The organism is Brevibacillus sp. NPDC058079, from assembly GCF_042885155.1.
Classification (GTDB): Bacteria; Bacillota; Bacilli; order Brevibacillales; family Brevibacillaceae; genus Brevibacillus.
The window spans coordinates 40,472-155,814 of record NZ_JBHVSO010000009.1 but is presented as its reverse complement, the minus strand read 5'-3'; the positions used below and the strand labels follow the sequence as shown (position 1 = coordinate 155,814).

Sequence of the window (115,343 nt, the reverse complement as noted above, 5' to 3'; positions counted from 1 at the left end):
TATTGCGATCAGGGATTCAATTTTCCGCCAAACGTTTACTGCGTCTGGCTATTATTTTGTACGGTCTTAAGCTCAATATCGACGTCGTCTTGAATGAAGGCCTCGGGCTTCTCGTCTATGACGCTGGTGTCATTATCTTTGCAATCGCGGTGACGATGCTGATAGCCAAGTGGTTGAAAGCAGACTCTTCCCTCTCCCTCATGCTCGGAGTCGGTACAGGCGTCTGTGGAGCAGCGGCAATTGCAGCCGTCTCGCCTATCATTGCCGCCAAGGATGAAGATACCGCCATCGGGGTAGGAATGATCGCACTCGTCGGAACCCTATTTGCTGTTGCCTACACGATCCTGCGTCCATTTCTTCCCCTGTCCGCGGTCGAATACGGCATGTGGTCAGGAATTAGTCTGCACGAGATTGCTCATGTCGCATTGGCTGCTGCACCAGCAGGTCAAGATGGGCTAGCCATTGCACTGCTGGCAAAATTGGGGCGTGTGCTCCTGTTGGTTCCGCTCTGTTTTATCCTGATGGTTTGGATGAAACGCTCCGGGAAATTACAAAGTGGCACCAAGATCGAATTCCCTTGGTTCCTGATCGGCTTCCTCGCCATGAGTGTTTTTGGAAGCTACGTTCTCGGCACATCCATTCCTGTCTCAGAAGCGTTCCATAATGGCGTCGCCAATGTCACAACCTTTGTGCTCACCATGGCTATGGTCGGGCTTGGCCTCAATGTCAATCTGCGTGCACTGCGGACAAAAGCGGCGCGCCCACTGATTGCCATGAGTATTACTTCGATTCTTTTATCGGTACTCTCCTTTGTATTGGTATAAATAGCTGTGGATAACCAAATATCCGAATTCGAATTCGCCGATTTCTTGATAATCGGCGAGTTTTTTTGTGGATAAGGACAAACTTTATCCCCATATGTTGATAAAGATGTGTACATCTTTGCCGAGGGGGATCTATATGTCGAGAAAATGGTTGAGGAGACGACCGAACATCTTATTCATCATTGTGGATCAGGAACGGTTTCCCCCTGTTTATGAAGAGCCTGCGATACGTGAATGGAGCGAGGATACACTCCACGCTCATGCTTTTTTGCGAGAGCATGGGTTGGAGTTCAAGCGTCATTACGTTGGCTCCACAGCCTGTTGCCCTAGCAGAGCTACCCTGTTCACCGGTCAGTATCCCTCTTTGCACGGTGTCACCCAGACCAGCGGTGCCGCTAAACGATCTCCCGACAGCGACATGTTCTGGCTTGATCGCAATACCGTCCCGACGATGGGAAATTATTTTCGTCAAGCGGGCTATCGGTGTTTCTATAAAGGCAAGTGGCATATATCCGATGCCGACATCTGGGTACCGGGCACCCACTTTCCTATCCCCAGCTATACCCCTATAACGGGAGTTCCTGATCCAGATAAAGAGCGCTTATACTTGCTTGCCGATCGGCTGGACGGCTATGGCTTCTCCAGTTGGATAGGGCCTGAACCGCATGGAATAGCGCCGCATAACTCCGGTTCGTCCGCAGCCATCGGAGTAAATGGTCGTGATGTGGTATACAGCAGCGAAGTCATCGAGCTGCTCCATGCACTGGACCTGGAAAAAAACTCCGTTGAAAGCTGCCATCCTTGGCTGATCGTGGCGTCTTTCGTCAATCCACATGACATCGCGATCTATGGGGATATCTCTGCGGGCACACCGTTTTTTCGCTTCCATGTGGATAAGTCCGTTCCCACAGTTTCCCCGCCCCCTACTCAGTACGAATCACTTGCGACAAAACCGCGCTGCCAAGCGAGTTATCGGGAGGTATATCCACAAGCGTTCCAGCCCATTTCGGACCAAGCCCATTATCGAAGACTGTACTATCAGCTCCAGCAAAACGCCGATCGGGAAGTGATGCGTGTTCTTGAAGCACTCGCCTCCTGCTCGTTTTATCCCGAGACACTCGTCGTGTTCACATCCGATCACGGCGAATTGTTGGGTGCTCACGGCAATCTGCATCAAAAATGGTACTGTGCCTATGAAGAGGCGATTCACGTTCCTCTCATTATCCACAACCCACTCCTTTTTCCACACGCAACCTCCACAGAGCTGTTAACCAGTCATGTGGATATTCTTCCGACACTACTCGGGATGGCTGGAGCAGACACAGATAGGCTTAGTGAGGAGCTGATTTATACACATAGCGAGGTACGCCCTCTTGTCGGTCGTGATCTTACTCCCCTCATCTTGTCTCACGATACGGAATCTATCTCCAGCGAGCCGATCTACTTCATGACGGACGACGATGTGACAAAAGGACAGCACCAAATGAGCGTGCAGCACCAGCCCTATGACTCTGTCATTCCTCCCAATCGGATTGAAACGATCCTCACCTACATGTATTCCGCCGGGCACAGCGCTTTATGGAAATACTCCCGCTATTTTGCCGAGGATGTATACAACCCCACAATGACTGATTACGAATTGTACAATCTCACGACTGATCCTTTGGAAACACGGAATTTGGTAATCCCCCTCTACAAAACCACACACTCGGAGCGCATCCGCCTGAAAATGGAGCTGCTTTTAGAAGAACAACGAGCCCAAAAGCGACTGACACCCTTTTCGCACCCTCTTGCACACCTTCTGTCTACGTGAACTTCCCGGAACAACAGAAAAACCCCTCAATTTTTGAGGGGCTTATCGTCTTTCCTTTTCTTTTCGCTATTCCTTTTCAGTCAATGCTTTTTCCAATGCTGCCATCGCTTCTTGTTCATCGACACCATCCGTGATCAGGGTAATTTCTTCCCCTTTTCCAATCGCTGCTGCCATAATGCCCATGATGCTCTTGCCATTTACATTTTTCTCATTTTTGATGATTTTAATTTCGCTGGAAAATGTCGTGGCCACCTTCACAAAATTCGCAGCAGGACGTGCATGCAGGCCGTGCGCCAAATGAACCACTATTTTTTTCTCTACCATTCTGATATGCCTCCTTTACTACACTCTCTCAAGCCATTCCTTCACGAACGCCTCTACTTGTGCAGAAGTGCTCATCTGTAAAATCGTATCAATCTGTTTCGCTGCGTCCTCCACGTTCAAACGACACAGCTGTTGGCGCGCAGGCAAAATGCTCCCTGCACTCATACTAAATTCATCCAGACCCATTCCCAACAGAATTGGAATCGCGATTGGATCGCCCGCCATCTCTCCGCACATACCTACCCATTTGTTCTGCGCGTGCCCTGCTTTAATGACGTTGTGCAGCAAGCGCAAAACGGCAGGGTGATAAGGCTGGTAGAGATAAGCGACCTTCTCGTTCATACGGTCGGCTGCCATTGTGTATTGAATTAAATCATTGGTTCCAATGCTGAAAAAGTCAACTTCGCGTGCAAATTGATCGGCCATCAGTGCCGCAGCAGGGATCTCAATCATGATACCCACTTCGTACTGATCGGATACTACAATTCCACGATCTACCAATGATTTTTTCTCTTCCTCCAAAATCGCTTTCGCCTGGCGGAACTCCTCCAGTGTCGCAATCATCGGAAACATGATTTTCAGATTGCCGTGTACACTTGCGCGCAATAGAGCACGCAGCTGCGTACGAAACAATTCTTGGTTGTCGAGACACAGCCGGATGGCGCGATGTCCAAGAAACGGGTTCATTTCTTCTGGCAAAGCCAAGTAAGAGAGATGCTTGTCCCCGCCAATGTCCAATGTGCGAATAACCACCGGGCGGTCGCCCATATGCTCCAGCACGTGCTTGTATGCAATGTATTGCTCATCTTCCGTCGGAAAATCATTTCGTCCCATGTACAGAAATTCAGTGCGGAACAGCCCGACACCTTCAGCACCATTGGCGTTTGCCCCAGCAACATCTTCAGGACTTCCGATATTGGCGGCAAGCTCGACATGATGATTGTCCAACGTGACCGTTTTATTGTTCACAAGCTTCGCCAGTTCGGCCTTTTGCGCTTCGTAATCAGCCCGCTTGCGTTTGTAGACAGCGATCTCCTCTTCACTCGGGTCAATAATCGCGATCCCTTCATGCCCATCGAGAATGATGAGCGTCGCGGGCTGAACTGCACGAGTGATCCCTTGTGTTCCGACAACAGCAGGAATCTCCAGAGAACGTGCCATAATCGCAGAATGCGAGGTTCGTCCACCAATATCCGTGACGAAGCCTTTGACATAGCGACGGTCTAATTGGGCGGTATCGGAGGGCGTCAAATCATCCGCTACAATGATTACTTCCTCTGTCAGCTCACCAAGTCCTGCAAACGGTACCCCAAGTAAGTAAGAAAGTACACGTTTGGTTACGTCACGAATATCTGCTGCTCTCTCCCGCATGTATTCGTTATCCATTTGCTCGAAAAGTCCGATGAATGCTTGCGCGACATCATTCAAGGCACTTTCAGCGTTTGTCTTTTCGTTTGAGATTTTATCTTTGACAGTATCGACCAGTTCCGGGTCTTCCAAGACGAGCAGGTGAGCTTTGAAAATGTCTGCATGATCCGTCCCCATCTCCCGCTCCACGCGCAGAACGATGTCCTCCAAATCATTTTTTGCTCGAGCCAATGCCTCTTGAAAACGTTGGATTTCACTCGCCGGATCTTCAATCGCTACGGTATTGATCTGTAAATCGGGCGTTGTCAGTAAAAACGCCTTGCCAATGGCTATACCTGCTGAAGCTTTTACACCTGTGATCTTTTGGGACATCGTAACACCAGCCTCTCTCAATGGCTACCTGACCATTCCTTCAATCTGCGTGCCTGTGCGCGCACGATCTCCTCAAGAGGATGACCTGCCGGAATGCCGGTACAATTGTGTAATGTATTTTCCCATCCAAACTCTTTCAGGCTTGCTTGTATCTGTGCGGACTCCGCATCCTCGGGATAGTCGAATGCCAGTGCCGCTGCAATAGCCAGACCTAAATACTCTGAATTTATTCCTTTTTCCATGCATTGCAGCGCTGGTCCGACCAAACGATCATGCTGCGACAGCTTGCGGATCGGCGAACGTGCCACCCTGACAATATCGTCAGACAGCAGCGGATTGGTGTATCTGCCGAGGATTTTTTCTACATACTGCCCATGAACTTGCGGGTCAAATCCGTACTTGGCAGCAAGCAGTGCACCTGTCTCCTGAAGAGCCGCGCGTGTCGCCTGAACAATCCGGTCGTCTCGCATCGCTTCATCAATCGTTTTCATCCCCAGCTGATACCCCAGGTACGCGATGACCGCATGACCTGTGTTGACGGTAAACAGCTTTCTTTCGATGTACGGCGCGAGATCCTCCACATAGGTAACGCCCTCTATGGTAGGGACTTCTCCAACCATCTGCGACGAATCTACCACCCATTCGAAAAACGTTTCAACCATAACCAACAGCTTGTCATCATGCTGCTGTAAAGGAACAATCCGGTCTACGGCTGCATTGGGGAATCCGATCCATTGTGCTGCCTTGGCTTGAACCGATTCCGTCAGATGCTCATACACATGTTCCTTCAGCTTCTCACTGCCGCCAATCATGTTTTCGCATGCAATCACATTCAGTGGCTTCGCATGAACAGAAAGTCTCCGGGTAATGCCGGCTGCGATAGCACCTGCAATGTGCGGAAGAATGTTGGGACCAACTGCCGTCGTAACCAAATCGGCAGTTGCGATCGCTTCAGCTACCGCCGTTACATCCTGACCATTTATCGCTCGAACTCCTTCCACGACCGACTCCGGTTTTCCTGTTGTTGCTAGTTGTACGCGATACATTTTTCGCTCATTTAGCTCATCGACCAAAGCCGCATTGACATCCACAAACACAATTTCATAGCCAGCCTTTTGCAACAGTTGCCCGATAAAGCCTCGCCCAATGTTCCCTGCTCCAAAATGTACAGCTAGCATAGGAGATTACACCTCCTCGGAGAACATCGCGATGATTTCTTCCGCCGAAGCCGCGTTTACAATCCGCTTGACGTTTTCTTCCTCGGAGCAAAGAATCGCAATGTTCGAGAGCACCTCCAGATGCTCGTCTCCAACAGCAGCAATACCTACCAGCAAGTAAGCTGTATTTCCTTCTCCAAAATCTACGCCCTCGGGAACTTGAATGATGGAGATCCCGGTGGATTGAATCTCTGCCTTGGATTCGTTTGTTCCATGAGGGATGGCTACGCCGCTTCCGATATATGTGGTCGCCAACTGCTCGCGCTCTTGCATTTTCTCTAGATACGCCTCCGTTACGTGGCCTGCACGCACTAGCAATTGTCCTGCCAGTCTGATCGCTTCTTCTTTATTGGCTACCTTTGCATTCAACATGATTTTTTCTGCTGTCAGTATGTTTTTCATTTCGATCTCTCCAATCCTATCTTTTTGAGGCAAAACACATACATTTTGCCTGCTATATAATCAGCAATTTGCTGTGTTTCTCCTGTTTTCAAAACCGCTTGCATTTCTTCTTCAATCAAAAGGGAGCTGATCTCACTGAGTACTTCCAACCCTTCCTTCGGCACTTCTTTCGGCCCTAAAAGTAGCAGAAGCATGTCAATGGATATCACTTCTTCATCCATCGAGCGAAGAAGGACGGGCTCTCGCAATTGGTGAAACGTAAAAGACGCCTGGTTCACTGCTTCATTTCTTCCGTGAAAAAGAGCCAAGGATGTTCCCGGAATCCCCAAACCGCCGAGCTTTTCCCGCTCGATCAACTGCTTGACTACCGGTTCGACCTCCTCGATCGTTCCACGCTCTTTCAGCCTCTTGCTGATTTGGCTCAAAAGCTGGGCGATGTCCTGATCACGGTTGTCCCATCTCATTCCCCACAGCCCGTCGTAAAGCTCATTGGCATACGCTGTGTAGTATTGCATAGCCCTTAGTTGTTCGATGGACTGCTGTCCTACGGGAACCAGCTGACTTTTCTCCTGATGGGATCGTTTCTGGTTCGTCGTGTGCAATTGATATTTAATTTTTTGGATGTCGTCTGGCGGAAGCAGCGGGCTGACCACGACATATTCTGCTGGATCGAGCGGCAATGGAAGGGTGGAAATGACCAAGTCATATTCCGTTGCTGGAACCTCTTCCAAATCGAACATGGACAGATTTTTCAAGCTGACGATTTCCGGTATTTCTTTTTTGATCCGCGTTGCCAAAATCTTGGAGGAGCCGATTCCGCTGGAGCATACCACTAATGCCCGGTACCACTGCTGCTCATGGCGCGTTCTCTCCAATGCCGCACCAAGATGCATCACCAGGTACCCGATCTCTTCATCTGGAACTTGTAGCTCTGGCAAAATCGTATGGACTGCTTCACTTGTTACGGTAAATAGCTCAGGATAGTTTTGCTTGATCTGCTCGAGAATCGGATTGCGAATCTCCATCTTCCGCTGTAATCGGTACAACGCTGGCTCCAAATGCGTCAGTAGACCATGGAACAGCGAGGCGTCATTGCCAAGCGGAATGTCCAAGCGTTCTTCGCAGGCTTGAATGAAGCGTTTCGTAATGACCATGAGCTCCGTATTTTCGGTCCATACCTGGTCATCCGGAGAATGCCGCAGCTTGGCTCCCCTCAAATGCATCGTAATATAGCCGATCTCATCTGCTGGGATATCCTTTTGGAAAATCTGCTTCAGCCGTTCCATGATGTTGCTGGCTATTTCGTATTCGGGAGTTCCATTCAATTCACTAAGGGTATTCTCGTCAAAATGAATGCCCTCGCCTTTTTCAATCCGTTCCATGGCCAATGCCAAATGCGTGACCAATCCGAGATAAGCGCTGTCTGCCAAAGGATAGGGAAGCTCCTCGTCCAGATGGCTCAATGCATTCTCGACCTTAATCAGCTTTTCCCGGTCAATCAAGCCAAGCAGCCGTTCTGATATCGAGTCGATGTCTCGCAATGCCTTGTTTTGAATATTTTCTTTGATAATCCCAATCAGCTCGTGATCGTCCAGATGCTCGGCAATCAGTCTGCTGATAGCCCGCCGCTTGGATGACTCTGTACCTTGCAGCTCTACGCCGTACCCTCTTTTTCGCAAGAGTGACAGATCGTAACGAGCAAGCATGGTCTCCAAATCATCCAGATCATGGCTGATGGTCGCTGTCGTCACTTTCAAATCGATCGCCAGCGAAATCAGCTTGACTGGCTCCGATGCCTCCAGAAGCGCGCACAGGATGATTGCCTTTCGTTCCTGCGCGGTGTATTCCTTCGTCATGTGATGCAGGACAGACATTCTGAGTGCAAGCTTTTGCTCGTCGGTCCCCACCACTTCAAGCCCTGAACCTGTTTTTCTGACCAGATCCAGTTCAAATTCGTCAAACAAGGAAGCCAGCGCATCCAATTCCCTGTGAACGGTACGACCGCTTACTCCAATCTGCTCGGCGATCGAACCAACGGTAACTCCTTTTTGTTCCTTCAATAAAATCTCGATAATGGATCGCTGTCGAGAGGATACATGCATGTCTTAGTTCCCTCCTCAACGCCAAAGAGGGAAGACGCTAGCTTTCACTAGCGTTGATTCCCTTTACCCCAGGCGTTTGACCAACTTGTCATACTCGGGACTATTCAAGAAATTTTCAATGGAGATATGCTCCGCAGAAGGCGCTTTGACCTGCGCTCTTTCTGTTAAAGACTTGTGCGTAATGACAATATCAGCGTCACCTGGAATGTCGTTGATCGCCGTATTGATGACCGTAATCTCGGTCAGTCCCGCATCCTTGAACTTTTTACGCAAGGACGCCGCACCCATCGCACTAGAGCCCATTCCCGCATCGCAAGAGAAGACAACTTTTTTCACGTCAGCAGCAGCTACCTCATGCTTCACTGGAGCTTCTACCGCTTCTTGTGCCTGTGCTTTTTTGCCTTTCATCTCTTGCATTTTTTCTGTCGCTTTTTCTAGTTCATCTTCGTCTGTCTTCGCGCTCATTTTCAAGAGAGCAGACGCTATGAGGAAGGACACGACAGTCGCTGCCAACACACCAGCCAGTACCGGTAGCAATCCACCACGTGGAGCCATTGCAATCAAAGCGAAAATACTACCTGGAGACGGTGGCGCCACCAATCCTGCGCCAAGCAGCGTGAAGGTAAACACACCAGCCATCCCGCCACCAATGGCCGCTAGAATCAGACGCGGATTCATCAGCACATACGGGAAGTAAATTTCGTGGATACCCCCGAAGAAGTGAATGATGACAGCACCTGGCGCGGATTGCTTGGCACTGCCTCTGCCAGCAAGCCAGTATGCCAACAATATTCCCAGACCTGGCCCCGGATTGGATTCAAGCAGGAAGAAAATCGATTGCCCCAGCTTCGCCGCTTCATCCAGACCGATCGGGCTCAGAATACCGTGGTTAATCGCATTGTTCAGAAACAGGATCTTCGCTGGCTCGATGAAAATGCTGGCAAGCGGCAGCAATCCTGCACCTACAATGACTTCTACACCCGCTGCAAGCGCCTTGCTCAAGCCTACAACGACAGGCCCAATTGCTTGGAAAGCCAAAAGTGTCAGTAACCCGCCCACAATACCAGCGGAAAAGTTATTCACTAGCATTTCAAAGCCGGAACGAATTTTTCCTTCGAACAATTGGTCCACTTTTTTCATGACCCAGCCGCCCAAAGGCCCCATGATCATGGCTCCCAGGAACATCGGGATGTCTGCACCTACGACAACCCCCATCGTAGCGACGGCACCTACGACCCCGCCTCGAACATCATGGACCATCTTCCCGCCGGTATAACCGATCAGCAGTGGCAGTAAATACGTAATCATCGGTCCAACCAGTTTGGCCAAATTTTCGTTAGGCAGCCAACCCGTTGGGATAAATAAAGCGGTAATCAATCCCCAAGCGATGAAAGCACCGATATTTGGCATCACCATCGCACTCAAGAACCGTCCAAACTTTTGTACCGAGACCCGTATTCCACCCGAAGTGTTTTTTGTTTCCACGCTCTCCATACTGCACCCTCCTTTACCCCTATTTATGAGATGTTGACATGATTAAAATGATAATGTGTACACCTCAAATATAAAGCGTTTTCATAGGGGGTAACAACAAAATCAAAGCGCGAATTTGTCTGAGTCGTTGTTGCCAAAACTTAATTGCCCATAGGAAAAAGACCTCTGCCCAGTTGCAGAAGCCTTCTCCTTACAAATTTTCCGATTCAACCTTGATCACTTTTCCGGTCTTCACATCGACATCAATCTCAAACACCTGATTTTGCTCGGTGAGAATAATAATTTCATACGCGAGAACACCTTCGTCTTTTTCCAATTCAACATGGACAACCCGCCCTTTTACCTGCTGCAAGGCGATTCGTATGGCGTCCTCTTTGGTAATGTCTGTTGGCTCGATAATCGCAGAAATCTCCTTCGCTTGATCAAGGGAATGTCCAGTTGCATGAACCGACATCCCCCCACCCAATACGGCGAGCCAAATACCAGCCCACTTTCCAATGGCTGTTTTCCTCATGCGTGCACTCTCTCCCTGCGCGAAAAATCCGTGCCAAAACACTCCTAGTTTGTCACAGATCACCCTAAATATTCGCAGGCAGGTCAACATGAAAAAAAGACCGATGCGCACAAGTGCACACCAGTCTTTGCTTACTATACCGCTCGATTCTTAGCTGCGTGGTTGACGAGATTCGCCACTGCGTGGACGGGAGTCACCGCTACGTGGACGAGAGTCACCGCTGCGTGGACGAGAGTCACCACTGCGTGGACGAGAGTCACCGCTGCGTGGACGAGAGTCACCACTGCGTGGACGAGAGTCGCCATTGCGTGGGCGAGATGGACGCTTTCCACCAAAACCGGAACCGGAACCGAAGCCACCTTTTCCTTTTGGAGGTAGCTTTTTCTTACCTACACGAAGAGGAGCCTCTTCTGTCAGGCGAACTGGAGTCATATCTGGCTCTTTGGTCAACAGCTTGAGTGCTGCGGAAACGAGTGTTACGGAATCGACATCCTCCAGCAATTGCTCTGCCAGCGTTTTATAAGCAGACAGATCGTCTCTTCCAGATGCTTCGAGAATTTTGTCTACCGTCATCTTTTGTTGACCTTCCAAAGCCTCAGCCATCGAAGGAACCGCACGGCGCTCCATGCGACGGTTCGTTGTACGCTCAATCAGACGCAGATGGTCGATTTCACGGGAAGTCACAAACGTGATTGCCAGACCTGTTTTACCAGCACGTCCCGTTCTACCGATACGGTGAACGTAGCTCTCGGAGTCTTGTGGAATATCAAAGTTAAATACATGCGTTACACCACTGATGTCCAAGCCACGTGCAGCCACGTCAGTCGCTACCAGTACTTCGATCGTACCTTCCTTGAACTTGCGGAGCACGCTGTCGCGTTTCGCTTGGTTCAAGTCACCGTGGATACCTTCTGCACCATAACCACGCTTGGTCAGGGCTTCGGACAGCTCATCAACTCTGCGCTTGGTTCTACCGAAAATGATAGCCAGCTCAGGGGAGTGAATATCCAGCAAACGGCACAGTACATCGAACTTCTGCTTTTCAGCTACTTCCATGTATTCCTGTGCAATGTTTGGCACGGTTACTTCTTTTGCTTTCACTTGAATTATGGTTGGTTCGTTCATGAACTGTTGCGCAATTTCTTGGATCGCTCTCGGCATCGTAGCTGAGAACAGCAGCGTTTGACGATTGTCTGGAACCTCTTTCAAGATTTCCTTGATGTCGTCGATGAAACCCATGTTCAGCATTTCATCCGCTTCGTCCAAAACAACAACCTCAATGGCATCCAGACGAATGGTTTTTCTTCTCATGTGGTCCATGAAACGACCAGGTGTTGCTACGATGATTTGTGGACGTTTTTTCAACGCCTTGATTTGACGCGTGATGTCTTGACCACCGTAGATTGGCAGGGCAGAGATGTTTTTGAATTGGGCAATTTTATTAATCTCTTCTGCAACCTGAACAGCCAGCTCACGAGTAGGAGTCAATACAACCCCTTGAATGTTTCCGCTTGTTTCATCCAAGCGTTCAATCAATGGAATACCGAATGCAGCCGTTTTACCAGTACCTGTTTGCGCCTGACCGATCAGGTCGCGTCCTTGCAACGCTACTGGAACGGTTTGATCCTGAATCGCTGTAGCCTCTTCGAAGCCCATATTGCTCAAAGCTCTAACAATGGAGTGATGTAAGCCAAAATCATTAAAAGTCGCCAATGAATGTCAGTCTCCTTTATCAATACCTTCATATATAAAATTCTCATAAAAAAGGGCACTATTCCTTACGATCCGGAACATGCCCTTTTATCCCCGATTGTACGTAGCACCCTAAAGAACATAGCTGTAATCGTACCATGCAATGCTTGAAAAAGCAAACTGCATATATACCCAAATCGTCCCAATTTGTGCTGATTCAGTTTGTAAAAAAAAGAAAGCAGCCCAGGACTGGGCTGCTTGTCTGTCATGGAATTATTTTACCCATTTGTTGTAAAGCTCATCGAACATTCCTTGCAGTTTCATCTCGTCCATCCACAGATCCAGGTAGTTAGCGAAGATGGTGTCTCCGCGATGGATCATGTACGCTTTTTCACTCTTTGTGAACGGGTTGTCGGTCAGAGCTGGATACAGGCGGGAATCTGCTTTGGAATACACAATCGCTTCCAGCGTATCTGTGATCATCACATCGTACTTACCGCTTGCTACCAGACCAGGAATGTCGAGGTTGTTTTGTTCAACCGTTACAGTTGCTTTTGTCAGATGCTCACGAACGAATTTTTCGTTGGTGCCACCTGGATTCACACCAATGCGCACCTCTGGCTTGTTGATGTCTGCTACACTCTTGTACTTGTCTTTGTCTTCTGCACGAATGAGCGGAGCTTTACCGAACATAATATAAGGATCGCTCATGTGTGCTTTTTTCTGGCGGTCTGTGTTGCGCGTAACGCCTCCGACAGCAATATCGAATTTATTTGCCAAGAGATCGTCCATCAGTGTCGGCCAAGAGGTTTGGACAAAACGAGCCTCTACTCCCAGGCTTTTTGCGAATTCTTTCATCGCATCGATATCGTAACCTTCGAATTGGTTTGTTTTCGGATTCAAATATGTAAACGGTTTGTAGTCCCCCGGAGTACCTACGAGGATGTAGCCTCTCGCGATGATTTCATCCAAACGGGATTCAAACTTCTTCGCTTGCGGTTTTTTAGCAGTTTCAGCAGCTACGGTTGTGACAGGCTTAACCGCTGTTGCGGCAAAAGCACCTGTTCCTGATGTCATGAGCATTGTTGCAGCGAGTGTGCTCGCCAAGATTGTTTTTGTAAATTTTTTCATCTGGTTTCTCCTCCTGTTAAACGGTAATGAATTTAGTTATCAGAAACAAACTCCATCATCCCTTAATGGCATCCCCCCTTTCAAAGAAAGAGGACTTACAACCTGTTGAGCTGCCTCCTACACAGTAAACCTGCCGATTCCTTGTTGTAATTCTTCTGCCACTGCGTTCAAACGCTCGACAGACTGGCCAATTTCCTGGATGGCTTGAAGCTGCTCTTCGGTTGCCTTTGCCACCGTTTGCGCGTCGAGTGAAGCATGTTTCGCAATGCTATGCATTTCATCTACAGAAGCACTCACCTGTTGGGAGCCTGCTGACATTTGTTCAGATGCTGCGGATACTTCCAAAATGTGCGCGGCAACGTTACGGGAAGATTCCAAAATATGCCCGAAGATTTCACGAACCTCTTCAACCAGTTGAATACCTTGCTGTGCGTTTTGGTTGCCCGCGGTCATGACCTCTACCGCATGATGAGTATCCTGCTGGATTTCCCCGATCAGCATCGCGATTTTGGATGCGGATTCTTCGGATTGGTTCGCCAGTTTTTTCACCTCTCCGGCAACGACAGCAAACCCACGTCCATGCTCGCCGGCACGTGCTGCCTCAATCGAAGCGTTCAAGGCAAGCAAATTGATTTGCGAGGTCAACTGACTGATCGTATCGAGAATGCCTTCGATTTCTTTGGAACGATTGTTGAGCTGCTCGATGGCTACTGTCGCCTTCGATGTTCCCTCGCCAATGCTTCCCATCTGGAGAACTGCCTGCTCTACCACAGCAGTTCCTTGTTCTGCCTGCTCTGTTGCTATCTGGGCAGCCTCTGAAACATATGCAGACGTCTCCGCGATTTTCACGATGCCTGCTGCCATGTCATTCATAGACAACGCGACATCCTGCGAGCTGGTGGCTTGCGCCTCTGCTCCCTCAGAAATCTGTGCAATAGACAAACCGATTTGGTTGATGTTTTCCGTCGCTTGTTTAATGCCTTCGGATACTTCCTGACTAAACTGCTGTACTTGATCAGATGACAGAGATACGTCTTCGATCAAATTTTTCAAGTGCGATACGGTCTGGTTAAAGTCACGGGACAGAACGGCAATCTCGTCTTTTCCATCAACCGTTACGGTCTCTCTCAAGTTCCCCTGCGCCACTACATTTACTGCGTGATTCAGACGCTCAATTGGTTTCACCATGCGTACAGCTAAGAAATAAACGAGGAGAACCCCAATTGCCAACACGATGAGGGAAATAACCATCAATCGGACTGACAGTTGATCGACAGGCGCATGCAGCTCCGCTACAGGTGCAGTGATGTATACGCCCCAGTTCAAACTGGTAGGAGAATAGGAAGCAAATCGCTCTGTATTCTCGTATATATATTGGGCGATTCCATGATTCCCTTGCTTGATATCTTCGAAAGCAGTCTGAAGCTCAAGAATCCCCAAGTCGAGAATCGATTCCTTCAGAATGTACTCGCTATTCGGATGATAAATAAATGTTCCTGTTTTGCTTACTAAAAAGGCGTAGCCGAATTCTCCAAATTTCTCCTCGGACACCTTTTTTTGGATTTCATTAATAGGAATAGTAGAACCGATATAACCGTATTGACGATTGTCCTTCATCAATGGAACGACAAGGGTCACGATGTTATTCCCTGTCCGCTTCGAAATGACTGGCTCGGAGACAACAACCTTCCCTTCCCCTTTACTAGCTTCCTTAATATGCGGACGATCCGAGATGTCGGTCACTTCTCCCATGAAATTGATCACTTTCTTACCACTTAAGTCATGCGAAAAGAAGAACGTCTCAAACTCAGGGTTTTTCTTTTGGGCTTCTTGAATGAGTTTCAGGTCGAATTCGACATTTTGATCAGCCGACATCAACCCTCCGATCGTACTTACAATCTCAATTTTTTCTTGAAAGAAACCATCGATACGAATCGAGAGATTGCTAGCTGACAACTCAGCTTCTTTGTCCAGACTGTCTGCTAAAAGATTGGAAGCACTCCAATAGCTTGCACCGCAAACCGTACCCAAACTAATAACCAACAGCAGGCACAAAACGATAATTAGCTTATTCTTCAAACTATTTCTCATACCGAATCACTTCTCCCTTCTCTTTTTTCAACAAAAAAAAGACTGCCCACCGACAGCCCATCATGACTACGGTATGGCAACCCGGCTGTCCTAGCTGCGAAAGTCATTTGACTTCCGTCCTTAGACCCGTGGCTTTGCGTCCCTACCTTTCAGCAGGTTTGCCTTTGTCATTCCTTGTTGTTTTTTCAATTTAAGTCCACTTTTTTTCAATCTCACCTTTCATTTCCCATAACTTTCCGCTAATAAACCTCGAAATGGAAAAAAAGCTGACAACCTTTTACAGTTGTCAGCGTTTTGTCAAACTTTTTTGATTAGCTTAATCCGATCACTTGCCCATCCTCGTCTACATATAACGATTCCGCAGCCGGCTTTTTCGGGAGGCCTGGCATCGTAACCAAGCTTCCGGTCAGTGCGACGATAAAACCAGCTCCTGCTGATATGCGCACTTCGCTCACTTGAATCGTGAAGTCAACAGGTGCCCCCAACAGATCAGCGCGATCCGTAAAGGAGTACGGTGTTTTCGCCATGCACACAGGCAGATGGGACATGCCCATTTCTTCTACCTTTTGCATCGTTTTCAATGCAAGCGGCGAAAAGACAACCCCTGATCCACGGTATACTTCTTTCACGACTGTTTCAATCTTGTCTTTTATGCTGAGGTCTTCCTCATACAAGAATCGGAAGGATGAAGGACGCTCTGCTGCACGAGTCACTTTTTCAGCTAGCTCGACACCGCCAGCTCCTCCTTCTGCCCATACTTTGGACAGCGCCGCTTCGGCTCCGGCCGCTTGGCACAGCGCAATTACGGCATCGACCTCTGCTTGGGTATCCGTCGCAAAATGATTGATAGCCACCACTGCTGGCACACCGAACTTCTCCAGGTTTTCCAGATGGCGCTTGACGTTTTCGAAGCCTTTTTCCAGAGCAGACAAGTTCTCCACTGCGAGGTCAGGTACTTTTACGCCGCCGTTGTATTTCAACGAACGAACCGTAATGACCACGACAGCAGCCGATGGAGTCAGACCTGCTTTTCTACACTTGATGTCAAAAAACTTCTCTGCTCCCAGATCCGCACCAAAGCCCGCCTCTGTTACCACGTAATCCGCCAGCTTCAAGGCCATCTTGGTTCCGATCACGCTGCTGCACCCATGCGCGATATTGGCAAAAGGTCCGCCGTGAATAATGACTGGAGTTCCCTCGATTGTCTGTACGAGATTGGGCTTGATCGCTTCCTTCAAGAGAACGCACATCGCATCGACCGCGTTGATTTCTTCTGCCCGTACTGGCTGATCATCAAAATCGTAACCAATAATGATATGGTTCAACCGCTCGCGCAAGTCTGCTAGATTCTCACTCAAGCATAAAATCGCCATGATTTCCGACGCGGTCGTAATCATGAAGCCATCCTCACGCGTCATTCCATTGCCGTCACCCAGACCAACAACGATGTTACGCAGTGCGCGGTCGTTCATGTCCATTGCCCGTTTCCAGACGATTTTCTTTGGATTGAGCCCACGCGGATTGCCATGGAAAATATGATTGTCGATCATCGCTGCCAACAAGTTATGAGCAGCTGTAATCGCATGAATGTCCCCTGTAAAATGCAGGTTAATTTCATCAGCCGGGAGAATTTGTGCTTGGCCACTTCCGGTTGCGCCTCCTTTGATCCCCATGCAAGGACCCAAGGACGGCTCGCGAAGCGCTGCAATTGTTTTCTTCCCGAGATAATTTAATGCTTGTGACAGACCAATCGTCGTAAGCGTCTTGCCTGCTCCCGCCGGGTTAGGGTTCATCGCTGTAACAAGAATCAGTTTGCCATCAGGGCGATCCTTCACTTGCTCCCATAGCTCATCTGATAGTTTGGCCTTATACTTTCCGTATAGCTCCAAATGCTGTTCTTCGATACCTGCAATCTTGGCAATTTCAACAATAGACTTCATGCTTGCCTCCCTGCCACACCAGAATGTAATGCACCAGTTACCAATCTTCTACATTCTGCATTTTTCCTTTTTCTCCTCTCCTCTTCGACACATTACGCAAAAGAAAAAGCCCACATTCCGACAAACGTTCAGAATGCAGGCTCTCTGTTATTTCTCGAAAATTTTTCCCGGATTCAAAATACCGTTCGGGTCCAGCACATGCTTCATGGCTTTCATAACGTCCAGTGCTTCTCCGTGTTCCTTGCGCTGGTATTTGATTTTCCCCACACCCACACCATGTTCTCCGGTGCAGGTTCCTCCCCGACTCAATGCGTATTCCACCAGATGGGCATTTACTTCCTCGGCACGCGCCACTTCTTCGGGGTCATTCAGGTCGATCATCAGGATAGCGTGATAGTTCCCATCCCCGACATGGCCTGCAATCGCTCCATCCAGCCCAGCGCGATCAATGGCTTGCCGCGCGTCCACAACTGCTCCTGCCAGTTCGGAAATCGGCAAGCAAACATCTGTCACCATCAGCTTTTTCCCGGGGGATTTGTGCAGGAAGGCATACGCCAGGTTATGACGAGCATCCCAGAGCTGCGTCCGCGCCTTCGAATCAGTTTCAAAAAGAAACTGCGTGCAGCCATGTCCATCGGCGATGTTCTGCGCAAAGTCGATATCATACGCGAGCCCTTGTTCACTGCCGTGGAACTCGATAAACAGCGTCGGTGCTTCCGGGTAGCTCGTTTCTTTGTACAGATTCACTTGTTGGATGGAACGTTCATCAACCAGCTCGATTCGCGCTACTTGAATACCCGCTCCGAGAATATCCACGACGGTATCGACAGCATCCTGCACGGAAGGGAAGCTGGCACGCGCCGCCGTTGTCGCCTCAGGGATGCCGTAAACACGCAAGGTCAGCTCTGTGAATACACCAAGCGTTCCCTCCGACCCGACAAACAGCCCAGTAAGATGGTAGCCTGAAGAGGATTTGGCTGTCATGCTCCCTGTACGGATGATACGTCCGTCCGCCGTCACCACTTCCAGATCGCGCACCTGATCACGCATTACGCCATAGCGGACAGAGGTTGTTCCGCTAGCGTTTGTAGCAGCCATCCCACCCAGAGTCGCGTCCGCGCCAGGATCGACGGAGAAAAACAAACCATGCTTTTTCAATTCTTTATTGAGCTGAGTGCGCGTCACACCGGGCTGGACTCTCACGAGGAAATCCTTCGGTCGCACCTCCAGCACTTGGTTCATCAAGGAAAAATCCATGCTAATTCCGCCCGAATATGGAATCGCGTGGCCTTCCAGACTGGTCCCCATGCCAAACGGCGTTACCGCAATGCGCTTTTCGTTGGCCAGCTTCATGATTTGACTGACTTCCTCTGCCGTCTGCGGAAATACGACCACATCCGGAAGATGCGGGGTATGGTACGATTCATCATGACTGTGGTGCTCCAGTATAGTGGGGTTGGTCGATACTCGTTCTTCCCCCAGCAGTCCCACTAACGCTTGCTTGTAATCCACGTTGGTTCCCCCTCCGTTACTTGCTCAAGTTAACAAGGAATAAGCTGATTTCAGGAATGTAAGTGATGAGCATCAAGTCGACGATCATGATGACCAAAAACGGGATCACCGCTCGCTCAATCTCCGTATTCTGGAGCTTCGCAATATTTCCTGCTACCAACAAATTGATCCCAACAGGTGGGGTCAGCATACCGATCGCGGAGTTGACGACCATGATCACCCCGAATAGCACCGGATCAATGCTCAAAGAATTCGTGATCGGCAGCAGGATCGGTGTCAGGAGAATGATCGTAACCGCCGTTTCCATGAACGTCCCCAAAATCAGCAGCAAGATGTTAATAATGAGCAACGTAATGATCGTGCTGTCGGTAATCCCCAGCATGAATTGCGCAATTTCCTGCGGGATGTTTTCCCTCGTCATCAGATAACCAAATGCATTGGCGGTCGCAATAATAAGCATGATGACCGCTGTCATGCTGGCAGAGCCCGCGAATATTTCCCCCAGGTCCTTCCACTTGATCTCCCGGTAGACGAAAAGCCCGACAACCAGACCGTAAATCACGGCTACCACTGCTGCTTCTGTCGGAGTAAAGACAGCTCCGTATATACCGCCAAGAATAATGATCGGCATGAGGATCGCCAAAATAGCGTCCTTGAATGCCTCCCATATCTCTTTAGACGTATGCTTCTCTCCGCCACCCCAGTTGTTTTTCTTACTGATCCAATACGAGTACAGGATCAGCGAGATCGCTACGAGAATCCCCGGTCCAATCCCAGCAATAAACAAGTCGCTAATCGAGGCACTCGCTGCTACTCCGTACAAAACCATTGGCACGCTCGGAGGAATCATGACACCGATTGTTCCGCCTGTTGCATGCAAGGCCGCAGAAAACCGGACATTATACCCTTTTTTGACCATGTGCGGGATCAAAATTCCCCCTACGGCTGCCGTTGTCGCAGCAGAAGAACCCGATATCGCTGCAAAAAAAGTACAACCCATGACCGCCACGATTGCCAATCCACCCGGAAGGTTCCCGACAATCGTATTCGCAAAACGAATCAGCCTAGCCGAGATTCCACCTGTTTCCATTAGCTTTCCTGCCAAGAGGAAAAACGGGATCGCCATCAGTGGGAAGGAATCTGTCCCGTTGAACATCTTCTGAATGACAACCAGAAGAGGGATGTTTCCCTCCAGCATAAACACGACAACGACAGATAACCCCAGTGCCACCCCAATCGGTACGTTCAGGATCAGGAGCACCAACAGTGTTACAAACAAAATCGTACCCACAATCTGGTCACTCCTTCCCGGTAATGTCTTTCCATGTCACATGGATCACGTTCATGATGAGTAAGGCACCGCTGACCGGAATCACCATGTATACATAGCCCATGGGAACGAGCAGAGTGGGTGAGGTTTGCGTCATGCTTCTCGTAGATAACAAGTAGCCTTGCTGAACCATGACGAGAAAGAAAAGCAGACTACACAAAGCGGCAATAACCAGCACCACCTTGTTCATGCGAGGCGACAAGTACTTTTGAATGTATTCTGTACCGATGTGTGCTTTGATCGACATCGCGTACGCTGATCCCAGAAACGTGATCCAGATTAGCAAATACCGAGCCAATTCCTCCGTCCATGCCAAGGGCTGGTCGAGCAAAAAACGGAAAAGCACCTGCAAGAAGACAGCGATCACCATAATAGCCAGAAGGGCAATGATGAAAAAACGAAGGATGCTGTTTATTTTGGAAACAAGGTTGCCCACACACAATCTCCTTTCGCAGGAAAAAGGGGAGAAAAGCCAGAGTGGCTCATCTCCCTTCTGCCGTTTATTTTGTATTTACAATTTGATCCACCAGCTCTTTGCCAAACTGCCCGGAAAATTTGTCATAGACAGGCTTCATCACATCGCGGAAAGCTTGCTTATCAACATCCTCGGTAATGACTACACCTTTTGCTTTAATATTGGAAATGGCCTCTTCTTCCATCTTGATCATCAACTCGCGCTCGTACTGACCTGCTTTTTTTGCTTCCTCGGCAAGAAGTTGCTGGACATCTGCCGGGAGCTTATCCCATACAGGCTTGCTGAACAAGATCATCGCCGCTGAGTAGACATGCCCGGTCAAGGCCATTTGTGTTTGCTTAGATTCATATAGCTTGTAGGTCTGTGCGACAATCGCCGGATTTTCCTGGGCATCGACGACTCCTTGTTGCAGCGCCGTCAGCGCCTCTGTCCAAGCCATTGGGGTCGGCTTCGCTCCCAATGCTTCGAATGCAGCCAGATGAATCGGGTTTTCCTGCGTGCGTATCTTCAACCCTGCCACATCTTCCGGCTTCTTGATCACCTTCGAACCGTTCGTAATATGGCGGAAGCCGTTTTCAGCCCAAGCCAGCCCGACCAGATTGGCGTTTTCCAAATCCTTGAGGATGTCCTGCCCGACTTGTCCGTCGAGTACCTTGTACGCCTGCTCACGGCTATCAAACAAGAACGGGAGATCAAGCACGCCCAGCTTCGGATGGAAGTTCATTACGGGCGCAGTCGAGGTAATCGACATATCCGCCGTTCCAAAGGTCAGCGCCTCTGTCAATTCACGCTCCGCTCCTAGCTGGCTCAGCGGATACACCTCGATTTTCACTTTTCCGTTCGAGCGCTTGTCGACATCCTCAGCCATTTTTTTCAATGCCAAATGGTATGGATGATCTTCCGTCAGTGAATGCCCTGCTTTGAATACATAGCTTTGGCCGTCACTTTTCGGCGCTTCAGTCCCCCCAGCTTGTCCCGCAGGCGGAGCAGTCTGTTGACCGCCTCCTCCTCCGCACGCCGCCAGAAATAATGACACAGACATGATGCTCGCTAGCACGAAGCTCCCCTTCTTCCGAAACATGCGATAGTACCCCCTGTTGATTCTTTTGTTTTTTAAATAATATGAAAATTTAGTTCATTTTACTAGATCCCTCTTCCACCGTCTACATTCATGACCTCGCCCGTGACAATTTTGGATAGATCAGAACCCAAATAGAGAGCCGCATGCGCGATATCCTCCGGCTGAATCAACATGCCCAATGGAACACTGCTGATGAAAATATCTTTTTTCCCGGCCTCTACTTCCGCTTCATCTCCATTGATAAACTTACCCAGCATCGGTGTCTCTGCCGGCCCTGGATTGATGACATTGACCCGGATTTGAAAAGGAGCGAGCTCAATCGCCAGTGCTTTGCTCAACATGATAGCTGCCCCTTTGGACGCGCAGTACGCATTCAACCCCGGACGGGCTCTGATCCCGGCAATCGAAGCGATATTGATGATGCTGCCTTTCCCCTTCTCCTTCATGTAGGGAACCGCATGCCTTGTCGTCAAAAAGATCGACTTCGTGTTCACAGACATGATGCGATCCCACTGCTCCAAGGTCAGCTCCTCAATGGGTGTAAACGCTTGGGGAACACCCGCGCAGTTGACCAGGACATCGATCGAGCCGTATGTTTCGAGCGTTTCCTTCACGAGTGCAGCGACGCTCGTATCGTCTGCCACATCCGTTTGCACCGCATGACCTTTTCCTTGTGGCAGCTCTTGAGCGACCACTACTGCCGCCTCTTTGTTCAAATCAGCCAGGATGACGTTGGCTCCCTCGTCCGCAAAAAGCTTCGCAATGGCCTTGCCCATTCCTGACGCGGCCCCTGTTACAATCGCCGTTTTTCCTTGCAAAAGTTGCCCGCTCATAGGTTGATCACCACCATTCGCTCTTCTGTCATCTCTTCGACGGCGTAACGCGGACCTTCCTTGCCCAATCCGCTGTTTTTAATTCCGCCGTATGGCATGACGTCATTGCGATAGGTCGATACGTCGTTGATCACCACGCCACCGTACTCCAGCACGCGTGCCGCTTTCATCGCGACGTTCAAATCACGGGTAAAAATCCCCGCCTGCAAGCCGTACTCCGAATCATTGGCTTGTGTAAAAGCATCTTCAAGATCACGGTACGGAATGATCGTAACGACAGGCGCGAACACTTCCCGGCAAACCACCTTCATCTCTGGTCTTGTATCCACCAACACAGCGGGATAGAAGAGTGCCCCTTCCCGTTTGACAGGCATGAGCGATCTTGCCCCTTGGCTAATTGCTTCCTGTACCCATTCCTCTGTACGGCTCGCCTCTTTTTCACTGATCATCGGGCCGACATCCGTCTCCGGATCTTCCGGGTTCCCTACCTTCAATTGATGGACATGCGAGATATACAAGTCACTGAACGCCTGTATAACTGATTCATGCACGTAAATGCGCTGGACAGCAATGCATGCTTGACCAGCATTGTGAAAGCTGCGGGCAGCTGTTTGACGGGCTGCTAGCTCCAAATCTGCATCGAGGTGCACGATATTGGGAGAGTTGTTACCCAGCTCCAGCGCAACGGGACGCATGCCACTTCGCTCCTTGATGCGGCGACCGACTTCTCCTGACCCGGTAAAGGTGTACATGGCGATGCGCTCTTCATCGAGCAGCCATTCCCCTACCTGACTGCCTGCCCCTGTCACGATATTTACATAGCCTTTTGGCAGGCCTGCTTCCTCCAGAATCTCCACCAACAGAAAGGTTGCGATAGGCGTGACTGTAGCTGGCTTAACCACCAGTGTATTTCCTGCGGCAAGCGCTGGCGCGATCTTGTGCGTGCTGAGCAGCAAGGGATAGTTAAACGGCGTAATGGCACCGATTACTCCCTTTGGCACCCGAATGGTAAAGCCCAGACGGTTTTCCGAGCCTTCTGTTGCTTGCAGCGGAATCATTTCCCCGTGAATTTTCTTGGCTTCCTCTGCCGACAAGCGCAGTGTATTGATCGTCCGATCCAGCTCATTCATCGCGTCCTTGCGCGTTTTGCCCACTTCGCGAATCAAGGATCGCTCCATCTCATCCCGGCGTTCCTCCATTAGCTCAGAGGCTTTCAGCAAGATTTTGTATCGTTGAAAAGGGGTCAATTTGTCCGCCTTAAACGTCTCCCACGCAGCTTCCACCGCTTCTGTTACATGGTGCTGACAGGCCTTGGAAATACGCGCGATGCACTCGCCCGTGTACTTGTGAAGGACGGGAATGTAGCTCTCTGTTTTCACCCATTCTCCGCCGATGTACAAATCATACGATCTCGCTTCCATGTCCTCTTCCTCCCTTATATTTATCTCGTTGTTTGATAGATGTGGCGAACGATTTCGTCTCCCAATTCTTTTGTTGTCGCCGTCCCCCCAAGATCAGGAGTGAGCACCTTGCCATCTTGCAACACGTTTTCGATAGCGTTCATGATGACAGCACTGAGCTCTGGCAGATCGAGATGATCCATCATCATGGCGAGGCTCCATACTTGTGCAATCGGATTGGCGATTCCTTTCCCCGCAATATCTGGCGCAGAGCCGTGAATGGGCTCAAACATCGATGGATACGTACGCTCCGGATTGATGTTCGCAGAAGGAGCCAAGCCCAAACCTCCGACGATCGCTGCCCCGAGATCGGTCAAAATGTCCCCAAACAAGTTGCTCGCGACAACGACATCAAACGTTTCTGGTCGCGTGATGAAATACGCAGCAAGTGCGTCGATATGATACAGATTGGTCTGGATACCTGGGTATTCCTGACTGACTTCCTTGACGATCTCATCCCAAAACGGCATGGAATGGTTGATGCCGTTGGACTTCGTAGCCGCGGTTACGCTCTTTTTCGAACGTTTTTCCGCCAGTGCGTAAGCGTATTTGAGGATGCGCTCTGTGCCGTACCGGGTAAATACGTTGTTCTGCACCGCCATTTCGTACGGTGTCCCCTGGTGCATGCGCCCTCCCATATTGGAGTACTCACCCTCCGTATTCTCCCGCACCACGACGAAATCGAGATCGGCATGCCCTTTATAGCGAAGAGGGCTTTCCAGACCTTTGAGCAGCTTGACCGGGCGAAGGTTCACATACTGCTGGAATGCCCGCCGAATCGGCAAGATCAACTCCCATACAGAGACATGGTCTGGAACCTCGGGCGCACCAATTGCACCAAGTAGAATCAAATCATAGTCTTTTAAAATATGGAGTCCATTCTCCGGCATCATTTTGCCGTGTTGGAGATAGTAGCTACAGTTCCAATCCATGACATCACGAGCAAACCGAATGCCGCCGTGACTCTCTTCTATGGCTCCCAACACCTTTAGGCCTTCTTCCATGACCTCGGGACCGATTCCGTCTCCTGGAATTACTGCAATGGAATAGTGAAGCAACAGTCTCCCTCCTAAAAATCTAAATTTTTTGACTTTATTCAACACTATCCACTTGCATGATTAATGCCAAGCTGCGTATCGTGCACCCTGACCGGATAAAACTCTTCTATCCCTTCCTCTCCATGCCTCACTCGCCTGGTGACATTGCAAAACAACGCAACAAAATGTTGCAACACGCATTGCAACATTTGTTCACGCCAAGCTATACCGTTTCATCCATTATGACTCTTCTTGATGGATCGGGGCTCCAATCTGGTATTCTTCTATTTTGCGGTATAGGGTATTTCGACCGATTTGCAGCATTTTAGCCGCCTTACTGACATTACCGCCACTTTTTTCGAGTGCCTTTTTGATCGCTCTTCTCTCTGTTTCACGTAGCGAAGGAATAGCATGATCCGAAGTCTCAGGCGAATCGACTTCCATCAACCCCTCCAGCTGAATATGATCGCAATCAATGGTGTCGCCCTCTGCCAAAAACACCGCTTGAATCAGCACTCCTTGCAGTTCCCGGATATTGCCCGGCCACGAATAAGCACACAGCTTATCCTTTGCCTCGGTGGTTAGTATGTACGGTTGTTCTATGTCGATTTGCTGCAATAGATGCTCCGCCACCTGGATGATATCACTGCGCTTTTTCAATGACGGCAAATGAATGGAGACACCTTTGAGCCGGTAGTACAGGTCAGCCCGAAAACGTCCCGCCTTGATCTCCTCTGACAGGTTTCGATGCGTAGCGGCAATGATCCGTGCATAAATAGGGCGGGATTGATTGCTCCCCACTGGGGTGACGACCTTTTCCTGCAAAACGCGCAGAAGTGCCGCTTGCGCACGCAAAGACATATCCCCGATCTCATCCAAAAAGATCGTGCCCTTTTTCGCCGCTTCAAACTTTCCGATTCTTCCTTCCCGATGTGCCCCAGTGAATGACCCACTTTCATATCCAAACAATTCGCTCTCGATTAAATTTTCCGGAATCGAACTACAGTTCACTGCGATAAAAGGCTCATGCGCGCGCGGACCTGTCTCATGGACCATTTGAGCGAACAGCTCTTTTCCTGTACCGCTTTCCCCCAATATGATTACAGGAAAATCTACCTGCGCTGCCTTTTGTCCGAGCATCTTTGCCTGCATGAAGAGCGGGCATGAACCAACTAGACGCGGAAACGGCTTCGGCTGTTCTTTGGGTGCCGCAGACCAAAAACGCGGGCGATGATCTTTCACATTACGACCAGCACGCTCTTGCTCCGCACTTACTCTTGTTCCCAAGGCTTCCTTTCCGAGCTGCTGCTGCGCGACCTCATTTAGGCCCACGATACGCTCGTCCCGATCTAAGCCGACAAGTGCCAGCTTTCTTCGACCATCTCCAGGGCTTGATAGAGTTGGTAAGGCAATCACGCGCTCCGCATCTGCTAACAAAAAGCGGTTTTGCAGAGCCTCTGCGATCATGCAAGCAATTGTTAGGGCAAACGGATGGGAATATTCTTTACGCGTACTAATGTCAATGATGCCCAACAGCTCACCCGCAGGTGAAAAAATAGGTGCCGCTGAGCATGTAAGAAAGCGATTTTCCAAGAAGTAGTGTTGCTCTCCCTGTACCTGAATCGGCTGTTGTGCGATCAGTGCTGTCCCAATCGCATTGGTTCCTTTATAATCTTCTGTCCAGTTCGCTCCGATTTGCAGCTGTACTTTTTGTGCCTGGTTGGCGAAGACTGGGTCCCCGATCGTTTGAATAATATTTCCTTCCCGGTCAGACAAGAGTGCGATGTGCTCTGTCGATAACAAAAAGGGAGCAAGCTTGTTAAAAAGCGGGAGACTTTCGCGAATCAGAGGGTGATTATCCTGAATGATTTCTTTGATTCGTCGGGCAGAAATGATTTGATCATTGGCCTTCTCCGTAACCTTGAGGTTCGATTCCTGACAGCGCTTCCAAGATTGCTGAACAATCGTCGACAACACGATTCCCTCCCCCGAAAATCATTCCCTCTCAGTATAACATGAGAGTCTTTGCTATAGAAAAACCAGTCGAACCACGAGCACATTTGTCCCAATACGGAACACGACATGATCCATTATGGAACAATTTCTACCTGCATCCGCTCAAGAAAACGCTGTCATTTCGAGCTTTTCACGTTGGTACGAGACTTGCTTTTAGAGAGGGCTGTAAAGAAATATGTGATAAATGAGGAGGCGCTCGCAATGATCTTTGCTCAGCCCGGCCAAGCTGGTTCCAAGGTGACTTTCAAAAATCGTTATGAAAACTACATCGGGGGTAATTGGGTTCCGCCAGTAAAAGGTGAGTATTTCGAAAACGTATCACCTGTAACAGGCAAGGTCTTTTGCGAGGTAGCCCGCTCGACAGCCGATGATATTGAGCTGGCACTGGACGCTGCCCATGAGGCAAAAGACGCGTGGGGTCGTACCTCTGTTGCACAGCGCGCGAATATTTTGTTAAAAATCGCGGATCGGATGGAAGCAAATCTGGAGATGCTGGCAAACGCAGAGACGTGGGAAAACGGCAAGCCCGTTCGTGAAACACTAGCGGCTGACATCCCGCTGGCGATTGACCATTTCCGTTACTTCGCTGGAGCGATCCGCGCGCAAGAAAGTACACTCGCTGAAATCGATAACGATACGGTCGCTTATCATTTCCATGAGCCACTCGGTGTCGTTGGTCAAATTATTCCGTGGAACTTCCCGCTCCTCATGGCTACATGGAAGCTGGCTCCAGCCCTGGCTGCGGGCAACTGCGTCGTCCTCAAGCCTGCGGAGCAAACACCTGCATCCATCATGGTGCTGATGGAGCTGATCGGCGACCTGCTCCCTCCTGGCGTCATCAACGTCGTGAACGGCTTCGGTCTGGAAGCGGGTAAACCTCTCGCTTCAAGCAACCGCATCGCGAAAATCGCCTTTACGGGTGAAACGACGACAGGGCGTTTGATCATGCAATACGCTTCCCAAAATATCATTCCGGTGACGCTGGAGCTGGGCGGAAAATCGCCAAACATCTTCTTCCCGGATGTGGCTGCAAAAGACGATGCCTTCTTTAACAAAGCGATTGAAGGATTCGTACTGTTTGCGCTCAACCAAGGCGAGGTTTGCACATGCCCATCCCGCGCACTCATTCACGAAAGCATTTACGACCAATTCATGGAGCGTGCCCTGCAACGCGTAGCCAATATCAAGCAAGGAAATCCGCTCGATACCGATACGATGATCGGCGCACAGGCTTCTTTGGAGCAGGTAGAAAAAATCCTCTCCTACCTGGATATCGGCAAACAAGAAGGAGCCGAATGCCTGATTGGCGGCGCTCGTGCACAGCTTGCAGGTGATCTCGAGGGCGGCTACTACATCCAGCCAACTGTCTTTAAAGGCCACAACAAGATGCGCATCTTTCAGGAAGAAATCTTCGGTCCGGTCGTCTCCGTAACAACCTTCAAGGATACAGATGAAGCGCTCGCCATGGCAAATGATACGCTGTATGGCTTGGGTGCTGGTGTATGGACACGCGACACGAATACTGCCTATCGAATGGGCCGCGAAATCCAGGCTGGTCGCGTGTGGACCAACTGCTACCACGCTTACCCAGCTCACGCAGCATTTGGCGGCTACAAAATGTCCGGTATTGGCCGAGAGACACACAAAATGATGCTGTCTCACTACCAACAAACGAAAAACCTGCTGGTCAGCTACAGCGATCAAGCTCTGGGCTTCTTTTGATCAATGAGCCAGCCTGAAAAAGTGCTCGCGACAGATGCTGCACTGGCACTAATTGAACGACTTCGCGCCAAACACGGTGACCTGATGTTTCACCAGTCAGGGGGCTGTTGCGATGGCAGCTCCCCCATGTGTTACCCACTCGGAGAATTTCTCGTGGGTGAGCAGGACGTCCAGTTGGGCGAGATCGGTGGTTGCCCGTTCTACATGGGCAAAGCGCAGTATGAGTATTGGAAGCATACGCAGCTCATCATTGACGTCGTGAATGGGCGGGGCGGAATGTTTTCGCTGGAAGGACCCGAGGGGGTACGCTTCCTCACGCGTTCACGGGTATTTCCAGACATGGAACCGGAATAAAAGAAAGACCGCTCCTGCCTTTTTGCTGGCTGGAGCGGTCTTTTTTTGTTTGGATGACTATCTCGATTTTTTGCGAGAGGTACGATTTGCAGGAGCATTGCTTGCTCGATTGCCTTGTTTTGCATTCGGGCGTGCTGAGCCGCGTTGAGCAGCTACTGGCTTGCCCTTGGAATTGCTCGACTTGCGATCATAGCCACCTGTTGCTCGGTTACCATCCTTTGGCTTGCGATCATAGCCACCCGTTGTTGCTCGGTTACCGTCCTTTGGCTTGCGATCATAGCCACCTGTTGCTCGGTTACCGTCCTTTGGTTTACGATCAAAGCCACCTGTTGTTGCTCGGTTACCATCCTTTGGCTTGTACTCGAAGCCACCTGTTGTTGCTCGGTTACCGTCCTTCGGCTTGCGCTCGAACCCGCCTGCTGCACGGTCTCTGCCTTTCGCCTTGCTCTCAAAGCGACCTTCTACGCGTTCACGTTTCCCTGAATTACGCTCAGAACTGCCGCCTTTTGATTGACGTCTTCCATCTCCATCACGACGCTCTCTAGAGCCTTGCTGTCTTCCCTCAGCGGACTTTCCTTTCCCTCTTGCCTCTCTGCCCTGCTTGTCCCCGCGCCGATCTGCTTTCTCGGCTCGCTCCCTCTCAGGCTTTTGCTTTTTCTGATCGCCCGACTCTCCACGATCCATTTCACGCCGCTCCAGAGACAGATTGATCCCTTCTTCAATCTCCCTGAGCTGCCCCCAATCCTTCGCTGCTACCAAGGTAAAAGCGGTCCCTTTTTCCTTGGCTCGCCCCGTTCTGCCAATCCGGTGTATATAGCTGTCCACATCTTCCGGGATATCATAATTGAAAACGTGCGTGACTCCCTCGACATCAAGCCCGCGCGCTGCCACATCCGTTGCAACCAGGTACTGAATCCTGGCCTCGCGGAATCGCTTCATGACATCCTCGCGCTTCGCCTGTGACAAATCGCCGTGCAGCTCGTCAGACATATAATCGAGACCTTGCAGCTCTGCATTTAACTTACTGGCTCTACGCTTTGTTCGGCAAAAGATCACCGCCAGAAACGGCCGTTGTTCATCCAGCAGACTGCACAGCGTAGCTTGCTTCGCGCGATCTGTGGTCTCCACTGCAATTTGGCGAATATCATCTAACGTAATTCGCTTGCCCTGCACTTTGATGTTTTCCGGCTTTTGCATAAAGCGCTTCGCAAGTGCTTGTACCTGCTCTGACATAGTGGCCGAAAACAGCAAGGTCTGTTTTTCAAAAGGCGTATTTGCCATAATATCTTCTACCTCAGGCAAAAAACCCATATGAAGCATTTGATCCGCTTCATCTAGGACAAACATCGAGACTTGCGATAAATCAATCGTCCCTCTTCGCAGATGATCCAGCAAACGTCCCGGTGTCGCGATGACCACATGTATTTTTCCTTTCAGCTTTTTCAGTTGCTGATTGACATCTTGTCCACCATAAACCGCGAGTACTTGGATGTCTTCCAGCTTTTCCGTCAGCTTCTTTACCTCTGCCGTAATTTGCAAGGCAAGCTCCCGCGTAGGGGTAAGAATCAACGCCTGAACATGCGTCGCTTGTGGATCTGCTTTTTCCAAGATCGGCAGGACAAATGCGAGTGTCTTCCCGGTTCCCGTCTGTGCTTGCGCGATTACATCTTTTCCTTCCAGCACAACAGGAATTGCTTTTTCCTGAATCGGTGTAGGCTCGGTAATCCCGTTTGCTTGCAGAGCATCTATCAGTTCCTTATGTATTCCCAATCTCAAAAAATCAGTCAGTTTCGCCATCTCCATTCATAAATCGATCCATTATTACTTCGTACATACTGCCATGCCGATAAAGTACCGTATGCCATCTCGGGGTGTTTTTTCAAACGTAACGCCTCTCTGATAGTACATATCCACGTCAGAATAGCGTACAAACAGTTCCGCGAACTCTTCCGGCGTCAACTGATGAACATGGAAGGGCTCACTCGTCTGCATGCCCCGTCCTCTGCCAAAGGGACTGGACAGCACGAGCGTACCACCTGGTTTCAGCATCCGATACAAGTTATCCATAAACAGCAAATCGTCTGCGACATGCTCAATCGTCTCAAAGCTCAAAATCGTATCAAACAACCCCAATTGCTCGGGAAGCGCCGGATCAAGTGCGTCACCCTGCTGATACGTAATCTTTTGATGGTTGTATTCCCGATTGGCATAAAATATCGTCGCCTCATCGTTGTCGACTCCGATCAATTCCGTCAGCTCTCGTTTTCGATCCTTTGCGATCATATGACATCCGTAGCCGGTACCGCAAGCGATATCCAACACTCGACCTTTTACATAAGGTGCGGCAAAATAATATCTGGCTATATGCTCCAGCAGCATGCCATTCGTAGGTTTTAACAGCTTGGGGATGATTCTCTCCCCTGTCCATTCCAGCAAAGCCATCACCAATTTTCTCGTATTCTTCCTCACATCTTACCTTATTTATCGGCTTGATCCTATCAGCTAGCATTTCCTGAACACGGTTTATTAAGAAATTTGTAAGACATTTCATTACTGTTTTGTTAGAGCTGGGCGTTAAGATAGTACCATGAATGCATTCATAAGGTGGGACGAATCATGACCAAATATCAAGTCCTCGTAGTCGACGACGAGGCTGAAATCCGCGAAGCAATCGAAATCTATCTCAAAAATGAATCCATGACCGTATTCAAGGCTAGCAATGGACAGGAAGCGCTGGACGTACTGGAACGCGAAGAGATCCAACTCATCCTGATGGACATCATGATGCCAAAAATGGACGGAATGACCGCCACCTTTCAAATTCGCCAGAAAAAAAACATCCCGATCATCATGCTCTCTGCCAAATCAGAGGATACCGATAAAATCCTCGGACTCAATATCGGTGCCGATGACTATGTGACGAAGCCTTTTAATCCCTTGGAGCTCATCGCCAGGGTCAAATCTCAGTTAAGACGTTTTACCAATCTGGGAAGCGCTCAAATGACAGAAGATGAGATTCAGGTGCGCGGCTTGACCTTGAACAAAAGCACAAAAAATGTAGCGATTGACGGTAACGAGGTCAGGCTGACTGCTACCGAGTACAAAATCTTGGAGCTGTTAATGGAAAATAAGGGTCGGGTGTTTTCGATCGAGGAAATTTATGAACGGGTCTGGAGAGAGCCTTATATGAACGCGGAAAACACGGTGGCTGTCCATGTGCGGCGCATACGGGAAAAAATAGAGATCAACCCGAAGGAACCTAAATATTTGAAGGTGGTATGGGGAATTGGATACAAAATCGAAAAATAAACGCTTTGCGGTGCCTGTGCTAATCCTCATGCTCGTAAGTTTTTCGCTATCACTTTTGACCATGGCGGATTTGTACCATAAGCGCGAGTATCTCAGAGTGAACAATTACTTTCAAAGCGCAGAATTTCAAAGTGAATTACAGACATTTGCTGAGCTGGTGAAAGTCGTTCATGTTGATTATGCAGACTACACCCCAGGAAAGCTCGACGAGGAGACGGCCAATCAGCTTAAGAAAGAACATGAAGAGAATCTCCGGTCGATTAAGGATGATAACAGGCTCGAAGATATGATCGAGGCTGCCAAGAATGAGGGTGACACCAAGGAAGTTGCCAGACTAACCGAAGAACATTCACGCAGTCTGCAAAAAGAAATCTCTCAGGAAACCACTCGTTATCAAAACCAAATAAACCAAAAAATTGCCGAGAGGGATGCCGATTATAAGGAACGCAAAAACAGCCTTCTTCTTCGGAGCGGTTCCTTCGTATACTATGTCGATGATAGAAAGAACGATAAAGTTTACAGCAATCTCGGTTACGAGCCTTCAGACACCATGTTGCAACGAGATGCGCGCTTTTTAGTAAAGCTCCCCAACACCAACGGAGAGTTCTACATCAATCGTACTTATCAACTGAATGAATTAAGCGGTATCTTTTATGTCCCGCATGCCCCAAATGGGTATAGTCAGATCCACGCAGATGCACTCTACTATGATTCTATTCGGGAAAGACTGCTTGCCGAATGTGTCTTGCTCGCTGCCTCTCTCATTATTATTGGTCTTTGCTATTGGTACTTACCAGTAAGCAGAGCAGTGGAAGTACCCATTGTAGCGAAAAGCCTAGCTCTGTTCCGCCGTATTCCGCTAGATATTCGGATGGCTTTGCTTTTCGTACTTGGAATGACGTACTTGACTATGGTAGTAAACCTGCGCTTTTTCTTCTTGCCGGTTGATGGTGAGCATATCTTCACCCTTGCATTCGTATCCTTATTTACCGCTTACCTGCTTCTACAATTGCTGGAGGCATGGCTTATGTACAATGAACCCGAGAGATTTTCGCAGCAGTGGCAGAGGAGTATCCTTGCCAGACAACGTGTCCTTCTTCAAGAAAGCTACACCAATCGTGGCATGTTCTTCAAAGTATCCACGTTGTTCATCCTGACTGTCATGTTCGGGATGAGTATCGGTTTCGGATTCGTCGGGCTTGTCGAAGGGTCTGGTGGCTTACTGTTTTTCAGCTTTTTGTATGGCATGTTTTACATGACCGTGGTTTTCCCATACACTCTACGCCGCTTGGGACTGATGAACCGCATCATGCACGGTGCCTCCGAAATGGCTGGAGGCAATCTGAACGCTACGATTCAAAAGGTGAAAAAAGGGAAGTTATCTGATCTCGCGCACTCTCTCAACAACATCACAAAGGGACTCAAGCACGCGATGGAAGAGCAGATGAAAAGCGAGCGCATGAAATCCGAATTGATCACAAATGTTTCCCATGATTTAAAAACACCACTGACGTCGATTATCAACTACGTTACCCTGCTCAAGCAGGAAGATTTGACACCTGAGGAACGCAAGAGCTACGTCGATGTCTTGGATCGAAAAGCAGATCGACTGCGCGTCCTCATCGATGACCTGTTTGATGCAGCGAAAATGTCTAGCGGCGCGGTTGAGCTGAATATCGAGCAAGTGAATGTAGCCTCCCTACTCAACCAATCCATCGCTGAATTCAGTGACAAAATCGAGCAATCGACGCTCACTTTCCGTGTAACGACGGAACAGCCAAAGATCGTCGCCCCTCTGGATGGCAAGAAAACCTGGCGCGTATTTGAAAATCTGATCGGCAACGCTCTGAAGTATTCCATGCCGAATACACGCGTCCTGATCCATTTGGCAGAGACACAGGATGAGGTCATCCTGACGTTCAAAAATGTCTCCGCCTATGAAATCGACTTTGATGCACAGGAACTGTTTGAACGGTTCAAGCGCGCTGATCAATCCCGACATACTGAAGGCTCCGGCCTCGGCTTGGCTATCGCAAAAAGCATCGTAGAATTGCAAGGCGGCAGGCTGTCGATCGATATTGATGGCGATTACTTCAAAGTCATCGTCGTATTCCGCAAACACGTGTAAGGATCAAAGAGAAAAGCCAGTGCCCGATCATCCGGCACTGGCTTTATTACGTGGCTTCACCCTGTTAGATGGCAAAATTCCTTTCAAATAGTGACTCTATACTGGCAGCCACCTCTTGCTCGTCGGCACCTTCCACCTCAAACATAATTTCATCTCCGGTCTTTGCCCCCAGAGCCATTACGCTGAGGATGCTTTTGCCATTCGCCTGCTTGTCATTGTAGATCATCTTGACCGACGAGCTGTATTGATTGAGCAGGTTCACCAAGACAGAAGCAGGGCGAGCATGGAGACCTCCACTCACGGCTACTTCCAGATTCATTCGGATCAATTTCACGCCTCCCTTCCTGTCCTTCTGCTTATCATGCAAGTTCAAAAAATCGTCTTTTCAGCACCGAACCTCTTACAAGAAAAACTTCTCAATGACTTCTGCTACTCCATGCCGATCGTTCGTTTCCGTGACATGCCGAGCCAGCTGTTTCAGATCATCAGGAGCATTTCCCATCGCCACACCCATTCCGGCGAATTGGAGCATCTCTGCATCATTGTAATTGTCGCCTACAGCAACGATCTCGTCAGGCTGAATCGCAAGCCTCTCACTCACTACCGCTAGACCACTTGCCTTGGAGATGCCCACAGGCAATATTTCCAAATTATTCGCGCCCGATGCCGTCACGCGAATCCCCGAAAGCTCGGCTTTCTCCAACTCTTGTCTTGCTGCCAACAGACGCTTCTCGTCGCCCGTGACGAATATTTTTGGAGCACACACTTCATGTTTTCGAACGTATCCGGCTATCAACCGCGAAGCCTGGATTTTGAGCGGGTATTGATTTTTCCAGAGCTGGCGCAGTGTCCAGGCATTTAACAGCGGAAACAAGTCCGTCCACTTCCACGTGCGATTCGTGACAGCATAAGACTCATGCAGCAGCATGACATCTAAGCCATGCGATACGAGTATATCTGTAATCCTCGCCGCTATCTCATACGGAATACGCTGTACATACAGCACCTGATCCGTCTTGGGATCTGCAACGTATGCGCCATCATGCGAAACAAGTGGTGCGCTGATCTGGAACTGCTGCGCCAACGATTTGGCCGATGGGTATGCCCTGCCGGTTGCCAGTGTGACGTGGACTCCTTGCTTCACTAACTGGGTAATGGCCCGCTCTGTTACTTTGGATAAGGTATGGTTCGACATCAAAATCGTTCCGTCCACATCCAAGGCGAGGAGTTTGTATTTCACACGAGTCCCATCCTTATGTGACGGGCTTGAAAAACTGGGGCAGATGCTCCTTGTGCGCCTCCAGCATCTCATCGAGTATTTTTTTGGCGATCACGTCAGACGACACCAGCGGGTTAATATTCATCGCCAACAGCGCCTTATGGTAATCACCCGTTACAGCCGCCTCAACTGCCACTCGCTCAAACGATTTGATTTGCTGTACGAGTCCACGCACGGGAACAGGCAAATCACCAACAGCCAAAGGAATCGGTCCTTCTCTTGTAATGACGCAGTTCACTTCGACTGCCGAATCATCCGGAATGCTGGCAATGGCTCCATTGTTGCGAACATTTACCGTCTGGATATCACGCTTGTCGTTGTAAATAGAGTAAATGAGATTGCAGGCAGCCTCACTGTAATAGGCACCGCCACGCTTCTCCAACTGCGGAGGCTTGATATCTAAGTCTGGGTCTTCGTAGAGTGCGAATAGCTCCGCTTCCACCTGCTTGACCACTTCAGCACGCGTACCCTTCTGCTCCGCTTCTTCCAGCTCATGCTCAAGCATCGTGCGGGTCTGGTAGTAGTAACGATGATACGGACACGGGAGAATCCCCAATGCTTTGATGAAATCTTTATCCCAACCAAGGTCCAAAATGTTTTGCATCGTAATACCCGATTGGTCGCCCGTTATCTTATCGATTACCTGGGAAATGACGTTTTCCCCATCCAGGTACACACCCAGTCCGAAGATCATATGATTCAATCCGGCAAAATCAATATGAACCCGTGATTGCTCGACCCCTAAAACAGTGGCAACACCCATTTTCATCCCAATGGGAACATTACACAGTCCAATGACCTTTTTGCGGTTGGTATGTCGTAGCACTGCCTCTGTGACCATACCAGCCGGATTGGTGAAGTTAATCAGCCAAGCATCTGGACATAGCTCTTCCATGTCACGACAAATGTCCATAATGACCGGAATGGTACGCAAGCCTTTGAACAACCCGCCGGGACCATTGGTTTCCTGACCGATTACTCCGTATTTCAAAGGAATACGCTCATCCTTGATCCGCGCTTCCAAGAGACCCACGCGCATTTGTGTTGTAACAAAATCTGCGCCCGCAAGTGCTTTCCGCCGATCCATCGACAAATGGATCTCGATAGGCACCCCTGCCTTCTCTACCATCCTTTTTGCCAGGGCACCTACTGTTTGCAGCTTTTTCTCGCCCTCCGGAATATCCACGAGCCACAACTCTCGGACGGGCAACTCATCGTAGCGCTTGATGAAGCCTTCCACCAGCTCAGGTGTATAGCTAGACCCTCCACCGATCGTTACAATTTTGATTCCGCTCATACTCCTGCCTCCTTGCCTTCATGGATTTGGCTGTACAGCTCTACAAACTCCGTAGCCAAATCCTTGACTGTTATCGCGTTCATCAAATGATCCTGGGCGTGAATCAAGAGCATGCTGATCTCAGTCTTTTCGCCCGCTATCTCCTTTTGGATAAGTGCCGTTTGATTTTGGTGTGCACGACCGAGCTCTTCTCCTGCACGCTTCAACGCATCCTCTGCGCCTGACAAGTCTCTATTTTTTGCCAGAGCGATCGCTTCCATTGCCAGACTCCGCGCGTTTCCTCCGTGAAGTATTAGTTGAAAAATAACGTCTGTATGGTCCAAATCTATCTCCACCTATCCAAGTTCGCTAAAAGTCACGAGCTGTATTTTTTGATCACGAATGTATTGCTTTAACTCTGCTGCTGTTAAGATTTTCAATTCTGTGGTTCGTTGCTTTGCGTATGAACTGCCTGTCAATACCGCTTCGTCCAAATAAGCAGGGTGCGTCATGATTTCAACTACAGGATAATCCGCCATATCCTCTACGATCCTGACGAAGGATTGTACAGTTAGGTCGTCTCCATAAAAATGATGAGAAAAGCCTTCTGTCGTCAAAACACTCGACTGGTCTCGCTGCTCCTCCGTCCTAGACATCCACGGATAGCGAACTGGCACTCTATATTCCTCTGCCAGCTTCAGAACAATCGGCAAAACGGCTGGATGTGCATGCACATGGTGGTGGCTGTCGATATGCGTCAGCTTGAGCCCCGACGCCACGAACACCTCCAGTTGAGCCCGCAGCTCCCGCTCGATCTCCTCCGGTGCAGCAGAAATCAAATGATCTTGCCCGCGTCGAAAACGTCCCTCTCCATCCGTTAGCGATGGTACATCCTGACTAACTGGCGATCCGCATGTGAGTACCAGATGAATGCCTACTCCGAGCGTTGGATGTTCTTTGGCCAGCCCTACAGCGTGCTCGAACCCCTCCATATTGACCATCAAGGTCGTAGAAGTAACGACTCCTTCCCGATGCGCTTCGACGATACCCAGATTGACGCCTTTGGAATACCCAAAATCGTCTGCATTCACAATCAGTTTCATAGATAGCCTCTCCTCTAGCGATTACATAGTCACAGCTGTATCGGAAGCAGTACCAGCTTTTTCTTCACTTACCTTTTGTTTATCCCACAAGCGGAAGAACGGATAGTAGATCGCGAGCGATATGAGGAAGTTCACGGCTTGAAGAACCATTCCCGATACTTTTCCGCCTGTAGCCAAATATCCACTTACAAATAATGGTGTCGTCCACGGAACAGATACTCCGCTTGGCTTTGCTACCCATCCGAGCGACATCGCAAAATAGCTGATAAGGACCAATATGACAGGGGTAATCACAAACGGAATAATCAAGAGCGGGTTCATGACGATCGGCATTCCGAAGATGACCGGTTCATTGATGTTAAACAAACCAGGTCCGATCGAGAGTCTACCGATGTTTTTCATCTGTTTGCTTCGTGCCATGAATACCATCAGGACAACGAGAGCCAAAGTGGCACCTGATCCCCCTGCATATATCCACATGTCAAAAAATTGCGTGGTTACGACGTTCGGCAATTCACCGTTTGGATTTGCTTGAAACGCCGCTCTGTTCTGGTCCATCAGTGTCAGCCAGATTGGACTCATAATGCCACCGACTATCGCCGCACCATGTAAACCAACTGCCCAGAGCACATGAATAAGCAACACGCATATGATGGCACCAATCAAGCTGCTGCCGACCACACTCAATGGTCCGACAAGTAGATCTTTTACAATATTATGAATACTCTCGAAAGAAGTGTTTTCCAGAAGAATCCGAATCAGCCAGACAACGATAAGCACTGCACCCGCAGGGATCAATGCCACAAACGAACGAGAAACGGCAGGGGGAACTCCGGGTGGCATGGAGATGACGATCTTCATTTGGATAATTTTGCGGTAAATCTCGGTTCCTAAAATCGCCAATATCATGGCTACAAACAATCCCTGGCTACCCATCAGCGTGAGAGGAATGACTCCGCCAACTTCTTGGGCTGCACTCGCTCCTTCCGGGGTGAACATGATTTTATACGGAGTAGCGAGCAAGAAGGAAGCGACAGAAATCGCTCCAGCCGACAGCGGATCGACCTTGTATTTCTCTGCTAGTCGGTAGGCGACGCCAAAACTGACAATCAATCCCATGACGTCAAAAGTAGCGCCTACCGGATACAGCAGCTTCGTCCGCCATTTTTCGCCGAAAATACCGCCCATGAATTCGTCATAACCAGGTATCGGTATGAAGCCAATGATGAGGAACAGTGAACCAATGATCAACAAAGGCAAAGTAAGGATAATTCCGTCACGAATGGCCTGCAGATGCTTTTGTTCCGCCATTTTTCCTGCTATCGGCATCATGCGGTTTTCCATAAATGAAACAAATCCGCCCATACGCATCCCCCTCCTACTGTTTTAGACGAAGTGCAAATTCAAGCACGTTTTTCCCGTTCAACGTTCCGTAATCAACGGTACTGATCACGTCTACAGGAATTCCTCTGGATGCCCCTTCTTTTTTCATCTCTGTCAGCTTGTAACGAACTTGTGGCCCCAACAAGAGCACTGCTGCTTGATCAATATGATTTTTCACATCATCTGCGGAAACTGCCCATATTTTAGCGTCCAACCCTTTTTCTCTGGCAGCCTCCTCCATTTTTTGAACCAGCAAGCTTGTCGACATACCCGCTGCGCAACACAATAAAATATTCATTGATTGTACCCCCTCCTCTCGACGAGTGATGCCTTATTGTAAGAGCAAGTTACGTGCCAAAACACCAAAAAATGTATGCGCTTACCAAAAAAACCGCATGGTTAGGCATATTTCGCGACCTCATCTCCTGTCATCCCCATTAGTGTTTTTATGTAAGCGCTGTAGTGTTTGATTTTGAATATGGAAAAGACAAAAAATAAAACACTGGTTACGCCAGTGTTTTATTGTGTATGAAGAAATTCATGATAAAACAAACGTCGTCTTCGCTGATCACTACCTCATACTTGTCTTCTAGCGGCAATAATTCATGTCGGATTAAGCTGTACAGCTTGCGGTTCTCCAGCAAAAAACTGTCTTTTTGAATATACGCCACTGATTGCGTCCCTGCTTTCAAGCGATCAACCAAGCAGCAGATGTGCAAGTAGGCCCCAATTCGCGTGTCAAAAACCAAAGAATTGTTCAGTCGCTCCTCCATGCGGCCGACACACATCCTCACGTCAGCGAGAATATCTTGTCCCTCTACCATTTGCAGGTGCTCCCCCAGCGACTCTTGCATCTTCAGATAGGCCTCTTCCAGATCGATCACTTTCTGGATATCAGACATCGCCTCTCCGTTCAAAACATCGTCCATGCTATGGTGGCGCAACTCGCGGTCGAGAATGTAATTGCTCACCACGAAGAGAATTTTTCTCTCCTCTTTGATGTTTCGAAGCTGACTGCGGGCCTGTGCCTTATCGATCAGTTGCAGCGGCACAAATTCCAGCAGGTTATCATCGTACCTGAGCCTTGATTCCAGCAGCTTTTTCAAAAACAAGGCACTGCCTTCCCCAGACAGGCAGGCTGCGACGATCGTCAGCGCCGGAACATGCTTTTGCGCCTGTTCTTTCGGCTGCTCCTCCCGCTGGTAGAGTGAAATGCCCAAGACATCTCGGTAAACGTCCTCCAGTGAATGACCGAGCATCGCCTTTCGAGTGGCCTCGATCACATGTGGCGTGCTGACCATCGGAATGACTTTGACCGGAATGCCCATCTCCCGCTCGATGATCTCGCCAAAGCCGAGCAGCGACCCCATATCTACGAGCAGCAGCAATCCAGCCTTGCTCCCGATCTCTCTGGCTACTTTCAGTGCTTTCTCCAAAACACTCATGGAATCTTCTTCGAGCGGCAGGTCGATGGCTCTCGCATATTGTGTGACCAGCAATCGGTTCGTCACATCGACCATCGCTGTCGCACCGCCGCTGCCGTGCGTAATCACGAGCACCCCGATTGTTTCCCGTTCTTCCTCCATGCTGACATCGTCGAGCACGAAAAACATGGTCAAATATCCAGCCTCACCAATCGGCAGATCCATGAGTATCGCTTCTTCTATCATGCGCACGCACTCTAGCGCCACAGCAAACTCTTTCTTGTATTTGATTCGCACATGGTTGATTTGCGGATTTACGATCTGCTTACCTTGTGCGAGGCGCTCTTTCGATGTCTGAATATGCAGCGCGAGACCAAAGATTACCTTCTGGCTCAAAATCTTCTCCAGCTTGGCCTCTGCGAAGCGAACGATCTCTTCCACGAGGTGAATGATGAACGGGTCGATAATCCGGGCCATGTCGCCTTTATTTACACGTTGATGGACGCCTTTGATAAAGGTCGTAAAATAATTCTCGATGTCAAACTCCAATTCTTCTTCACTCACACCGAGGTTTTGCAGTTCATATATTTTTTGCTCGATTTTTTCATAGACACTGTCCGTCGTATCCCCTGTTTCTCGCCCGATCCAGATGCCCTCTTTTGATGGCTGCACGACAAAGCAATTGTGCTCCGTCCCGATGATTTCATCTAGCTCCTGCTTGTAATCCTTCACCAAAAGCAGCCCTTGCTTCACATGATGCGGCAGGTCCTGAACCGACACGTGCAGCTGATTCTTTTTTAACGAAATGAATTCGGCATAGGCGCTGGCGCAGGTGAGCTGAATATCCGTTTTTAACTGTCCAATGTTATTCGGGCAGTGATAGCACAAGAATGCCTGCACAGCATTGGCCGATATCTGAATCTCTTTCCCCAACCGAAAAGCCTCTTCTTGAAAAATCTCCATCGTAATACTAAAACGCTCTTCCAAGCCACGCTCAACCAAAGAGGGCAGCTTGATGACCATGGGAATACGCCTCATGAACGTTTTTAAGAGACTCGACTCCGGATTTTCTGTCGTGGCCATCACAATCTGGACGTGAGCCGTCCGCTCCATCTCTGTTTCCCCTACGCGGCGGAATATGCCCTTATCCATAAAGGTAAAAAAGATTTCCTGTCCTTCCGCTGGCAGCCGATGCACTTCATCGAGAAAAAGAATGCCACCGTCTGCCTTTTCCACTAGTCCTTTGCGGTCCATCTCCGCTCCGGTATACGCCCCTTTTTTGACTCCGAACAATTGACTGATTAAGAGCTGCGGGTTATTAGCATAATCGGCGCAGTTAAAAATCACGAAAGGAGCATGCTTATCCAGGCGTCCAATATCAACGGCAAACTCGTGAATCATCCCAGCAAACCACGATTTGCCCACGCCGGTTTCCCCCAAAATCAAGCAATGCATCCCTCGCGGCGGATACAAAACGGCCGCCTTTGCCTGCTCAATACGCGTGATCAAGCTCTTATTGGTTTTCGCCAGCCTGTCCAGCGACGTCTCCGCCAAATAGAGCGAATCGTTTCCTTGCTTGGCAAAAAACAGCGTCGGACGCCCTTCTTCCTTCTCGATTCTGCCTTCCTTCCACAAACGGTTCAAATCACTGCTCACATTCGCTCGACTCAAACCAAGCCGCTCAGCCAACTCTGAAGCGCTTACTTTTTTATCAGGACCAGCGTCTACTAACGTCTGGAATATTAAATCTAATCGTTTCACTCTATCACCCGCCGTTGAATAGATAGAAAGTCACGAAATGCACAACCAATCCTTTTCAATTCCACGAATATTTGGAAAAACCTGCTTTCCTATGAATATGATGGGCATATATACGTCTTTGTAAAAAAGGCCAATCTTGTCGTAAACCAAGATCAGCCTTCCATTTCCTTACTTTTTACACATTGACTTGTTGAATCGCTTGTCTCATGTCCAACGTATTGTCATTCATCGAACTGGACGCCTCGTGTACTTGCTTCATCATTTCTAGGTTCTGATTCGTTAGCATTCGAATTTGATTCGTTTGCTCGGTGACTCGGCTTGCAATCTGTGCAATGCTGTTGACAGTAGCCGCCACTTCTTCTGACCCTGCGGACAGCTCCTCCGTTGTAGCCGATACTTCCTGCACCTGTTCACTGACGAGTCGGAATGCCTGGACTGTATGCAGGAAGGATTGTTCTGCTTCGAGAGAAAGACCGACACCCGTTTCGATTTCTCTTGCCACGTTTTCCATTTCCTCACTGATCTTCTCTGACTCCCTGCAAATTCTGTCTAGCAAAGCTGCAATTTGATGCACGGACGTTGCAGAGGCGTCCGCCAGCTTGCTCACCTCTTTGGCCACCACTGTAAAGCCTAGACCGTGCTCTCCCGCTCTAGCCGCTTCAACCGAAGCATTCAGGGCCAAAATCTTGGTTTGCTCGGTGAACCCGCGAATCGTACCAAGTACGTTTTCAATCTGATTGGAATCGTGCTTCAATTGCAAAGCAATGTCCAATGTCTGTGCAGCTGAAGCCGAAATATCTTTCATTTGGCTATTCATTCTTTTCATCGCGAAATCGCCAGAATGAGCCATCTCGAGAGCATGGACAGAAGCATCCGATACGGTTGCAGATGACTCTGCAATTCGGCTAATGCCCACCGTAATTTCTTCGATGGCAGTGGCACTGTCGGCTGCACTTTTCATCTGCGAATTGGCTCCTTCGTATATCGCCTTTACATTTTCATTCACGTGCTGGCCCATCTCAAGCAAATGATCTGCGCTATTGGCTAAATCCTTCGAAGATACAACCAACTGATCAGAGGTCTTCTCCATATTGACAACCAAGCCACGAACACGGCTATGCAAGTTTTCGGACATGGTGAGCATCGCCTTATAGACCGTACCAATTTCATCCTCGGAGCGAACGGGCTTTTCTCGCAAAATAGCCCCTGCTTTCGCCAAATCCCCCAATGCCATTTGCTCGGCACTCGCCCTTACCGTATGTAATGGCCCCAACGCTCGTTGCACAAACCAGACAATCGCTCCAATTGCCGCAAGCATGATGATAAGCAAAAACACATACACAGGAGTACTTTTCCAGATCACGTTCGTTACGAGCTGCTCATACACAGCGACATCCGTATCTATACCCAGTGCGCCAATCACGGAACCACTGGCGTCCTTCACCGGAGCATAGGCAGATATGTACGTCCCATACTCTGGATTTTCGATGATCGGAGAGCTTGCCTTTTGACCAGCCATAACTGCCTGAACAGCTGAAGGAGGCATATCTGTCACTTCATTGATTGGGGAGGCGGAAGGGTCATTTGGCGGGCGTCCATCAATCATAATTTTGGGAACCTGGTTCTCGTCAAACCGCACGAAATACACGTAGATGGCCCCAATTTGCGTTCGAAACACATCCAGCTCTTTACGTAACGACCAATAAAGCTCGGTCTCCTCTGGCTGCCTTAAAAATTCAGCGTATCGATCAGTATTCATTTGAGCCGCGTAGCTCTCCACAATACGCAAATTGTAGCTATTGATTCCATCCTCCACAGCGGATCTGGTCTGCACAAACTGTGTAACAACACTTCCCGCAGCAAGTAAGATCAAAACGGCGATGATGACACACAAAATACGGACAATCAAATGCTTTTTCATGAATGATACCATCCGCTCGCTTCTCCCCCGTGCCTTATGATGAACAAATGATGACGCTTACTTTTTGTCGCACGATTACCATCATAGGCGATTTCGGAGATTACGGATAGATATGTATATTCTGAATATAAACACCTGCACGCTTGTCCATCCTTTAATTTTTCCGTGTCCTTTGACTTATGTACGATATAATAGATAAATAATGATTGACAGGAGATAGCAAATCCATGATGGTTTTCATCTTGTTTACCATATGGGCATTAGGTCTGTTCGTTCTGTTCACAGACCCGAAACGAACGTCAATCCGCTGGGCTTGTGCGACTGCCTTTGTTGGGGCTGGAGGCTTTATCTCAGGCGTGATTGACGAGACGATCATGCCCTATTTTGCAGATTACCTAGCCACAAAGCCTGGGACCACGAACACCCTGATATTGGTAAGCCGCATCTCATCTTTTGTTTGCCAAGTGGGTTTGCCCTACACGTTTCTCATGTTTGCTGTACACTCAACTGAATTTTTGTCTCGCAGAGTAAAGCTGACGATACAATACGCTGCTCTCATCCTGCCGCTTGGGATGCTTTGGATTACACCCGTTTATCCCGAGCTGCTTTTTAACTACTGGATTATGGTGGCATGGGTGATTCCGTTTTTTCTGTTCTCCTGTACGTTGCTTGTCGTGCAGTACATGCGAGAAAAAGACCCACTCGTGAAAAAGAACAGCTTTTTCACGAACGTACTCATCATCATTCCGTTGTTTTTCGTCTTTATTTTCATCTACATCATGCGTATCCAGAACGATTATGAGGCTTGGCGCTACAACATGCTCGTAGTCACGATCCAGTTTATCCTGATCGTTGCCATCAGCTTGAAATACGGCTTCCTTGGCGTCCGTCTCCGCGTAGAAAAAAGACGTCTGGACAGTACCTTGCGCGCCTTGACTTCCGGTGCACAAATCATTAACCATACGATCAAAAATGAAGTAGGCAAAATCTCGCTGTATGCCGACCGTATCGAGACTTATGCAGATGAAACCAACCAGCCGTCGCTAAAAGAAGACGCGCTTGTCCTAATGCAATCCTCACAGCATATGCTGGACATGATGAATCGGATTCAAAACCAGCTGCGTGACGTCGAGCTGCGAGAAGAACCATGTGACCCCGGCCAAATTATCGGGCAAGTCACACAAAATCTGACGCCCTATATCCTGAAGCAACAGGTAGAAGTCGTTAGTGAATTGGACGAAACACTTCGCTTGTATGGCGATGGAGTACAACTGCGCGAAGTCATCACCAACTTGTGCATGAATGCACTGGAAGCCATGAAGGCGGGCGGCAAGCTTCATCTTCAGCTATTTTTGTCCCACAAGCATCTCATCATCACTGTCGCAGACACAGGCACAGGCATTACCAAAGAGAACCTGCCTCATGTACTCGATCCTTTTTTCTCGACAAAAAGGACAGGACAAAACTTTGGTCTTGGGCTCTCCTACTGCTACAACGTCATGCAAAAGCATCAGGGCCAATTGGAAATCTACAGTGAACAAGGCAAAGGAACCACCGTTTTCCTGTTCTTCCCGAAAAAGCGCGTCATCATAACCGACTCTGAATAGCGAAAGGACGCTCACAAACATGAATCCAATCAGGGTATTTTTAGTAGAGGACGACCCCGTCTGGCGCAAAGGTCTCATTGACTTCCTGAACAAAGAACCGGATCTCACCGTAGTAGGGGAAGCCGGGTTCAAAGCAGAAGCAATCGAGCGCTTTTTGCCTGCCAAAGCGGATGTCGTCTTAATGGACATTAACTTGACCGAGAACAATCTGGACGGAATCGAAACGGCAATCGAATTCATGGCACTCCAAGCTGACAGTAAAATCATCATGCTCACCTCTCTGACAGACGAGGCAGTGATCGTGGAATCCTTCTCAGCGGGTGCCGTCAATTACATCAGCAAATCGAGCTTCAAGGAAATTCCCGACGCTATCCGTGCTGCTCACAACAGCCAATCTGCCATTCACCCTACGGCAGCTGCGGCACTTCGCAACGAATTTTTGCGTTTGAAAAACGATGAAAATCAAAAGCTGTTATCTCCCGCAGAAAGGGACATCCTACAACTAATCCACCAAGGTCATACGCAGACGCAGATTGAACAATCTCTCCACATCACGAAGCGTACGATCAAAAATCACATCAACCGAATCCTCAAAAAAATGGGCGTCAAAACAAGCAAGGAAGCGGCCGCAAAAGCCAGCCAAAAAAAGCTATTCTAGGTCTTATTACCAGGTACCAATGAATGTTGGTACTTTTTTTACATGCTCCACTCCTTACAATGAAAACTATAGAGCAACGACATTATCCCTTGTAAAGGTGTGGTCCACATGGCCCTTATCTATTCTTTCTTAAAAACGTTATTGATGTTATGGTTCCGTCCTCGTGTGCTTGGACTCTCCAAAATCGACTTGTCGAAGCCATCTCTTATCACTCCCAATCACGTCTCCTTGCTAGATGCGGTACTCCTATCCTTTTGCTTGCCAAAAGAAGCGACCTTTGTCGTCAACACGGAGATCGCTAAGCGGTTTGCGTTTTTCCTCCGCTTCCGCAAGCATATCGCAATCGATCCGCTCAACCCGTACTCCATCCGCCACATGCTCCGCGTCCTCCGCAACGGACAGACGCTGGTGATTTTTCCAGAAGGTCGGATCACGACGACGGGCGGCATCATGAAAATCTACAGCGGTGTCGGCTATCTCGCTCTGCGAACTGGTGTAACGGTTTACCCGATCATCATTAAAGGCCTGGAACGTTCGATCTTCTCGTATTTGAAAGGAAAGCTGAAGCTCTCCTGGTTCCCTGATGTAACCATGACAGTAGGCACTCCGTTCACCATCGAGCGCGATCAAAGCCTATCGATGCGCGAACAAAAAGCCACGGCCAATGATCGTATTCTGCGTATTCTCCAAGAAGGCTTGTTCGAGAGCCGGATGAAGCAAAACGTGAATCTGTTTGATGAAGTTCTCGAAGCAGCTCGCCTGAATGGTGCAAAAATGGAAATCGCCAAAGATCTGACGTCAGCGATCGACTACAAGACCTTGTTAATCGGTAGCTACTTACTCGGCAACAAATTGCAGCCAATGCTCTTGGGAAAACCGGTTGTCGGTATATTCCTTCCCAATTCAGTAGGTCATCTCGTAACGTTACTATCGTTGTTCCGCATCGGTGCCACTCCAGCCATCCTGAACTTTTCACTTGGCATTCGTTCGCTACTGGATTGCTGTGAGACTGCTCATATCGATACGATCCTGACCTCGCGTGTATTCATTGAAAAAGGGAAGCTGGAGCACATCATCGCAGGTCTTTCACCGAGCATGAAAATTATTTATCTTGAGGATTTGAAAGCATCCGCGACTGCTTTTGACAAAGTGTCCGCACTCTTCTCTTATTTGCGGAAGAAAAAAGCTTCAGCGGCTAAGAACGAGCTGATCCTCTTCACCTCTGGCAGTGAGAGCAAGCCAAAAGGTGTCATCCTGACGCATACGAATCTGTACGCGAATATTCAACAAGTGACCAGCGTGATCGATATCACGAGTCGCGACAAGTTTTTCAATGCACTGCCGATGTTCCACAGCTTCGGACTAACCGTAGGAACGCTTGTGCCAGTCGTCAAAGGAATTCCAGTCTATCTGTACCCAAGTCCGTTGCATTACAAGGCGATTTCGGAATTGGTCTACGATCAAAACGCAACGATTCTCTTCGGAACCTCAACCTTTATGGCTGGTTACGGGCGTATGGCCCACCCTTACAACTTCTACTCCCTGCGCTACGTATTTGCAGGAGCAGAAAAACTGAAGGACGATGTGCGCAAGCTGTGGATGGAAAAGTTCGGTGTACGGATTTTTGAAGGCTATGGGGCAACGGAAACAGCTCCGATCCTGTCACTCAACACGCCGCTGGCAAACAAACCAGGAACCGTCGGGCGTTTGATGCCAGGAATGTCCGCCAAGCTGGAAGCAGTAGAAGGAATCGAGGCTGGCGGAGAGCTTTTGGTGAAGGGTCCGAACGTCATGAAGGGTTATATGATTCACGGAAAAGGCTTTGTTCCCGCTGAGGAATGGTACCACACAGGTGATTTGGTTACAGCTGACAAGGACGGCTTTCTCAGCATCCAATCCCGTCTGAAGCGCTTCGCCAAAATCGGCGGCGAGATGGTTTCGCTCAATCTGGTTGAAGAACTGGCTATGCAATGCTTCGGACACTCCGGTTTTGCTGCGATAACAGTGAATGATGCGCGAAAAGGGGAGCGTGTCCTGCTATTTACCACAGATGAATCGGTTCAGCTGAGCCAATTGCGCGCGTATTTGACGGAAAAACAATACTCGCCATTGCTCATCCCAGGTACGATGCAAGTAATCAAAGCTCTACCACTTCTCGGTAGCGGCAAAACGGATTACGTCAGTCTGAAACAGCTGGCCGAAACGGGAGGAAAATGATGTGAACATACGATTAAAACCACTACAAGCCCTGTACTTCACTCAATTTCTATCGGCCTTTGCCGACAACATGATTTTGTTTGTCATCGCGAATCTGCTGCGGGAGAACGGTTTTTCTCCCGCGATGCTTGCACTCGTATCGATTTCATTCTTTCTCCCCTACGTTTTTCTCGCTCCACTGGTTGGGCCTTTTGCCGACAAGCACGCCAAATCTATCGTGCTGGTGATCGGCAACCTGATTAAAGCGCTTGGTGTCGTCCTGCTGTTTTTCATTGACCAGTCGAGCATCTTGATGCTGATGTTGTGTTACTTCACAGTAGGAGTCGGAGCGGTCGTGTATTCTCCGGCCAAGTATGGAATCTTGCCGGAGCTGACTCGAAATGAAGATGAACTGTTTCATGCGAATGCACGCATCGAAGCCTATACGATCTTTGCGATTTTGACAGGAATCGGTGGTGGTGGAGCCATCGCGAACATGACAGCACCGCTTATCTCGTCAGGAATTTGTCTGCTGATCTATCTGCTGTCGCTCGGTATGACTTTCTTCATTCCGCGTATGAGAGGGAATGCATCGATTCGCTATGGGGCTGAAGCACGACGCTTTTTCATCGACTTCCAGCACTTGATGAATCGCCCGGAAACGAGCTTTGCCCTGATTGGAACCGGAGCATTCTGGATGTCCTCTGCTGTCCTGCGTGTGGCCGTTCTGGCCTGGATTCCCCTCGCGCTTGGGATTAACCCGGAAAGCTTCTCTGTATCGCTGATTCTCGCAACGACATCCATCGGAATTATCGCCGGAGCTTTTCTGGCTCCCAAGCTTATTCCTTTGTCTCATTTCACTCGATCGCTGACATACGGATTCGGAATGTTTCTCATCATCGTGCTATTCCCTTGGACGAACATCACCTTTGTTGCCATCAGTCTATTGCTTCTCGTCGGGTTCATGGGCGGCGTGTTCATTATCCCGATGAATACCGTCTTGCAGGACGAAGGCAAGCGGATGGTTGGTTCCGGGAAAACGATTGCGATTCAGAACTTCATCGAGAATCTGCTAATGGCAGTAGGCTCCGGCATTTACTACCTGATCACCTATATCGGCATCTCCGTCTCTGGTGCGATTGTTGGTCAAGGGTTGCTGTTGCTCGGGTTCCTGTTGTACTTGGTGAAGTATCGCAGAAGAATCGTTCGTTGACAGATTGGCGTCATAGAAAAAGAAAAAGCCGTGACTACTCGCGTCACGGCTTTCTTGCGTTCATCTCTGTTATTTCTTTTGCTGCGTTTTGGTTGTCGGTGTGACCGATTTTTCCGCAGCCTTTCTCGCTTCGTTCAGTTGATGATAAAATTCACCTTTTGTTTTGATTGTCGCGAGCTTCGCTGCATCGACTTTTGCTTTTGCAGACAGCTCGGTGATTTCTTCTTTGGTTACCGCGTCCTTGATGTTGATGGAAGCGATATTGGTGTATTTGCCATCTGCCGTTTTCGGAGCGCTCAGAATGCCTGCATTGATCAGCTCTACTACGTCCTTGCGTTCAGGTGCAGTGGTGTCCACACCTGTAATCTTCCAGTTGTTTTGTACTTTTGGCTCGTAAACGCCCTTTTTCACTTCTTTCAGGTACGCAATAGCACGGTTGCGGATCGTTCCACCCGTTTCACCAAACGCACTGTTGTCTTTGGAAGACCACAGCTGTTCGAACTTGCGTCCTTCCAACGCGCCACCTTTTGCCTGCAAAGCTTCCATCCGGTATGAGTTCATTCCGAGCTTCAAGGTATCTTCAGCCTTGATCGGTTTCTCATCGAGCTTGCGCAGGTTCGTGATGCGGCTGCCGTATGGCTTGGTCAGGTCGATTTCGTATTTCACGCCACCGAAGAAATCGTTGGTGCTGTATTTGGAGGCGCGGCGTTTTGGATCAAAGCTAACTGTCACATCACCAGGGCGCGTGGAATTGAAGTAGCCCACAGCCCATTCCATGTAGTCCTTCAAGTCTTTTCCGGTTACTTTGTAAACGGTAATCTCGCCACCCGCGTATTGGTAGTTGTAGGCGATATCCTTTTTCTTGATCGGACCTACGTCCAGCTTTGCTTTGTCGTTGTCGATCTGGTGAGCAACCACGTCTGCTTTGCTATAGTAGAGCATCACTTCATGGAAAAAGTCGGATAGCGGCGTCTCCTGAATTTGTACCGTCGGGATGCCCTCGACCTCGTTTTTCGGTACCAGGTTCATGCCTTTGAGCTCTGCTACGACGATGTTGGCATCTGCACGCGCGAACTCATGAAAAGGCTGGAGCTTGGTCTCCAACGCTGCATCGGATACCGCTGGTGTGCCATCTGCGCCTTTTACAGGGACCGCAGTCGCTTCCTTGTTAGTCAGCACGACCTTGCCGTCTTTCTTTTCGAAAGTCAGGTCAATGCGAGAAAGATGCGTACCGTATTTGTCCGGCTCAGTGATCAAGACGCCGTTGATCTCTTCCTTTTTCACGAGCTTGTGCATGTGACCTGCAAAAATCGCAGTCAGCTCTGGAACGGCGTTTGCGATATCTGCTACACCCGTCCCCGGAATTCCGTTTTCATTCTCGATGCCCATGTGCATGAGACCGATCATGACGTCTACTTTGCCTTCCAGCTCTTTTACGGCTTTCTTGGTTTCTTCTACCGGGTTTTTGATCACGAGGCCATCCAGATGATCGGTCCCTTTTTCGAAATCAGTAATCATCGGCGTGTTCATCCCAATGACGCCGATTTTTACACCAGCACGCTCAATGATCGTGTACGCAGGCAAGAAACGCTCGCCATTTTCCTTGTAAATGTTCCCTGCCAAAACAGAGCCTTTGTATTGGCTGCTGACCTTGTCCAAAACATCGAGTCCAAAATTAAATTCATGATTGCCAAAAGCCCACGCGTCATAGTTCATTTCGTTCATCGCGACCATGATAGGAGACTGCGGTTGGTCGTTGAACAGCTCTGCCGAGTTGTCTTGGATCGAATCGCCTGCATCCAGCAATACGGTGTTCGGATTTTCTTTGCGAATCTCTTTAATCATCGTGAACAACTGCGTCATGCTGCCATTTGGATTCGGGCCATCCAGAGCATAATCCCACGGCATGAATCGTCCGTGAATGTCAGATGTACCCAGCAACGTAATTTTGGTAGGCGTTTCTGCGGCCTTTACCGGTGCGGCGATCCCCATCATCGCACTGCCTAACACCATGGATGTAAGTGCTACACTTAATAAGCCCTTCGCTAGTTTTTTCATGTTTTCCCCTCTGTCTCTCTTAATCTGTCAATGCCCCTCGATGGTGTTGCTCTAATTGTCCTCCTGTTCTATTTTGTATGAAAATTCTGGGTTGCTATCTAACTATAGCAGGCATATGGAAGGAAAAATAGCAAAAAAGCCGTGACGTAAATGTCACGACTTGATCGCTGTATAGTTCTGTAAACACTCCAGAAAGAGTTCTCCATATTTCTCGAATTTCGCCTCGCCTACTCCTTTGATCTGGAGCATGGCCTGTTTGTCAGTCGGACAAACACTGCTCATTTCCTTCAAGGTACTGTCTGGGAAAATCACGTACGGCGGTACTTTTTGTCGCGTCGAGATTTCCTTACGCAATGCACGTAGATGCTCGAACAACTCGTCATCCTCTGTTAGCTGTACAGGACGTATCGAGATTTTTTGCACGACGCGCTCTTCGCCCCTCAGAACAGGCAATGCCCGCTCCCCCAGCTTTACGATTGGATATTGGCTCTCCGTCACTTGCAAATAGCCTTCGGCAATGAGGAGCTGGATCAAGTCTGCGATCTCTTTTTCCTTGTATTCCTTCATCAAACCATACGTAGGCAACTCGTCGAAGGAAAACTGGGTGACCTTTTTATTCTTGGAGCCTTTGAGTACCTGCGCGACGAGTGCGGCACCGAAGCGCTCTCTCATACGTTTGACGCAGGAGAAAATCTTCTGCGCTTCGAGCGTAATATCGGACAGCTCGGTCTCATCGGTGCAGTTCCCGCAGCGTCCGCACGTGACAGCATCTGTTTCGCCGAAGTATTGCACGATGTTTTGCTGCAAGCAGCGCGGCGTCCGGCAATAGTCGATCATCGCGTACAGCTTTTTGTACTCAAGCTCCTTGCGCTCGTCCAGCAGTTGATTCTGCTCGATGAAAAACGTTTGCGTCTGGATATCCTGTGGCTGAAACAGTAGAATACACTCACTTGGCTCCCCATCGCGTCCCGCACGGCCTGCTTCTTGGTAATACGCCTCTAGGTTTTTCGGCATGTTGTAATGAATGACGTAGCGCACATTGGACTTGTCGATGCCCATACCAAATGCGTTGGTCGCGACCATCGTCCGGACATCATCGTACAGAAATGCCTCCTGGTTGGCCGCACGCTCCTCTTCCGTCAGTCCTGCATGGTATTTGGTCACAGCAAAGCCACGCTTGTCCAAATCTGCATGCAAGGCGTCCACGTCTTTTCTCGTTGCCGCATAAATAATGCCCGCCTGCTGCTTATTCGCACGCAAGTACGCCTGAATGAATTCTCGACGGTTCTCCCCCTTGCGTACAGACAAGATGAGATTGTCTCTGCCAAAGCCTGTGATAAAAAGGCGCTCGTCCTGTAATTCTAGCTGTAGCTTGATGTCCTCTGTTACCTCCGGAGTCGCTGTCGCCGTCAAGGCTGCGACGAGCGGGCGCTGTGGCAAGGATCGAAGAAAACGGGCAATCGCCAAATAGCTCGGACGGAAATCGTGTCCCCACTGCGAGACGCAATGCGCTTCGTCCACTGCTATAAACGAAATCGGTACATCCTGAATCAGGTTTTGGAACGCCTCGGATTCCAAACGCTCTGGAGCGATGTACAACAGCTTGTACTCTCCTCGAGCCGCCATACGCAGTCGGTCGCGAACCTCGCTATAATCCAGTGAGCTGTTAATTTGGGTGGCGGGAATGCCCATGCTGACCAGCACGTCGACCTGATCCTTCATCAGCGAGATGAGTGGGGAGATCACGATGGTTACGCCGTCCTGGAGCATCGCTGGGACTTGATAACAGATGGATTTCCCGCCACCTGTGGGCATGATGCCTACGGTGTCATGTCCAGCTAACAGGCTCGTGATGATTTTCTTCTGGCCTTCACGAAATGATTCGTAGCCAAAGTACTTTCGTAAAATCTCTTGCGCTTTATCTAACAAAGAGAATCACCTTCTCTTTCGACAGGAATTTTCAATGGGTCTCTATTAGTGTAAACATAGGGATTGGGACAAAACAAGGGGGGACTGGTTTGTTTGAGTCAACATTGTGGAGGAGAAGAAAAAGCACAGTTCTCTTCGACTCTGACACGCCCACAAGGGTGATTCACTGTCCGTCTCCACTTAAAAAAGGGGACCGTCGAGCCAAAGCCACCCTACGGGCGGAAGTTTCTCAAGGGAGAAGTGTTCGACAAGCGTGGTCCCCTTTTTTAAGTTCCGACTGGGTAGGCGTTGTCAAGGTCTGCGAGCCCTGTGCTTTTTCTTCTCACCGGCTTTGGCGGTCATCCATACCTTTTCAAAAATAGCAAAAAAGCACCACATGGGTGCCTGATAAGTAGCCTATGAAGAGACGGACAAGACGAACCGTTTTTTCTGTATTACCCAAATGAACAAGTACACGATATATCCGATCATCCCGCCCACTGTATTCAGGAGTAAATCATCGACATCAAACGTTCCTACATCCATCACGAGCTGTGTCAGCTCCACACCGAGGCTCAGCATCAGGGATAGCAGGGTGACTCTGAACAGGGAACCGGTTTGTTTCGGAAACAGGAGCGGCAGCAGGAAGCCTAGCGGCATGAATGCGATCACGTTGCCTACGAAGTTCACGGCACTATGCCAGCTTTGATAATACCGAATCCCTTTGACATAGTTTTCGATTTCATGAAACGGCACCAAATTACTTTGGTAACGCAACCGCTTCACAATCACAGACGGATCGCTCCAAATGATTTTCCACTGATCTAATAACAAGCTGGTATCTAAACTGCCGAATTTAAACAGCAATATTTTCACGACGAGAAACAAATAAAGGGCAAACACTGCATAACCAGCAATAGCAAGCAGCTCTGTTGGTCTCTCCATTTTTTGCACGTTATCCATTGTCAAACCCTCTCTCCATCAGTTTTTTTGTCTCTGTAAAACGAGTTGCATCTCCTTCAGCGCCCATCACGACGGAAATGAGCCGCTTGTCCCCCCGCTTCGCTGTTGCCGTGAAGTAATACCCGGCAGCATTGGTATAACCCGTTTTGAGCCCGTCTAGCCCTGCGATACTCCAATCAGCGTTTTCCCCATCGAGCTTGAGGTTGTTTGTATTGGATAGCTCGCCCGTCGATTTGACAACATCGGGGAAGTCGTTGAGCAAGTGGTACGCGAGCATTCCTACATCGCGAGCCGTCATTTCGTTTTGACCATATCCAGTATCCAATCCGGTCGCATTTACAAACGAGGATGACCTCAGATTCAGCTCGGCTGCCTTCAAATTCATTTGTTCCGCAAATGCGGAGGTGCTGCCTGCCAAATATTCGCCGATTGCCACCGCTGCATTGTTTGCAGAGCCAATCGCCATCGCTTCATACAAGTCTTTTATCGGATAGGCCTCTCCTGCGACAAGATGGACCCGTGATCCCCCAGTCGCAGCCGCATTCTCAGATACGACGATCTGGTCATCCCAATCGACTCGCTCTTCCTTAATGGCTTCGAGGAGCATATATTCAGTCATCATTTTTGACATGCTTGCTACCGGGTAAGGCGTATCCGCATTTTGTTCGTACATGATTTCTCCTGTCTGGCTATCCAACAGAATCGCTGCCTGTGCATCGACCTTCTCGTATGTTTTTTCCGTTAGCGTAATGGGTCCTTGGAATTTCCAATCTGCTTCTACTGAGTCTGAATCGCGCAAAAGCGTCAACCCGACGAATATAGTCAGCATGAGCACAGCCCATGTTGTTTTCCTCATAAAAAAAGCCCTCCTACATCTGCAAAAACAAAGGTTGTAACCTTCATGCAGTCAGGATAGACTTTTCGATTAAAATTAACGGAAACGAAAGGTAAAGAAAAAGTAAAGCTTTTCTCAAATGCTTGAAATTGTATGTGGGAGCCAAACCGTGAAGGTCGTCCATTCCTTTGTACTTTCGACGGAAATGCTGCCTTGGTGTAGGTCGATGATGCTTTTGGCGATAGCGAGACCGAGACCCGAGCCTCCTGTCTCTTTCGAACGTGAGCCCTCCACCCGAAAAAAGCGTTCAAACAAGCTCGGCACATATTCAGCCGGGATCGGCGCTCCGTTATTGGCGACAGAAATCGCGATACCTTCTTCTTGCTGGAAGACGCGAATGACAATTTCCGTACCATCGCGTCCATATTTCACGGCGTTGGAAATAAGGTTTTCCAGAACCCGAACGAGCTTGTCTGTATCTCCTGCCATTTCAATTTTTTGATCAGGCGTATCTACGACTAAACGCAGCCCTGCCTCATTCGCTACGAGTCGAAAGCCTACCGATACTTGCTCAACCAGCTCTACCAAGTCAAACTCCGTTCGGTTTAAATATGCCCCGCGATTGCGGACCTTCGTGTACTCAAACAAATCATTGACGAGCACATTCATCTGCTTGGCCTTCTCGTAGGCGATATGGGCGTAATGCTTGAGCTTCTCTTCGTCCTTGTATTTGTTCTGCTCAATCAGTCCTAGGTAGCCAATGATAGAGGTCAACGGTGTTCGCAGATCATGGGAAACGTTGGTGATCAGCTCATCCTTCGATTGTTCCAGCCGCCGCTCCTCCTCCATCGCATCCAAGGCGCTTTTGACCAGAGCATGGATGCTATCGACGACTTGGCCCAAGCTGCCGTTCGGACGAATGGAAATCTGGTGATGATAATTGCCTTTTGCAATGAAATGCAGCTCGCTTATGATTTGCGCCATCTGCTTTTGTTCCAGGTACTTGCGGATACGAACGACCGACCACGCCGCAAACATACCGGTTGCCAACAAAATAATTGGGATTTTGAAGGAGTTGATATCGAAATTGATCCGCAACCTCCAGATGAACTCTCTGATTTCCGGGATGGTGTACAAATAGTTGTTAGCAAAAAAATCAGCCATCTGAAAAACAGCGTAGATGATCATGAGGCCAAGCAGCAAATCGAAAAGGATGCGGATAAAATCCTTGGCTCTAAGCTTCAATTTTATAGCCGACCCCCCAGACCGTCTGTATCACCTTTTCGCCATTGGTCGCCTTCTCCAGTTTTTCCCGCAGGTTGCTGATGTGAACCATCACCGTCTTGTAGGAAACGAAATTCTCCATTTTCCAGCAACGGTCAAAAATTTCTTCCGAGCTGAATACTCGATTCGGATGACTTGCCAGAAGATGCAGGACGGAAAATTCCAATGCCGTCAGCTTGACCGGGGTGCCTTCTTTTGTCTGAACGAAGTGACTTTGCTTGTCGATAATCAATGGCCCCGCCTCAATCACATGATCCTGTTTGCTTGCCTGCGTGTAGTTCGACCGTCGCAGGAGAGACTTGACCCGCGCAATCACTTCCAGCGGATTAAACGGCTTCGCCACGTAATCGTCTGCGCCCGTCATCAAGCCCAGGATTTTGTCCATATCATTCGTTTTGGCACTCGCCATCAAAATGGGGATGGTCGAATTTTTTCGTATTCGCTTGGTAACTTCCAGCCCATCCAGATTGGGCATCATCACATCCAGAATGACGAGATCGATGGGCTTCTGCTCCAGCCTCTCCATCGCTTCCAGACCGTCAAAAGCCTTTTCGATCTCATACCCTTCGTTGCTCAAATATATCGCCATCAGCTCTACAATCTCTTTGTCGTCATCTACAATCAAAATCCTCACGGACAAACACCTCCGAACTCGTACATGGTAGATATAGATAGCATCACTATAACAAGAATTGTTTAAGAAAAGGTAAAGCAAGTAATTGTTCATTATCATTATCGCCATTCCGTTCACGAGACCAACCGAGCGAATGAGAGAGCAATATTTCAAACATCCCCTTGTGTTATAACTAACTTGAATTTCAATCAAGGGAGATGAAACCATGAGTAATTTAAAAGGGAAAATTGCATTGGTTACCGGAGCAAGCCGTGGGATTGGTCGTGGCATCGCATTACGTCTGGCACAGGATGGCGCATTGGTCGTCGTACACTATGGAAGACGACAAGAAGAAGCAGAAGCAGTCGTACATGAGATTGAACGAACGGGAGGCCAAGCATTCGCAATCGGTGCGGACTTGCGCACCCTTGACGGCATTCGCGATTTCTATGCGACATTGGACGAAGCACTGCAGAAACGTACAGGAGATCATCATTTTGACATTCTCGTCAATAACGCAGGCATCGGACAAATCTTAACCTTGGAAGAGGCTACCGAGGAATCGTTTGACGAGGTCATGAACATCAATGTCAAAGCACCGTTTTTTATGATCCAACAAGCTTTGCCCCACCTAAGAGAGGAAGGCCGTATCATCAATCTCTCATCCTTTGTGACTCGTGCAGCTTCCCCAAGTGTGTTTACTTATAGTATATCGAAGGGGGCTATTAACACACTGACGCTAGCTCTGGCTAAACAACTGGGGAGCCGTCATATTACGGTAAACGCGATCCTGCCTGGCATTATTAATACGGAGATGAATGCTGGCACGTTGCAAAATAATCCGGATGGGCAAAAGTACGCCGCTGGACTTTCCACCTTCAACAGATGGGGAGAGCCTGATGATGTAGCGGATATTGCCGCCTTTCTCGCTTCCTCGGACAGCCGTTGGGTAACCGGTCAATTGATTGACGCCAGTGGCGGTTCGCATCTGTAATGGTTCTAAAAAAAAATAACCGATGACCACAATCACGGGAGCATCGGTTATTTTTATGAAGATACTATTCTTTTGGATGAATCATTTGTTCAGGGCGCACGACTTGATCGAATTGCTCTTCGGTCAGCAAATTGCTCTTGATCGCCGCTTCCTTGAGTGTGATGCCTTCTTTGTGAGCCAGCTTCGCTACGGCTGCCGCATTTTCATAGCCAATATGCGGGTTCAGTGCCGTCACCAGCATCAACGAGTTGTTCAGGTTTTCTTTGATCACTGTCAGATCAGGCTCGATGCCTACTGCGCAATTGTCGTTGAAGGACTTCATCGCGTCTGCCAACAATCTTGCGGATTGCAGGAAATTGTAGATGATCACTGGCTTAAACACGTTCAGCTCGAAGTTCCCCTGGCTAGCAGCAAAGCCAATGGCAGCATCGTTGCCCATCACTTGGCATACGACCATTGTCATCGCTTCGCTTTGGGTCGGATTCACCTTGCCTGGCATGATGGAGCTGCCTGGCTCGTTCGCCGGAATGATAAGTTCACCGATTCCGCAACGTGGGCCGCTGGCCAGCCATCTCACGTCATTGGCGATTTTCATCAGATCCGCAGCCAGTGCTTTCAGGGCACCATGTACATGAACGAGCTCGTCATGGCTGGTCAGCGCGTGGAACTTGTTTTCTGCGGTCACGAATTGGTGCTTGGTTTCCTTACTGATTTCTGCTGCGACCATTTCACCGAAGCGCGGGTGCGCATTGATGCCTGTTCCTACCGCTGTACCACCAATCGCCAGCTCACGCAGGTACTCATTGCTCTCCTTGATCATCTTTTCCGATTTTTCCAGCATGCGTACCCAACCGCTGAATTCTTGGCCCAGCGTCAGCGGAGTCGCGTCCTGCAAATGCGTGCGACCGATTTTGATGATATCCATATAGGCTTCGCTTTTTTCTTTCAGCGTTGCTTGTAACAGCTTAATTGCAGGCAGTACTTGCTCCTCGATAGCGACCAGTCCAGCCATGTGCATCGCTGTCGGGAATGTATCATTGGAGCTCTGCGATTTATTCACATCATCGTTGGCGTGGATGCGAGCCGAGCTACCCTTCTCTTGCAGCAATTGGTTCGCGCGATGAGCAATGACTTCGTTGACGTTCATGTTGGATTGCGTGCCGCTGCCAGTTTGCCAGACAACCAGCGGGAAATGCTCATCCCATTTTCCTTGGACCACTTCATCTGCTGCCGCCACAATCGCTTCTGCCTTTTCATTGTCGAGCTTGCCCAGCTTTTGATTCGCTAGAGCAGCGCTTTTTTTCAGGATGGCAAACATGCGAATCAGTGGAAGTGGCATTTTTTCTTCGCCGATTTCAAAGTTTTGGAAGCTGCGTTGTGTTTGGGCGCCCCACAGCTTATCCGCCGGAACCTTGATTTCTCCAATCGTGTCCTTTTCAATTCTGAATTCCATCTCGCATCCTCCTCAATATCGAACGTTTTACTTATGTCAAAAAGGAAATGAAGCAGTTCTTCTCCATTAAAATGATAATGATTTTCATTCTTATTATCAAGAGATGAAGTGTTTTTTCTGGAAAAATCAAATATATTGTTGTCCTCAAACGGTTGTGGTCGGGGGAAGCCCTGCCACATGTCTTCCAGTCGCCTGTATCCTCTCTTCGTTCGGGCGGTCTCCTTCTAGACATGTGACAGTGCTTTCGTACAGCTTATGAGTAGTAGGAGCTTTTACAACGTTTTATAAGCAATTCAGGGAGACTTCATGAGCTCCCTTTCAAGAAGTAATCAAAAAGCCGCGTAGAAGAAGCGCATTTCCAGTCCAAGCGCCTCTGGAGCCCGACCCAGCGCAGGGAAAAATGGCGGGGAATTTCAGCTTCACTTATGAAATCCTTCTTCGAAACATCTACGTTTGAAGCGCTCCCGCCATTTTTTCCGAAGCGGACAGTCTTCACCCTCAGCAGGGCGGAGGCCGAAGCGTAGACTGGAAATGCGCTTCTTCCCTCACGACAGCAACTAAAAAAGACGAAAGCCACACATGGCCTCCGTCTTCTAGTATTCCTTATTATCTGCTTTCTACTTCTACCGAAATGACGTGATCGACGGCCTTCAGCAAGCTGTATATATCCGTCGTATACGTATTTTCCGATGCTGTAATCATCATTTCCAGCTTTTGCAAACTATTGTCCAAGTCTTTGACCTTCACCCGCTTCACTTGCAGTTCGAGGTGCTTAATCTGCTTGAACACCAAATCCAAATCGCCCCCGCCTTCGACCACAATCTTGATCGACAAATCTCTTTGTCTGAGTGATTCTGGACCAATCAAGCGAAGAAGGATCGGGAACAAATTAATCGCCAAAATAATGAGGATCGTCGCGGTCACTGCCTCAAAATAAAATCCTGCTCCTACTGCAATCCCAAGTCCAGAAGCTGCCCAGACCATCGATGCTGTGGTCAAACCCGAAATGACATCATTACTCCGGCGTAGAATAACACCAGCCCCAAGGAAACCTACACCGCTCACAATTTGAGCAGCCAAGCGCAGAGGGTCCATATTCGTGTGTCCAGGCAAGGAGAACCGATGCACGGATTCAATCGAGACAATCGTAATGAGACAGCTCGCAACCGAAATAACCATGCTGGTTTTTACACCCAGCGGCTTGTGCTTGAGCTGCCGATCCATACCAATCATCAAGCCTAGAAATAGTGCAACTCCTAGTTTTAGCAAAAAATCATACGTCGTGAATACCGAGAGTGACATGAGTCTCTCCCCCCATCTGCATTGATGTCAGGTTATCTTCCATCGTCTATGATAAGAAGTATATCTGGTCTTTCACCTAGTGTAAACGGGGCTTTCATTCTTCATGCAAAAAGCGGAAAACCCCCACTTCAGGGATTTTCCGCTTATCTGTTTCCTTATGAATGGCTGCGAATCATGCGTTTCTGTAACGACAGCAGACGTCCAAAAAGGAAGATGGCACCAGCAGCCAATCCCGTAATCAGACCAATCCAGTATCCGAATGCTGCCAGCGAAGTGAATTTCGCCAGGATGTATCCCAAAGGCAAGCCAATCACCCAATAAGATATCAGCGCAACGATAAAGGTAATGGTCACATCCTTGTACCCACGAAGTACCCCTTGAATTGGTGCTGCGACGGCATCAGAGATCAGGAAGAGGATCGAGTACATCAAGAAATGCTGGGCAAGCTCCAACACCTCGATGTCGGTCGTGTAAAAACCAGCCACCTGCTTGCTAAACATCAGCAAGCTGATTCCAAACAAGAGGGCGATACCAAGCGCGATACCTATCCCCAAATAACTGTACTGCTTCGCGTCCCGGAACCTTTTGGCTCCAACCTCAAAGCCGACGACAATCGTCAACGCCATGGATATGCTCAATGGCACCATGTACAGGAATGATGCGAAGTTCATCGCGGCCTGATGCGCCGCAATTGTAATCGTGCTGTATTCACTCATGAACAAAGTGACGGCCGCAAAAATGCTAACCTCGCAAAAGATCGAAAATCCGATGGGAAGCCCCAGCTTCAGCAGCTCTTTCCATGCTTTCGTCGAGATACGATGGAATTGAGAGAACAAACCGAACTCAACGAATGGATGTACACGATTCACGACAAACAGCGTAATCAGCAAAATACACCAGTACGTTATGCCAGATGCAAGCCCGGCACCGATTCCACCCAGTCGAGGCAAACCAAAGTTACCAAAGATAAGAGCGTAGTTCAGTAGTACGTTAATCGGTAACGAAAGCAGGGTAATGAACATCGTTACCCGTGTCTGTCCTAATGCGTCGATAAAGCAACGGAACACCGTATAAAGAAACATCGGAATAATTCCAATAGCGATTGTATGCAGGAAGCCGCGAGCAATCGTGCGCACCTCAGGCTCCAATTGCATCCAGTTCAGGATCGGATCAAGCACCAAACCACCGACGATGATGACACCGACCGCAATCCCCACACTCAAGTATAAGGCCTGCATAACCGTGTAAGGCACCTGATTTTGTTTCCCTGCCCCAACCATCTGTGCAACCATCGGCATGACAGCCATCAGAATCCCCGTCAAGCCTGCTTGAACAGGTGTCCATAGACTAGCCCCAATCGCTACCCCCGCCAAATCTGTCGGACTGGCATGTCCAGACATGATGGTGTCGGCGAACGTCATCGAAAACAGCGCCAGTTGTGATATCAAGATCGGAAGCAAAACAGCCAAAAACTGTCGCCATTTTTCTTTTAGCGAATAGGTTTCATTCATTTTTCATTTCCTTCTAACCTTATAAGATGGGAAAACAATCCCGCATCAACTGTGGTCGGAGACTGTTTATCGTTCAAATTATAAGTATATCAAAACAAGTAGGAATCAGCAAAATAGTGGCTGCATTTACACAACAAAGCCCAGGCAGTTCACCCGGGCTTTGCAACATTATTCAGCCAGCTTCCATACATCGGCTTTCCCTGGCTCTTCGCCTTTGGTCCACCATTTCGCCTCATAAACCTTGTCTCCGTAGTTCACTTGCGCTCCGCCATCATATGCTTTGCCGGAATCCCACGACAGTACGACATCGCTCACCAGCTTCCACGCATCGGAATGGTCTGGCTTTTCTCCAGTTACCCACCATTTTGCTACGAATTCCAGTCCATCATACAAGACGCGGTCGCCCTGTACATACACAGCTGAGGAATCCCACTCGACGATTTCACCTGGTACTTCAGGCTTTTTCTCCTTTGTGCTTGCAGCAAAAGGTGCGCTCTCTTCGGAAATATTTCCTGCGGCATCAACTGCCTTGACCGTATACGTATAAGATGTTCCTGCCGTTAATCCTTTATCAACAAAGGAAGGCTGCGCGACTGTCCCTACGCGAGAACCATCACGGTACACCTCGTATTTCACCACACCAACATTGTCACGGGAAGGACTCCACATGAGGTCGATTTCTGTCTCTGTTGGATGGTGAGTCATGATTCCTGCTGGTGCAGTCGGTGCTTCTGTATCCACGATATCTTCTGCTTTTGTGCGAACGGTAAGTGCTTTGCTAGCGTTAGACTCTTTCCCTTTGCTATCAACTGCCACAACGGTATAGCTATAAGCCGTAGCAGGCGTCAAATCTTTGTCCGTGTATGCTGTTTCTTTGGTAGATGCGATTAATTTGCCATCGCGATACACGTCGTACTGCTTGATTCCCTCAGTTGCCACGGATTTTGTCCAGCCAAGCTCGATGCTTGTAGCTGTTTGCGATACGGAAGTCACATTGCCTGGAACAGTAGGCTTTTCTACGATACCTGTTCCATTGTTAATCAGATTCACGTCAATCGCCTGGTAAAAGGCCATGCCCGTATCGGCAATTTCCCAAACACCCAAAATAATGTGGTAACCGCTACGATCTGTCGGTACATTGCACGAATGCGTTACCGTGAATGGCGGTCTTTTCCCTCCGTCCTGGAACGAGCAGAACAGTTCCAGATCAGCTCGGGAAAGTGGCTTGTTTGGATTCCAATCTTTTTTCGTGATGTAATATTTCCACTCCGCTGTACTATGCGGGGCTGTCAGATTCCAAGTAAACGCATTTTGTCCACCCTGCAAGGTAATCTTGGTCCAGCGATCTGCTGTTTGTGTGTAAAGCTCAGGATAGCGGCCTGCACCGGTAAATTCACCATCGGCAGGACCAGATTGCGGGAACGAACCAATGCCCTCCACGCTTTGCGGCTCATACTGAATTTGACCGCAGCCTGTGTTTTGCCCCGTCTTACACAAGTAAGAGCGACTCGCTGGTGATTCGATGTACCCGTGTGCCGAGGCTTTCTCAGCAAACACGAGAGTAGCTGCGCCCGCCACCAGCATCATAGCCAGCATGAACAAAAGCGACAGCCCTTTACTGAACAGTGTGTTTCTCAACCCTACGTTATCCATTTATTTATCTCCTCTTTCCTGGATTAGGATCGAATACCATGTTACAGAAAATTTTCCCAATCTCCCAGATTCTGAATACCTAAACCAAAACCTACCAAATACCCGAATTCCAGTCAGAAAATAGGGAGATGATTCAGGAATGTATACCTATGCATGAAAATTTATATGCTTCTTTCGGGACTATTAGATCAAAAAAAGTTGCTTGCCGAAAACTTTCTTTTCAGCAAGCAACTTTTTCACATCAATAGCAACGGAACAATTTTCCCGTCATTTACATCGATCAACCCCAGATCCGTCAGCTTCAAGGCTGGACTGACCGGTAGTGAATGCGTGCTGATCGACATGATCGGGTTGTAGTGATCGTAACCGAGCGACTCCATAGCACGGCGAAGTTGTTCGACTTCCTTTGCGGTTTTTTCCAATGGTTCCTCTGTCAAAATGCCTCCGACCGGCAAATGAAGGCTCGCGATCACCTTGCCATCCTCCACCACGTAAAAACCACCTTGGTTGCGAATGACTTCATTGGCTGCGACCATCATATCGTACGGATTGTGTCCGACAACCAAGAGATTGTGGTTGTCATGCGAATAGCTGGTGGCTACCGCACCTCGCTTGATCGTATCGCCGCTGATCAATCCATAGCCGCGATTGCGGTTTTTGCCATAGCGTTCAAAGACGGCGATCAAGCCGTACGGGCTCTCCTCCCACAAGAGTTGTCCTTCCCGCACCTCAGCGATTCCACGGTGATCCTCTGTAAAAGTAGAACCGTTTTGAACGAGCATGACCCGACATGGATAGCGATTGTCTGGCACATCTACTGTGACGTGGAAGTCTTGCTCCGTAAGTGGCGATAGCTTGATGCTCTCATAAAAGTGAGCAGGAAACTGCTTTTCTTTGACCACTTGTCGGTACTCTTCCTTGACGTCGTACGCTTTCTTCCCATTTTTATAGACGCGTTCGATCTTGAGTTCATGCAGATCAGACAACAACAGGAAGTCCGCTATTTTGCCAGGAGCAATCGCCCCTCGATCCGTCATGTTCATACGTCTGGCTGGGGTAAATGTACTCGCGTAGATCGCGCGCTCTGGCTGCATGCCCATTTGAATGGCTTTTTTCACGATATGGTTCAAATGTCCACGATTGACCAAAGAATCGGTCATCACATCATCCGTCACAAAACAAAAATGCTCAGAAACATCTTCCTTGATCAAATAATCCATGACTTCATCCGTCATCGATTTTTCTTGAATCTCTAGAAACATGCCTGCTGCAATTCTCGCTTCCATGCCCTCACGCGTCTGGTGCGTATGATCGGAGTCCACTCCCGCATAAATGACGCGATGCAGGTCCAAATCAAGCAATTTCGGGACGTGCCCCTCGATGACGAGCTTTGGATACGTCTTGCGGATATGCTCCAGGATGCGATTCGTCTTGCAGTCAGGGTCCTTGATGATGTCTACGTAATTCATGATTTCGCCGAGGCAAATGATCTCTTCGGAACGCAATAGCTCGTCCATGTCTGCAATCTCGACAGACCCACCTGTCGTTTCCATCGAGGTAGCTGGTACGGAGCTCGGGATCGCATACAGCATATCAACGACACAATCACGGCTCGCACGAATCATCTCTTTGATCCCTTCAATTCCGAACACATTGGCCATCTCATGCGGCTCCGGTACGATCGTTGTCACTCCGTTTTGAATCAAGCCAAAGGAAAATGTCTCCGGCGTCACCATCGTGCTCTCAATATGCAAGTGAATATCGACCAGACCAGGAATCATGTAGCGACCTTGTCCGTCCGCGATCTCGGCAGCTTCAAATGTTTCCGTACTCCGCTCACCAATATAGAAGAATCGTCCATCCAAAACAGCGACGTTTCCTTTGATGAACTTTTTAAAATAGCTGTTAAACACTTGGACGTCTTGAATCAACAAATCGACCTTCACGAAAATAACCTCCTGTCTTTAGTCCACGAGTACCACTTTGTCTTTTGGAAACAGCAGATTGACGTTCAGGCCAGTCTTGTAAGGCGTTTCCATCTCCTGATTGACTGTGAAGTCGCCCAACTCTGTTTCCACGACATATTGATAGCTGCGTCCCAAAAACGTGCTTACCTTTACCGTTCCGCGCAAACGGTTCATTCCCGACTCGGTGCTCTCTTCTGTCGTTACGAGAAGGTCATCTGGTCGCATTGCGCATTTTTTGCCGGACGGATTCGCCGTGCCCGGATTTTTGGACGCGGTAAAATGATGGTCACCGACACGCAGGCCGATTTCTCCGTTCTGCTCGGTGCGCTCTGCGAAGTCGATGAAGTTGGTAAAACCGATAAAGCGAGCGATAAACTCCGTCTTCGGATATTTGAAAATCGTGGCTGGATCGTCGAGCTGCTCGATCACACCCTTGTTCATAATCGCCACCTGATCCGAGATGGAGAAGCACTCCTCCTGGTCATGCGATACGTACACAGTCGTAATTCCCAGCTCCTGCTGAATGCGACGGATTTCTACTCGCATGTTGATCCGCAGGTTGGCATCTAGGTTACTGAGCGGCTCATCGAACAGCAGCAGGTCAGGCTGAATCACCAGTGCCCGGGCAATCGCCACGCGCTGTCTTTGACCACCGGACAGCTCCTTCGGGAAACGCTTTTCATAGCCGCCGAGACTCACGACTTCGAGAATTTGCTGCACCCGGGTCTTTACCTCTGTTTCATTGACCTTGCGCAGGCGCAAACCGAATGCCACGTTATCGAATACAGAAAGGTGCGGAAACAGCGCATAGCTCTGGAACACAAACCCGAAGTTGCGCTTGTTGACCGGAACCCGCGTATAATCTTTTCCGTCAAACATGAACCGACCATCTTTTGCTTCCAGAAAGCCCGCAATCAAGCGCAGTGTCGTCGTCTTTCCGCAACCGCTCGGACCGAGCAAAGAGATGAGCTGTCCTTTTTCGATATTGAGATTGAAGTTTTGCAAAATATATTGATTGTCATAGGCAACCGATACGTTTTCCAGCGTGAGCAATGCCATGAGTTGATGCCTCCGTTATCGTTTTGTAAAGTAGGAAAGCCCCATCAGACGTTCAATGATGAACATGAGAATAGCCGTAAGAATCATGAGCAGCACGGAAATAGCAGCGATCGTCGGATCGAAGTTGTTTTCTACGTACGTCAGCATCTGGATCGGCAGCGTGCTTACCCCTGGTCCTGTCATGAAAACAGAGATATCTACGTTGTTGAACGACTCCAGAAAAGCGATCAGAATCGCAGCAATAATCCCGGAGCGAATATTCGGCAAGACGACTTTGAAAAAGGTTTCGAGACGACCTGCCCCAAGGCTTAAAGCCGCTTCTTCAATGGCGAAGTCAAAATTGGACAAGGAAGATGCAATGACGCGAATGATAAACGGAAGCATCAGCACCGTATGACCGACGAGAAGTCCCGCATAAATCGGCAAATTGTACACGACAATGACGTATTTCAGCATGGCAAAGCCCATCACGATACCCGGAATCAGGACAGGTGAGATGAAAATGCCATTCAAGATGCCCTTGCCGCGAAAATCAAAGCGACTGAGTGCATAGGCTGCTGGAATCCCCAACAAGAGCGCCAAGAGATTCCCCAGCAAGGAAACGAACATCGAAGTCTTGAATGTCGTCATGAACATTTCTACATTGAAAATGTTTTCGTACCACCGCCAGGAAAAGCCCTCCGGCGGAAACTTCAAGACGCTCCCCGGCTCAAACGACGTAAAAGAAATGATAATGAGCGGCCCTAGCAAAAACAGAAAGACGAGAGAGGTAAACAGGGCCAACCCGCGATTTTTCTCCTGCATAACTTCTACCCCTTCGGATTTAATTTCGTCGCCAGCTTGTTCATAAAATAGATGACGACAAATGTAATGACAATCATGATCGTGGCAATGACAGAAGCCAAATGCCAGTCATTGAGCGTAATCGCATTTTGATACAGGAACGTGGAGATGACCCGCTGTTTTCCACCTAGCAGGGCAGGCGTGGTGTAGGCGGTCAAGCTTCCGACAAACACCAGAATGCTGCCGATGATGAGTCCCGGTACACTAAGTGGCACAATGACCTTCCAGAAGGCAGTCAACTTGGAAGCACCCAAGCTCTCCGCCGCCTTCAGCAAATCTGGATCGATGTTTTCCATCACCCCTACCAGCGTAATAATGATCAGCGGCAGGAACAGATGAATCAAGCCAATCATCATCGCAGTCGGCGTATACAATATTTCCAACGGCTTATCGATGAGCCCGATTGCAAGCAGCGAGCTATTCAATAAGCCCTTTTTTCCGAGAATAATCATCCAAGAGAACGACCGCACGACAGAGCTAGTCAGCAAAGGAAAAATCGCCAATGCCAGCAAGATACCCTTTTTGCGTGGGCCCAGCTTGGAAATGTAGTACGCGGCAGGAAAACCAATCAGAACACACGCAATCGTCGTGACTAGACTAACCTGCAGCGTTGTCAGCATAATTTTCAGGAAGTACGCGTCGGTAAGAAATTGCAGATAGCCTTGAATCGTAAAGCTACCATCTTGATAAAAGGTGGATGCAATCGTCATCACGATCGGAATGACCATGAACAGCGTCAAAAACAGCACACCCGGCAACAGCAATAAATAAAGACCCGTTTTTCTCATCTGATTAACTCCCGTTCACGGTATCGTCAGGCTTTCAATGCGCCGATAAAACGCGCAAAGAACGCATCTGCATCTACGTCCAGACAGACGTTTATGTTCGGTTCTTTTTTCAGGCGGTTTTGAAAGTCGCAAACCGTTTGCCCATCACACAGCTCACTTCTCGTTTCGATATCTACATACAGCTTCTGCTTCTTCACCAGCTTCGGATCGAGTGCAACTGCGACAGCCAATGGATCATGCATGGCGCACGCATAGATGCCATTTCGCTGAAAATAGCGATGTAGGTAATCAGACGTACTCTGTCTTACGTACTCGCCCATCGGTGTATCTCCTAGCTCGCGAATATGCTCCTCGTTCAGCAGCACTCTTCGCGTCACATCCAGCCCAACCAGCGTCAATTGCGGGAATCCGGCATGAAACACAACCTTCGCTGCCTCTGGATCGACGTACATGTTATACTCCGCAACCGGCGTCACATTGCCATGCTCGCGGACCACTCCACCCATGAAAATGACTTCCTTGACGTGTTGGACCAGCTCCGGGCATTTTTTCACTGCCAGCGCCAAATTGGTCAACGGTCCCGTCATGATGAGTGTAATCTCTCTGGAATGCGCGAGTACGTTTTCCACGATGAAATCAGGAGCAAAGCCAGCAGTCGGTTCCTTGTAAATCGGAACTCCGGCAAGGGCACCTCCCAAGCCATCTTCACCATGTACAGCGTGCTCGAAAAATAACGGCCGCAGCAACGGTTCAGATGCTCCACAGACAACAGGGATTTGCTCACCGACTTGCAAGAAATCGAGAATTTTGCATGTGTTTTCTGTAGCTTTTTGCAGCGACACGTTGCCATTCACCGTAGTGATGCCAACCAGATCAAATTGCCCGCTCTTCACAGCGAGAATAATGCCAAGCGCATCATCAATGCCCGTATCCACGTCAAGAATGATCTTTTGCACGAGTGGTCCTCCTCACGTTCATTCCTCATAAGAAAACTTCTATCGAGGCCAATTCAACGTGGAGCGACCGCGTTTTAGCGGAATGTTTTCATGCGCTCCGGAATTTATTTTATAATTTCCTATACGTTGAAAAACGAGGGTATATCCGAAATTGTCTATACCCTCGCCCTTTGTTTTCTATCGTTCGTTATTGCGTGATTTCACGATTCCAACGGTCAATCCATGCTTTAGAGTGCTCGTTAACGAATTTCATGTCCAGCATTTTCAGCTTGCTTACGGTTTCTTCCCCGTACGTTACGCCTTTTGCTTCTTCTTCTGTCAGTTGAACAGACTTATTTACAGGGGAATCGATTTTTGCTTTTGCTGTTTTTTCCTGAACTTCCTTGCTCAGCTGGTAGTTGATGAAGTCTTCAGCCAGCGCTTTGTTTTTCGAGCCTTTTACGATGTTAACCGTATTCATGACCGCATATCCGCCGCTTGCAGGTTGTACGAAAACAGCTTCTGGAACAGCGGCTTTGATGTCTTTGAAGTACATTTCCATGATCGGTCCTACGCCGATTTCTTCTTGACCAAACATGTTCACGTATTCGGAAGTCTTATCGTAGAATTTCACTACATTTTGGTTGACTTCTTTCATTTTCGCAAAGGCTTGATCCTCGTTAAATTCCTTGCTGCCCGCGACCGCAGAAGCACTGTCGAGAACCATCGGGCCAGTTGTGGACGTAATGCTTGGCAGTGTCAACTTGCCCGTCAGCTCTGGGTTCCACAGGTCTTTCCAATCCTTGATCTCTGTTTTCACAAGCTTTGGATTGTAGGCAATCCCGAATTGGCCAATTGTGTAAGCTGGACCGTACTCCTCGCCCAGTGGTGCTTTGGCGATGTCGTAGATTTGATCCAGGTTCGGGATGCGGCTGCGGTCGATTTTTTCAAATGCGCCACTCTCAATCCCTTGCTGTGCATAGTAGTCAGAGAGGTAGATCAAGTCTACATCGGAGCTTCCTTGGCGAATTTTGTTCAGTCGTTCTGCGTTGTTCCCGATTTCCAGCACGATTTTCACGTTATGTTCTTTTTCAAACGGCTCATATACTTCTTTGCGGAAAAAGTCTTCGGAAAAGCCCCATGTGGAAATGACCAGCTTTTGTGGCTCACCCTTGGCTTCACCGCCAGCTCCTCCCGCTTGTGGTTGATCATTGCTGCCACAGCCAGCGAGAGCCAGTGACATCATAGAAAAAGACAGAATTCCAGCAAGTAATTTTTTCATCGTAATTCTCCTCCAGTTGGGTTCATTTGATGACAAAATATGGTGATACAATAAAAAGAAAAGTACCCTTGATTAGAACGTATCATTCTAAACAAGAGCACTTTTCTTCGTAAACAAAGAGAAGTGACACCCGTTTTTACGCAAAGTCTACGGTCTCCTCTTAAGATAGATCAAAAGAGAAAATCCGAACGATTGCGTCAGGTATTCAGTTCTGATTCAGCTAAAATAACATTCGTGATCGCCCACTGCGTAGGCGCATCATAGTCCCGTAGCACAGCTTCCAACGGCAACCCCATCTCTACTTCCAGTCGCTCTCGCAGTTTCTTCTTATAAAGAAGGGACATCCGAAAATCGACTTCGAGCTTGAGGGCCGGTGCTTCTCCTTCTAACGCTTCTGAGCGCGGAGAGCGGCGATGCTTGGCTTGGAACGTAATCATCTGATTTTCAATCGTGACTCGGAGCAATGTCGTTCCAAATCCGAACAACTCTTTTGCTATCTCATTATAGATGGCAGACAGCTTTTTTCTGGTTTCATTGGAGTCCACTAGAGTCATGTCATCACCTGCGATAGCTGGTATCGGGTTCATTCGCTCTCATTATACAAATGATTTTCCGATTCTTCAATAGAATATTCGTATTTAGATCAATTTCACATTTTTCCACCAAGTCATTCGTTTGCAAAAACAGTTGACACCTAAAAAATCAGTCGTTATAATCCAACTATCCAAATAAGAATTAACAACAATGTTTGGAATGATAATTTCATAGCACATTCTCTTATGAAGAGAGGTTGAGGGACTGGCCCTATGACACCTCGGCAACCTATCGCAAACGATACGGTGCCAAATCCAGCGGAATTTATTCCGACAGATAAGAGAGGTATTGTTGCAGTGTGGATACATACTCGCAGTTTTCGCCTCTTCTGTCGGAAGAGGCTTTTTCTATTCCATCTTACATCCAGAGAAAAGGGGTATTTTCATGAAAAAGACTGGTCTACTGCTCACTACACTACTGCTCGCTGCATCGCTCGTAACGGCTTGCGGCGGTAAACAAGAAGCTGCACCTGCTAACGGCGGCACTGCTGCTGAGCAAACCTCACTCAAGGTGGGCGTCACTGGCGGCCCGCACGAAGAGATTCTCAACAAAGTAAAAGAAGTCGCCAAAGGCAAAGGGCTCGACGTCGAAGTCGTCGTTTTCAACGATTACGTACAGCCGAACCAAGCTCTCGATAAAGGAAATCTCGATGTAAACAGCTTCCAAACCATCCCGTTCTTGGCGAAGTTCAATCAAGATCACAAAACAAAGATCGTCGAGGTTGGAAAAACCGTCACGTACCCGATGGGCCTGTACTCCACCAAGCATAAAAAAGTCGAGGACATCCCTGCTGGCGGCGTTGTCGGCATTCAAAACGACCCTACCAACCGAGCACGCGCCCTGCTACTCTATCAGGCAGCTGGCTTGATTAAGCTCAAGGATGGCGTGGGTGACAACGCAACACCACTGGACATCGTAGAAAATCCAAAAAATTTGCAATTCAAAGAGCTGGAGGCTGCTTTCCTGGCGCGCTCGCTGAGCAACGTAGAGGTCGCTTCGATTAATACGAACTTCGCAATGGAAGCTGGCTACTCCCCGCAAAAAGATGCGATCTTCGCTGAGACAGCTGACTCTCCATATGTAAACATTTTGGCAGTCAACGAAACCAACAAAGACAACCCCGCTGTCAAAAAGCTGGTGGACATCTACCGCTCGGAAGAAGTGAAAAAATTCATCGACGAACGTTTTGAAGGAGCTGTACTGCCGTCCTGGTAAGATCGAAGCCAGGAACATCAAGAACAACAAGGAGAACTCGTTATGATACAGCTAACCGATATTCATAAGTCGTATCAAGTAGGAAACAAGCAGGTAGAAGCATTGAAGGGCGTATCCCTGCAGGTGGAAAAAGGGCAAATCTACGGGGTTATCGGCTTTAGCGGAGCGGGGAAAAGCACCCTGCTCCGTACCATCAACCTGTTGGAGAAGCCGACTAGCGGTTCTGTGATCGTCAATGGCCAGAACATGCTGACCCTCAAGGAAAAAGAGCTGCGGCAAGCTCGCAAAAAGATCGGGATAATTTTTCAACACTTCAACCTGCTCTCTTCCTATAATGTCTTTGACAATGTGGCGGAAATCTTGCGGATGAATCGCGTCCCTAAAGATGTCATTAAGCGCAAGGTAGAAGACCTTCTCGGCTTGGTTGGCTTGTCTGATAAAGCAAACGCTTATCCTTCTCAGCTATCCGGTGGACAAAAGCAACGGGTGGGCATCGCTCGTGCGCTTGCGACTGATCCGGAAATCCTGCTCTGTGACGAAGCGACTTCCGCTCTCGACCCGCAGACGACCGAATCGATCCTGGAGCTGTTGCTCGACATCAATCGAAAGTTTAACCTGACCATCGTGCTGATTACGCATGAGATGCAGGTCATCAAAAAAATCTGCGATCAGGTAGCCATCATGGAAAACGGTGTCGTCATCGAGCAAGGCTCTGTTCTGGATGTTTTCAGCAATCCGCAAGAGCAAACGACCCGTAATTTTATCAAAACGGTTTTCGACGATCAGGTACCACAGGAGATTTTGTCCAAAATAAAAGAAACCGGACCCGTTTCCAAAATTGTTCGCGTTGCCTTTCGCGGGGATGCTGCTCTCGATCCTGTTCTAGGAACACTATCTGCACGTTTTCCGATTAGCACCAATCTGTTGTATGGCTCGATTACGACCATAAAAGGAACAGCGCTCGGCATTCTGCTTTTGCACATATCCGGCGAAGAACAAGACATTCAAGATGGCATTCGCTACTTGCGCGAATCCGTCTACCGCGTAGATATTGTGTCACCAGAGGAGGTGCGGAGCTAATGGAGCGTTTGATTGATATGATTCCGGTATTCGGGCAATCTCTGCAAGAGACTGTCATCATGGTTGGAATTTCGCTGTTCATTGCGACGTTGATCGGGATTCCGCTCGGGATTTTGTTGGTCATCACACAGGCGAATCACCTTTTCCCGAACAGAATCATCTATCACACCCTGAATACGATCATCAACATTGTGCGTTCGTTGCCTTTTATTATCCTGATGGTTGCGATCATTCCTTTTACAGAGTTGATCGTGGGCACTTCGATTGGAATTGAAGGAGCAATTGTGCCGCTCATCGTCTATACCTCGCCTTACATCTCACGCCTGATGGAAACGGCCCTGCATGACGTAGATCGTGGCGTTATCGAAGCGTACCAGGCAATGGGCGCATCCCGGACGCAGATTATTTTTCGCATCATGCTGCGTGAAGCACGGCCCGGCATCGTCCTCTGCCTGACCATTGCGACCATCGGTTTGATTGGGGCTACTGCTATGGCCGGAGCAGTCGGTGCCGGCGGACTTGGCGATCTCGCCTTGCGCTACGGCTACCAGCAATGGGACATCGAAGTCATGATCATTACTGTCGTTATCCTCGTCGTCCTGGTACAGCTCATTCAATCGTTGGGTAACTGGGCAGCCCGAAAACTGAAAAAGAGCGCGTAAATCGAAGAACCCCTGACGAGATCGCTTGTCAGGGGCTTTTTTGTAGGTATTTAGACCGAGCGTCACTGAAAGTTCGTTGGAATTTCGCTCAATATTCATGTAGACTTATATATACAAGTCATTTAAATGAGAGGGGCTACTCAAATAACATGAAAAAACTCATCATGATGTTGGTTGCCGTAATGCTCGTACTCGCTCCGGCCGGAGGATTCATTGATCATGCCGATGCGAAAGGCTATAAGTCTGGGAAAAAATCTTTTAACTCTAATACGGCTCCTACGAACACGCAAACGCCTAACAAAGCAGATACGAATGTAAATGCTTCAACAAATAAAGGCACTACAACAACTCCTGCTGCTACAGCAAGCAAAAGCGGCGGATTCATGAAAGGTCTCATGATTGGTGGTCTGGCTGGTTTGCTGTTCGGATCCCTGTTCGGTGACATGGGTATCCTGGGCTCCATCCTTGGCTTCATGATCAACCTGATGGCGATCCTCGCTGTGATTATCCTGATCCGCAAAGTGATCGTCTACTTCAAAAACAAGCGTGAGAAAGAACAGGAACTGAACGCATGGAAAAGATAACTTTTTCCGAACAAGATATCATTAATGCGATCTGTATTCACGCAGCCTACAAAAAACAGTTGAAGCCACAAGATATCTCCGTCGAGCTGATGTGGGACGAAGAGTACGGCTTTTCTGCTGAAGTACACTGGATGGAGCGCCAACAAGTCTTCATCGAGATGAATATGATTGAAGCGGTTCGCTACTACCTGGAGACCCAGATGCAGCGCAACCCTTATTCCGCCGGTATCGAGCTGGTATTGGACGACGAACAAGGGATCATCGCTCATATCACCTACTAACACTGGATAATCATTTGTTAACCCAAGGCCAATTTGTTCACGCATGTGAGCAGGTTGGCTTTTTACATATTGAATTTGACCTCATTACGTTATATACTTTACTTTAGTGAAAATGATTATCATTACTACATTTACTTATACAGGTACATACTTTGTTTAAAAAGGAGTTGGCCCATTGTGGAGCGCTTATACACGCAAAAGCTGGACATCGGATACGGTGAGCTTTCCATTGTCAAAGACTTGAACATCAGCATTCCTTCTGGAAAAATCACTGCCCTGGTCGGTGCAAATGGTTCTGGTAAATCGACGATCCTCAAAACTCTCGCCCGGATTATGAAACCAACAGGCGGACAAGTATTTTTGGACGGAAAATCGATCCACCAGCAATCGACCAAGGAAGTCGCCAAGCAACTGGCGATTTTGCCACAAAACCCAACCGCACCCGATGGCTTGACCGTGTCTGAGCTCGTTACCTATGGCCGCTTCCCCCATCAAAAAGGCTTCGGCTCTTTGACTAAGGAAGACAAAGAGATCGTAAACTGGGCTATCTCCATGACCGGCATGGCCGATTTCCATGATCGCCCGGTTGACCAACTGTCCGGCGGTCAGCGCCAGCGCGCCTGGATTGCGATGGCTCTGGCGCAAGGAACAGACATCCTTTTCCTTGATGAGCCTACGACATTCCTGGATATGGCTCACCAGCTGGAGGTTCTCAAGCTTCTGCAAAAGCTGAATGACGAAGAAAATCGTACGATCGTCATGGTCGTCCACGATCTGAACCACGCAACCCGTTATGCACAGCACATGGTTGCAATCTCTCGCGGAACCGTCGTCGCTGAGGGAAGTCCTGTTGAAGTCATGACGCCTGAGATGCTGCGTAAGGTATTCAACATCGAAGCAGACATCCTGATTGATCCTCGCACGGGTGTACCGCTCTGCCTCCCTTATGAGCTGTCTCATGCTGTGGATCAAAAGCAACCAAACGAAAACACGACCCAACCTGTTTACACGGAAGAGCGCAAACTGGTTGGAGCCAGATAATTGTTAGAATCCGCTAGGCAAAAAGCCGGTTTTCACCACGTTTTACGGTGTAACCGGCTTTTTGCTATACCTACTTGCAGTTAGTCACAACTCCGACATACATATACCCCGTATATGTATGTTAGTATTTGTTTGCAAGAAAAATATCCCATTTCAAAGGAGAAATCATCATGAAGGTTGCAATCTTGCTTTTCGACGGCATCACCGCATTAGATGCAATTGGTCCATACGATGTATTCGCTGCTACGCTGAAATGTGAAGTGAAGTTTGTGGCTAAGAAGAAAGGGTTAATCAAGCTTGACTCCAATATGGGTAATTTACATGCCGATTACAGTTTTTCTGAAGTTACTTCCGCTGATATTCTTGTTGTTCCCGGTTGCAGTCCGCCCAATTATAAAACCCCTATGAATGACGAAGAAACCCTACAGTGGATTCGCCACATACATGAAACAACGAAATGGACTACGTCTGTCTGCAATGGCTCTCTGATCTTGAGCGCCGCAGGCTTGTTACAAGGAGCCGTAGCCACCACTCATTGGGGTTCCTTCGAACTACTCCAATCTCTTGGAACCACTCCAACAGAGGAAAGAGTCGTTCGTCAGGGCAAAATCGTTACAGCAGCCGGTGTTTCCTCTGGTATCGACATGGCACTCCAATTAGTTGCATGGGAATTGGGAGAAGATATGAGTAAAGGAGTCCAGTTGATTTTGGAATACGATCCCCAGCCGCCGTTTGACTCGGGTTCACCTAAGAAGGCACCTGCTTTATTGGTAGAACAAATAAGAGGGATGTTGCAGGAGTTTGCAAAACGGGAGCCCCGGGTATAAATCAGCACGTTCTAAAAAATGAAAAGGCGACAGCCCAGGGAATGTCTTACTCCCTTCGGCTGTCGCCACTTTCTTTTCTAGCCTCTTACCACTTAACTTCTTTCAGAACTTCTTCTGCCATGCCAGCGGTAGATACCAATCCGCCACCAGACAAGTACCAGTTGCTAGAATCCAGGTAAATGATGTTGCCAGTTTTGAATGCTTTTGTGTTCTTAATCAGGTCGTTTTCTACAGTTTGCTGTGTAGAAGTAGACACTTCTTTATTCTTGGAAATCGCGTTACCACGATCAATTACGAACAGATAGTCTGGATCTTTTTCTGCGATATATTCAAAGGAAACGCTTTGACCATGGTTTTCTACGGAAATGTTTTTGTCTACAGGCGTAAATCCGAATTCACCATGCAGGATACCAAAACGGGAACCAGCGCCATAAGCGTTCAGCTTGCCTTCGTTAACCATAACGATCAGAGCAGTCTTGCCGCTTGCAGTTGCTTTTGCATTCAATTCCTTGATAGATGCATCGATTTTGCCCAGCTCTTCTTCTACTTGTGCTTCTTTACCGAAGATGGTACCCAATGTTTTCATGTTCTCTTTGAAAGATTCCATGTACTTCGCATTGTCTACACCCATGAAGATGGTTGGAGCAATTTTGTTCAGTTCTTCGTAAGCATCTTGTTGACGACCGGAAATGAAGATCACATCCGGTTTCATTGCATTGATTTTTTCAAAGTCTGGCTCTTTCAAACCACCAACGTTTGTGTATTTCGCATCTTTGAACTTTTCCAGGTACGCAGGAATGTTGGTAGACTGTGCAACACCCGCTACTTCGATACCCAATTTGTCCAAGGAATCCAGAACACCGAAGTCAAATGCTACAACGGTTTTTGGATTCTTTTTCAGTTTTGCTTCACCCAATTTATGCTTGATCGTAACTTCTTCGGATGTTTGTGCAGCTTCAGGTGCTTTTGTTGCGTCCCCCACAGGTGTTGCAGGAGCAGCGTTATTGGAGCCGCATGCAGCTGTGAATACAGCCAGCAGTACTGCCATAAACAGCATGAGTAATTTTTTGTTCACTTCTCTCACCTCTATATGGAATGTAAAAGTATATAAAATTATTGATAGCTTGCTGATGAAACCCCCGGCAGGCCATCAAAATTTTAACGATAGGAAGATGGAGCTTATGCGAAATAGACACAGATTTTATTTTCTTCAATGTCTTCGATATGGATATCCATGTCATAGACATCTTTCAAGATCGGTCGTGTTATGATCTCATCTGTAGTGCCTTCCTTCACGACCTTTCCATCCTTGAGAGCGACGATATAATCCGAATAGACGGAAGCGAAGTTGATATCGTGAATGACAATGACAACCGTTTTGCCCCTTTCGTCTACCAGACGTCGCAGCACTTTCATGATCTGGACGGAATGCTTCATATCCAAATTGTTGAGCGGCTCATCCAAGAGGACGTATTCCGTATTTTGAGCGACAACCATCGCGATATAAGCGCGTTGACGCTGACCGCCACTCAACTGGTCGAGGTACTTGTGTTGAATGTCCGTGAGCTCCAAATATTGGATCGCTTCGTCTACATACTTCCAATCCTCTTTTGACAAATTGCCTTGTGAATACGGGAAGCGACCAAAGCTGACCAGCTCACGAATCGTCAACCGCACCGTAATGTGGTTCGATTGCTTGAGAATCGAGATTTTCTTTGCCAGCTCACTGCTCTTTGTCTGCCCAATCTCCTGACCCTCAATGAAAACCTCGCCTTGATCCTTGGTCAATAGGCGACTAATCATCGACAGCAGCGTACTCTTTCCGGCCCCATTGGGTCCGATAAAAGACGTGATTTTCCCCTTGGCAATCTTCACAGAGACATTTTCCACGACATTTTTGCTACCATACTGTTTTGTGACATTCCGGACTTCTATCACGCTTTATTCTCCTTTAACAGAAGATAGATGAAGTAAACCCCACCAATAAAGTTGACGATGACACTGAGCGTCGTGGAGAACGCAAGTACACGCTCCACAATCAACAAACCGCCAACCAGTGCAATCACACTGATTAAAGACGAGCCCACCAGCAAGTATTTATGCTGATAGGTTTTCATAAACTGATGGGCGAGATTCGCTACCAGCAGTCCAAGGAAGGTAATCGGTCCAACGAGCGCTGTCGCGATCGATACGAGAATGGCAATAACAACGAGGAACCGCTTGATGACAAAATCGTACGGAATCCCCAAATTGATCGCCTGGTCCCGACCGAGTGATAACACATCCAAGTACTTGATGTATCGCCAGAAGTAAATCATGATTGCGATGACCAGAACAAAGCTCGTGATCAACAGGTCTGTTTTTACATTGTTGAAGCTGGCGAACATTCGGTCTTGCACAACCAGAAACTCATTCGGATCAATCAACACTTGCATGAACGTGGACAAACTGCTGAACAATGTGCCCAAGATCAATCCGACGAGGAGCAGGAAGTAAATGTTTTGCCCTTCCCTCTTAAACAGGAATTTGTAGAGCAAGCCTGCGAAAAGCACCATCCCACCTGTCGAGATCAGAAAGTTCACGTTGTTGTTCATCAAGGTGAAATGGGTGGAGCCAAACACAAAGATCACAAATGTTTGGATGAACATATAGAGCGAATCGAGGCCGATGATGCTAGGCGTCAAGATTCGGTTGTTCGTGATTGTCTGGAAGATCATCGTAGAGAAGGCGATGATGCAACCGGTTAAAATGATGGCAAGAATTTTCTTAGCCCGCCGAGGAAGGACGTAATCCCAGTTGCCACCGGCGTCAATCATCATAAAAATGGCTATCAAAGCAATGGCCACAATCGACAGGGCACCTATCTTCGCTTTCATTGTTCATATGCCTTTCTTCTCATGAGTAAGTACACGAATATCCCGCTGCCTATGACCCCAACCATCAAGCCGATGGAAATCTCGTATGGGAAAATGATGAGGCGTCCCAGGATATCACAAGCAAGTACAAACACCGCGCCAAGCAAAGCGGTATGAGATAAGCTTTTTTTCAGGTTATCTCCCAGGTAGATCGTAACCAGGTTGGGAATGATCAGCCCCAAAAACGGGATTGTCCCTACCGTGAGAATGACTACCGAAGTTACACAAGCGACGATGACCAATCCAATGTTGACGACATGCTTGTAGTTCAACCCGAGGTTGATGGCGAACTCTTCACCCATTCCCGCAATGGTGAACTTGTTCGCATACAAGTAAGCGATAATCACCAGCGGAATGCTTATGTACAAAAGCTCGTAGCTGCCTTTCATAATGGTGGAGAAATCTCCATGCAACCAAGCAGACATGTTTTGCATCAGGTCATGCTTATAAGCGAAAAACGTCGTGATGGATCCGACGATGTTTCCAAACATCAGTCCCACTAACGGGATGAAAATGGAGTCTTTGAATTTGATTCTTTCAAGAATCTTCATAAAGACAAAGGTTCCAAAGAGAGCAAATGCAAAAGCAACGAGCAGCCTCACCCAAGAGCTCGCATCAGCGAACACCAAAAGTGAAACCAATATTCCGAATCGAACGGAGTCCTCTGTCCCTGCTGTCGTTGGAGAAACGAACTTGTTACGGGTCAGCTGTTGCATGATCAATCCGGCGATACTCATGCTAATCCCTGCGATGATAATGCTGATCAAACGCGGAATCCTGCTAATCCACAGCACTTGCACTTTGTCATCTGTGAGATTGAACAGATCCCACGGAGATATATCTTTTACGCCAATAAAAAGTGAAACGAACGATAGCAAAATAAGTGCTACAACCAAATATCTCTTTTTCATCGCGTCCCTACTCTTCTTACTTTTTCCTGGAGTAATGTTCCGTATTGACTCGAGTATTTACGAGAGAGAATAATTCTCATGATCATTAATAAAGAGATTCATTCTCAATTAGAACCACCTTTGTTATATTAGCACTTCTTTATTGGAAGGGAAAGCTTTTTTTCATTAGTCGGCTAATTTTCCCCTCAACCTTGTCAAAATACCGACAAGAACAAGAAAACCGCCAAGGCAAAAACCCTGACGGTTCTGATTTATTTAGATGTGTACGAGCCTTTTATGTTTTGAACGGTTCGCTCTCCGCTCCCGTCATTCTCAATGATTACATTTCCTTCGACAGTATCAATGACCATGTCGCCGCTTTCGTCGGATATCTTCATGTCACCCTTATGATTCCGAATAACCATATCGCCGGATTGATCGTGAATCTCTACATTTCCACCCGTATTTTCCATGTAGATATCACCCGAGTCGTCCTCGATCAGCTTGAGGGCGGACGCGTCCTTGATCAGGATGTCACCGGACTGGTCACGAATCTCTACCTCTCCGTTCGTATTCGTTAATCGAATATCACCAGAGTCATCCTCAATCGTGAGCTTTCCTGTTAGGTTCGTCATGTCAATATCTCCTGATCCATCGGTAAGAGCTATCGGCAGCTGGGCAGGAACGATTACCGTTAGCGTCATATCCACATAGTTTAAACCGATATCTGTCTTCACTTCGGATCGTAGTGTTGCGTTATTCCCATCCTTCTCGAGTGTAATGATGATGTCTTCGGGTTTGACATTTTTCGATTTGATCTCAGCCTCTACATGAATCACGGTTGCTTTTTCATCACCTTTGACGACCAAATCGCCCGAATCGGTCACAATATTTAACGCCTCGATGGACTCCGCAGGCAATTCAAGCTGTCTTTTTTCTTCTTCCACATTGATCACGTTATTTGTGATCGTGCATCCGGCCAAACCGATTCCCACAACGATTAGACCTACTCCTATCCACTTTTTCATTTGTTTCATCTGTTGTTTCCTCTCGATACTGGTTATTTTTTCAAGATAAGCTCTATAACATCGTAGCAAAACACCGTAGAAGAGAAATCAGGCTACAGCGTTGTTCCCTCGTCAGTCTGTAGACGGATATTCCATTGTAGAGATCGCGTCTTTTCCCTACACTACAAGTAAGAATATTTTCCCAATTGAATTGCCTCGGAGGGTAAAACAATGGACTTGAACCGAATCCAACTTGTTACGGATGCTTTTCCGTGCTTTTCCCTTGTTTCGGAAGCCGCATGGCGCCATCCTGACATAACAGTGGAACGCTTTTCTCCCCAGCTTACGATGCAGCAGGGTCATCTGTTTGCCCACGCCGCTTTTGTATTGTCAGGTAAGGTACGCATCTATATCATCAGTGAGTCAGGACGTGAGGTTACGTTATATCGGGTACAACGCGGGGGAGTCTGCGTCCTCATGATGGCAAGTATTTTAGGTGAGACGGGCTATGAAGCGTCCGCACAGCTAGAAGAGGAAACCGAGTTGCTGCTTTTGCCTGTAGATGTCTTCAAAGAATGGATGGATCGCTATAAGGACTTGCGTCAGTTTATTTACCGGAACATGATCAACCGAATGGTCTCCGTCACGTCTCTCGTCGAAGATATCGCCTTTAAACCAATCAACGCCCGCATCGCCGAATTATTGCTCCGTCGTACCACGGATTCTCGCAATCACCTATCCATCACCCATGAAGCGATTGCCATTGAACTCGGGACTGCCAGAGAAGTAATCAGCCGGTCACTCAAGGAGTTTGAGAAAGCCGGATGGCTTCAGTTAGGACGAGGCCGAATCGCTGCTATTCACCGCTACGCCCTCCAGGAAAGACTTTTTCTTGGTGATTGGTGAGTTTGGTGAGTAAGTTACAGAAGCAAATATCTTCTCTCTCTACAATGAAGTCGTAGCGACTACCCATGAAATGGAGAGGATGTTTCATGTCAAAAGCACGTTCGTACTATGAATCAGCAAATTTGTCGCATATCCCTGAATTGATGAATTTGGCCCCTGAGGCTGCCGCTTCTTATTTTTCTTTCGAGCGACAAATCTACCAGCAATCCCACCAGCTCCCGGTCAAAACGAAAGAGTTGATTGCCATTGTGGTCGCCCACGTGACTGGCTGCCCCTACTGCATCGATGTTCACGTCAAAAAGTATAAAGAACTGGGCGGCACGATGGAGGAAATTATGGAGGCTCTACTCGTTGCCGCAGTGACACGGTCCGGTGCCATCTTAAGTCATGGGGTCAATGCCTTGCTCGCCTATCGTGATGCTCCTGGTAAGCCAGATTGCTTTTGTTAACCCAAATATATCACTCATCTGGAAAATAAAACAAACGAATCCAGTTTCATCACGAGCTGGAATTCGTTTGTTTTTTCGCGTGTTCATCTACACTTTTTATGATCAAATTATTGCGACATTTTTCCTATCAGTGTTATGGTAAAAGTAGACTACTTACTAAGAATAACGAACCGTTTCGAAACAGGAGGTTTTATGGCTCGTATACTGATAGCAGACGACTCCCTTGTAGTACGAGATTACATGAAAATCATTTTGGAACGGGCGGGCCATCAAGTCATTGCAGAAGCAACGAATGGATTGGACGCCTATCAAAAGTATGCGGCCCACCTCCCCGACGTGGTGACGATGGATATCAATATGCCAGGCATGAATGGCATAGATACCGTCAAAAAAATCATCGGCACCTTCCCCGACGCCAACATCATTATGGTCAGCACCAACGGATTAAAGCCGCTCGTTTTTGAAGCAATCAACGCTGGAGCGCGCCATTATATTCTTAAACCGATCGATGAAGAACGACTTTTGGCTTCCATTACGAATTCTCTTTAGTCGATCAAACAAAAAAACTGAGGCACTGTCGCCTCAGTTTTTCTATGGGTCTAGCGAATGTCTTCCAACGGGATTCGGAAGGTAAAGCGGGTGCCTTCTCCTTTTTGGGTATGAACCTGAAGGGTTCCGCCTAACTGCTCAACCTCTTGCTTAACAATGGACAGGCCAATTCCTCTGCCCGATACGAGACTCGCATTTTCTTGTACCGTGACATGCTCCGCCAATGCCAACTTTAGCTTTTCCATATCTCCGCCCCGCCCATCATCACGAATCATGACGCACAGGGAAGTATCCTCTTGCCAAATGCGGCATTGAATCTTGCCGCTGCGTTCTTTTCCGCATGCCAATCGTTCTTGCTCTTCTTCCATCCCATGATCGATCGCATTGTTGAATACGTGAACCAGGCTCCTCGCAAAATTCACGAATCGCTCCGGATCGACCAGTACTTCTTCTGCATCCCATTCGACCGGATCGATAGTCTTATTCAGACGGATGGCAAGCTCACTTACATAGTCTTCATACCGGGACAACATGTCCTTCATCGGACGATAGCGAAGCTTGCGAACGCGGTGGAGCAGCTCCTGCTGAGCTTCCCCCTGTACCAGACTGGTGATCTCATGCTCGAAGCTTTCCCATCGCTCTTTTGCAATCGAGTACACATGCTCGTTATGATCGAGGAACCCGACCCCGAGCTTGTGCTGCATGATCGACAAATCTTGTTGCATCGCAGCTTGAACCTCTGCGAATGACTGCTGGGCGCGCACATCCTCGTCGGACAGGCGTTGTTCGGACTTTGCCCATTGAATCAACCACGACTCCAAATCATGCAGCTTTTGCGGTGTATGAATCAAGTGTAATTGGCTGAAGTCACCTTTAAATTGATGAATCTGAGCGACCAATTTGAATAGTTTCTCGGATTCCACCATCTCTTCTCTGAGGACCCGCTTCCACCCCTCCTCAAAGAAAGCGTCAAAAGCTCGCAGTACCTTTTGGAAGAGCGGGAGACTAATCGCTACCGTTACGACCATATTCAACCTTTGCCATTCTCGCTCCATCTTGGATTTGAGCGCCCGCTGCTCACTCATATCAGTCAGGATCAGCATCAAGCCCTCTGGCGAATCTCGCCGATCTTCATAAATCGGCTTACATGCCAGCTTCAACGGCGTTTGATTGATCTGGATTTCTGTAGGAAATAGGCTGAGATACAGCTCTTTTTGCCCTTGGTCTTTTGCTTCAAAGTACTTTTCCAAAAGGGATTCAATAAACATGCTATCCTCTGGACGATCTGGGTAAAGTAGCTCGGCGACCGATACTCCAGCCAGTTCTCGGCCAAAAATCCGTAGACATTCCCGACTGTATTCGGAATGGACCAGTAGGTTTTTGGAAAAGGAAAGGAAGCCTTGTCCCGCATTGTTTAACAGATTTTTATTCGCCTGTAAAAGTGCCTGAATCTCATTGGTACGCTCTGTCACAATCTTTTCCAAGGATTGATTCCATTGCTCCAATTGATGATACAATCTCGCATTTTCAATAAAAATCGCAATTTGCGAGAAGATCAGTCTGAGCGGCTCTGAGCGTTTTTCGTTGAACACATGTGTCGTCTCGTTGTTCTCCAAATAAATGACACCGATCATTTTGCCTTGCTGCCATAGCGGAGAGCATAGAATCGATTTCGGCGTGTGCTTCGCAATGTACGTATCGCGGAAAAAGACACCTTCAACCGAAGCGTTGTGGAGCACCAGCATCTCTTCTGTACGAATGGTGTAATTCACGACAGCGACAGAGAGCATCCCGCTATGCTCATATGGGACAGACTGCATGATCTCCACGTCCAAATCGACAGAGCCTGCCGCTTCGATGAGCCAGTCACCATCTTTTTTCAGCAGGAGGATTCCTTTCTCCGCACCTGCATTGCTCATCACCGTGCGCAGCATTGTCGCCAACAGCATTTCCAGGCGGAGCTCGCTGGCAATCGTTTGCGATGCCTTGATGACACTCATTAAATCGACGAGGTCTGCTGTCTGGTCAGTCGTGGCAATCTCGGCGGAAGCTCCCAAGCTTCTTGCCCGTTGCAAAAGATAAGGGTACCGTTCCCCAATCTCTCGTGCCTTGGCAACCGCTCCCCAAAGCATGTAAACCTCGTGCGCCTCAGTCATGTATACCTTCGCAATCGTTTCGAGTCCGAGTGCCAAGTAATGCTGAGCTGCCAATTCATTTGCTAGCGCCTCGTTTTGCAAGAAAACATCCTTTTTGGCGAGTTGAACCGCCTGTTCGTAAAAAGGACCTGCTTCTTGTTTTTGCTCAGTGACACGCAGCCACTCAGCATGCATCAACAACCACTTGTGCTGAAAATTTTCCGGGCATTCCTTTGCCCACGTCTTCATCTTTTTGATATTTGCTTTGATTTTTTTCCCATACTTCGATTTTTCCTGTCGGTTGGCGTTCTCATAGAGCCCTGTTAATGCCAGTGTTTGCATAAAAACTTGCTGGCTTACAAGAACTTGTCCGCTGACTGAATCCATCCATTGCTCCGCTTCAGCCAGTAGCTCGGCAGCTTCCAGGTGGTTCCCGTACATGAGATGAACCATCGATTTATAGTAGTAGTACATGTACCGCTTATAGCTGTTTCCTTCTTTTTGCAGGTTGCTTACATATGCCACTTCGTCAAATCCATCATGGCAAAACGCCGTTCGTTCATCGTCGGACCACCGTGTAAAAGTATGCAGCGCCTGGCGCAATAACAGGAGCCGATCATCGTGATCAACGACCTTGATTTGTTGAATCATATCGCTGTATTCCTCGATTTGCTGCTCCAATTCTTCCACTGGCACACCGCAATAGAGCATGGCCTCCACAAGCCCATGGGCATTGTAGGCAGCATAAATGTTGCCGCCACCGTCCAAGCCGAGCTGAATCGCTTTTTTCAGGAGAGGGATATTTGTCCGCGCATGCTCGCACCAGTGATTGATCAGTAGGGCAAACGCGCCATACGCCTTCGTCATGGCGATCGGATCGGCGAAGCTGTCTGCTACCCGGCAAGCCAATTGCCCAAATTCGTAAGCCTCTCGATAATTTCCGAATTGAGCAGCTTGTACGATCCCGTAACCGGTATAGCCGTTCGCCGAGGCGACCGTGTTTCCGTGCACGAGCGACAGATGAAGGGCACGCAAAATCGTTAAAGCAAACCAATTGAGATTGACATAGTAAGCAGATGGGCCTGCGTAGCTGATGATACTCATCGCCATTTGATAATTTTCATCGGGAACATCCGGCAAATACAGCAGCTCATCTATTTTTCTGCCTTTGAGGCGGCGTTTGATGTGAAACATTTCCTTAATGATATCGAGCTTGCCAGGCTTTTTCGGAATCGGTACGCCCAATAACCCTAAGGCTTCGCTTGCGATCTCCATGACACGCGGAAATTCAGCCAGTCGCGTATACATGCGAATTTCCATTTCCAAAATGCGAACGCGTTCTCTGTCTGTTTTGGCATGCTTCATCCCGCGTTCAAACAATTGTTTTGCCTCATTCAATTGGTTACAGAGGTACGTCGTCTCCGCAGACAACGCACACAGCTCCATGGTTAGATCATGATTGTGCTGCCAACCCTCTTCCCCCACCAGCTCGAGACCGCGTTGGAAATACTGCAAGGCCGACTCAAATGCCGCAGAGAATTTCGCTTTTTGTCCAGCGAGCAAATGACAGTGCGCTACATGCATGCGCTCCGCCTGATCCTCCAGTATCTCTTTGCCCCGATACATATGATCGCAAATCTCGAACAGGAAGCCAGATTCGCTTCCTTGGGACATTTCCCACATCATTCTGCCCAGCTTGACGTGAATCTGTCCGCGCTCTGCCTCTGCTAACAACGAATAGGCGGCCTGTTGAATGCGATCATGCACAAAGCGGAAGCGAATCTTCATCTGAGACGCCACTTCTTCTTCCACGAGCGCAGCGTAAGTCAGATATTCCGCTCCTTCAATCGGATAGATGAGACCTTCCTCAATCGCAGGCTGTATATGCTGGATGGCTTCTGACTCCGTTTGATTTCGTGACTTGGCTATCAAATGAAGCAAAAACGAGTTACCCAGACAAGCAGCATAACCGAGCTGCTGCTGAGTGGAATCAGGCAATCTTCTCATTTTTTCTACGAGAAAATCGGCTACATTTTCCGTAGTACCCAGCTTTTCGATTTCGGCCAAATCCCATTGCCAGTTCCGTTCTTCTCTCACATACCACAGCAAGTTCCGATCATACAGCGTTTTAATGAATTCTCTTACATAAAACGGATTCCCAGCTGTTTTCTGCATGATAATCGTAACCAGCGGCTTCGTCATATCCGGATCACTATGCAACGCATCCGCTAGCATCGCATTGAATTCGGGTTCTCGAAGCGGCAATAACGTGAATTGGCGCAAGATACGGCTCTTGATGCCTGTCTCTGTCAAAAGGGCAATCAACGGATTCATCGTACTGCCATCATGCTCACGATAAGAGCAAATCAACAGAAAATGACTGATCTGCATATCCGCAACCAACTCTCGAATCAAGAAAAGCGAAGAAGAATCCGCCCACTGCAAATCATCCAGGAACAAGACGAGTGGATGGTCTGGTCGCGCCCAAATCCGAATAAAGCGTTGCATCACCCATTGAAAGCGATTTTTTGCTTCTGCCGCAGGCAGCTCAGGTACGGCAGGCTGAGTGCCGATCACTGCCTCAAGCTGTGGAATGACATCCACAATCACTTGACCAAGTCCTTGCACGGCGTCGAGTATCATCTCTCGCCAAGCGAGCAGCTCGCGTTCGTGGCCTGCCAAGAGCTGTTTGATCAAATCCTGAAAGATTTGAATGATGGCCGAATACGGAACGGCCTGATTATATTGGTCGAACTTTCCTGAAACAAAACGTCCCCGGCCTCTCAAAAACGCTTTTTGCGCTTCCAGCACGAGAGCAGATTTACCCACGCCTGCAGAGCCACTGAGGAGAACCATCCTCGTAGCGCCGTTCGTGACTTGCTCAAATGCATCGATGAGCATCTGGATTTCTTGCTCACGTCCATACAGCCTCTCTGGAATCCGCAAGTGATCAGCACGGTCTTCTAAAGCAAGCGGAAAAGGCGTAATCAAACCGTTTTGTTCAAGCTGGTTGTAGCAGCGCTGCAGGTCTGCCAGCAAGCCAGACATGCTAAAGTAGCGATCCTCTGTATTTTTCGACAGACACTTCATCACAATGTCCGATAGAATCTCTGGAACGGATGGTTTTACACTGGAGGGAGCGAGCGGCTTTCTCGCCATATGAGCATGTATGAGTTCAAGCATGTCCGAAGTTAAAAAGGGCAGCTTTCCAGTCAGTAACTCGTAGAGCGTGACACCAAAAGAATAAATATCGGAGCGGTAATCGACAGTACGATTCATTCTCCCCGTCTGCTCCGGCGAGACGTAGCGAAGATTCCCCTTCCATTCTTTTGGATTCATCACACCTTGGTATTCTTGGTGGCATTTCGTCGCCAATCCAAAGCTAACAAGCTTTACTTCATAGGTTTCAGGATGAACCAGGATATGATCGGGATTTACATCCTTATGAATGATTCCGTGCTGATGGATTTCCTTCAAGCAGGAAGCCATGCGGACCGCAATGAAGAGCATCTCCTTCAGTGACAGTCCTTTCATTTTCATAAGCAAGGAGAGCGGCACTCCCCCGAAATCTTCCGTAACCATTACCGTCTCACGGTTGTGATTAACGAGTTCGATGATCGTTTCCACTGCATGGGATTCCAATGATTGAAGAATGCGATATTCATGCTTCAGTTTCCACAGAGATTCCTTATGGGAAGGTCCTTCCATCGGTACTTTGAATAAGACAGGGAGATTGTCGTTATTTCTGTAACCCCGATAAATTCCCAATTTTGAATGAGTGGAAAGAAACTCTGCCACCCGATACCCTGGAACCACGATCATGCCGCTCATACTATCCACTCCATCTTTAGGTAGAACATCCTATCTTTTTAATTGTTGCCCCAGAACAAATAATCTATATTTAATCTATATTCTGTCTTAAAATAATCTCTTTTTACTATTTTTCAAGGAGGTCTAGTTTTGTCAAATCTAAGTCGCAGTGTAAGTAACCCGCACAATAATGAAGTGGTTACCTTTCTGAAAACAACGGAAGAAACGAATGGCGAATATTTGTTATTCCGTACCGATCTTCCACCGGATAACGGGATTTTTCTACACTATCATACAAAACTTGTCGAAACCTTTGAAGGTGTAATTGGAAATTTAGAGGTAACCATTGATGGAAAAAAAGTAATCCTGAAGCCGGGAGAGAAGCTAACCATTCCGACAGACAAGGTTCATGGGTTCCACAACCCCTCTAGCGAATTCGTCAGCTTCGATGTCGAAATCCGTCCGGCAGGTACTTTTGAAGCGTTTGTCCGCTGTGGATACGGACTCGATACAGACGGGCGCAGCTTTTATTTGCCGATTATCAAGCAAAATATCCCGAAAAATATTCTCCTCTTGGGAACGATCTTTCAGATGGGGCAGTTTTACCTCCCAATCATTCCGCGCTTTCTACAAAAAGGCATGTTCGCTGTGTTCGCTGCACTCGCTCGTTGGACAGGCTCAGATAAATCGTTGGAAAAATACTACAAATCCACTCCAACTGCACCAATCTCCCATTCCGAAATCGAGCAAACAGCCCAAAAGACGTTGCAAGGATAAAATGGGAAAGACACCATAAGGATTACTCCAGCTTGGTGTCCTCCACGCTTCTTATATCCACATATTCCAACCTGGATTCATTGTTTTATCGTGTAGCTTGTGTAACTACTTCACCGTATCAGAGCGTGAAGCTGCTCTTGCACGTTGTTTTGGCACATGCCTCCATGATAACAAATGATACTAGTAATTTCCAAGTTCTCGAATTTTTTTAATGAGTTTACTGCTATTTCCATATCGAGAGTGTTTTGCGGAATCGGCCCTTGAAGTGCTTCGTTCATGTACACCATAGCATCGCCTGCTATCAAGGTCTTGCTATCTTGTACATAAAGGCTGATATGCCCCGGCGTATGTCCGGGAGTATGAATGATGCGAATTCCCCCACAATACGGCAGAATCTCTGTGTCTGCCAGTGTCTTGTGCACCATTGCCTTTGGTGGATTTTCGCAAAGCCATTTCAAGTGCTCGCGTTCCTTTTCAGGCAACATCGCAAGTAAAGGGGCCATGCTTTTGGGGTTTGCTTTGAGGAGCGGGCGTGTGCCTTCAATATACGGCTGATCTAGCTCATGCGCGTATATTTCAACCTGTCCGCCAAGCTCACGAACGATTTCTGGAAGACTGCCGATATGATCAAGGTCCTGATGTGTCAAAATGATAGCCTGTAAACGCTCAGGTGGTATGCCAGCACGGCTCATCTCCTGACGAATGGTCTCCCATGAACCAGGCATTCCTGTATCTACTAATACCGCTCGGTCATGATCCCAAAGCAAGGTGGGATTGATCACCATCGGCTTGCCAAATGCCTCTCCTTGTAACGGAATCATTTTCACACCTGTGTTAGCTTTCATACCCTATTCCTCCTCACACCATTTCATCGCACAACTACTTTTTATCACGGAGCGAGGAGTTATTTCAACAGAAAAATATTTTATTATACCACAAATAAAAATATTTGTCAATATATTTTCGAGACATCTTCTTGTACAACAAAGACCCTCGAAATACGCGGTCGCTCCTACCAGAGCAGACCGCGTTGGCGTTTTATTACCTTAAGGTGTGGTTGTCTGAACAGGCTGCCCACTCGTTGATGCATCTTGGCTTCGCTCCCCAAGAACGCCACGGACAGGTTGGATGTCAGGCTCGTCCACCATCAACCGATAAACCGGTACGAACACAGCTGGTGGGCGGATCGGTTCAGGCTGTGTTTCAGGTGGCTGTACGTGCGTACTCGTACCTCCCCAAACCATATAGCCTCCCCACGCTCCGGCGCCTAGCAAGACAACTGCGCTGGATATCACCGTAGCTTTGTGCCGAAACAGCTTCACGAGCGGATTGGCTGTTTCGCTACGTACCTCGTCCAAAAGCTTGCGGAAATCAGCATTTCGGATCGCATACCACCGTTTTCGCCATTCTTTATCCCGTAATCTCTTGCCTTTCTCCTCAAGGAAAAAGGCCTTCAATGCTTGTCTGTATGCAGGCAGCAAATACTTCCCTTCGAAAAACATCCGCTGACTCATCGTCCATTGGATAAAGGACAGTGTAACGGCTTCCCCACCATTTTGCTGAACATACTCCAGCAATTCTGCAAACTGGAAGCCTTCCTGACCAAAATGATCTTCTCGGTAAAAGACCAGCGGCACCTGCGGGAACTCGTCAGCATGGAGCGGTTTACTCAGCATATTCTGGATCATTCTTTGCTGCACGGAAATCGCTTCCCGATCCCATTTTCGGAAAAACTCTGCCGGGTGTGGCGTGCCTCTCTCTTCATGCAGCTTCGCCAGATTGATGAGCATTTCTTGCTTGTGGCGACTCTCCATATCCAGCGTTCCGAAAAAGCTCTGTGGCTTCTCCTCCAAAAGGGCGATGAGAACTTGGAAATCATCCTTGGATAGCGTGTCTAGCGCGACGAGCTTCATCAAGGACTTATCCAACTCATCCAACAGCTCATCGGCATAGCTGCGTGCCCCATCAATGCTTTCAAAGAACTGATGGATGGTAATGGCGGCAGTGAGCTTTTGACGTTCACGCGCAAATAGACGCAATACTTTTTCCGTCGTGGTAGCAACAAAAACAGCATTGCGCATGGCTTGCGGTTCTGTTTCCGTCCAAAACCGGATTTCCTTTAGCATCTGGTCCAAACTGGTCACGGCAGCTACCCGCTCGGTCATATAATCCTCAAAGAGCGGCTTCACCAACTGTGGATAGCCGAAAATCGTCCGCATCATGAAGCCAAACAGCTCCCGATTGCTGGACAAATGCTTGTACACATCTGCCACGTAGCTGCTCTGTCTCGAGGTCTTGGCCTTCATCAACACGTCCATCAAGAAGCGGATCAAATCCATTTGCAGGCGTTCCTGCCTGGTGACACGGTAGGATTCAATCATTTGCTTGATCGTCTCGCCGTCAGGCAGCTGTTTGGACGAAAGCGCCTCTACCTCGATCCGCATCAGCATTTCCTGAAGCTCGATCAGCCGTTTCTTGCGGGTCAAGCTGCTATGCCCCAAATAGCTGTTCAACGCCTGCCAAACGCCCGCCCGCTTGCTCTCATACACGGACGTTCGTCCCTTTTCAATCAAATACAGGGCGCACAGCTCATAGTACGTGCGAAGGTTCAAGGCCAGTGCATGGTCTGCTCCAGCCAGCACTTCCTCACAAAATTCGTGGAACGCATCCAGAATGCGTGGCTCATTCACATAGTCCCAGGCAAAGTCGAGGTATTCGTGTCCTCCATCCTGTAAATCGACGTTCTGAACGCGACCAAGGGAGAAGTCGAACAAAAAGTCTTTGTCGCTATGCCCCCCGCCTGGGCGTATGCTCCCTTTTTCCACGAACGTGACGTGGATATGCTTCTTGCTCTGCGGCTCGTTGCTCAAAGTGAGAAAACCAAAATGTCTGCGCATTTCATAAGGCAGACAACTGTACAAAATCTCCAACAATTGAGCAGCACTCTTGGATGAGACACTAATATCCACATCCAGGCTAATGAACACCTTCTTTTTCGCTGCGAGTGAGGACATCACCGCAAAGAGAAGCTGTTTGAATAAACGCTCATCGACGCCCAATTGACCAAGCAGCTGTTTTCGGTCTTGCGACAAGCCCTTTTCTGAAGGGATGTCATCGACGGTAGGAAGCTCCTTGCCCGCTGCATCGTCGTGGCGATCTGCAAAAGTACGAACTCCGAAGATCTTGCCCGGATTCTTGATAAATTCATCTCGACGCTCTACCGGAATGACATAGTTGTGGCTGAAAAACGTATTGCGCTGCCCGGTAAAGTCCGCTCCGACAAATACACTTCTGCCGAGAACCATCTCTCCTGATTCGGCCTGGAAGCTGACGAGCGCCTCCGGAAAGAGCGCCAGATTACTTTCCGCCCGCTCTTGAAGCTGTCGCGGCGCGTCGTACACGCAAAACGGATGGAGCGCCTTCTTGATGAATTGGTTATCCAGCCCTGGCGTTTTGGCGACAGTATCGTATCCTTCGTTCGAACGGAAAACCCCTTGTCGCCCGCGGGTGTAGTACTGCTGCAAAATGGGCTGACGGTTGCTCACTACCGCTCCCTCCCCTCGATGTAATCAAGCTGGTGCATCAACCAAATAAACGGTTCATCGACGCGAATCGGCGTCACGACACCACTCACCCTTTGATTGACGGGATTGCTCCCCAGCGCAGATACAGCGAAATAGGCCGTATTCGTAAAGTAAACATCTAACGCGTCTTTAAACGGTCTATCCACCTTTTCGATGAATCGGCGGATTTCCCCATCGATGTTCTCAAATTCAGTTGTGTTCAAATATTGTTCATGGACGAAATTGCGGAAAACGTTGCTGTTCGACTTGATGTATTCGCCGTCGTCTTCCTTGATCAGATGCAGCATGTCGCTCTTCGTCAGCACGACAGCAGTCGGGATATGTGTCTTGCTCTGCTCCTGATAGCCGATGAAGTTCTCGAACAACGTAATGACGACCTCACGCGGCTCGTCGTACCTTGCTGTGAATTCCCCTGGCTCATCTCCTGCCTGCAGCATGACCCGATCGCGAATCGTCTTGATTTGCAGCGGATCGACCAGGAACAAGATGCCAGACGAGTTTTTCACATGCGCCGCATACAGCTCCAAATACTCGCGGTCGACCATTCCCTCGCCTGCTACGTCAAAAAACACCAGGATCAACGGAGCCTTGTCGCTATCCTTGAAAATGAACTGGAAGATGAACGGCTCCTGACGTTTTTCTTTTTGCGTGGAATCAAGCAGCTGTCCGCGTTCAAACAAGGGTGCCTCATAGTTCTCCCGGAACTTGCGGCTAATCTGCGCATTGAGCGGCATACACGCTGCATCGAAGTGATTCGCAGTCGTGTTCTGCAAGGTATGAATCAATGAGGTCATGTAAACGGACTTCCCTACTTGGGACGCCCCAACAATCGAAATAATGTTGCTCGGCGCTTTGCCCGCCGTAATCGGAAGCTCGTTGTGGCATTTCGGGCATAATCTGCGCTTGGAAACCATGCCATACCGATCGGTCACACCCGCCAGGACGTTATCAACGTACAAATGGTTTTCCGACGGGATGGATTCCGGATCGATCACCGCTTCCAACTCGTCGATGGCATCCAGTCCGAATTTATCCCGATACGCATTGAGATTCTCATCCTCCTGCAACGCGTAGTCTTCGTCGTCCTGACGATGATGTGTGGCACGGAAGACAACTTGGTCCGGTCCGTATTTGGCGAAGCAGTACGGGCAGACAATATCGTAAAAAGGAAGCCGTTCCTTGACCTGCGGCTTCTTTTCAAACATGTTTTTCAAAAACGACAGCATGGCGCATCCCCTCCTATTCAGGAATCAGTTCGTACATTTCTCCGTATTTTTTCCCATCCGTAAAAAACAGGCGGACGACGTCTTTTTTCCTGACCTCAATCTCCGGCATCAGATTGACACCGGGCTCGAGATCACGAATGAAATTGTATCGGGTACCATCATCCTTGTGGGCGGGAGAAGAGCCTTCTTTTTTGACGTAGCAGAGTACGTCCCGCGCGATCGGAATCTCTGAAAAAATGCGAATCTGCAACGATTGATGCTTGCTAAACCAGCTTCCGCCCCGTTTGAACGAGTAGTAGATTTTGGCCTTTCCTGTGCTGACGTGGATCACATGGGCATCCCCGTCTGGCATGAGCAGAATCGGCTTGCCATTTTCCAATCGGCAAGGAAAGATGCGGTATGTGTACCGGCCGATGCCATCTGTTTTTTCCCGCAGCCCTTTGTGGACTTTGTATTCTTCTCGGGTATACAGCTTGAACTGACGATCATCCAGCTCGCTTATGTCAAAAGGGGCACCAAACTGCGACTTGTGCACGTACACGCACGGAATATCCTGCGCCCAATGCCAATTGAGCACGTATTCGCTCCCTTGATGCTGGCAGGTGACGTCCTTGATGAAGGTTTCTGTTGTTTCCTCCCGATTAATCATGATTCATCATGCTCCCTTTACTCAAACCGCTTGCTGCTCTGGTTCCCGGCGTCCAAGGCACGGGGGCTTTGTCTGGTGTTCAGTCTGCGCTTTGCAAAAGACGATCCACCACTCGTGGAAGCTGGCACAAAGAGAGTGAACAATGTCAGGATGACGGCGAGCAAGGAACACGCCAGCAAACGTACAACCATATCGAGCAAATCAATCGACGACAGACCCATTTCCAAAACGAGTCCAGCTAACAGTCCTGATACCGCCCCGCCAATCGTGAAGCTTTTGGCCAGATGGCGATTGTCAAAAATCAGACCCAGCGCCAAGCCAAGCAAAGCACCAAGGATCAGAACACTGACCACACGGGTAATGGCGTAAAACATGCTTTCTTCTGTCGCTCCTGTCCGCTCGGAAACGATATTGCGGTCTATTCGGCTCATATCGTAAATCTGACCAAAGATTCCTGTCATTTGGTCTGCGTGTTCGACATTGAAGTAGCTGCCGCCAGTCTCAGCAGCGATCTTTTGCAGCAACGCCGTTCCGTCTGCATCGATTTGGCTCATGCCTACGGTATGGACAATCACGTGGTTTTGCTTGTAGGGTGCAAGTGCGGCAGGGACATCCAGATCACTATAGCCGTCTGACATCAGCACGACCGTACTATTCGCCATTTGATTCGCTTGCAGCTGGTCCAGCCCCGCTTGCAGAGCCAGGTCGATCCGGGTGCCTCCATCCGTTCGCGGATATTGGAGCAGCTTCTTCACAACTTCATCCTTCACCGACTGGCTATTCAGCTCGGTGAGGGGTTGCAGCACATCCGTTTGATCGTGAAACGTAACCACTGCTATGTTCATGTCACTGTCCATGCGCCGCACCATGTCGGCTGCTGCTTTGAACAATTGGTTATCCGGGTCAGACGACTGCATGCTGCCTGACGTATCCAGAACCATGACAATATTGTTGGCCCCACTGGCCTGTTGAAACGATGACCCATACAGCAGCTGAAGCAGCAGCGCCACTACGCCCACCATCAAAAACGTGCTGGGCACGAGCATTTTCCAGGAAAAGCCCAGATAGCGCTGCTTCCAGCCAACTCCATTCAGTCGTGGCGAGATCATTTCCGCAATGAGGCACATCAGTCCTACGAAAAAGGAATATTGACCAAAATAAAGTCCCATTAACAACCATTGCGGTATTTCTCCGGACAGCTTGCCGAGCATGACTTCCCCGACCAAAAATCCGATCACGCCACCTACCAGACTACAAACTAGCATGAGTAAGCTTACCCTTCTCTGACTCATGACGACTCATCTCCTCCCACGCGGCGAAAAACAAACCCGCTGTCCTCATAGGAAGCATGGTATTTCTTGTTATTGCGGTAGAACATCAACTCTTCCATGCCGAATCCACCCATCAGGTTCATTTTTTCTATCCCGCTTTTTTGTTCCTCGTGGATGCAGCCCAGCTTGTAGGTTCGTGTGCTCTCATCCTTGTGCAGCGCATATTGGACGAAGTCGTTATGAATATCGGCAAACAAGTACTTCTCCTCATAGCGATGCTTTTGCATGAAATGGAACACTTCGATGTGAACCGCTGCGCGCTCTTCCAGCACCAATGCCAGATCGAGGAACAAATCCTCCTTCGTCAGCACGGTTCGGTTATCGTAAGCGGCCCCGACGTTGGCACGCGCAAGCAGCTCCGCCTCAAAAGATAAAGCAAATGGCGCACGGGTGAGAATCTCGTTCCGGCAAAACTGACACAACCTCTCCACGAGTCCAGCGAGTCGATTCCCGCTGAGCAGAGCGCCGCTGCCAATATACCGTTGTTCCATGTAAAAATCACTGCCGCGTGAAGCTTCCAATGATCGGATCGTTTCATGGACGACCGATTCGTAATATTCGTCCACATTTTTGCCCAAGTAGTCAGTCGCTTCTCGAACGCTCGTCTGGGCGATTTCCCGCAGTTGCTTATGCAAGGCTTCCAGCTGCTCGACTTGCTCACCTAACTGCCGGTGAATCTGCTCTGCCTGTTTCTCATAGCTCACAAGGATCGAGAGCATCATCTCCCAATCCAGCAGCTCCAGCTTTTTGCCATAAACAGCGTCCAGCAAATGACGAATGAAGGTCCGCACACGCTCCTTATCCCGTGTGAAAAACCCTCCTACGCGAATGTACTGCCGATCCACTCGCTCTTGGTAGAGATCGACCAACTCGGCTTTAATCTGTTCAACCTGTCGAGATGTCTCGCGAATTCCTGTGCGCAGCTCATCCAGCAGGTTTGCTCCATTGGCGTGTTCGGCTGTGAGATAATAAGCCGCATACAGCCCAAGCCGTTCATCCTCGATGACTACTTTCTGAATCAAATCAGCTAAGGAATCCTGAGACAGCATGTGCTCCAGACGTTTACGCGCCCCGGAAGCGACATTCGCCTCAAAAAAGGCTTGGCTGCTGCCGTCAAACAAAGCCAGCTCCGCTTCACGCATATTCATACTGCAAAGCTCGCTGTAGCTAATGCCAGAGGTCATAAGCCCCGTCATTTCCTCCAGGATGTGATCCTCTGGGAGAATGCCAGCCAGTTTTCGCTGCAAATCATGCGCCGTCAATCCGAGTTTTTCTCTCGCTTTTGTTTTCGGCAAAACCTCGCCGTCCTGAAGTCGCTCCCAATAACGGTCAAATACGGCGGACAGCACCGTCAGCGCAATTGCATGAGTCGGTCGCTTTACTTTGGATAGACCAGCAGACGCGAACTTGGTCTGCCCGTGATCGACCGTGATGCTGCGCATAAATTGCAGCTTGTTATAGCCATCATTGCTTTCATGGAACTCCGACTCTACCTTTTTGTTGTTCAAAAGCACCAGCTTGCTGATCAGCTCGTAATTTTCCTGCATGCCGCCTTCGATAAACAAGCCATGCTCTGTCTTGTCACTCAATAGGTACGCCAGCGAAAATAACGGTGCGTTTACATGCTCCACAGGCAGCTTCACGAGATCCTCCGTTACCAAGAGATTCGCTCGATAGCTGTAGTCGCTCCGCTGATAGCGATTGACCTCTTCCAAAAAGCTGACCGAGAGCGCTGTCGAGAACCCGAATGCTTCCCCGTTGTTCTTTTCCTGTAGTAGGACGTACAGGTCGACTGATACGTTTTTAAACAGCTCGTTGAGGTAGCCCTTGAGAAGCAGCGTCAGCTCTGGAAAAAGGATCGTGGCAGGGTCATCCGCCCTTGCCACGACGGCAATATTGACTTGCTGAAAAGCAGTAAACAACTTGCCCATTTCCGCTACCCGTACGCTTGCCAGCTTCATCATCTTGTTCAATTCCATGGTGACAGCTTCATCAAGTAAAAAACGCTCGTGGATCGAAGAACGCATTTTTTTCTTGTCGGCATCTGCCTGCGGTAAGCGGCAGCCGATTACTTGCGGATGCTCCCACGTTTTGTCCTGATACGCATGGACATAAAGAACACCGTGACCATTTTGCCAGTTGCGCTCGTTGTGGGCACGAACAGCTTGCAGTGCCTCTACGCTCTTATCCCCGAGAAAAAGGAAGAGCACGGGGTTTTGAATACTTCGCTGTCCGTTTCCGCTATCCAGTTGTCTTTCCAATTCCGTAACGTATTGGGTCGCGAACTCTCCAATCAAATCCCTCATGCTTCCTCCTCGGTTATTAAACGATCCTGATTGCTTATTGCAGCGTCTTGCGCATATCGTTTACTTTTGACCAAACCTTTTTGTAGAACTGGAACAGCTCTTCACCATTCACGTATTCGTCGCGGTCGTATTCCAGATCGTTTTTCGTTTCTTGGAAAGCAGTTGCGATTTCTTCGAGTTTTGCCAGCAGCTGCTGCGTATCCTCTGCTGAAGTCATCGCGTCACTGCGTTTTGCAGCCTTGCGCTGGATGGTTGCCATGCTCTTGTGATCCAATGCGCGGTATTTTTCATAGATAGCGAATTCAACGTGCTTGTTGACCTTCATCAGGTTGATGAATGGCTCCCACGCATCTTCTTCCTCATCCTTGTCGTAGACGTAGAGCGCACCGCGCTTGCAAATCGTCCCTGTGTAAAGGGCTTCGATGAATCGGGTCACCAGCTCTTCTTCGTCCTTGATGGCACCTACGATCTGCTCCAGCTCCTGGATTTTGGCCTCGATTTCTTCGTATTTGCGCACTTCTTGTTCGATTAGGCGAATCTGCTCTGGAAAACGGATCAGGTTTTCTTTTGCCATCTCTTCATTGATACTGCCGAACACATCGCGCGCAAATTCTTGCTCCAGACCATCTCTCATGAACCCTTTGAGCTCAACCAATGCACGCTTGATCTCGCCAGGGCTTAGCTGGGTCGCGTCTCCTTGCGCTTGATGCTTAGCCAAGAAAGTAGCCAACGAGAACGACTTCGTCACGATGGATTCATAGCGGTTGCTGGTCTTGCTGTCGCTGCCCTTCTCGCGGATGGCTCCGTAACGTACCGCACGGTCAAACAGTTCGCGTACTTTGGCGTTGTACGCTTTGATCCGCCCGTTTTGGTACGTATCTCCCCACGATTTTTCCGGAATAGGGGATGGGAGGTACGCCCAGTTGTTCTTTTCGGTTTGAACGAGGTGGCGTCCGATACCCTCTCTGTCCAGAATGGTACGTTCGTAGCTTTCCTCGTAGACCTTCAACGGTGTGTAAGCGAACAGTGGAACACCGTTTTTCGTATTCAGCCAGAAGATGCGGTTTTTGACTTCGCTTTCTTTGACGGTAAAGCGCGATCCGCTAATCGCTGTATTTTGATAGTTTTTAATCCCCTTCAAGATCGATGGTGCTTTCAGCGGCACGGATACAAAGCCCCAAGAAGGGAAGTGCATATTGCCGAGATTATTGCTCAGATGGAAGACCGGAATCGCCTCTTCATCCAACTTGCTCGCAATCTTGCGCTCTACGATGCGATCGAGTGTCTCGTCCTGACCGTATTTGATCACGAGGAATTCTTCCATCGACTTGGTGATCACCTCACCGAACTTCTCCGAAAGGAATTCGGAAATCGAGCTGACGATATCCAGCTCCTGCTCTTTGACCCACTGATCGGAGTGTCGCAGCAGCTCGCTGGTGAAATCGCGGATCAGGTCATCCGCCTCTTTTTGCTCCAGGATGTTGCTGACTACTTTGGAGATATCCGGCACACTGACGATGTTCCAGTAGTATGTCTTGTTGCCAGTGCGGTCACTCTCTTCGCCGCCGTTGATCAGGATGTCGCCATTTTGCTCGAAAATTTGGTTGAGTGCGTTCAAAATCTCAGTAAATACGTTATAAATGCGGTTGTTTTCTGCATTCAACAAACGGTGCAGCTCTTCGTAGAATTCGATCATTTGCTCCAGCTTCTCCTGATCAGCCAGGAGCTGGTATTCGTTGATCTTCGCTTCGATGTAGCTGTTTTTCTTCTTCTCCTTGGAGATGAAAGCACTGCGGGCATCGCCCAGCTTTTCATTCGCATTCTCTCTCGCGCCCTCGATCTCACGCGGGTAGCTCTCCAAATTCGCCTTGAGGCTCTCAATGTAGGAGAGGATCATCTTCATCAGGCAATAGCCTTTGTCCGAATGAATCAGACGGGACGCATAGAATGGTCCTTGATGCGGGTGCAGGAATACTCGCGTGATCATTTCGCCAAAAACAGAGATCATGTCGCCTGGCATCTGCTTTTTGGACTTGATGTACGCTTCGCGTGCTTTGGCGAGATAGCCTTGCTCCAGTTCGTGGTCGATGCTCACGACTTGTTGAGTGATCACGTTGCTGTAGTTCAGACGCTCACTATTTTCATAGCCTGGCAACGGTTCAGGAACGCGCTCCTCGAACTTGCGAGAAATCGAGTCGATGTCGATTCCGAGCTTGCGGGCGAATTTCTCCGTATCTTCTTCCGCTGGTGCTACCGTGAACATTTTTTCCATCTTTTTAAACAAGCGATATGCCAAGTAGGTTGTCATCTCTTCGATCGGCAAGACAGCAGAGGAAGCACCGATGACGTTGTATTGGTAGTTGGCTGCGTACGCTTTTGGCATCTGGTTAATGTTCGTACGGATGTTGCTGATATAGTCGTGGATCGCAAACTCTTCACCCGAGCGCTTTTCTTCGCTCGCCATAAAGTTCGTAATGTTCTCCGCGGTTACGTTCATGCAGTAATCGTAGGCATTTTCCAATGCTTTGCCTTCCAGATTGGTCGCAGAAATCAAATGACACAGGTTGAATGGCGGCATTGGCGATTGGACGGTGAGCACGTTGCCGTATTGCTGGCGGAAACGCTCATTGCGCTCGTCCGCATTCATCCAGTAGTCGAGCTCTTTTAATGCCGCGTAGCCGTTTTTCATGATGTAGTCGCGTGTGTGCGAGCTGAGGCTCTTGTTCGACAGGTTAACATCAGGCGTGAACAGGTAGCCCAGCGTATTCACCTTGTCTACCCCCGCACTGCCGAAGTCGCGCTCCAAAATGCCTCGTACGATATAGGCGATGTCGAGGAAGCAACCGCTCCCCGTTCCCCCGGACAAACCGCTCAAGAGGAATACAGTCAGCTTTTTGTTCGTGCCCTCGCACAGCATCTTGACCTTCTTCTCAATCGTTTGGACGACTTGCGTAATTTTCGTAAAGAGAAGAAGTCGACCTGCCTGGCGTACACCCGATGCTCCGCTGATTCCGTCCGTAATTGTCAGCTCTGGCGAGAGCCAGTCGGTGATATACGGCTCGAGAATGCTGCGATTCTGCAACACACCGCCGATCTCAGGATTGGACAGGAGTACGAACTCCGTCACTGGATCGAGTCCGATGCCCTTGTACTTTTTGTTGCGGTCATGCTCATTCGTTTCAAATGCGATGAATTCAATATTGTCCGGCTTTTCCTTGCGCTTCTTGGAAAGCTGGTCTACCGGCAGCTTGAAGCGTCTGTTCACTTGGTATTTCAGGCGCAAAAGCGCATCAATTCCTGTACCGCCAAGACCGATGACGAGCATCGGGTTATCAATTGTATCTACGCGAATCTTGTCACTGACGATTCCTCCGCCGAGGGATACGTCCAATTGTTGAATGTGTTCTCTCACAACTGCTTTCATAATCGACTCACTCCTAGACGATGTAATCTACATATAAGGACTTGTTCACATTCGTTAACGAAATTTTGATGCGATCGTTTTTCTTCAGTTCTTTGCCTTTGCTTGCATCGAGGACACGTCCGGCCTTTTCGATTCGGCAGCTCGAACGGTTTTCGATGATCAGCGTATCGTTTTTCCCTGGTAAAAAGATGACTTTCTCTGTCTCCGCAAACTCAGGGGCGAGCTGCAAGAGCTGGTGCAGCCTCACTTTTCCTTTGAACGCGTTCAGTTTCTTGTACTGCGGATTGGACTTTTCCCCTGTATCCTCATCCACGATCTCGATGGCGATTTGGCCCGCGAAGCCCTTGTTCGCCTTGCGATAGATCGACAGTGCGTACAAGCCTGCACCGATCAATAGGATGAGAACCACGGTACCTCCTACTACGGTTATCCATGGAAATGGTTTCGATTCTGCCGTAGGATCAGTGGTTGTGTTCGGCTTACTCGCTCCAGAACCTGCCGTTTTCGCAGCATCTACAAGGAGTGGCTTCGTCTCCCGGTAAAAGCTGGTGTCTTCTGCCTTGATTTTTATCTCGTACGTATGGTCAGCCGGGATTGTGAAGCTGCCTTCAAACCCGCTACCTGTGTTGTTCAGGACGACCTCATTTGTCTTATTGTCCGTCTTGTCATTGACGATCAGTGTCGCCTTCATTTGCTTGTACAGATCAGGACTCGCTACCTTCTGTCCGTTTGAAACAAGTGCAGCCTTTATCGGTACGACATCGCCAGCCTTGAAGCTCTTGGCTGTGACTGGCTCCATCTCCAATTGCAGATCGTAGTTGAAGATGAGGTTAATATCGATTTTTTCCTTCGGGGCACCTTTTACCTGTAGCTTCCAATCGCCCTGCTGTGGCTTGACCAGCTTGATCATCGTGTACGCATTGGACTTCGACAGTCTGACCTGGTTGGAAGGGATCTGTACTTCCTTGCCCGCTGGGTCATACAGCTTCACTTCCACTGCTTTTTGCGACATGATCGAGATGTTGGCCTCCATGACGCTGCCATTCGGGATTGGGATCGGAATCTCCTGAGCCTGACCGTTTGCGACGAAGCTTTTAACAGGGACAACCTTCAGCTTCAGGTGATTAGCAAAGATTTCGCTCAAGATTTGCGGGAGCTTGTCCGCTGTGCTTGTTTCGAAAAATTTACCATTTGTCTCCGCAGCAATCTGCTGTAGTGTCGTTCGGTTAAGCTGACCATCTGCGTTCAGGCCAATCGTGTAAATCGGATAGCCTTTGTCTTTGGCCTCTTTCACTGCTTGCTGCAGCTCTTGATCAGATTGTGCTTGGGTACGGCTTGATGCTTTGTTCAAATAGTTGTTTCCGTCTGCCAACAACACGATAATCGGCGCATTGTTTGGATTGCGTCCCGCATCGAGGATTTTTACTGCTTCCGTTACCCCAACAGCGATATCGGTGTAGGCTCCTTTTTGCAGACTGTCGATGAAGGATTTGATATCGTTCTTGTCTTCTTCGGAATTAATCTCAAGCAGTGCCTTTTCCCGCTCGATCTTGTCGGTATAGGCGACGACACCGATTTTGTTCGCTTGGATCGACGTCATGTCGACGAACATTTTCATCGCTTCGTTGCTGACTTTGTTCTTATCGCTTTGGGTCATGGAGTTACTGACGTCCACGACCAGGACAGCGTCCATATTGTTTCCGCTCGTTTGCGCATAGCCTGGGTGAGTGACGGAGAGGACACTGACCAAGAGCAGGGCAAGACATGCTACGTATCGACATAACATTCGGAATCGTATTATTTTCATAAGAGCTCCTTTTCTTGTGCGTTACAAAGAATTTGTGAAGTGTTGCAAAGGAAGTAAGACTATGACACTATTACCACTAGATTCAAGAAGTAGAAGACAAGTGAATAAAAAGTACTAGAATGATTGCCCCTTACTCGTAATACGATACGACATGATTCTTTGTTACAGATTTCGACAACTTCGTTAGGAGAAATTTTATGTTAACTTACTTTCTGTTGTTTGCGGCTTTTTTGCTGCTAGCGGTCCGATTCCTCAAGCTGCTGCGACTGAAACGGCGCAATCTCTCCAACGCCGAAATCGATCAGCATCTTCATGCCTTACTGAATGAGAAGAGGGATTCACCATGAGAAAACGAATCGGCGTACAATTTCGCAAAACCCGTAAAACCACTCATACGTATGAAAGAATTCAAGCGTGCACGCGATGCCATACGTACCATGTCCTATGGGAGACGCATTGTGAGACCTGCGGGAGAGCTTACACATCGATCCGCCAGGTTTCCCATTCAGTGACGCGCCGCTATGTGCAGACGCGCTTTTTGCTCTTGGGCTTGTTCGCATGTCTTGCTGTCCTTTCTGCGGAGACTCTTTTGCAATTAGCTCTCGCAGGAGGTATTGGCTGTGTGTTGTTCGTCTTGTTTTTCGTGATGCAGAAAAAATACGGCACCTACGAAAGAGACGTACAATTTCAACACTTTTTAACGAGGGAAATGGAGACGCTTAAGAAGTCACTCCTCCGTCATTTGGAAGAAGTGGGCAACGACGTCAAAGAAGGACATCTAAAGGAAGCCTATGAAAAAACGAGAGAGCTCGGGCATTTCATCGATTCCGATACGATCAAGATACGCAAGATCATGTTCCTCAATCATTACGTCCTGCGCAAAGACATGGAGCTGGAGCTCGAAACGCTCATCCCGTCTATGTACGACAAGGACTTCATGGAATATGTGCGCGAAGTCATCAAGGTCCAGCCTTCGCTCGTCAAAAAATCCGTGCTTACCTATGTTAGACGTTATAAAAATCAAATATTGTTGCTGGAAAACGGGGATCAGCTCATCGGTCAAGTGGCAGGTGCAGCGCTCCGCATGAAGTCTTATGTGGACGAGTATCAGGATCTGATTATCGAATTTATCGATTTTTTGCCTCGCGAGCGCCTTCTGCGATTGGCAAAAATGGTTCAAACCCATAAGGATGAAGGTTGGGAACAACTATATCATTCTACCAAAAACAGGGTGGATACGCATTACGCGTTTGACCCGGATTTCAAAGGCTTACTGTGAAGGAGGAGCCTTTTATGTTGCCTATCTCTCCCTATCATAGGTCCCTCTGGGTCCGTAATATTTTTCTCGGACTCTTTGCCTTGGGTCTGATCGCCGTTCTGTTCAAGCTCGGATTCGGGTACAAGCAGATTACATTGTATAAACAGGCAAAGGCGTTTTATGAGCAAAAGAACTTGCTGCAAGCCGAGGAAACCTTTTCTCGTGCGCATGATATGGCTGTTCTGTCCTACGGGGATGACGAATGGAATTCCATCATGTTCCAACTAACTTCTATCCGCACCGAGCTGGAAGGGCTTCACCAGTATTCACGTTCTGCCATCTCGGAGAAGAAGGTCGCAGAAGTCAGTGCAGTCTATGAACAATACCAAGCAGTCAAACAGAAATACCAGAATCAAAAGGACGTACCGGCGATGTTTTTCCAGCAATTGTCCGCTCATTTGGGCATGGATAAGAGCTTTTCCGATTATTACTTGAATGCCTTGCAAACAGCCAAGTCGCAGGCACAATCGAATCTCGAAAAGGAAAACTATCAGGACGAAGCCTTCATCGAAACACTCCTTGCCATTCCAGATGAATACTACGGCGGCAAAAAGAAGAAGCAGGCTGAGCTCACGTCCTTGTTCCAGAACTATGAAAAGACAAAGCTACGGGCGCTGATTGCTTCGGCTCCATTTGAAGAAGTCATCACCAAAACGGCTGCAAGCATACGCCATTACGAAAAACTGGGTATCGAGACAGAGTGGTTAGTGGGTCAGTTGGAAAAGTATGCGCTAGCTGAAATCAAGGAAATCATTCGTTCGAAGGATCTGAGTGCCTTCGTTAACATGGCATCCGCCTATCGAAAAATCGAGGATGTGCTGTCCAGTGATTCACCTGTCCTCGATTCGATCACCCGCTATTTGGAAGGCAAGCTCAAGCAGGCAGAACAATACATCAAGTCGTTCGAGTTCACCAAAGCCCGTGAATTGTACGAACAGTTGAATCCGCTCCAGGATACGGCTACACTCCTGTCCGATCTAGAAAAACTCTGGTTGGAATACGATCCAGCACGCTTATTGCAATTGAGATATCCAGACAGAACGTTCACCGATATGCTCTCCGGCACAGATCGCTGGGGAGCAAAGCTTTACGCATTTGGACTCTCTGAGGCAGATCAACGTCTTTACTTCGCAGCGAAGATGCCAAATGACTCGATCCTCTATCTGGATCAATCGTTGGATGTGGACTTTAAAACGGCCAAGGCTAAGATCGACGATAAACTCGGAAGTAAAGATGAGCCTGTGATTATCGTGAGTTCTTCCGGCAAGGAACGTACTAACGCCTACGCGGCACTGTCTCCGAATTTGACAAAAGAGTCACTCAATAAGCGCTTTTCAGTCGAGGCGGATGAACTTAGCGTAGAAGACTCTGAGCATGTGATCATGAAAAATCCGGTAGGCAAAGGGGAAAAGGAAATCGCTCTGTTCAAGCTCGAAGACAATGGCTTGAATTACATAGAAAAGCTGGCTGACTTAGAAGAGAGCCCCGAAGAAACGACCGAGGGTAACGAGTCAGGAGAAGCGACCTCCCCCGCTGACGGATCGACAGAGGTAACGGACCAGACTAACCCTACCACTCAAAAAATTGATGTTTTTGCGGGTCCAGGTGATGAATATGAGAAGATCGGTCAAGTAGTAGCAGATGGTTCCCTCCAAGTCATCGCCGATCTGAATGGCTGGTACCAGATTGTATTTAATGGAAAAGAAGGCTGGATACGCGCTACTGAATCGACGCCGTAATCCGTCCACTTGAATAATGAGCTCCCCTCGCGATCATGATACACTTTCTATGATCTGCGTCAGGAGCTTTTCCTCATTTTTCGCATTGCCTTAGGTGTCAGATTATTCTATAATCTATTTTTATTTTATAGATAGACAAGGAGTGAGAAGCGATGTTTGGAATCGTTCATTATGAAGCATTTCTGATGACCGCAATCATGTTGAACCTGATACCCGGCTCAGACACGATGTACATCATCACCCGCAGCATTTCGCAAGGAAAACAGGCAGGTATTCTTTCGGTTCTCGGCATTTTGACAGGCTCACTCATTCACACACTCTTGGCTGCTTTCGGCTTGTCGCTCCTTTTGGCGCAATCCATCGTGCTTTTTAACATCGTCAAAATATTGGGGGTCGCCTATCTCGTCTATTTGGGCATTCGCATGCTCATGACGAAGGAATCACCAGCTTTTGATATGGCCGATTCCAAGAAGCTGAAGGGTGAAAAGGTCTATCTGCAAGCGATCCTGACAAGTGTCACGAATCCAAAGGTCGCCCTGTTTTTCATCGCCTTCCTCCCGCAATTTGTTAGCGCGACGGAAGCCGGACCACTCCCTTTCCTTCTTCTTGGCCTGACTTTTACCGTTACGGGTGGCATCTGGTGTAGCCTCCTCGCCCTGTTTGCTTCCTTCGCTACCAAAAAATTGCGCAATAATCAGAAGTTCTCTGTTATTCTCAACAAGCTGACGGGGATTGTTTTTATCGGGATGGGGTTGAATCTGTTGCGGGCGAAAGCGAATCCTTAGGAGTTCCAGAAAGTCCAGGCAGGGGCTACGCTGTCAGAGATGCACTTGTTCAAGTAGTCGGTGAACGTGGAGATTGGTATTATGGCTCCACCATCGATGCAACTGGGAAAGTCTTAGTTGGATTTGTTTCGAAAAGCGTCGCCTATTAACCATAGACTGAAGACCGATAAAGCCAGTCAGGAGGTTCTTTCTCCTCTGGCTTTTTTCATGTTCAGAAATTGTTTAGGTCGAAAGATTATGATACCTCTAGGCATTTTTTCACAATTGGAACGAATGCCCTTGCCGAAAAAAAGTTTAGTTTAACTAAAAATCAGGACAAGGGGGGAAAGATGAATTGAGTTAACGGTGCGAAAAGGGAGTTGAAGAATGTGCGAGTGCTGTTAAGTGCTGGGTTTATCCTGGCAGGCTTATTCCTCCTTTTCTATCCTCAATGGGAAACGGCGGTATCTGCACAAAAGCAAGAACAGCTCATCGAAGCGTTCGAACAACTGAGCAACGTCAGCGAGCAAATAGAAACGGCTGCATCCGAGGACCCACCAGCTCCTCAGATACAAGAGCCGCTCGCTATGTTGGAAGGTGCCAGAGGCGTGATTCGGATTTCCAAAATTGATCTGGAAATGATGATTTTTGAAGGCGCGGACAAGCATGCCTTGAGTAAAGGGGTTGGCCTGATCGAGCCAGACAAGGAATTCGGTGTGAATAATGTTGGACTGGCAGGCCATCGCGGGATTACTCACGGTAAGCAATTCAATCGCTTGGACGAACTAGCACCTAACGATGAGATTGAGATCAAGACGAAAACGGCGACCTACCAATTCGTTGTCGTGAAAGCCTTTGTCGTAGATCGTACACAAGTAGAAGTTCTAGAGGATCAAAAGAAGCCATTGATCACCTTGGTCACATGCACCCCTGTTGGAGCAAAAGATCCGAAGGACAGACTGATCGTTCAAGCTGAATGGAAACAAACGACTTCATCTCATCCCTAACACTTCCTACTGAAAGACGGAATGAGCTAGTTTTTATTTAGTACAGGAGGAGCATATGCAAAGGAAATCTTGGATCGTTGTGGTGGCACTTTTGCTCATCATCCAAAACTTTTTCAGTTTCACGACAACCTCGTATGCCCAAACACAGGGTGAGGTTGTCATTGGCAATAGTGGGGAGCCGGGCACGGGGAATCCTACTGATCCAGGCACAGGCAACCCTACTGATCCGGGCACAGGTACTCCTACCGATCCGGGCACAGGAACTCCTACCGATCCAGGCACAGGAACTCCTACCGATCCGGGCACAGGCAACCCTACTGATCCGGGCACAGGAACTCCTACCGATCCAGGCACAGGAACTCCTACCGATCCGGGCACAGGTACTCCTACCGATCCCGGTACAGGAACTCCTACCGATCCGGGCACAGGTACTCCTACCGATCCGGGCACAGGAACTCCTACCGATCCGGGCACAGGAACTCCTACCGATCCGGGCACAGGAACTCCTACCGATCCGGGCACAGGAACTCCTACCGATCCCGGTACAGGAACTCCTACCGATCCCGGTACAGGAACTCCGACTACGCCACCTGTTGAACCACCAGTTCCTCTACCAGAGGTACCGGTACCAGTTCCAGACCCTGAAGACAACATCATCAAAGACAACATCATCACCAGCGTAGTCATGAAGGACAAAGACGGAAACAATATTGAAGACATCCGCCCCGATCAGGGCTCGCGTGTTCAAGTTGATTTCACCTGGCAAATCCCTGCTGGACATCCTTACTCAGAAGGTGCCACCTTTACCTTCCCTCTCCCAGATAAGTTTAGGACCGATCGCATTTTGACCGGAGATCTGAACGGAGGCTACGGCACCTATGAAGTGACAACAGACGGCACCGTCACCTTCACTTTCAGTGATGCCATCAATGACGGCGCTGAGATCACTGACGGAACGTTCTATGTGTGGCGGGAATTCGATGAGAAAAAGTTTGAGGGTGGCACGAGACAGGAAATCGATTTCAAATTCGATGGCATCGTCCCGATCTCTGTCCATTTCAAAGGCAAAAACAACAATGAAATCGACAAGAACGGAAAAGCAAACAAGGGCATGAATCCTAGCTATCTCGACTGGACTGTCGATTTTAACCTGAGTGAAAATTCGATTAAAGGCGCTGTCTTTACGGATGAGCTTCCAAGCGGTCTGGATATCGACATGAGCTCGATTAAGGTCTTCCCATTAGAAGTTCAGTTGAATGGCTCTGTTAATCCAAAGGCTGAGGTAACCACCTTCACTCCTGAGAAATTAACAGAAGGAAACGGGTTCAAAATTAACTTTGGCGACATCGACGGTGCTTATCGCGTCGCGTACAAGACAAACGTCACCGGTACGACAGATACAACCTACACGAATAAAGCCACTGTCACAGGAACGAACCTTCCAAAGGATTTAATCGATTCCGCGAATGTCTCTGTCCGCTTCAGCCAGCCTTTGAACAAAAAGGCGACTCACTACGATTACAACAAACAAACGATCACCTGGGCTATTCAGTACAACTACAATGAAAAACTGATCAAGCAAAGCGATGCATGGCTCGAGGACCGATTCGATACGAGTTATCAAGAGCTCGTGAATAGTTCCTTTACCGTTCATAAAATGACCATCGGTGACAACGGAAACGGAACAAAAGACGGGGCTGCCATCACAGAGTACAACGTAACCCCATCGGCTACTGGCTTCCGCTTGGAGTTTGACCATGACGTGTCGGCTGCTTACGAAATTACCTACCAAACCAAAGCCAAAAATCGGGTCCACCAAGACAGCTACCTCGTAAAGAATGAAGTAGAGATCTATGATGGAACCAAAAAAGATGCAACAAGAGAGATCAATCAAGCAATCTTCTGGAAAAACGCCAAAAAAGAAAAAGTGAACTACCTGGATAAAACGATCGAATGGACGCTTAGTCTAAACGACGACAATCAGGTGATGGATGAAGTCGTCATTACCGACAGTTATGCGGGTCAAGGGCTGACTCTTCTTCCTGACAAAGTAAAAATCAACGATTGGTCAAAGGATTTGGAAGAAGGTCCTGACAAAGACTACAGCATCTCTCCGAATCCAAAGTACGAAGACGGATTCAAGATTACCTTCCACAAACCAGTCACAAAAGGTCTAGTCATTACGTACCTGACGAAGTTCGATCCTACTTACAAGGACCGTCCATCCGTGTACAAAAACATGGCCGAACTGAACTGGAAGGAAAACGGGAAAGCACAAGACCCTATCACGAAATCCGCTACTGTTAAACCAGACAGCTACACTAACAATAACGGCAACAAAACGGGTACATACGACGCCCGCACAAAAGAAATCACGTGGACAATCGATGTGAACTATAACCTTTACAAGATTAACAACGCGATCATTCGGGATTTTTATACCGGAGAACAAACTTTTGTGAAGGACTCGTTACGAGTGCATAAGTTGCTGCTTACAGGCGGAGCAGACGGTGTGAAAGTGGTCGAAGGACCAGTTGTTCCTATCAAATTCGATCCATTAACCAACGGTTTTGAGCTGCATCTTGGCCAGATCGACTCTGCCTATCGCATCACGTACACAACCAGTTTGGCTGATCTGCCTGTCGGAGAAGTGTACGAAAACAATGCCACTATGCACGATAGTGACATAACAGGCACTCCACTCTATAAAGGCAAGACGACCGTTAGACCAACATACGGTGGACAGTACGTCCTCAAAACAGGCGTACAAGGTACTGGAGCAGATTCAGAGTATGCAACATGGACAGTAAGAATCAATCCGAGCCAGTCTCATATTTCGGCTGGTGCTGTATTGACCGATACCCTGTCCAGCAATCAAATTCTGATGAAAGACTCCTTCAAACTCTTTACGACAATCGTCTCTGAATCCGGTGCTCTGGCTATCGGAAAAGAAATGGCATCCGAGGACTACACGTTAGAAGTAGTCGGCAACACCTTTAAACTGACTTTCAAAAACGATCTGCACACTGCCTACATCCTAGAGTACCGTTCCTTTATCAATGCTGATAATGGAGAGATCATCAAAAACGAAGCCTCTTTTGCAGGGAAAACAGTTGTAGGTAAAGGTAAAGACGGACAAGAGGGTATCAAAGTCAGCTTGTCGGGTGCTGGTGGCGGAGCCGGCACACCTGGTAAAGGCGACTTGAAAATCGTCAAAACAGACGCAGATACGAAAAAAGCATTGGCAGGCGCCACGTTTGGTCTGTACGACAAGGCAGGGAAAACCTTGCTGGAAACAGTCGTGACCGATGAAAATGGCATTGCCACCTTCAAAGGCTACAAATTTAAAGCGTACAAGCTAAAAGAACTATCCGCTCCTGTTGGCTACGTCATCGCAGACGAGTACAGAAACGGAAAAGACATTACGTTAAAAGCTCCTGCCGGTGCTGATCCAGCAGTTCCAGTTACAATCGAAATGACCATCGACAACAAGCTGCTCCGTCAAGGATTTGAGTTAACAAAAGTTGACGCGGAGAATGCTGGCAAAACGCTGGAAGGCGCTGTCTTCAATCTACAGGTTGAAAAGGGCGAAGCATACGAAACGATCGCTGAGCTGACAACCGGCTCTGACGGAAAAGTCTCGAAAGGCGATCTGGCAGAAGGAAACTATCAGCTAGTCGAAACGAAAGCTCCGAAGGGATACAAACTGGATGCGACTCCTATTTCATTCAAAATCGCCTCCAACCAGACAGAAATTGTGACCCTTACGAAAAAGAACGCCAAAAATATCGGGTCCGTTCAATTGCTGAAAGTGGACCACTACACCAAAGAGCCACTTCCTGGCGTAACCTTTGAGCTTCAAGATGCTGACGGGAAAGTACTGAAAAGTGGACTCACAACGGATAAGGACGGTATCCTTCTCCTCGAGAACCTGAAAGCAGGACTCTACCAGCTCGTGGAAACAAAAGCTCTTGCTGATTATGAGTTGGCTGAACCACTGAAATTCGAAGTGACAGATGAAGGCACAGCCTCTCTCACGTTAACCAACAGATTGAACCCAGGATCTGTGAAACTGACCAAAGTTAGAACGGGATACTCAAACCATAAGCTCAAAGGAGCCGAATTTACGCTCCGCGATGAAAATGGTAAGGTAGCCAAAGACATGAACGGTCAGGAGCTTACAGAGCTGACTACAGATGGCAACGGAGAGCTGATTGTCGAAGGCCTGAATCCAGGCAAATATGAGTTTATCGAGACGAAGGCACCTGCTGGTTATGTAAAAAGCAGCAAGCCAATCGAGTTCGAGATTAAAAGAAACCAAGTAGCTGGCGACCATGTGCTGGTGACTGTCGAAAATGACGTGACCTCCGGTGGAGGTGGCGGTGGCGGAAATCCTGAGCCGAAACCTGAACCCAAGCCTGAACCCAAGCCAGAGCCTAAACCAGAGCCTAAGCCTGAGCCTAAGCCTGAACCAAAGCCAGAGCCTAAGCCTGAACCTAAACCAGAGCCGAAGCCTGAACCAAAGCCAGAGCCGAAGCCTGAACCAAAGCCAGAGCCGAAGCCTGAACCAAAGCCAGAGCCTAAGCCTGAACCTAAACCAGAGCCGAAGCCTGAACCAAAGCCAGAGCCGAAGCCTGAACCAAAGCCAGAGCCGAA

Annotated in this window: 89 protein-coding genes and 2 riboswitches (1 of these 91 cut by a window edge); of the genes, 28 read left to right on the top strand and 61 right to left on the bottom strand. The window is 48.6% G+C overall.

Going from position 1 to position 115,343, the window contains the following annotated elements; translation table 11 throughout:
• Together ACFVS2_RS24505 and ACFVS2_RS24500 are read left to right on the top strand one after the other, a co-directional pair.
• Positions 1-824: the 3' portion of a YeiH family protein gene (locus ACFVS2_RS24505; protein ID WP_390238547.1), read on the top strand. It extends 244 nt beyond the left edge of the window; 824 of the gene's 1,068 nt are visible here — the last part of the coding sequence; its start codon lies beyond the left edge, outside the window; the stop codon is at positions 822-824.
• Between the two features lie 136 nt (positions 825-960).
• Complete coding sequence (locus ACFVS2_RS24500; RefSeq protein WP_390238544.1) at positions 961-2,637, top strand: sulfatase family protein; 1,677 nt, start codon at positions 961-963, stop codon at positions 2,635-2,637.
• Positions 2,638-2,703: 66 nt separating this feature from the next.
• On the opposite strand, the gene ACFVS2_RS24495 is transcribed toward ACFVS2_RS24500, so the two are convergent.
• The 19 genes from ACFVS2_RS24495 to ACFVS2_RS24405 form a co-directional block, all read right to left on the bottom strand.
• Positions 2,704-2,961, bottom strand: a complete 258-nt coding sequence (locus ACFVS2_RS24495; RefSeq protein WP_390238541.1) for an HPr family phosphocarrier protein — start codon at positions 2,959-2,961, stop codon at positions 2,704-2,706.
• 18 nt (positions 2,962-2,979) lie between these two features.
• The gene (gene ptsP, locus ACFVS2_RS24490) at positions 2,980-4,701 is read right to left on the bottom strand and encodes a phosphoenolpyruvate--protein phosphotransferase (protein ID WP_390238539.1); all 1,722 of its coding nucleotides are present in this window, start codon (positions 4,699-4,701) and stop codon (positions 2,980-2,982) included.
• A gap of 17 nt (positions 4,702-4,718) precedes the next feature.
• Positions 4,719-5,879, bottom strand: coding sequence for a mannitol-1-phosphate 5-dehydrogenase (locus ACFVS2_RS24485; RefSeq protein WP_390238535.1), 1,161 nt, complete (start codon positions 5,877-5,879; stop codon positions 4,719-4,721).
• 6 nt (positions 5,880-5,885) lie between these two features.
• Positions 5,886-6,320 (bottom strand): PTS mannitol transporter subunit IIA, encoded by a 435-nt coding sequence (locus ACFVS2_RS24480; RefSeq protein WP_016739619.1) that lies wholly within the window; start codon positions 6,318-6,320, stop codon positions 5,886-5,888.
• Positions 6,317-8,422, bottom strand: a complete 2,106-nt coding sequence (locus tag ACFVS2_RS24475) for a BglG family transcription antiterminator (RefSeq protein WP_390238532.1) — start codon at positions 8,420-8,422, stop codon at positions 6,317-6,319. The genes ACFVS2_RS24480 and ACFVS2_RS24475 overlap by 4 nt, the downstream gene beginning before the upstream one ends.
• A 63-nt stretch (positions 8,423-8,485) precedes the next feature.
• Complete coding sequence (locus ACFVS2_RS24470; RefSeq protein WP_390238529.1) at positions 8,486-9,916, bottom strand: PTS mannitol transporter subunit IIBC; 1,431 nt, start codon at positions 9,914-9,916, stop codon at positions 8,486-8,488.
• Between the two features lie 190 nt (positions 9,917-10,106).
• Entirely contained in the window at positions 10,107-10,430 is a 324-nt protein-coding gene (locus ACFVS2_RS24465) for a PepSY domain-containing protein (protein ID WP_007724997.1), read from the bottom strand.
• Positions 10,431-10,580: 150 nt separating this feature from the next.
• Positions 10,581-12,143 carry a degradosome RNA helicase CshA gene (gene cshA, locus ACFVS2_RS24460; RefSeq protein WP_390238526.1) on the bottom strand — a complete coding sequence of 521 codons (1,563 nt, stop codon included), beginning with the start codon at positions 12,141-12,143 and terminating at the stop codon, positions 10,581-10,583.
• A gap of 252 nt (positions 12,144-12,395) precedes the next feature.
• On the bottom strand, positions 12,396-13,253 hold the full coding sequence (locus tag ACFVS2_RS24455; protein WP_390238523.1) for a transporter substrate-binding domain-containing protein: 858 nt from the start codon (positions 13,251-13,253) through the stop codon (positions 12,396-12,398).
• A 117-nt stretch (positions 13,254-13,370) separates the two neighbouring features.
• Positions 13,371-15,344, bottom strand: a complete 1,974-nt coding sequence (locus tag ACFVS2_RS24450) for a methyl-accepting chemotaxis protein (RefSeq protein WP_390238520.1) — start codon at positions 15,342-15,344, stop codon at positions 13,371-13,373.
• A 72-nt stretch (positions 15,345-15,416) separates the two neighbouring features.
• Positions 15,417-15,517: riboswitch (cyclic di-GMP riboswitch) on the bottom strand.
• Between the two features lie 138 nt (positions 15,518-15,655).
• Complete coding sequence (locus ACFVS2_RS24445; protein WP_390238517.1) at positions 15,656-17,284, bottom strand: formate--tetrahydrofolate ligase; 1,629 nt, start codon at positions 17,282-17,284, stop codon at positions 15,656-15,658.
• A gap of 147 nt (positions 17,285-17,431) precedes the next feature.
• Entirely contained in the window at positions 17,432-18,796 is a 1,365-nt protein-coding gene (locus ACFVS2_RS24440; RefSeq protein ID WP_390238514.1) for an FAD-binding oxidoreductase, read from the bottom strand.
• A 16-nt stretch (positions 18,797-18,812) separates the two neighbouring features.
• Positions 18,813-20,087: a TRAP transporter large permease gene (locus tag ACFVS2_RS24435; RefSeq protein ID WP_390238511.1), complete on the bottom strand. Its 1,275-nt coding sequence runs from the start codon at positions 20,085-20,087 to the stop codon at positions 18,813-18,815.
• A 7-nt stretch (positions 20,088-20,094) separates the two neighbouring features.
• Positions 20,095-20,562, bottom strand: a complete 468-nt coding sequence (locus ACFVS2_RS24430; protein ID WP_173619859.1) for a TRAP transporter small permease — start codon at positions 20,560-20,562, stop codon at positions 20,095-20,097.
• Between the two features lie 64 nt (positions 20,563-20,626).
• Positions 20,627-21,682: a TRAP transporter substrate-binding protein gene (locus tag ACFVS2_RS24425; RefSeq protein WP_390238507.1), complete on the bottom strand. Its 1,056-nt coding sequence runs from the start codon at positions 21,680-21,682 to the stop codon at positions 20,627-20,629.
• Between the two features lie 62 nt (positions 21,683-21,744).
• The gene (locus tag ACFVS2_RS24420) at positions 21,745-22,515 is read right to left on the bottom strand and encodes an SDR family oxidoreductase (RefSeq protein WP_390238504.1); all 771 of its coding nucleotides are present in this window, start codon (positions 22,513-22,515) and stop codon (positions 21,745-21,747) included.
• Complete coding sequence (locus tag ACFVS2_RS24415; protein ID WP_390238501.1) at positions 22,512-23,936, bottom strand: aldehyde dehydrogenase family protein; 1,425 nt, start codon at positions 23,934-23,936, stop codon at positions 22,512-22,514. The genes ACFVS2_RS24420 and ACFVS2_RS24415 overlap by 4 nt, the downstream gene beginning before the upstream one ends.
• A 20-nt stretch (positions 23,937-23,956) precedes the next feature.
• Positions 23,957-25,033, bottom strand: a complete 1,077-nt coding sequence (locus tag ACFVS2_RS24410) for a tartrate dehydrogenase (protein ID WP_173619863.1) — start codon at positions 25,031-25,033, stop codon at positions 23,957-23,959.
• A 219-nt stretch (positions 25,034-25,252) separates the two neighbouring features.
• On the bottom strand, positions 25,253-26,986 hold the full coding sequence (locus tag ACFVS2_RS24405; protein WP_390238753.1) for a sigma-54-dependent Fis family transcriptional regulator: 1,734 nt from the start codon (positions 26,984-26,986) through the stop codon (positions 25,253-25,255).
• 243 nt (positions 26,987-27,229) lie between these two features.
• Between ACFVS2_RS24405 and adh the strand changes: the two genes are divergently transcribed.
• Both adh and ACFVS2_RS24395 read left to right on the top strand, forming a co-directional pair.
• Positions 27,230-28,750, top strand: a complete 1,521-nt coding sequence (gene adh, locus ACFVS2_RS24400; protein ID WP_390238498.1) for an aldehyde dehydrogenase — start codon at positions 27,230-27,232, stop codon at positions 28,748-28,750.
• Between the two features lie 3 nt (positions 28,751-28,753).
• On the top strand, positions 28,754-29,104 hold the full coding sequence (locus ACFVS2_RS24395; RefSeq protein ID WP_390238495.1) for a DUF779 domain-containing protein: 351 nt from the start codon (positions 28,754-28,756) through the stop codon (positions 29,102-29,104).
• A gap of 57 nt (positions 29,105-29,161) precedes the next feature.
• Here ACFVS2_RS24395 and ACFVS2_RS24390 read toward each other — a convergent pair whose 3' ends face one another.
• Together ACFVS2_RS24390 and ACFVS2_RS24385 are read right to left on the bottom strand one after the other, a co-directional pair.
• Positions 29,162-30,907 carry a DEAD/DEAH box helicase gene (locus ACFVS2_RS24390; RefSeq protein WP_390238494.1) on the bottom strand — a complete coding sequence of 582 codons (1,746 nt, stop codon included), beginning with the start codon at positions 30,905-30,907 and terminating at the stop codon, positions 29,162-29,164.
• An 18-nt stretch (positions 30,908-30,925) separates the two neighbouring features.
• Positions 30,926-31,546 carry a class I SAM-dependent methyltransferase gene (locus ACFVS2_RS24385; protein ID WP_390238492.1) on the bottom strand — a complete coding sequence of 207 codons (621 nt, stop codon included), beginning with the start codon at positions 31,544-31,546 and terminating at the stop codon, positions 30,926-30,928.
• Between the two features lie 174 nt (positions 31,547-31,720).
• On the opposite strand from ACFVS2_RS24385, the gene ACFVS2_RS24380 reads away from it, so the two are divergent.
• Positions 31,721-32,413: a response regulator transcription factor gene (locus ACFVS2_RS24380; RefSeq protein WP_173619867.1), complete on the top strand. Its 693-nt coding sequence runs from the start codon at positions 31,721-31,723 to the stop codon at positions 32,411-32,413.
• Entirely contained in the window at positions 32,391-34,541 is a 2,151-nt protein-coding gene (locus ACFVS2_RS24375; RefSeq protein ID WP_390238489.1) for a sensor histidine kinase, read from the top strand. The genes ACFVS2_RS24380 and ACFVS2_RS24375 overlap by 23 nt, the downstream gene beginning before the upstream one ends.
• 64 nt (positions 34,542-34,605) lie before the next feature.
• Here the strand turns inward: ACFVS2_RS24375 and ACFVS2_RS24370 are convergent, their stop codons facing one another.
• From ACFVS2_RS24370 to ACFVS2_RS24330, 9 genes are all read right to left on the bottom strand, one after another.
• A complete protein-coding gene (locus tag ACFVS2_RS24370; protein WP_007724557.1) occupies positions 34,606-34,869 on the bottom strand; it encodes an HPr family phosphocarrier protein in 264 nt (87 codons plus the stop codon).
• Between the two features lie 72 nt (positions 34,870-34,941).
• Positions 34,942-35,781 (bottom strand): Cof-type HAD-IIB family hydrolase, encoded by an 840-nt coding sequence (locus ACFVS2_RS24365; RefSeq protein WP_173619869.1) that lies wholly within the window; start codon positions 35,779-35,781, stop codon positions 34,942-34,944.
• A 13-nt stretch (positions 35,782-35,794) separates the two neighbouring features.
• Entirely contained in the window at positions 35,795-37,117 is a 1,323-nt protein-coding gene (locus tag ACFVS2_RS24360) for a 6-phospho-beta-glucosidase (protein WP_390238486.1), read from the bottom strand.
• A complete protein-coding gene (locus tag ACFVS2_RS24355) occupies positions 37,114-37,440 on the bottom strand; it encodes a PTS sugar transporter subunit IIA (RefSeq protein WP_039960970.1) in 327 nt (108 codons plus the stop codon). Before ACFVS2_RS24355 ends, ACFVS2_RS24360 begins: the two co-directional genes overlap by 4 nt.
• 12 nt (positions 37,441-37,452) lie before the next feature.
• Positions 37,453-38,199, bottom strand: coding sequence for a chitin disaccharide deacetylase (gene chbG / locus ACFVS2_RS24350; protein ID WP_390238483.1), 747 nt, complete (start codon positions 38,197-38,199; stop codon positions 37,453-37,455).
• A gap of 21 nt (positions 38,200-38,220) precedes the next feature.
• Entirely contained in the window at positions 38,221-39,564 is a 1,344-nt protein-coding gene (celB, locus tag ACFVS2_RS24345) for a PTS cellobiose transporter subunit IIC (protein ID WP_370642607.1), read from the bottom strand.
• Between the two features lie 13 nt (positions 39,565-39,577).
• The gene (locus ACFVS2_RS24340; protein WP_007724569.1) at positions 39,578-39,880 is read right to left on the bottom strand and encodes a PTS sugar transporter subunit IIB; all 303 of its coding nucleotides are present in this window, start codon (positions 39,878-39,880) and stop codon (positions 39,578-39,580) included.
• 208 nt (positions 39,881-40,088) lie between these two features.
• Positions 40,089-42,767 (bottom strand): sigma 54-interacting transcriptional regulator, encoded by a 2,679-nt coding sequence (locus ACFVS2_RS24335; RefSeq protein WP_390238481.1) that lies wholly within the window; start codon positions 42,765-42,767, stop codon positions 40,089-40,091.
• A gap of 175 nt (positions 42,768-42,942) precedes the next feature.
• Entirely contained in the window at positions 42,943-44,700 is a 1,758-nt protein-coding gene (locus ACFVS2_RS24330) for a methyl-accepting chemotaxis protein (RefSeq protein ID WP_390238479.1), read from the bottom strand.
• A gap of 215 nt (positions 44,701-44,915) precedes the next feature.
• Between ACFVS2_RS24330 and ACFVS2_RS24325 the strand changes: the two genes are divergently transcribed.
• From ACFVS2_RS24325 to lplT, 4 genes are all read left to right on the top strand, one after another.
• Positions 44,916-46,295 (top strand): HAMP domain-containing sensor histidine kinase, encoded by a 1,380-nt coding sequence (locus ACFVS2_RS24325; protein ID WP_390238476.1) that lies wholly within the window; start codon positions 44,916-44,918, stop codon positions 46,293-46,295.
• A gap of 19 nt (positions 46,296-46,314) precedes the next feature.
• Positions 46,315-46,953 carry a response regulator gene (locus tag ACFVS2_RS24320; protein ID WP_007724579.1) on the top strand — a complete coding sequence of 213 codons (639 nt, stop codon included), beginning with the start codon at positions 46,315-46,317 and terminating at the stop codon, positions 46,951-46,953.
• 108 nt (positions 46,954-47,061) lie between these two features.
• Positions 47,062-49,170 (top strand): AMP-binding protein, encoded by a 2,109-nt coding sequence (locus ACFVS2_RS24315; RefSeq protein ID WP_390238473.1) that lies wholly within the window; start codon positions 47,062-47,064, stop codon positions 49,168-49,170.
• Position 49,171: 1 nt separating this feature from the next.
• Complete coding sequence (lplT, locus tag ACFVS2_RS24310; protein ID WP_390238470.1) at positions 49,172-50,362, top strand: lysophospholipid transporter LplT; 1,191 nt, start codon at positions 49,172-49,174, stop codon at positions 50,360-50,362.
• Between the two features lie 69 nt (positions 50,363-50,431).
• Here lplT and ACFVS2_RS24305 read toward each other — a convergent pair whose 3' ends face one another.
• From ACFVS2_RS24305 to ACFVS2_RS24280, 6 genes are all read right to left on the bottom strand, one after another.
• Positions 50,432-52,420, bottom strand: a complete 1,989-nt coding sequence (locus ACFVS2_RS24305; RefSeq protein ID WP_483862257.1) for a bifunctional metallophosphatase/5'-nucleotidase — start codon at positions 52,418-52,420, stop codon at positions 50,432-50,434.
• A gap of 153 nt (positions 52,421-52,573) precedes the next feature.
• On the bottom strand, positions 52,574-54,349 hold the full coding sequence (recQ, locus tag ACFVS2_RS24300) for a DNA helicase RecQ (protein ID WP_390238469.1): 1,776 nt from the start codon (positions 54,347-54,349) through the stop codon (positions 52,574-52,576).
• Positions 54,350-54,745: 396 nt separating this feature from the next.
• The gene (locus ACFVS2_RS24295; protein WP_390238466.1) at positions 54,746-55,291 is read right to left on the bottom strand and encodes a VanZ family protein; all 546 of its coding nucleotides are present in this window, start codon (positions 55,289-55,291) and stop codon (positions 54,746-54,748) included.
• Positions 55,284-56,147, bottom strand: a complete 864-nt coding sequence (locus ACFVS2_RS24290; protein ID WP_390238463.1) for a D-alanyl-D-alanine carboxypeptidase family protein — start codon at positions 56,145-56,147, stop codon at positions 55,284-55,286. Before ACFVS2_RS24290 ends, ACFVS2_RS24295 begins: the two co-directional genes overlap by 8 nt.
• Before the next feature lie 114 nt (positions 56,148-56,261).
• Positions 56,262-57,371, bottom strand: coding sequence for a sensor histidine kinase (locus ACFVS2_RS24285; protein WP_173619882.1), 1,110 nt, complete (start codon positions 57,369-57,371; stop codon positions 56,262-56,264).
• Positions 57,361-58,050: a response regulator transcription factor gene (locus ACFVS2_RS24280; protein WP_217367750.1), complete on the bottom strand. Its 690-nt coding sequence runs from the start codon at positions 58,048-58,050 to the stop codon at positions 57,361-57,363. Before ACFVS2_RS24280 ends, ACFVS2_RS24285 begins: the two co-directional genes overlap by 11 nt.
• A 199-nt stretch (positions 58,051-58,249) precedes the next feature.
• Between ACFVS2_RS24280 and ACFVS2_RS24275 the strand changes: the two genes are divergently transcribed.
• Entirely contained in the window at positions 58,250-59,017 is a 768-nt protein-coding gene (locus tag ACFVS2_RS24275) for an SDR family oxidoreductase (protein ID WP_390238460.1), read from the top strand.
• Between the two features lie 64 nt (positions 59,018-59,081).
• Here the strand turns inward: ACFVS2_RS24275 and fumC are convergent, their stop codons facing one another.
• From fumC to ACFVS2_RS24220, 11 genes are all read right to left on the bottom strand, one after another.
• On the bottom strand, positions 59,082-60,470 hold the full coding sequence (fumC, locus tag ACFVS2_RS24270; RefSeq protein WP_173619885.1) for a class II fumarate hydratase: 1,389 nt from the start codon (positions 60,468-60,470) through the stop codon (positions 59,082-59,084).
• A gap of 606 nt (positions 60,471-61,076) precedes the next feature.
• Positions 61,077-61,772 (bottom strand): MgtC/SapB family protein, encoded by a 696-nt coding sequence (locus ACFVS2_RS24265; protein WP_173619886.1) that lies wholly within the window; start codon positions 61,770-61,772, stop codon positions 61,077-61,079.
• Between the two features lie 155 nt (positions 61,773-61,927).
• Entirely contained in the window at positions 61,928-63,283 is a 1,356-nt protein-coding gene (locus ACFVS2_RS24260; RefSeq protein ID WP_390238456.1) for an MATE family efflux transporter, read from the bottom strand.
• 168 nt (positions 63,284-63,451) lie between these two features.
• Complete coding sequence (locus tag ACFVS2_RS24255; protein WP_390238453.1) at positions 63,452-64,936, bottom strand: lytic polysaccharide monooxygenase; 1,485 nt, start codon at positions 64,934-64,936, stop codon at positions 63,452-63,454.
• A gap of 236 nt (positions 64,937-65,172) precedes the next feature.
• Complete coding sequence (locus ACFVS2_RS24250) at positions 65,173-66,882, bottom strand: adenine deaminase (protein ID WP_390238451.1); 1,710 nt, start codon at positions 66,880-66,882, stop codon at positions 65,173-65,175.
• Positions 66,883-66,900: 18 nt separating this feature from the next.
• Entirely contained in the window at positions 66,901-67,962 is a 1,062-nt protein-coding gene (locus ACFVS2_RS24245) for an ABC transporter ATP-binding protein (protein ID WP_173619890.1), read from the bottom strand.
• A 15-nt stretch (positions 67,963-67,977) separates the two neighbouring features.
• Positions 67,978-68,766 (bottom strand): ABC transporter permease, encoded by a 789-nt coding sequence (locus tag ACFVS2_RS24240; protein ID WP_017252586.1) that lies wholly within the window; start codon positions 68,764-68,766, stop codon positions 67,978-67,980.
• Between the two features lie 5 nt (positions 68,767-68,771).
• Positions 68,772-69,593 carry an ABC transporter permease gene (locus ACFVS2_RS24235; RefSeq protein WP_007724617.1) on the bottom strand — a complete coding sequence of 274 codons (822 nt, stop codon included), beginning with the start codon at positions 69,591-69,593 and terminating at the stop codon, positions 68,772-68,774.
• A 26-nt stretch (positions 69,594-69,619) separates the two neighbouring features.
• Positions 69,620-70,549, bottom strand: a complete 930-nt coding sequence (locus ACFVS2_RS24230) for a nucleoside hydrolase (protein WP_390238447.1) — start codon at positions 70,547-70,549, stop codon at positions 69,620-69,622.
• A 187-nt stretch (positions 70,550-70,736) separates the two neighbouring features.
• The gene (locus ACFVS2_RS24225) at positions 70,737-71,810 is read right to left on the bottom strand and encodes an ABC transporter substrate-binding protein (RefSeq protein ID WP_173619893.1); all 1,074 of its coding nucleotides are present in this window, start codon (positions 71,808-71,810) and stop codon (positions 70,737-70,739) included.
• A 197-nt stretch (positions 71,811-72,007) separates the two neighbouring features.
• Positions 72,008-72,364 carry a DUF2294 domain-containing protein gene (locus tag ACFVS2_RS24220; RefSeq protein ID WP_173619927.1) on the bottom strand — a complete coding sequence of 119 codons (357 nt, stop codon included), beginning with the start codon at positions 72,362-72,364 and terminating at the stop codon, positions 72,008-72,010.
• Between the two features lie 220 nt (positions 72,365-72,584).
• Positions 72,585-72,687: riboswitch (SAM riboswitch) on the top strand.
• A gap of 101 nt (positions 72,688-72,788) precedes the next feature.
• Between ACFVS2_RS24220 and ACFVS2_RS24215 the strand changes: the two genes are divergently transcribed.
• The 7 genes from ACFVS2_RS24215 to ACFVS2_RS24185 all read left to right on the top strand — a co-directional run bounded on the left by ACFVS2_RS24215 (position 72,789) and on the right by ACFVS2_RS24185 (position 78,094).
• Positions 72,789-73,619, top strand: coding sequence for a MetQ/NlpA family ABC transporter substrate-binding protein (locus ACFVS2_RS24215; RefSeq protein ID WP_173619894.1), 831 nt, complete (start codon positions 72,789-72,791; stop codon positions 73,617-73,619).
• Between the two features lie 42 nt (positions 73,620-73,661).
• Positions 73,662-74,699 (top strand): methionine ABC transporter ATP-binding protein, encoded by a 1,038-nt coding sequence (locus ACFVS2_RS24210; RefSeq protein ID WP_173619895.1) that lies wholly within the window; start codon positions 73,662-73,664, stop codon positions 74,697-74,699.
• Positions 74,699-75,361 (top strand): methionine ABC transporter permease, encoded by a 663-nt coding sequence (locus ACFVS2_RS24205; RefSeq protein ID WP_390238443.1) that lies wholly within the window; start codon positions 74,699-74,701, stop codon positions 75,359-75,361. The genes ACFVS2_RS24210 and ACFVS2_RS24205 overlap by 1 nt, the downstream gene beginning before the upstream one ends.
• Before the next feature lie 149 nt (positions 75,362-75,510).
• Entirely contained in the window at positions 75,511-75,945 is a 435-nt protein-coding gene (locus ACFVS2_RS24200; RefSeq protein WP_007724637.1) for a hypothetical protein, read from the top strand.
• Positions 75,933-76,226, top strand: a complete 294-nt coding sequence (locus ACFVS2_RS24195; protein ID WP_390238441.1) for a YxcD family protein — start codon at positions 75,933-75,935, stop codon at positions 76,224-76,226. Before ACFVS2_RS24200 ends, ACFVS2_RS24195 begins: the two co-directional genes overlap by 13 nt.
• A gap of 177 nt (positions 76,227-76,403) precedes the next feature.
• Positions 76,404-77,267 (top strand): ABC transporter ATP-binding protein, encoded by an 864-nt coding sequence (locus tag ACFVS2_RS24190; RefSeq protein WP_173619898.1) that lies wholly within the window; start codon positions 76,404-76,406, stop codon positions 77,265-77,267.
• Positions 77,268-77,437: 170 nt separating this feature from the next.
• Positions 77,438-78,094, top strand: a complete 657-nt coding sequence (locus ACFVS2_RS24185; protein ID WP_390238439.1) for a DJ-1/PfpI family protein — start codon at positions 77,438-77,440, stop codon at positions 78,092-78,094.
• Positions 78,095-78,179: 85 nt separating this feature from the next.
• Here the strand turns inward: ACFVS2_RS24185 and ACFVS2_RS24180 are convergent, their stop codons facing one another.
• The 5 genes from ACFVS2_RS24180 to ACFVS2_RS24160 form a co-directional block, all read right to left on the bottom strand.
• Positions 78,180-79,169, bottom strand: coding sequence for a siderophore ABC transporter substrate-binding protein (locus tag ACFVS2_RS24180; RefSeq protein ID WP_390238436.1), 990 nt, complete (start codon positions 79,167-79,169; stop codon positions 78,180-78,182).
• 104 nt (positions 79,170-79,273) lie between these two features.
• Complete coding sequence (locus ACFVS2_RS24175) at positions 79,274-80,032, bottom strand: iron ABC transporter ATP-binding protein (RefSeq protein ID WP_390238434.1); 759 nt, start codon at positions 80,030-80,032, stop codon at positions 79,274-79,276.
• A complete protein-coding gene (locus ACFVS2_RS24170) occupies positions 80,029-80,970 on the bottom strand; it encodes an iron chelate uptake ABC transporter family permease subunit (protein ID WP_173619901.1) in 942 nt (313 codons plus the stop codon). Before ACFVS2_RS24170 ends, ACFVS2_RS24175 begins: the two co-directional genes overlap by 4 nt.
• Positions 80,967-81,920, bottom strand: coding sequence for an ABC transporter permease (locus tag ACFVS2_RS24165; protein ID WP_017246627.1), 954 nt, complete (start codon positions 81,918-81,920; stop codon positions 80,967-80,969). The genes ACFVS2_RS24170 and ACFVS2_RS24165 overlap by 4 nt, the downstream gene beginning before the upstream one ends.
• A gap of 251 nt (positions 81,921-82,171) precedes the next feature.
• On the bottom strand, positions 82,172-82,936 hold the full coding sequence (locus ACFVS2_RS24160; RefSeq protein ID WP_390238431.1) for a DUF4097 family beta strand repeat-containing protein: 765 nt from the start codon (positions 82,934-82,936) through the stop codon (positions 82,172-82,174).
• A 201-nt stretch (positions 82,937-83,137) separates the two neighbouring features.
• Here ACFVS2_RS24160 and ACFVS2_RS24155 point away from each other — a divergent pair, with 201 nt between their 5' ends.
• From ACFVS2_RS24155 to ACFVS2_RS24145, 3 genes are all read left to right on the top strand, one after another.
• The gene (locus ACFVS2_RS24155) at positions 83,138-83,812 is read left to right on the top strand and encodes a Crp/Fnr family transcriptional regulator (protein ID WP_390238430.1); all 675 of its coding nucleotides are present in this window, start codon (positions 83,138-83,140) and stop codon (positions 83,810-83,812) included.
• Between the two features lie 86 nt (positions 83,813-83,898).
• Positions 83,899-84,261, top strand: a complete 363-nt coding sequence (locus ACFVS2_RS24150) for a carboxymuconolactone decarboxylase family protein (protein ID WP_390238428.1) — start codon at positions 83,899-83,901, stop codon at positions 84,259-84,261.
• A 192-nt stretch (positions 84,262-84,453) separates the two neighbouring features.
• Positions 84,454-84,810, top strand: a complete 357-nt coding sequence (locus ACFVS2_RS24145; RefSeq protein WP_007724662.1) for a response regulator — start codon at positions 84,454-84,456, stop codon at positions 84,808-84,810.
• Between the two features lie 50 nt (positions 84,811-84,860).
• Here ACFVS2_RS24145 and ACFVS2_RS24140 read toward each other — a convergent pair whose 3' ends face one another.
• Positions 84,861-90,776, bottom strand: coding sequence for an AAA family ATPase (locus ACFVS2_RS24140; RefSeq protein WP_390238425.1), 5,916 nt, complete (start codon positions 90,774-90,776; stop codon positions 84,861-84,863).
• 129 nt (positions 90,777-90,905) lie between these two features.
• Between ACFVS2_RS24140 and ACFVS2_RS24135 the strand changes: the two genes are divergently transcribed.
• A complete protein-coding gene (locus ACFVS2_RS24135; protein ID WP_173619905.1) occupies positions 90,906-91,532 on the top strand; it encodes a cupin domain-containing protein in 627 nt (208 codons plus the stop codon).
• A 110-nt stretch (positions 91,533-91,642) separates the two neighbouring features.
• Here ACFVS2_RS24135 and ACFVS2_RS24130 read toward each other — a convergent pair whose 3' ends face one another.
• From ACFVS2_RS24130 to ACFVS2_RS24095, 8 genes are all read right to left on the bottom strand, one after another.
• Positions 91,643-92,377, bottom strand: coding sequence for an MBL fold metallo-hydrolase (locus ACFVS2_RS24130; RefSeq protein WP_390238424.1), 735 nt, complete (start codon positions 92,375-92,377; stop codon positions 91,643-91,645).
• Positions 92,378-92,578: 201 nt separating this feature from the next.
• Positions 92,579-95,077, bottom strand: coding sequence for a GAP1-N2 domain-containing protein (locus ACFVS2_RS24125; RefSeq protein ID WP_390238422.1), 2,499 nt, complete (start codon positions 95,075-95,077; stop codon positions 92,579-92,581).
• Positions 95,077-96,342, bottom strand: coding sequence for a TRAFAC clade GTPase domain-containing protein (locus tag ACFVS2_RS24120; protein ID WP_390238420.1), 1,266 nt, complete (start codon positions 96,340-96,342; stop codon positions 95,077-95,079). The genes ACFVS2_RS24125 and ACFVS2_RS24120 overlap by 1 nt, the downstream gene beginning before the upstream one ends.
• A 13-nt stretch (positions 96,343-96,355) precedes the next feature.
• Entirely contained in the window at positions 96,356-96,991 is a 636-nt protein-coding gene (locus ACFVS2_RS24115; protein WP_390238419.1) for a beta-mannanase, read from the bottom strand.
• Between the two features lie 17 nt (positions 96,992-97,008).
• Entirely contained in the window at positions 97,009-98,283 is a 1,275-nt protein-coding gene (locus tag ACFVS2_RS24110) for a vWA domain-containing protein (RefSeq protein WP_390238417.1), read from the bottom strand.
• Positions 98,280-100,628 (bottom strand): hypothetical protein, encoded by a 2,349-nt coding sequence (locus ACFVS2_RS24105; RefSeq protein WP_390238415.1) that lies wholly within the window; start codon positions 100,626-100,628, stop codon positions 98,280-98,282. The genes ACFVS2_RS24110 and ACFVS2_RS24105 overlap by 4 nt, the downstream gene beginning before the upstream one ends.
• Positions 100,629-100,662: 34 nt before the next feature.
• Positions 100,663-104,052, bottom strand: a complete 3,390-nt coding sequence (locus ACFVS2_RS24100; protein WP_390238413.1) for a tubulin-like doman-containing protein — start codon at positions 104,050-104,052, stop codon at positions 100,663-100,665.
• Between the two features lie 13 nt (positions 104,053-104,065).
• Entirely contained in the window at positions 104,066-105,859 is a 1,794-nt protein-coding gene (locus tag ACFVS2_RS24095; RefSeq protein ID WP_390238410.1) for a vWA domain-containing protein, read from the bottom strand.
• Positions 105,860-106,056: 197 nt separating this feature from the next.
• Here ACFVS2_RS24095 and ACFVS2_RS24090 point away from each other — a divergent pair, with 197 nt between their 5' ends.
• The 6 genes from ACFVS2_RS24090 to ACFVS2_RS24065 form a co-directional block, all read left to right on the top strand.
• Complete coding sequence (locus tag ACFVS2_RS24090; RefSeq protein WP_007724683.1) at positions 106,057-106,206, top strand: hypothetical protein; 150 nt, start codon at positions 106,057-106,059, stop codon at positions 106,204-106,206.
• Complete coding sequence (locus ACFVS2_RS24085; protein ID WP_390238407.1) at positions 106,203-107,138, top strand: hypothetical protein; 936 nt, start codon at positions 106,203-106,205, stop codon at positions 107,136-107,138. Before ACFVS2_RS24090 ends, ACFVS2_RS24085 begins: the two co-directional genes overlap by 4 nt.
• A 14-nt stretch (positions 107,139-107,152) precedes the next feature.
• Positions 107,153-108,916 carry an SH3 domain-containing protein gene (locus tag ACFVS2_RS24080; protein WP_390238404.1) on the top strand — a complete coding sequence of 588 codons (1,764 nt, stop codon included), beginning with the start codon at positions 107,153-107,155 and terminating at the stop codon, positions 108,914-108,916.
• Positions 108,917-109,068: 152 nt separating this feature from the next.
• On the top strand, positions 109,069-109,701 hold the full coding sequence (locus ACFVS2_RS24075) for a LysE family translocator (protein ID WP_390238402.1): 633 nt from the start codon (positions 109,069-109,071) through the stop codon (positions 109,699-109,701).
• Positions 109,702-110,069: 368 nt separating this feature from the next.
• Positions 110,070-110,687: a class D sortase gene (locus tag ACFVS2_RS24070; protein ID WP_390238400.1), complete on the top strand. Its 618-nt coding sequence runs from the start codon at positions 110,070-110,072 to the stop codon at positions 110,685-110,687.
• A 55-nt stretch (positions 110,688-110,742) separates the two neighbouring features.
• Positions 110,743-115,343, top strand: a 4,601-nt coding sequence (locus ACFVS2_RS24065) for a collagen binding domain-containing protein (protein WP_390238397.1), incomplete at its 3' end; no start/stop codon positions are given.

What these genes read in the sequence shown, in the direction of transcription:
- ACFVS2_RS24500 (WP_390238544.1), top strand. Translation starts at nt 961, where the DNA reads ATGTCGAGAAAATGGTTGAGGAGACGACCGAACATCTTATTCATCATT.
- ACFVS2_RS24495 (WP_390238541.1), bottom strand. Translation starts at nt 2,961, where the DNA reads ATGGTAGAGAAAAAAATAGTGGTTCATTTGGCGCACGGCCTGCATGCA.
- ptsP (WP_390238539.1), bottom strand. Translation starts at nt 4,701, where the DNA reads ATGTCCCAAAAGATCACAGGTGTAAAAGCTTCAGCAGGTATAGCCATT.
- ACFVS2_RS24485 (WP_390238535.1), bottom strand. Translation starts at nt 5,879, where the DNA reads ATGCTAGCTGTACATTTTGGAGCAGGGAACATTGGGCGAGGCTTTATC.
- ACFVS2_RS24480 (WP_016739619.1), bottom strand. Translation starts at nt 6,320, where the DNA reads ATGAAAAACATACTGACAGCAGAAAAAATCATGTTGAATGCAAAGGTA.
- ACFVS2_RS24475 (WP_390238532.1), bottom strand. Translation starts at nt 8,422, where the DNA reads ATGCATGTATCCTCTCGACAGCGATCCATTATCGAGATTTTATTGAAG.
- ACFVS2_RS24470 (WP_390238529.1), bottom strand. Translation starts at nt 9,916, where the DNA reads ATGGAGAGCGTGGAAACAAAAAACACTTCGGGTGGAATACGGGTCTCG.
- ACFVS2_RS24465 (WP_007724997.1), bottom strand. Translation starts at nt 10,430, where the DNA reads ATGAGGAAAACAGCCATTGGAAAGTGGGCTGGTATTTGGCTCGCCGTA.
- ACFVS2_RS24455 (WP_390238523.1), bottom strand. Translation starts at nt 13,253, where the DNA reads ATGAAAAAATTTACAAAAACAATCTTGGCGAGCACACTCGCTGCAACA.
- ACFVS2_RS24450 (WP_390238520.1), bottom strand. Translation starts at nt 15,344, where the DNA reads ATGAGAAATAGTTTGAAGAATAAGCTAATTATCGTTTTGTGCCTGCTG.
- ACFVS2_RS24445 (WP_390238517.1), bottom strand. Translation starts at nt 17,284, where the DNA reads ATGAAGTCTATTGTTGAAATTGCCAAGATTGCAGGTATCGAAGAACAG.
- ACFVS2_RS24425 (WP_390238507.1), bottom strand. Translation starts at nt 21,682, where the DNA reads ATGTTTCGGAAGAAGGGGAGCTTCGTGCTAGCGAGCATCATGTCTGTG.
- ACFVS2_RS24420 (WP_390238504.1), bottom strand. Translation starts at nt 22,515, where the DNA reads ATGAGCGGGCAACTTTTGCAAGGAAAAACGGCGATTGTAACAGGGGCC.
- ACFVS2_RS24415 (WP_390238501.1), bottom strand. Translation starts at nt 23,936, where the DNA reads ATGGAAGCGAGATCGTATGATTTGTACATCGGCGGAGAATGGGTGAAA.
- adh (WP_390238498.1), top strand. Translation starts at nt 27,230, where the DNA reads ATGATCTTTGCTCAGCCCGGCCAAGCTGGTTCCAAGGTGACTTTCAAA.
- ACFVS2_RS24395 (WP_390238495.1), top strand. Translation starts at nt 28,754, where the DNA reads ATGAGCCAGCCTGAAAAAGTGCTCGCGACAGATGCTGCACTGGCACTA.
- ACFVS2_RS24390 (WP_390238494.1), bottom strand. Translation starts at nt 30,907, where the DNA reads ATGGAGATGGCGAAACTGACTGATTTTTTGAGATTGGGAATACATAAG.
- ACFVS2_RS24385 (WP_390238492.1), bottom strand. Translation starts at nt 31,546, where the DNA reads ATGGCTTTGCTGGAATGGACAGGGGAGAGAATCATCCCCAAGCTGTTA.
- ACFVS2_RS24380 (WP_173619867.1), top strand. Translation starts at nt 31,721, where the DNA reads ATGACCAAATATCAAGTCCTCGTAGTCGACGACGAGGCTGAAATCCGC.
- ACFVS2_RS24360 (WP_390238486.1), bottom strand. Translation starts at nt 37,117, where the DNA reads ATGAGCGGAATCAAAATTGTAACGATCGGTGGAGGGTCTAGCTATACA.
- chbG (WP_390238483.1), bottom strand. Translation starts at nt 38,199, where the DNA reads ATGAAACTGATTGTGAATGCAGACGATTTTGGGTATTCCAAAGGCGTC.
- celB (WP_370642607.1), bottom strand. Translation starts at nt 39,564, where the DNA reads ATGGGCGGATTTGTTTCATTTATGGAAAACCGCATGATGCCGATAGCA.
- ACFVS2_RS24340 (WP_007724569.1), bottom strand. Translation starts at nt 39,880, where the DNA reads ATGAATATTTTATTGTGTTGCGCAGCGGGTATGTCGACAAGCTTGCTG.
- ACFVS2_RS24330 (WP_390238479.1), bottom strand. Translation starts at nt 44,700, where the DNA reads ATGGTATCATTCATGAAAAAGCATTTGATTGTCCGTATTTTGTGTGTC.
- ACFVS2_RS24325 (WP_390238476.1), top strand. Translation starts at nt 44,916, where the DNA reads ATGATGGTTTTCATCTTGTTTACCATATGGGCATTAGGTCTGTTCGTT.
- ACFVS2_RS24320 (WP_007724579.1), top strand. Translation starts at nt 46,315, where the DNA reads ATGAATCCAATCAGGGTATTTTTAGTAGAGGACGACCCCGTCTGGCGC.
- ACFVS2_RS24315 (WP_390238473.1), top strand. Translation starts at nt 47,062, where the DNA reads ATGGCCCTTATCTATTCTTTCTTAAAAACGTTATTGATGTTATGGTTC.
- ACFVS2_RS24305 (WP_483862257.1), bottom strand. Translation starts at nt 52,420, where the DNA reads ATGAAAAAACTAGCGAAGGGCTTATTAAGTGTAGCACTTACATCCATG.
- ACFVS2_RS24295 (WP_390238466.1), bottom strand. Translation starts at nt 55,291, where the DNA reads ATGGATAACGTGCAAAAAATGGAGAGACCAACAGAGCTGCTTGCTATT.
- ACFVS2_RS24290 (WP_390238463.1), bottom strand. Translation starts at nt 56,147, where the DNA reads ATGAGGAAAACAACATGGGCTGTGCTCATGCTGACTATATTCGTCGGG.
- ACFVS2_RS24275 (WP_390238460.1), top strand. Translation starts at nt 58,250, where the DNA reads ATGAGTAATTTAAAAGGGAAAATTGCATTGGTTACCGGAGCAAGCCGT.
- fumC (WP_173619885.1), bottom strand. Translation starts at nt 60,470, where the DNA reads ATGGAATTCAGAATTGAAAAGGACACGATTGGAGAAATCAAGGTTCCG.
- ACFVS2_RS24265 (WP_173619886.1), bottom strand. Translation starts at nt 61,772, where the DNA reads ATGTCACTCTCGGTATTCACGACGTATGATTTTTTGCTAAAACTAGGA.
- ACFVS2_RS24260 (WP_390238456.1), bottom strand. Translation starts at nt 63,283, where the DNA reads ATGAATGAAACCTATTCGCTAAAAGAAAAATGGCGACAGTTTTTGGCT.
- ACFVS2_RS24255 (WP_390238453.1), bottom strand. Translation starts at nt 64,936, where the DNA reads ATGGATAACGTAGGGTTGAGAAACACACTGTTCAGTAAAGGGCTGTCG.
- ACFVS2_RS24245 (WP_173619890.1), bottom strand. Translation starts at nt 67,962, where the DNA reads ATGGCATTGCTCACGCTGGAAAACGTATCGGTTGCCTATGACAATCAA.
- ACFVS2_RS24240 (WP_017252586.1), bottom strand. Translation starts at nt 68,766, where the DNA reads ATGCAGGAGAAAAATCGCGGGTTGGCCCTGTTTACCTCTCTCGTCTTT.
- ACFVS2_RS24235 (WP_007724617.1), bottom strand. Translation starts at nt 69,593, where the DNA reads ATGAGAAAAACGGGTCTTTATTTATTGCTGTTGCCGGGTGTGCTGTTT.
- ACFVS2_RS24225 (WP_173619893.1), bottom strand. Translation starts at nt 71,810, where the DNA reads ATGAAAAAATTACTTGCTGGAATTCTGTCTTTTTCTATGATGTCACTG.
- ACFVS2_RS24220 (WP_173619927.1), bottom strand. Translation starts at nt 72,364, where the DNA reads ATGACTCTAGTGGACTCCAATGAAACCAGAAAAAAGCTGTCTGCCATC.
- ACFVS2_RS24215 (WP_173619894.1), top strand. Translation starts at nt 72,789, where the DNA reads ATGAAAAAGACTGGTCTACTGCTCACTACACTACTGCTCGCTGCATCG.
- ACFVS2_RS24210 (WP_173619895.1), top strand. Translation starts at nt 73,662, where the DNA reads ATGATACAGCTAACCGATATTCATAAGTCGTATCAAGTAGGAAACAAG.
- ACFVS2_RS24205 (WP_390238443.1), top strand. Translation starts at nt 74,699, where the DNA reads ATGGAGCGTTTGATTGATATGATTCCGGTATTCGGGCAATCTCTGCAA.
- ACFVS2_RS24200 (WP_007724637.1), top strand. Translation starts at nt 75,511, where the DNA reads ATGAAAAAACTCATCATGATGTTGGTTGCCGTAATGCTCGTACTCGCT.
- ACFVS2_RS24195 (WP_390238441.1), top strand. Translation starts at nt 75,933, where the DNA reads ATGGAAAAGATAACTTTTTCCGAACAAGATATCATTAATGCGATCTGT.
- ACFVS2_RS24185 (WP_390238439.1), top strand. Translation starts at nt 77,438, where the DNA reads ATGAAGGTTGCAATCTTGCTTTTCGACGGCATCACCGCATTAGATGCA.
- ACFVS2_RS24170 (WP_173619901.1), bottom strand. Translation starts at nt 80,970, where the DNA reads ATGAAAGCGAAGATAGGTGCCCTGTCGATTGTGGCCATTGCTTTGATA.
- ACFVS2_RS24165 (WP_017246627.1), bottom strand. Translation starts at nt 81,920, where the DNA reads ATGAAAAAGAGATATTTGGTTGTAGCACTTATTTTGCTATCGTTCGTT.
- ACFVS2_RS24160 (WP_390238431.1), bottom strand. Translation starts at nt 82,936, where the DNA reads ATGAAACAAATGAAAAAGTGGATAGGAGTAGGTCTAATCGTTGTGGGA.
- ACFVS2_RS24155 (WP_390238430.1), top strand. Translation starts at nt 83,138, where the DNA reads ATGGACTTGAACCGAATCCAACTTGTTACGGATGCTTTTCCGTGCTTT.
- ACFVS2_RS24150 (WP_390238428.1), top strand. Translation starts at nt 83,899, where the DNA reads ATGTCAAAAGCACGTTCGTACTATGAATCAGCAAATTTGTCGCATATC.
- ACFVS2_RS24145 (WP_007724662.1), top strand. Translation starts at nt 84,454, where the DNA reads ATGGCTCGTATACTGATAGCAGACGACTCCCTTGTAGTACGAGATTAC.
- ACFVS2_RS24140 (WP_390238425.1), bottom strand. Translation starts at nt 90,776, where the DNA reads ATGAGCGGCATGATCGTGGTTCCAGGGTATCGGGTGGCAGAGTTTCTT.
- ACFVS2_RS24130 (WP_390238424.1), bottom strand. Translation starts at nt 92,377, where the DNA reads ATGAAAGCTAACACAGGTGTGAAAATGATTCCGTTACAAGGAGAGGCA.
- ACFVS2_RS24120 (WP_390238420.1), bottom strand. Translation starts at nt 96,342, where the DNA reads ATGCTGTCGTTTTTGAAAAACATGTTTGAAAAGAAGCCGCAGGTCAAG.
- ACFVS2_RS24115 (WP_390238419.1), bottom strand. Translation starts at nt 96,991, where the DNA reads ATGATTAATCGGGAGGAAACAACAGAAACCTTCATCAAGGACGTCACC.
- ACFVS2_RS24110 (WP_390238417.1), bottom strand. Translation starts at nt 98,283, where the DNA reads ATGAGTCAGAGAAGGGTAAGCTTACTCATGCTAGTTTGTAGTCTGGTA.
- ACFVS2_RS24105 (WP_390238415.1), bottom strand. Translation starts at nt 100,628, where the DNA reads ATGAGGGATTTGATTGGAGAGTTCGCGACCCAATACGTTACGGAATTG.
- ACFVS2_RS24100 (WP_390238413.1), bottom strand. Translation starts at nt 104,052, where the DNA reads ATGAAAGCAGTTGTGAGAGAACACATTCAACAATTGGACGTATCCCTC.
- ACFVS2_RS24095 (WP_390238410.1), bottom strand. Translation starts at nt 105,859, where the DNA reads ATGAAAATAATACGATTCCGAATGTTATGTCGATACGTAGCATGTCTT.
- ACFVS2_RS24090 (WP_007724683.1), top strand. Translation starts at nt 106,057, where the DNA reads ATGTTAACTTACTTTCTGTTGTTTGCGGCTTTTTTGCTGCTAGCGGTC.
- ACFVS2_RS24085 (WP_390238407.1), top strand. Translation starts at nt 106,203, where the DNA reads ATGAGAAAACGAATCGGCGTACAATTTCGCAAAACCCGTAAAACCACT.
- ACFVS2_RS24080 (WP_390238404.1), top strand. Translation starts at nt 107,153, where the DNA reads ATGTTGCCTATCTCTCCCTATCATAGGTCCCTCTGGGTCCGTAATATT.
- ACFVS2_RS24075 (WP_390238402.1), top strand. Translation starts at nt 109,069, where the DNA reads ATGTTTGGAATCGTTCATTATGAAGCATTTCTGATGACCGCAATCATG.